Origin of the sequence: Bacillus sp. BF2-3 (assembly GCF_008368795.1) — a bacterium.
Classification (GTDB): Bacteria; Bacillota; Bacilli; order Bacillales; family Bacillaceae_G; genus Bacillus_A; species Bacillus_A cereus.
Genome location: NZ_QOSA01000053.1, coordinates 1 through 99,088 on the forward strand (window position 1 = coordinate 1; position 99,088 = coordinate 99,088).

Sequence of the window (99,088 nt, forward strand, 5' to 3'; positions counted from 1 at the left end):
GATCATCTTGACATTTACAATAAGATCAGATTATACAAAGTTTTGCACGTCAGCGATACCGGAAATAAACTTCGCCTTTAGTAGCAAGAATCCCCAATAAAGATAGTCAACTTGCCTATTTAGGAATAAGAGTGTCAATTTAAATAATGCATTCTGAAACACTACTCTTCTTCTAAAATAGCGTAATAATATTCATCCCACCATTCATTCCCATGTGGTATACACTTCCTGAAATAGCCTTCTCTTCTCATTCCAATCTTCTCCATTACTCGATATGATGGGGTATTTTGTGGCTGACATGTAGCTATAATCCTATGTAATTTCATTTCCTTAAAGCCATATTCCAATGTAGCTTGTGCTGCTTCAGAAGCATATCCTTTATTGAAATATTTAGGATTGAACACCCAACCAATCTCATATGTATGCTCACCAAAATATTTATGAAAAACTATATGACCAATCAGAATATCTTTATGAATTAATACTACAGGAAAGTTCTTAGCGTTTTCACCAATGTTTTCATTCACAAAGTTTCTTGTATTTTCTTCAGTAAAAACCCCTTCAGGTATGTATTTCATAACATTGATATCTGATGTATACTCATGAACAGCTTGCCAATCTTTGAACTCAAATTTCCGTATTAATAATCTTTCTGTTTTTATAAACATTTACTTTTCCCCCTCAAAAAATTGCAACTATATTTTAAATCCACATTTAACCCTTAAAACAAAAAGAACTTCTACAAAATCTACATTTAACCCTTAAAACAAAAAGAACTTGTAGGACTCTCTACAAGTTCTTTTTGTTTTAAGGTGAATATACGAGCCAAACAAACTATCTTACAGATTGACTGTAGAAACTTTAGGGGTAATGCTTTGACAAATATATTATATAACAAATATTAACATCCACAGGATTTATTTTTGAAAATTATGTGAATTAAGAAAGGAAGTAGTTTTTTCTTAGCTATTATTATTATTAACTGACGGTATCATTATATTTTATTCTGCAACTTATTTAGAAGAGCTATGTACATTTCGAAGAAGTTCTTCAATAAGTTTTGTTTTTTCATTTACCTTTGTGGCATATGTGAAATCACCATAACAATATGGATACCTAAAATTATTTTTATTTCCACCACAAGTATACATCGCTGGATTTTGATCAACTTTCATCTTAGAAAACTTTTTGGCTGAATCCTCCGAGTGTTGTTTAACTTCTTGACTAGCAACAAAATCAATATAACCTGGCCCCATATTATAGCTTTGAATAATTGTATCCATGCTAACATCCTTGTCCGTTCCATATTTGTACATTTTAGCAAAGTGTTTTACCCCTTGTTCAATGCTCAAGCTTGTCTCTTGAATTTCATTTGGCTTTAATCCAAGTGATTCAGATGACTGCATAGGATCGTTTCCCTCACCTCTACTCTCTTGATACATAATTCCTAATAAAATTGGTGTTTTCTCTCCTAAATTATATTTTTCTAATTCTTTTTTTAAGGTAGACTCATATTGCAATACACGTTTTTCGGTGGCTTGCGCTTTATTTTGTTGAATATTGGTTTTATGATTAAAATATAGCATTCCAAGTATTATTACTAAGCCTAAAATACTAATAAGGAACACTTTTATAATTTGTTTTTTACTTGTATCCTTCATATATTCCTCCTCGTATAAAAAATTTAATTTTTCAAAGGTAATTGGTTATTTACAAACTATGTAATGAACATCTATCTCCCGCCCTTTTTAGACTCAAACATCAATACTTTAAGGTTTTAAGTTTAATATAAAAATTTAAAGATAAGGTAAAGATAAGATAAAGATAAAATAAAGGGTATTTTTTAGCGTACTTTAAAAGATATTGCTACAAAGGGATATATGGGACAACTTGTTGATATGAATGGATTTAGTGATAATTGAAAGGTTATTGTACAAGTTATTAATTATGGAGACATCATTCCAGAAGATTTAATCCATCTTTTCAATATGCTTTATATAAAAACCACAACATAACATATAATAAAAAACGGCGAACCCTCCACCTAGGAGAATCCACCATCACAAATAATTGATTATTTCACACCTAGTTTTTTTGCTTTCTTAGGGATCCCGTCTTCCAGCACTTCCTCTCAAGCTGTTACACCTGGAATATGATGTGATTGCATTTGAAACAGGGCTTTGGGAAGCAGCAGCTGTTCAGCAAAATTTTGATAACTCAACCGCTACAGAAGCGATGAAACAATCCTTATACTCTGTATGGAAAACTGAGGAACTTGAACAATTATTTACCTATATGAAAGAACAAAAAGAAAAAGGAAAGCCACTCACATTAGCTGGTTTTGATATGAATTTGTTTTATAAATCTTCATTCCGCTCTTATGCAAAAGAATGGTTGCAAAAAGTAAATCCTGAAATAAAGAGTGAATTTGATACAGCAGTGTCAGAGTTGATTGAACTGGATAGGTATTACAATAAAAATAAAACATATCCCTATGATCGGTTTAAAATGGAGATACAGCCCGTAATTAACAAGTTTGAAAAGGTTAGAATGTTTATTCAGAATCATAAATCTGAATTGATTCAAGTTACACCACATCCTACGTATGATGTGAAAGTCAGAGGTGGCATCTCCTCACCTAACCTGACAGACTATTCTTTTTATATCCGAGATCAAAAAATGGCACAAAACTTCGCATGGCTAACTGAAATGCAGTATGGAAACAAACTGGCCCCCTTTAACAAGTAATAATTTGTTCTGCACCCATGTTGATAATTCTTCTGGTAATCGGAATGTAACGGAACCATGTTGCTCTTTTATAATGACATAGGGATTGCGGAATTCTTCTTGAATGCCGATTCCAATCACTTGATACAATTTCCTGCACTGACTCGGAAACAATATATTTGGAATGTCTAATGATTCAATTTCATGAAAAGAATGACGGAATCTCACATCCATTGCAAATACCATCACACCAACTCCCAGCTATACGTAAAACACAATTAGTATACCGATGAGATCTATGTTACGTGCAGAAATCCCCGTTTTCTCCCCAGACTTATCTACAAGAATAAAAAAGGAATGACAAGATATGTTCCCTTTTCACTATTTGTTTTCTACACTTTTAATTCCAATATTTCTAGATGCTGAATAGATCCGCCCCCTGGCAGGTAGACACCTTCCTCCTTCAGCAGGTATACGGAACTTTCCGTTTCTACTAGTGATGGAAGATTGCGCACGCCAAATAATAATACTTTTCCCCTATTGTCCAAATGACGTGGGGTATGCATGGAAATCGTAAGGTTGTTTATGCATGTAATTGTTCCTGTTCTTAAACATTTTCGGGTATCTATTTTTATTATGTTTTGCTTTTGTAGTATTTCTTATTTTTATTGTTTGATTGTTATGACTGGCATTTGCTCGTTTTCGGAAATTTCACTGTAACCAAAATAAAGTAGAAAAAACAATAAAATAATTGTCCAAATAAATATAAACACTTTATAACTATACTTCATATGAAAAACCTCATTTTCCCTATATAAGTGAATGTACATACACCCTATAAATCTAATTACATAAATTATCGGATGTTTTAGTAGTAGAGAATCATTAAGTATTAGGAATTGTTATTCATAAACATATCCAAGAATTCTTCAAAAAAATATCATCTAGGCATTTTAACATTTCATCAAAATGCACAGATGATATTTTGTACGTTTAGCTTGGTAATGCTTTTTATGTAATGAATTCTTATCTCTATTTCACCTTAATGTTTATATGTACAAGAGTCTGTGTAGCAATTAGACTGTACTTTAAATATGTACTCAATTGTGTGTGGGAAAGGAAGCACATTTTATTTAAAGTGGTTACTTTAAAGCCCTTAATTAGTTGGTAGTCTTCTTCATTCAGACAAAAAGGAAATTTAAAGTGTGCACGTACTTTCAACTCAGACTTTTTACTACACACACTCCTATACACATAACAATATTTATAGTTTTTGTAACATTACGGAAATAACAAGAAATAATACCGAAACATTTATGATATATTGTAACAACTTAGTAACATTACTGTAACATAACGTGTATAATCGCACAATACTTTTTAACTGAAAATCAATAAATTTATGTAAGCACCCATAACGTATTACATATTGTTTGTGAAACCTTTTAATGAACAAGTATAAGTGGATGGCGGGAATTGAACCCACATCAGAGGTTCTGGAGGCCCCTGTTTTACCCTTAAATTATACCCCCTCGTGGTCGGAATGACAGGACTTGAACCCGCACATTCAACGGCTACTAGATCCACAATCTAGCAAGTCTAGCATTTCGCCACAAACTCCATAAAAATAGAAAAAGACCACCGAATGTACTCGATTGTCTTTTTGCCATGCATATCTGCACAAGAAGTGTATACTTCAAACCCTTTAATATTTTTAGCTATGAGCATACTTATAAAACTCTAAAAACTATTTGATAATCTTTTAGAATCTAACTTTCTTTTAATACTATTTGCTATTTCTTCAATATTTTCATTTAGAAAGAAATGATTACCTTCAAAAGAATGAAAAGTACACGTTTTACTTGTGTATCGTTCCCATTTTATTACTTGATCATATGTAGTAAATTCATCATTTTCCCCATTAAATATAAGAAAATCAATATCACATGGTTGTGTATTTTTGTCATGAATATACGTCTCAACGATTTTAAAATCTGCTCTTAGAATAGGGAGAAAGATCTCCATTAATTCTTCTGATTGCAGTACCCCAGATGGTGTACCTCCCATTGCAATAACTTCTCTTTTAAATTGCTCATTAGAAAGATTATGTCGGATATTTTTTATTTTACTATTTGGATGATTTCTACCGGACAAAACAAGAAATTCAGGCGATACGTTTTTAGAATCTTTTATTTTTCTGGCTACTTCATAGGCGATCAAACTTCCCATGCTATGCCCGAATAGAATGTAGGGCGAATCATCTATCTGCATAACTATTTTATTGTAGACATCATTTACTGCCTCTTCCATACTTTGGTACAAGTTTTCTTCAATTCTATATCCTCTACCAGCTAACTCTACCGGGACTACCTCAATATATGGATTAAAGTGATTTTTCCATTTTGCGTAACTAAAAGCAGATCCCCCAGCATGTGGAAAGCAAAAAAGTTTAGTCTTCTGCATTGATTTTCTCCTTACTTTCAAATTTGTATATATTTTGGAAAATTGCATAAATGTCTTTAATTATTATCTCTTGCGGAAATTCATCCCTTGTTGCACAAGCAGATAACTTATAATTTGGATCAATGTTATATTGTTTAAAGTAAAAGTTTTTAGGTATATTCTTGTATGAAATTAAAGTTCGTGATTCTTTTTTTATAGAGAATGAATTTAATGGGGTATAAAGCCCTTTTCCAATCGTTTTTATATAGCTTTCTTTTAATGTCCATAAATCAAAAAAACAATTAATTTGTTCATCAGAATTCATATTAGATATATCATAAAATTCATCCGCTGAAAAAAATTCTTTTGCTAATTTAAGAGCCTCTATCTCTGAAATCTTTTCTATATCAATACCCACATTAAAATTAGCAGTAGTACAAACCACCCATTCTCCTGAATGTGACAGATTAAAATGAAAGTCAGAAAAATTTTCAACAAAAGGTTTTCCATACTCATTATATTTAAATCTAATTTCTTCATTATTAATTTTATACTTTTGGCAGATTAGAGATCGGATTAGTAAATCCCCTATCAGGGTCCTATTAACGTCGCATGAGTTTAATAAACGCTTTATTCGTTCTTTCTTCTCATTTGAAACCAAGTTACTAAGTTGCTTAAACAAATGACTTTCAATATTCTTTGGTATTTTCACAGCTTGAATGTGTATGATAAATCACTTCCTTTTTTAAAAGATGGCTTCATATATGTGCGTTACATAAATTCAAATTAACTTTATTAAATTGCAAATACAATAGAAAAGGTGCACATTTACATATCAATGAAAATATGCACCTTTCCTCAGTAATATCATCAGGCATTCGCTTCTATTACAAAGATTTCTATGTCTCTACCAATTACTTTTTACATTATCCTCTTAAAAAGTAATACTCTTGATATATTCATTATTGCCTACACTTTATTTGCAGTTATTGGGCTGCCCTTTTCGTTCATAGCGTTGCATCTTTTGCACTCTCTACTTTTCAGTTAATGAAAGGGATGTTTCTTTTATCTCTTCAAATTCATTTAATAGGTACTTAGCTATCTTTTCAACTGCGGGGAAGTCTACTATTTCCTCATGTGATCCAGGGACAGAATACTTATTTACTCTTCCTTTTAATAAAGGTCCCCAATCTGTAAACAACTCTTTTCCTTCCTCAGCACTAAAATAGAGAACTTCTCCAGAGTATGGTATTAAATCATGATCTGCCATTATGTTCAGGCATTTCCTATGAGCATTGATAACTTGCTTCAAATTCATAAGATCTGCATCAGGCGGGAGTACTCCTTCCATAAGTAATCGCTCTACAAGCATATCTTGTTTATGGATGAGGCCTTCCCCCCGCTCAGTAAAATCTCTAGAAATGAAATGCTCATATATATATGAGAGCATATCCTCCGTTGTTTTATAGTCCTGCTCTGAAGGTACTTTAGTATCCATTAGTATCAACAACTCAACTTCCTCACCTTGATTCTTTAGTACAGTTGCGATTTCATAAGCAATCGCACCGCCTAAAGACCATCCTCCAAGACGATATGGACCTTCTGGCTGAACACGTTTGATTTCTTCAATGTAAAGTTGAATTACTTCCGGCAAGGTCAATTCATCAATTTCTCCCTTTTCTATAAGAGGATTCTGTAAACCATAAAATGAACAATGGTTCTTAAGTAATCTTGCTAGTTGAATGTAACAGAATACATTCCCCATAAACGGATGAACACAGAAGAAAGGTCTTTTCTCTGATTCTTGTAGTGGAACTAGCGCTACTACTGATTTCGTCATATCATGCTTATCACGAATAAGGCATGCGATTCCTTCCACTGTTGGATTCTTAATCAATGTAGACACCTTAATCTCTTTTCCAAACTTCTCCTTAATTTTTGAAATCAATTTAATTACAAGGAGAGAATGTCCCCCTCTATTAAAGAAATCATCATTTACATAGACATCTTCTATCTGTAACACATCCTGCCAGATTTTAATCAACTGATATTCAATTTCATCCCTTGGAATGATTGGTGTAGACAAATTATTTTCTCTTTGAATTGTTAAACTGTTCAATGCCTTTCGATCAACTTTTCCATTCGGTGTAAGAGGAATCTTGTCTACCTTTATAAAGTGTGCGGGAACCATATAATTCGGTACTTGTGTCTTGAGATATTCACGCCAGTCATGCATACTTCCATCTCCAACTACATAAGCAACCAATCTCTGCTCTCCTAATTTATCCTCTGTTACCAAAACTACTGCTTCTTTTACCAATGGATGCCTCTCTATACTCGCTTCAATCTCTTCAAGTTCAATACGAAAGCCCCTAATTTTCACTTGATTATCAATTCTTCTCAAGTAATCTAAATTACCATCAGGTAAATAACGAACCAAATCTCCCGTACGATATAAACGCTCTTCTTCATTAAATGGATGACGGATGAATCGCTCTGTTGTTAATTCTGGACGATTCAAGTATCCTCGCGCTATACCTGCACCACCAATATATAGCTCACCTGTTAAACCAACTGGAACAGGTAACAAATTTTTATCTAATACATAAGTTTGAACGTTCGGCAACGGACGTCCAATTGTAACTCTCTTACTATCTGTTTCGATATGATAACAAGTTGCATCAACCGTACATTCTGTAGGACCGTATACGTTATAAAAATCAATTTTTTCAGTCTCTACTAGCTGTTTCCATAATGACGGCATGATTGCTTCACCACCGACTAATATCTTACTTGGTACATGAACATCAGCACTTGTTTCTAGTAATCCTCCATCTATAAGTAATTGAAGTAATGAAGGTGTCATATCAAACATTTCCAATTTATTCTCCCTAATATAAGACACAAATCGTTCCGGATTAGTGCGAACTTCACTTGGGATAATATATAAACTTGAACCATACAGCAGCATTTGTAATTGCTGAATAGATACATCAAAGGCAATTGACGCATTCAAACCGACGCGCATATTACTAGGTATCTCATGTGAGAAAACTTCTTTTTGTAAACCATAGGATAGGTTTATTACAGAATGGTGCTGTACTAAAGCCCCCTTTGGATTCCCTGTCGAACCAGAAGTATAGATAACATACGCTAAGTTTTCCCCTGTTACCTCACATATTGGTGAAAGTTTGCTTTCTTGAGAAAGCATTGCTTGGTCCCTATCTAGGCAAACTGTCTTGATGTCTTTAGGTATCCATCCTAGTAATACCTCATTTGTAACTAACACTCTAATTCCCGTGTCTTCTAAAATATATTGCAGGCGGCTTTCCGGATTCGATGGATCTAATGGAACATAGGCTGCTCCAGCCTTCCAAATTCCCATGAGACCAACAACCATCTCAACTGAACGCTCAAAGCAAAGGCCAACTAATGACTCTGTCCCAATTCCACATTTCTGTAAATGATGAGCTAATTGATTAGCTCTTTCATTCAGCTCTCGATATGTTAGTTGCTGTTTTTCATCTACCACTGCCAACGCGTCAGGCGTACGATGTACTTGCTCTTCGAATAGTTGATGGATTGCATTCTCACGTGGATAGGATATAGTATTATTATTCCATTCTTCCAATAGCTTTCTTTGTTCAGCTTCCGTAATATATACTAGCTCCGATAGATTTTGATCAATGTTTTTGAGCATTTGCATTAACACTTGGTGTAAATGACCCAGCATTCGTTCAATGGTTACTCTATTAAACTTACTACGGTCATACATTAACTTTAACGATAACTGGATTCCTGGAACTACAGCTAACCCTAATGGGTAGTGGGTTTGTTCTACCCCTTCCAATTCATCAATTTCCAGATTTTCTGAAGACTCCTCTTTCACTGGATAATTTTCAAACACATATAAACTATTGAACAGCGGTATTCCTCTAGGAACTTCACTCCACCCCTGAATCTCTGTCAAAGAAGCATACTCATATTGTCTTCTTTCTATCTCTTCCTCTTGTATCTTCTGCAACCAATCTATTAATTTTATATCATCCATCAATTGAATTCGCGTCGGTGACGTTGTAATGAAAGGACCTACGATGTTTTCAACATCAATAATCTCCGTAGAACGCCCTGAGCTTGTTACACCAAAAACAATGTCATTTTCTCCACTATATCGGCTCATGAGATATGCCCATGCACCTTGAATTACTGTACTCAAAGTAAGTTTATTGCGTTTCGCCCATCCTTGTAACGCTTGAGTCTGCTCTTCTGATAAATACGTAACCTTCTCTGTGTAACCTTTTTCTTCCTCTTTACTTTCTAAGTCCAGCAAAGTTGGCGCAGTAAAACCTTTTAGCTTCTCTCTCCAAAATTGTTCCGCCTGCTCCTTATCTTGCTCTCTTAGCCATTGGATATATTTCTTATATGGTGAGGACTTAGGTAATTTCACAGCTTCTCCATTCATTCTCTTCTGATAGACTGTAAGTAATTCATTAAATACTAATGGTAAACTCCATCCATCCAGTAAAATATGGTGATGGGTCCAAACAATCCGATATTCTTCCTCACCTTCTTGAATGACTGTTACCCGCATCAATGGTGCTTCATCAAATTGGAAGGCTTGTTTTCGATCTAATGCCAAAAAGACTTTTCTTTTTTCCTCTATCTCTTCACTTGTCATTGTACGCCAGTCTTCTTTGTTCACTTTAAATGGGATATTTTCATACACCACTTGTACAGGTTCTTCAATTTCGTCCCATACAAATGCTGTACGAAAAATTTCATGCCGCTGAATTACAGATTTCCACGCCTGCTCAAATGTAGAAATATTCATTTTTCCTCGAATCATAAAACTCAATTGCACTATATACGGTGCAACATGTTCATCCCCTTGGTCATGCAATGTGTGGAAAATCATACCTTCTTGCAAAGGTGATAGTGGATATAAATCAGTAATCTGATTGTTCTTTCCGCGATGCATTTTGTTTAGTACATTTGTCAAACCTTCTTGGCTAAGATTAGCCATTGCAAAATCCGAAATGGTCAGTGCAGATTCTCTATCTGAAAATTGAATCAATGTACTCAGTTGATATAGCATATTCTGTGCAATACTTTGAATCGTTGATTTGGCAAATTGTCCAACATTGTATACCCAAGTGAACTGAAGTTTTCCATCCGTTACAACCCCAATTACATCAATTACATGCGATCGCTTGGAACCGGCAGCATGATCTAAACGCTTAAATTCGTTCTCCGGAATAAACATTGCATCGCTAGAAAACATTTGGTCAAATTGTCCAAGATAGTTAAAACTAATAGACGGTGTATATTGGGAGCTTAATGGCTCACACATTGTTGTGTTCATGTAACGCAACACCCCATAATCAACACCCTTATTAGGAATTTTGCGAACTTGTTCTTTAACTGCTTTTAATGCTGCAATTGGGGTATTAGCACTAGTAATATTTAAATGAACTGGGTAAATACTTGTAAACCATCCCACAGTTCTCGATAAATCAACATCTTCAATAATCTCTTCTCGACCATGTCCCTCTAAATCTACGCTCAATATCGGCTGCCCCGTACATGCTGCCGTAGCTTGTACTAATGCTGCTAATAATACTTCATTGATTTGGACACGGTGAATGCTTAAAGTCTCTTGCAATAACATACGGGTCTCATTCTCATTTAACACCACAGTAATTTCCTCAGTTACTGCGCTTACTGGATTACTTATAGTACCATCTACCGGCAATTTAACTACGTCTTGTTCAGCCTGCTCCTCCCAGTAATGTAGCACTTCTTTTGATATTCCAGTTTGAGCGTAATGTTGTAATTTCTCCGACCATTCTTTAAAAGATGTACTCTTCATAGGTAATTGAATTTTTTGCCCTTGGACCGCTTGCGTATATGCTGTTTGCAAATCTTCCAATAAAATCCGCCAAGAAACACCATCCACGGCTAAGTGATGAATTGTCCAAAATAATCGACCATTCTCCTCACCTTCATCAAAATACACCATTCTCATTAAAGGACCATCATGTAAATTCAATCTTTCTTGTGCAACATTAATCTCTTTTTGAATAACTTCATGCCAATCCGCTTCCGGCACTTCGTCTAATGAAATGACAGTCAGCATCAATTGTTCTTCTATTCCTTCATTCCACTGTTTCCAAACTCCATTAGGTAAACGTTCATATCTTAAACGCAGAGCATCATGATGAAGTAGAAGGTTACCTGCCGCCTTTTCCAGTGATCCTATGTCCAATTTCTCTTTCGTTCTAAAGAACATGGATTGATTCCAATGATGTGGGTTAGGATGATTTTGTGCAAAAAACCTTTGCTGAATAGGTGTAAGTATCGTCTCTCCAGTTATAATTCCCTGTTCAGCTTGTACACCTTGTTCTTCTTTGACTACTTGCGCCAACTCAGCAATCGTTTGGTGTTCAAATATTTGTTTTGGTGTCAATTGTAAACCAACTTGCTTCGCGCGCGAGACAATCTGAATGCTAAGAATTGAATCTCCACCAATTTCAAAGAAGTTATCATTCATACCAATACGTTTTGAACCTAGCACACGTTCCCAAATGATAGAAAGCTTATGTTCACGTTCATTTCTTGGGGCCACGTATCCTTCTTTTGTTCCTTGATAATCTGGTATAGGTAACGATTTCCGATCAACCTTTCCATTTATGGTTAGCGGTAATTCTTTCATTTCGACAAAGTAGGAAGGTATCATATGGATTGGCAGTTTTGTTTTAAGATACTCTCGCCATTCTTCTAAACTGCCTTCGCCCACTACATAAGCTACCAGCCTCTTATCTCCCGACTGATTTTCCCTAACCATTACAACTGCCTCTTTTACCAAGTCATGCTCTTGTAAAGTCGACTCAATCTCTCCAAGTTCAATTCGAAATCCTCTAATCTTCACTTGATTATCCATTCTTCCTAAGTAGTCTATATTACCATCAGGAAGATATCTCACAAGATCACCTGTTCTATATAACCTCTCGCCTTCTTTGAATGGATGAGAAATAAATCGTTCGGATGTTAACTCTGGACGATTCAAGTACCCCCTTGCTAGACCTGCTCCTCCGATATAAAGTTCCCCCATCACACCAACTGGAACTGGCAACCTATTTCTATCTAATACAGAAGTTTGGATGTTAGGCAATGGACGCCCAATTGTTACTCTCCTACTATCTTTTTTGATATGATAGCATGTTGCATCAACCGTACATTCTGTAGGACCATATACATTATAAAACTGGATTTTATCAGTCTCTACTAGCTGTTCCCATAATGACGGCATAATTGCTTCACCACCAACCAGTACCTTACTTGGAACATGAACGCCATCGCACGTTTCTAACAATCCGACATCTATAAGTAATTGAAGCAATGAAGGTGTTATATCAAAGATTTCTAACTTGTTCTCCCTAATATAAGCTACAAACTGCTCCGGATCATTTCGTACTTCGCTTGGAATAATATACAAACTTGAACCATAAAGCAGCATTTGTAATTGCTGAATAGATGCATCAAAGGCAATTGACGCATTTAAACCGACATGCATGTTAGATGGTATCTCATGTTCGAAAACCTCTTTTTGTAAACCATACGACAAGTTTATTACAGAATGATGCTGTATCAAGACACCCTTTGGGTTCCCCGTCGATCCCGAAGTATAGATAACATACGCTAGGTTTTCTCCTGTTACTTCACATTTTGGTGAAAGAATGCTTTCTTTTGAAATCATTGCCTGATCCCTATCTAGACAAACTGCCTTGACTTCTTTGGGTATCCAACCTTCTAATGACTCATTCGTAACTAATACTTGAATTTCAGTGTCCTCCAAAATATATCGTATGCGACTTTCTGGATATGATGGGTCTAATGGAACATATGCTGCTCCAGCCTTCCAGATCCCCATAATACTAACAATCATCTCAACTGAACGCTCAAAGCAAATTCCAACTAATGATTCAGTCCCAATCCCACATTGCTGAAGATAGTGGGCCAATTGATTAGCTTTTTCATTAAGCTCTCGATATGTTAACTGCTGTTTTTCATCTACCACTGCTACCGCATCAGGTGTACGATTTACTTGCTCTTCAAACAGCTGATGAATCGTACTTTCCCGTAGATATGCTACAGCATTATTATTCCAATCTTTCAACTGTTTTTGCTGTAATCCTGATAATATAGGCAACTTAGCCAATGATTTATCAGGATTCTCCACGATTACATTCAACCAGTTTCCAAAATGTTCAGCCATGGATTCAATAGTTAAGCTGTCAAATAAATCAGTTCTATAAACAAAAGTAAGTAATAAACCCTCTTCCACTTCTGCAGCTGTTAAACTTAAATCAAACTTAGCGATTGGAGCATTACTTTCCATTACTTCTATATTTCTTCCATGTAGTTCTGGTAGCTTCTGTCCCGCATTTTGCAAAGTAAACATGGTTTGGAAAATCGGAGAATGGCTTGTATTTCGTTCAGGTTGGATAACCTCTACAATTTTCTCAAACGGAACATCTTGATACTCATACGCCTTCAATGCTTTTATCCTCACTTGAGACAACAACTCTTGAAATGCCGGTGCATTACTTAAATCAGCTCGATAAACCAATGTATTGACAAAGAAACCAATCAGCCCTTCAATTTCTCGATAATTTCGATTTGCAATTGGGCTGCCAACAATAATATCCATTTGTCCCGTATAACGAGCAAGGAAACTTTGATACGATGCCAATAAGGTCATGAAAAGCGTTGCCCCTTCTTGACGACTTAGTTCGTTTAATTTATCCAGTAATGAGCGTGACAACAGCACATTATGAGTTAATCCATGGTGGGTTTGCACTGGCGGACGCGGACGATCCATTGGCAACATTAAGACTGGTAACTCACCAGATAATTCTTCCTTCCAATATGCAAGCTGTTGATTTAGTACTTCATCTTTAAACCATTCTCTTTGCCACTGAGCAAAATCTGCATATTGAACTGGTAGTGGTTCCAGCTCTGCTTGTTTTTCACCAATCGCATTCTCATAAAATGCCATCCATTCTTGAAGTAAGATTTCCATCGACCATCCATCTGAGATAATATGATGCATATTACACAGAAGAACCCATTCTTCTTCTGAAATTCTTATGAGTTTCCCACGGAACAATGGCCCTTGTTCTAAATCAAATGGAGATTCGACTTCAGTTTGAATCCATTGCTCCAACTTTCTTTCTCTCTCCTCTAATGAAAGCTTAGTTAGGTCCATTTGCGGAAGAGGACGGAAAATATAAGGTTGAATCTGCTGCACAGGATGACCTTCTTCTTCATGAAATACCGTCCGCAAAGATTCATGACGCTCTATTAACTGATTCCATCCCAACTCCAATCCCTCAGGTAACCAATTCCCTGTAAGGCGGCATGCCATTGGCATATTATAAAGTGCACTATTAGGTGCAAATTGATCAATAAACCATAAGCGCTGTTGGGCATAAGATAGTGGAATATTATTTCCGCGTTCCATCGGCACCAATGGTGGAATTTCTCGTTTTTCGCTCCCCTTACGTAACTGATCTATTCGTTTTGATAATGCCTCGACCGTTGAATATTCGAACAGTTCACGTACTGGCAATTTGATTTGAAAGACTTCCTGTAAACGTGAGACCACTTGTGTAGCAAGTAGAGAGTGACCACCAAGCTCAAAGAAAGAATCCTGAACACCAATTTCTTTTATTCCTAGCACTTGCCTCCACACTGAAGCGATAAGTTCTTCCAGCGGAGTTCGTGGGTATACAGTATTTTCGGCGGATTGTTCACTAAGTATAGGCAATGCCTTCAAATCAAGTTTTCCATTCGGTGTAAGTGGTAAAACTTCCATCTCAATAAAGTTTGTTGGAACCATGTAATTTGGTAAATGTGTTTGTAGATGTTCTCGCCATTCATGTACACTTCCTTCACCAACTACATAAGCTACTAATCTCTTGTCACCTTGATTATCCTCTCGTACCAATACAACTGCTTCTTTCACAGAAGAATGTGCCTGCAAAACAGCTTCTATTTCTCCCAATTCAATCCGGAAACCACGAATTTTCACTTGGTCATCTATACGGCCATGGAACTGGAGATTACCATCAGAAAGATAACTTGCTTTGTCTCCTGTATAATAGAGACGTTCTCCTGACTTGAAAGGATGTGGAATAAATTTTTCCTTTGTAAGATCCGGACGATTAGCATATCCACGTGCAAGATTCTTCCCTCCAATATAGAGATCTCCAATTACACCAATTGGTACTAGCTGAAGATGAGAATCTAACACATAAACTTCTGTATTCGCAATCGGTCGACCAATCGATGGCGTACCTGTTGTCACTCCTACAGGTACATAACAATCTGTGGTAACAACGGTATTTTCCGATGGCCCATACTGATTAATTACCGCAAAAGGAATATCGTTAGATGGATACTGCGTTAATTGATCCCCACCAGTAATGATAAAACGAAGATCCGTTTTATCTGGCCAAGATAATTTCAAGAGCCTTTCCAGAATAGGCGTAGGTGCAAAGCTAGCTGTTATTCGTGAATCAATGAGCCAGTCCCTTAGTGCTTCTGGATTAATTCTCAGTTCCTCTGTTGACAAGTAGAGTGCTGCGCCAGCAGTTAGATACGGCCAAATCTCCTGGACAGCCGAATCAAAAGCAACCCCTGCAATCTGAGTCGCACGATCCTCTGCTGAAATATGATAAACTTCCTGATGCCAAGAAACCATATTCATTAATGAGCGATATTCAACCATGACACCCTTCGGTTTTCCTGTAGAACCAGAGGTATAGACAATATAGGCTAAGTTCTCTGGATTTATTTGACGTGTAGGTGCGATTACGCTTTCCACCGTTAATTCTTCTAACCTCACCATTTCGACGTGTGCGAAATGTCCTTCTTGTCCTTCCGCCGTCACTACAAATTGAATTCCTGCATCTTCAATCATGTATTCTAACCTTGATTTTGGATACAACGGATCTAAAACGACATAAGCTCCACCAGCTTTTAAAATGCCCAGTAAACTTGCCATCAGCTCAGCTGACCTCGGAAGATAAACTCCTACCACTGACTCTGGGGCTACTCCCTTTCGTTGTAAAACATTTGCCAACTGATTTGCTTGTGTATCCAGTTCACCATAAGTCCACTGTTTTGTTTGGTCAACTACCGCAATCGCATCAGGACGCCTTGCTACTTGCTCCTCAAATCTGTCGCAAACAAGACCCTGATGAGACATTTCCATTACAGTGTCATTCCATGTTTCTAATAACAAAGTACGCTCCGGTTCTGATAGCATACTCAGGTCATGCAACGGATTTTGTGGACGATGAGAAACTTCATGTAGCCATTTCTCAAAGTGTCCTGCCATCCGTTCAATAGTAGTAGCATTGAATAAATCCTTATTATACTCAAAAGTAAAAAGTAACCCCTCTTCCGTCTCAGCTGCCATTACACTTAAATCAAACTTTGCAATTGGACTATGGCTTTCTATCATTTCAATACTTCTACTAGATAACACCGGAAACTCTTGTTTCATATTTTGCAAAATGAACATAGTCTGGAAGATTGGCGAATGACTTGTACTTCGCTCCGGTTGCACAACTTCTACAATTTTTTCAAATGGAATATCTTGATATTCATACGCCTTCAATGCCTTTTGACGAACCTGATACAGTACATCTTGAAATGTCGGTCTACCACTCAAATTAGCTCGATAAACCAGCGTGTTAACGAAGAAACCAATTAGTCCTTCAATTTCTCTATAATTCCGATTCGCAATTGGGCTTCCGACCAGAATATCTTCTTGTCCCGTATAACGAGATAGAAAACTTTGATATGCAGCTAAAAGCGTCATGAAGAGTGTAGCCCCTTCTTTTCGACTAAGTTCATTCAATTTATCATGTAGCGTGCTTGGCAGAACCAGAGTGTATATCGACCCGTGATGAGTTTGTATCGCGGGACGCGGGCGATCCATAGGAAGTTGGAGTACAGGAAGCTCCCCAGACAATTCTTCCCTCCAATATTGGAGTTGTTGATCAAGCACATCCTCCTTTAGCCATCCTTTTTGCCACTGAGCAAAGTCGGCATATTGAACCGGCAATGGTTCAAGTTCCGCTACCTTTCCATCCGTTGCTTTCTCATAAAATGCCATCCATTCTTCAAGTAGGATTCCCATTGACCATCCATCTGAAATGATATGATGTAGAGTACAAAGGAGTATCCATTCTTCCTCTCCCACGTGCAAAATACTTGCCCTGATTAATGGACCCTCTGTTAAATCAAATGGCACTTCTGTTTCTTGTTGAATTAAACGTTTAACTTCTTCTTCTTGATCTTCAGAAGAAAGCATAGTTAAATCCGTTTTCGGAATTGATTGAAAAGCATACGGTTCAATTTGCTGTACGGGTTGACCGTTCACTTCATGAAAGACCGTCCGCAGTGATTCATGACGTTCTATTAGTTGATTCCATCCCGTTTCCAATGCTTCAAGTAGCCAATTCCCTGTAAGGCGGCATACCATTGGTATATTGTAAAGGGCACTATTAGGTGTAAATTGATCAATGAACCATAAGCGTTGTTGGGCATAAGATAGTGGGATAGCTTCTCCTCGTTTCATTGGTATCAGCGGCGGAATCTCTCGTTTTTTATCTCCTTTACGTAACTGATCTAATCGCTTTGCCAGTGACTCCACCGTTGTATATTCAAATAGTTCACGTACTGGTAATTCAATTTGAAAAATTCCCTGTAAACGTGAAACTACTTGAGTAGCTAGTAGTGAATGACCACCGATTTCAAAAAAGGAATCCTGAACATTAATATTTTTTATTCCTAACACTTGGCTCCAAACGGAAACGATAAGCTCCTCCACTGGTGTTCGTGATGAAGTAATATCTTCACTTATGAACTGTTCTTCTAATTCCAGTAAGGCTTTCCGATTCACCTTACCATTTGGAGTGAGTGGCATACCTTCAATTTTGAAAAAGTATGCCGGAACCATATAATGTGGCAGTTGCTTCTTGAGATATTCACGCCACTCCCCAGTATCGCCTTCACCCACTACATAAGCTATTAACTGCTTATCTCCTGGTCGATCTTCCTTCACCAACACGACTGCCTCTTTTACAGATGAATGATCATGTAAAGCTGCTTCAATTTCTCCCAATTCAATTCGGAATCCTCTAATTTTAACTTGGTTATCTATTCTTCCAATATATTCTAAGTTACGATCATTCATATATCTCACCAAGTCACCCGTTCGATATAATCGTTCCCCATCCTTAAAGGGATGCGGAATAAAACGTTCAGTAGTTAAATCCGGTCGATTGAAGTAGCCACGTGCTAATCCTACTCCTCCAAGGTAAAGTTCCCCTGCCACACCAATCGGGACGACTTGTTGATATTGATCTAACACATACAACTCTGTATTATCAATCGGACGACCAATCGGAATAAGCATTGGTTCTTTTTCTAAATCACAATCGTAATAAGTCACATCCACAGTTGCTTCAGTAGGACCATACAAGTTAATTAACTTTGTTTGCTGAACATTGTAAAAGATCCCCTTAAACCGGCGAACCTGCTCAGTGTTTAACGCTTCTCCACTAGTAAAAACTTGAATTAAAGACGATACATCCCTTTTCGAATTATATAGTTCCATATAATCTAAGAAAGTAGATAACATCGACGGAACAAAGTGCATGGTGGACACGCGATATCGTTCAATATACTCTTCAATCACCGCAGGATCTTTCTCTCCTCCTGGTGGAAGTAAACAAACACGTGCTCCTACAAATGACCACCAAAATAATTCCCATACAGAAACATCAAATGAAAACGGTGTCTTTTGTAGGATTGTATCCTCCCCGGACAATGGGTATTTTTTCTGCATCCACTGTAGGCGGTTGATAACGGAATGATGTTCAATCATTACCCCCTTTGGATTTCCCGTCGAACCCGAAGTGTATATAATATAGGCTAAGTTATTTGCTGTTACTCCACTTACCGGAGCTAAATTACTCTCTTTAGAAATCATCACTTGATCCCGATCTAAACAAATTGCTTGAATATCTTTAGGTAACCAGTCCTGTAGTGCCTCTTTTGTTAACAGCACTTGAATTTGTGAATTCTCCAAAATATATCTCAGGCGGTTTTCAGGATAACTTGGGTCCAGTGGGACATAAGCCCCACCTGCCTTCAAAATCCCAAAGAGACCGATAATCATATCAGGAGAACGTTCAATACATATACCAACCAATGATTCAGGTCCGATACCTCGTTTTTGTAGAAAATGTGCCAATTGATTCGATTTTTCATTTAGTTCTTGATACGTTAGCTTTCCACCCTCATAAACTACCGCCACTGCATCAGGTGTCCGTGCAACTTGTTGCTCAAATAGCTCATGAATCATACAATCATGACCATAAACTACGTCCGTATCATTCCATTCTTCTAAGAGTTGTTTTTGCTCAGTATCCGATAACATTGACAGCTTTGTATATGATTCATCTGGATGATACGTGATTTCATTTAGCCAGTTCTCAAAATGTCCTGCCATACGTGCAATGGTACTACTATCAAATAAATCCGTGTTGTATTCAAATGAGACGAATAGACCTTCTTCCACTTCATAGGCAGTTAAGCTCAAATCAAATTTAGCAATAGACATATTACTTTCTACCATTTCAATACTTCTATCAGGCAAATCTAGTCGTTCTTGTTTTATATTCTGTAGCGTAAACATGGTCTGAAATATAGGGGAATGACTCATGCTTCGTTCAGGTTGCACAGCTTCTACCATTTTTTCAAATGGTATATCTTGATATTCGTAAGCTTTTAACGCCTTTTTCTTTGTTTGGTTCAAAATCTCCCGAAAAGTAGGGGTGCCACTCAAATCTGATCGATAAACCAATGTATTAACAAAGAAACCAATTAATCCTTCTACTCCCTTATGGTTCCGATTTGCAATCGGGCTACCAACTAGAATATCTTTTTGTCCCGTATAACGAGCGAGAAAGCTCTGGTATGCGGCCATTAAAGTCATAAATAAAGTGGATCCTTCTTGTCGACTTATATCCTTCAATTGACTGAGCAATTTATAAGGAAAAATCACGTGATGCGCAGCCCCAGAGTAAGTCTGCTTAACCGGTCGAGGTCGATCCACTGGCAGTTGTAAGATAGGAAGCTCACCAGACAATTCTTCCTGCCAATACGTAAGCTGACGATTTAGCACATCACCTTGCAACCACTCCTTTTGCCACTTCGCAAAGTCTGCATATTGAATAGATAATGAACTTAATTTAGCAGGATTTCCGCCTGTTTCTTCTTCATAGAAAGCAAGGCATTCATTCATGAATATACCAATGGACCAAGCATCAGAAATAATATGATGCATCGTACACAGTAATAACCATTCATCCTTCTCTAATTGAACAAGCTGATTACGAATTAAAGGACCATTCATTAAATCAAATGGTTCTTGCGCTTCTCTCGCAATTAAACTATCTACCTCTTTTTCTTTTACTTCTAGAGGAAGTTGAGAGTAATCCCTTACAGGTAATGCGCTAGGAAGGAATTCGACAATTTGTTGCACAGGCTGTTCTCCTATTTCTTTAAAAACAGTTCGTAATGATTCATGACGTTCAATGAGTCGATTGAATCCCTTCTCTAATGCTTCAGGTATCCAATTTCCTTTTAGATGCCATACTGTTGGAATATTATATAAAGAACTGTTTGGGTTAAATCTGTCCATAAACCACAAACGTTGTTGTGCATAAGACAACGGGAGTGCTTCTTTATTCTCCTTTTTTTGCATTTGCTTCTGAAGCCATGCTCTCTTCTCAGGAGAAAGTGAACTCAGCTTTGCAAGTAAATCACTTCTCATTTTTTTACCCCTTCCTCAATCAAATTACTCTCGAATATCCCTTGTGCTTCTTCCTCTGATAGCTCCTCTAATTGCTTAAGTAGTTCCAATAATTCTTCATCATTACTCACTTCTGCTTCTTTTTGAACATAGTCTTGAAGACTTACATTCTCCTTACTATCATTCTGCATTTCTTGATTTTTGTTATCGAGCAATTGATCAATCTGTTCTGCCAATTGCTGCACCGTATGAAACATAAATAAATCATGCAATGGTATCTCGATTCCAAAAGCCTCTTTAAGATTGGAAACAGCTTGCGTAGCAAGTAATGAATGTCCACCAATTTCAAAAAACGAATCCTGAATTCCGATGTTTTCCATACCTAAAACTTCATGCCATATCGAAACAATTGTTTTTTCCGTAGACGTACGAGGAGCAATATAACAACTCGCTATCTCCTGCTTCTCTGGTGCTGGTAAAGCCTTCCTATCAATTTTCCCATTAGGAGTGAGTGGAAATGCATTTAATCCAACAAAATAGGATGGAATCATATAATTTGGTAGTTGATCCTTGAGATAATCACGCCACTTTTGAGCATCCCCGTCTCCTACAACATAGGCGATCAAACGTGGATCGCCAGGATAATCTTCCCGCACCATTACAATAGCTTCGTTAACTAATATATGCCTTTGTAATGCCGCTTCAATTTCTCCTAGTTCAATCCGGAACCCACGAATTTTTACTTGATGATCAATTCGTCCAACATACTCCAAATTTCCATCTGGTAAATACCTTACTAGATCTCCAGTCCGGTATACTCGCTCTCCTTCTTTAAACGGATGCGATATAAAAAGATTTTGCGTTAAGTCAGGGCGGTTTAAATATCCACGTGCTAACCCTGATCCACCAATGTATAGCTCACCAACTACACCAATTGGAACCATTTTTTGTTCGGCACTTAGTACATATACTTCTGTATTGAATATTGGTTTACCAATTGGTGGTACCCTATACATGACACCCTTTTCTAATTCCATATACGTGGAATACGTAGTATCTTCGGACGGTCCATATAGGTTGTACACCTTTTCGATTGTACTTCTCTCGTATAAATCTTGAACAAGCGAATATGGCAATGGTTCTCCAGCCAAATTCATCACCTTTACCGAAGAAGGGATTGTTTTTACTCGAACCAGTTCCTTCGCTACCGATGGCACAGTATTAACCAAAGTTACACCTTTGGTAGACAACTTCTCTAGATGTAGAGCATTTTCAGTGACAATCACCTTACCACCCATCGTTAAGGGAACAAATAATTCAAAAACGGATAAATCAAAAGATAGCGAAGTTGAAGCTAACACTCCCGCTAATTCCTTTCGGGAATACGTACGATGCGCCCAATGAATCATTGTTACTGTATTCCTGTGCTCAATCATTACTCCCTTTGGATTTCCAGTGGAACCTGAAGTATAGATAATATAGGCTAAGTTATCGCCCGTCACTTCACTCATACATACCGTAGTTACTTCTTGTTCTATTTCCGCTCGATTACGATCAATACAAATCACGTCAACGAATTTAGGTATAACCATTTTTTGTTGTAACTTTTCCTGTGTCACCAGTACCTTTATTTGAGTATCCTCTAAAATGTATTGCAGTCGACTTTCCGGATACGCTGGATCAATTGGGACATATGCTCCTCCTGCCTTCATAATTCCTAAGAGGCCTACAATCATCTCAGATGAACGTGTAACACAAATCCCAACCAATGATTCGCAACCTACACCATTTTTCTGTAAATAATGTGCCAACTGATTCGAGCGTTCGTCCAACTCTCGATATGTTAGTTCTTCATCTTCGCACACTACTGCAATTGCTTCTGGTGTTTTTTTCACCTGTTCTTCAAACATTGTATGAATCGTACTTTCTTCCATATCTATAACACGCGATTTATTCCATTCCTCTAGTAGTTGCTTATATTCTACTTTCGATAACATATTCAGTTCTGATAGTACACATTTTGGATGAGAGACAATTTGATTTAACCAATGTTTAAAATGACTTGCCATACGCTCAATGGTTGTATCATTAAACAAATCAGTATTATATTCAAAGGTTAGTGATAATCCTTCTTCCGTCTCAGAAGCAAATAAACTCAAATCAAATTTGGCAACAGAAGCATGGCTTTCCATGAGTTCCATTTGTCTTTCAGATAGCTGAAGAAACTCTTGTTTCGTATTCTGTAAAGTAAACATAGTTTGGAATATTGGTGAATGACTTGTATTCCGTTCAGGTTTTACGGATTCTACCACTTTCTCAAATGGGATGTCCTGATACTCGTATGCTTTTAGCGCTTTTTTTCTTACCTGCGACAAAAGTTCTTGGAACGTCGGATTTTCACTGAAATCAGCTCGATAAACCAACGTATTTGCAAAGAATCCAATTAATCCCTCAATCTCTTTCACATTTCGATTAGCGATTGGGCTTCCAACTATAATGTCGTCCTGTCCTGTATAACGAGAAAGGAAGCTTTGATACGCTGCCATCAATGTCATAAATAAAGTGCATCCTTCTTGCAGACTTAAATCTTTGAGCTTTTCCTGTAGGGAATTCGCCACTATTAAGGACTGACTTGCACCACGATGGGTTTGAACTGCAGGTCGAGGACGATCCATCGGTAATTGTAAAACCGGTAGTTCCCCAGATAATTCTTCCTTCCAATATTGAAGATGCTGATTCAAATTCTCCTCTTTTTGCCATTCCTTCTGCCACATGACAAAATCTGCATATTGAATAGATAACTCCTTCAATTCCACTGGTTTTCCGGTTAGTGCTCCTTCATAAAAAGCCATCCATTCTTCAAGTAAGATTCCCATTGACCATCCATCTGAAATAATATGATGCATCGTACAAATGAGAACCCATTCTTCCCTGTCCACTTTCAATATTCGTGTTCGAATCAGAGGATCTTGTCCAAAATGAAATGGTTCCTCCGCCTCGTTTTGAATAAGGCGTTGCATTTCTTTTTCCCTATCTTCCAAAGAAAGATCTGTTAGATTCGTTTGAGGAATATGTCTGAACACATGAGATTGAACCTGTTGAAAAGGTTCACCCTCTTGTTCTAGAATTGTCGTCCTTAATGATTCATGACGCTCCAACAATTGATTCCATCCGACCTCCAATGCTTCAATTGACCATTTACCTGTTAAGCGACACGCTGCATGAATATTGTACATAGCACTATTTGGCATTAATTGATCAATAAACCATAGACGTTTCTGCGCATAGGAAAGTGGGATAATTTCTTCTCGTTTCATAGGTACAAGAGGAGCAACCTCTCGTTTTTTATCTTCTTTTCGTAACTGATCCACTCGTTTCGCCAATGCTTCCACTGTATCGTGCTTGAAAAGTTCACGTAATGGAATTTTAATTTGGAACAGTTCTTGCAATCTAGAGACGATTTGAGTAGCAAGTAGTGAGTGCCCACCACGTTCAAAGAAGGAATCCTGAATACTAATATTTTCTATCCCTAACACTTGACCCCAAACCGAGGCAATAAGCTCTTCCGATGGCGTCCGGGGTAGCACATTTAAATCTTCAATAACTTGCTCATCAGGTGCTGGCAAGGCCTTTCGGTCAATTTTCCCATTTGGAGTAAGCGGGAAGTGTTCTAACTCTATAAAGTGCGCTGGAATCATATGAGTCGGTAATTGTTTTTGTAAATACTCTCTCCACTCTTGGGTATTTCCATCGCTTATTACATATGCAACCAATCGTTGATCACCTGGACGATCTTCTCTAACTAATACGACAGCCTCTTTAATAAACGAACATTTTTCTAAAGTCGCTTCAATTTCTCCTAATTCAATCCTAAAACCACGCATTTTGACTTGGTGGTCCATTCTACCTATAAATTCTAAATTTCCATCAGTTAGATATCTTACTGAATCTCCTGTTCGATATAGTCGTTCCCCAAATCGATATGGATGCGAAACGAATTTTTCAGCAGTAAGATTCGGACGATTTAAGTATCCACGTGCCAAACCAGCACCACCAATATATAACTCACCCTCAATTCCTATTGATTGCAAGCGTTGATTTTGGTCTAATACATATAATTGCGTGTTCTGTATTGGTTGCCCAATAGAAACAAATTCTTGATTAGGCTGAATATCAAATGCATTCACATAAATAGTGGCTTCAGTTGGCCCATAAAAGTTGGTTAATTTCACTTGTCCACTATAATCCCATTTCTGTTGAAAACGTCTAACTAACCCTGAACTTAGTTCTTCTCCACCAGAAAATACATGGCGTACGGACGAACAATTCATGTTCAATTCAATATGATTGAAGTAATCTAAGAAAACAGATAACATCGAAGGTACAAATTGAACTATAGTAACCTGATGTTGTTTAATCACTTCAGCTATAATAGAAGGATCTTTTTCTCCACCTGAAGGTAGGAAAGATACACTTGCACCAACGTGAATGCCCCAAAACAATTCCCAAACAGAGACATCAAATGAGAATGGCGTTTTCTGCAAGACCACATCCTTTTCAGAAAGCGGATATTTATGTTGCATCCATTCTAGATAATTAATTACTGAATGATGCTCAATCATTACTCCCTTTGGATTCCCTGTAGATCCTGAAGTATACATAACATACGCTAAATTTTCTCCTGTTACACCACTTATACATGGGGTTGTTTCTTCTTTTTCAATTGCAGTGTAATCTTTATTCATACAAATCGTTTCTATATTTTCAGATACAAACAAATTTTTAGAATTCTCTTCCGTCACTAGTACTTCGATTCCAGCATCCTCTAATATATATCGAAGTCGACTCTCTGGATAAGTAGGGTCAAGTGGAACATACGCTGCTCCTGATTTTAGAATACCTAATAACGCTATCATCATTTGTAATGAACGTTCCATATATACCCCAACTAGAGACTCTGGGCCTACACCATGCTTTTGTAAATAATGAGCTAGCTGATTTGCACGCTTCTCCAACCCTTTATAGGTAATTTGTTCATTTTCGTAACTAGCCGCGATTGCTTCCGGTGTTTTTTTAACTTGCTCCTCAAACATCGTATGAATCATGCCTTCAGCCGAATAATTAACTTGAGTATGATTCCATTCCTCTAGTAACTGTATCTGTTCTTCTTCTGTTAAATGGGTAATTTCAAATAGTTTTGAGTCTAGGCTCTTCGTCATCTGAATTAATATTTGCAATAAGTGATTCTGAATCAGATTTATTGTTTCTTCATTAAAATAGCTTCGATCATACATCAACTTTAAAGTAATTTTCTTACCGGGCATTACAATGAGTGTTAAAGGATAATTTGTTTGTTCCGTGCTTTTAACATCTAGTAATCTTAAATCATCATTTCTCTCACCTTGAATTGGATAATTTTCAAACACATACAAGGTATGAAATAAGGAGCAATTTCGCGGAACCTCACTCCAGCCTTGAATATCTATCAACGAATTATACTCATACTGTCTTCGTTCCATTTCTTTCATTTGTATTTTACGAAGCCAATCTACTACTGATGCATTATCCGTTAATCGAATTCTGGTAGGTAATGTGTTAATAAATAGCCCCACCATATTCTCTGCTCCTATTAAATCAGTAGGACGTCCAGCACTAGTTACGCCAAATACGACGTCACTGTCACCGCTATACCTACTCAGCAAATAAGCCCATGCACCTTGTACTAACGTATTCAACGTTAATCGACTATTTCGTACCCACTTTTGTAAACTCTCAGTAAGTTCCTCAGATACTTGATAAGCAAACTCTCCATAACCCTTCTCTTGTCCTTGATCCTTTCTTTCCATTGCTAATGGAGTAGGTGCATAGAACCCTTTTAATTCTTCTTTCCAAAATTCCTCTGCTTGACTTTGATCTTGTTTATTTATCCATTGAATATATTTTTTATAAGGAAGAGATTTAGGAAGATTCAACAATTCTCCCTTTATCATCTTGAGATAAACTTCCATCACTTCACTAAAGACCAATGACACACTCCATCCATCTAGCAAAATATGATGATGTGTCCAGATAATTCTCGTTTCCTCTTTTGCTTCTTTAATCGCAGTGACTCTCATCAATGGTGCTTCATCCAATAAAAATCCTTTCCTACGATCTGCAGTCAAAAACTGTTGTAATTTCTTCTCCTTCTCCTCATGCGAATAGGTACTCCAATCCTCTTGATGAATAGTAAAAGGAAGACGTTCGTAAACTGCTTGTAGAGGTTTTTCTACTTCTTCCCAAACAAATACTGAGCGCAGAACCTCATGTCGTTGAATAACATATTCCCAAGCTTTTTCAAAAGTGGCAACATCCAATTGCCCCCCGAGCAAGAAACCTACTTGTACAATATAGGAAAAAGAATGTTCATCATCTTGATCGTATAAAGTATGAAACAGTATTCCTTTTTGCAAAGGTGATAAACCATATATGTCAATAACGTCTCCCATTTTTACACCCTCTTCTTTGTTAATTTAAGTAATACTTTGCTTAAGCTTTCTTCCGTAAGATCCTCTGCATCAGCAAAATCTGATACCGTAAAAGCAGACTCTGTTGTTGGTTTATTTATAAGTTGACGGAGATGCCTTAACATACCATCTGCTATCACTTGAATTTTCAATTTAGAAAACTGTTCCCTACTATACATCCAAATAAAATGTAACTTTTCATCTTTCACCATTCCGATAACATCAATTAGATGAGACGGTTTGGAATCTGGAGCATGATCTAAAAATGTAAATCCTGTCTCTTGCATAAACAAAGAGTCCCTTGAAAACACCTGATCAAATTGGCCCAAATAGTTAAAGCTTATTGAAGGCTTTTGCTGATAAAACGGAAGTAATCCTTTATTCAAGTAACGTAAAATACCATAGTCAACTCCGCGATTTGGAATTCGACGTAATTGTTCTTTGACAGCCTTTAACCCTTCAATAGGTGTCTGAGTTCCTTGAAAATTGAGATGAACGGGATAAATACTCGTGAACCAGCCCACTGTCCTTGATAAATCAATACCTTCAATCATCTCTTCTCTTCCGTGTCCTTCTAGATGAATAGAAACGGTTTGCTGATTTATACAATCAACGATAGCTTGTCCTAATGCCGTTAATAGTACCTCATCAATCCTTGTCTTATGAGTGACTAGAACTTCGTATAACAATGTTTGTGTTTCTTCTATTCCTAGAGTCCTCGTCACTTGATCAATCGATTCTTCTGTTGTTTCTTGTATTGGATAGTCCATTGGAATTTTCATCGTTTCTTTTTCTACTTGTTCATTCCAATAATTTTGTACTTCTTTTGAAATACCCGAATCACTGTATGTCTGGAGTCGTTCAGACCACTCTTTAAAAGATGTACTTTTCGCAGGTAAGCGAACTTCTTGACCTTGTTTCATCTGGTTATATACCACCTGTAAATCTTCCAATAGAATCCTCCATGACACTCCATCTACTACTAAATGATGAATCACCCAGAATATTCGATCATTTCCAGTCAAGTTATCTTCAAAGTACACTACTCTCATTAACGGACCAGTAACTAAATTGAAACTAGCTTGATTAATGTTCATCTCTTCTTGTATTATTTTATTCCACTCTTTTTCATTAACTTGATTACGTTTTACAACATGGAGTACTGACAGCTCATCAGTCCCTTCATTTCTCTGCCTCCACGTTCCGTTTGGTAACTGTTCGTACCGGAAACGTAAAGCATCATGATGTTTCAGTAAATTTAATATCGCTCCCTCTAGTAATTTCACATTCAATCTTTCTTTTACTCTTAAAAGCATTGATTGATTCCAATGCTCTGTATGTGGATGTTCTTGCTCGAAGAACCAGCACTGAATTGGAGTAAGAGGCACATCACCTATCACAATTCCCTGCTCCGCTTGTACTCCCTGCGTTTCTATAGCCACTTGTGCCAGCTCAGCGATAGTTGGGCATTCAAACATTTGCTTTGGAGTAAGTTTTAACCCCACTTGACTTGCTTGAGATATGATTTGAATACTGAGAATCGAGTCGCCACCAATTTCAAAGAAATTATCATAGATTCCCACCTTTTTAACACCTAATACTCGCTTCCAAATGGCAGTCAGTATCTGTTCGTTACTATTCCGAGGGCCAACCCATTCACTATTAATCTGCTTTTCCTCTGGCATAGGTAAGGCCTCACGATCAACTTTACCGTTAGCTGTAAGTGGAATAGCTTCCATCGCCACAAATCCCGAAGGAACCATATAACTTGGTAGTTTCGCTTTAAGATACTCTCTCCACGCATCTACATTTCCATCTCCTACAACATATGCTACTAATCTTTTATCGCCCGGCTGATCTTCTCTTACAATTACAACTGCCTCTGTTACAGATGCATATGTATTTAAAGTAGACTCAATTTCCCCAATCTCAATTCTGAAACCACGTATTTTAACCTGATGATCAATTCTTCCACGATAATCTAGATTCCCATCTGGCAAATACCTAGCTAAGTCTCCTGTCCGGTATAATCTTTCTTTCGGATTACTACTAAATGGATGAGATATAAAACGCTCTGCTGTTAATTCAGGTCTATTTAAATATCCACGTGCCAATCCTGCTCCACCAATATAAAGTTCACCATCAACACCTATAGGAACAGGTTGTTGATAAGCGTCTAGTATATACACTTCTAAATCGGGAATCCGCTTTCCAATATTACTTCTTGAAGCATGCTGCACATCATCTTGAGTAATTGGATAATATGTAACATGAACTGTAGTTTCTGTAATTCCATACATATTAATTAACTGTGGTTTTTTCTCCCCATACCTTTGAAACCACGGTAACAAGCCAATAGGTTCTAACGCTTCTCCGCCAAATATCACGTAACGCAGCTGCAAATTTTTATTCTTATCTTCTTGTTCACACACTCGTATTAATTGGCGGAATGCGGAAGGTGTCTGATTTAGAACTGTGACTTCTTCCTCCACCAATACTTGATAAAAATCCTTAGGTGATCGACTAATCCAGTACGGAACAACAACTAATTTCCCACCATATAATAACGCTCCCCAAATTTCCCATACTGAGAAATCAAATGCATACGAATGAAAAAGCGTCCAAGTATCTTTTTCATTAAACTGATACAAACAATCCGTCGATTTAAATAACCGTATAACATTGTGATGCTCTATCATAACGCCTTTTGGATTTCCCGTTGATCCCGAAGTATAGATTACATATGCCAGATTTTTGGGACCGACACTAGAAACCGGCAAAGTCTTACTTTCTTTCCCAATCTCATCTTGATCACGATCCAGGCAAATCGACTCAACATTTTCTGGTAACCAGTTCAATTCTTTTAAACTTTCTTGCGTTACGAATAACTGAATGCTAGCATCTTCTAAAATATATTGAAGTCGCTGCTCTGGATATGTTGGATCAAGTGGAACATAAGCCCCACCAGCCTTCAAAATTCCTAAAATACCTATAATCATTTCGAGGGAACGTTCAACGCACAGTCCAACTAAAGTATCAGGTCCTACTCCCTTTTTCTGCAGATAATGAGCTAACTGGTTTGCACGTTCATTAAGCTCCTTATAAGTAATTTTTTCTTTTTCATACGTAACTGCAATAGCATTTGGATAAATCATCGCTTGCCGTTCGAACATTTCATGAATAGTTACTTGAGGTGGGACATCCAGTTTAGGATTGTTGAACTCAACTAAACTTTTTCTTTTATCTTCCTCAGAAATGATTTCTATTTCAGCCACCTTCTGCTTTGGGTTTTCAAAAATATTTTCCAGTATCACTAGCATAACGTTAAAGAATCGTTCTATCTCTTCCTTAGAAAATAGCTCCTCACGATAATCAATATGTACATGTAAAGAGTCTATATCAATTAGATTTTCAATATGAACTGCAAAATCTTGTACTTCTTCACGGTTTGGAATCCATAGTGAGTCACCACTTTCATCACGATCCCTATAATCAATCGTAGTTCCGAAAAGTCTCACATTACTGTTATTCTCTTTATTAATCTGCTTTAATAACAAATCAAATGGATATTTCTGGTGTCTTAATGATTTACTTTGTTTTCTGGACACTCTACTAATAAATGAAAGTACTTCTTCTTCTGGATCAATATCCATTCTTAAAGGAACTGTACTCACCATCATTCCAATCAATTTTCGTTCCATTTTAGTCATACGGTTGCCGTAAGCCATTCCTAAACCAATATCAAGCGATGAGGTCAACCGATACATGGACAACGAAAAAGCAGCAACAAAAAGAGTATATAAACTATTTTTGTAATCTTCAGAAAATTTTTCTATCTTTCTCTTCAAATGTTCCGTTAATATAAACGTCTCACGTGATGCTTTTGTACTAACTTGGTACGTATTATAAGGCTTCAATCCAGTCACAGATGGCAGTGTTTTAAATTCCTCTAACCAAAATTTTTGATCTTTTTGAAAGCGACTACTATTCAAGTATGTTTGTTCGTTGGTCAGAAATTGAACATATGAATTTTTAATTTCGCCTTCCTCATTCTCGTTATGCATGTCATAATAATATTTTGCAATCTGCTCAGTAAATATTTGAATTGATAAACCATCCATAATAATATGATGAACATTTCCAAAGACTGCACATTCATTATCGTTTAATTTTATTAAAGCGAAATAGTATAAATTTGAATTAAATAATGTAAACGTTTCTTTTGTTTTCTGCTCAATCCATTCCTCAAGCAAATTTGTATTCTCCACATTACTGAAATCAAAAAACTCAAATTCTTGTTCTTCATGTTTAGTAAAATATTGTTTCGGTTCCTGATGCCCATTTTCTTTTAACCTAATGCACAGACCGTCATTTTCACTGATAACGCGATTCACAACTTGGTTTAATTTTGAATAATTCATTTTTCGATGAAGTTTAAATAAAAATCTTAAATTACATATTCCTTTATCAGAATGAACGACTTCTGTATACCATATTCTTCGCTGCGGATGGCTTAATGGATAGCATTCCTCATTGGTCATAAAAATCTTCCCTTCAAAAATTATTTGCTCTTATAGGTTCGTGTTTATGTTTAGCCCATAAATATTTCTGCAGTGAAACTCCAATTACTCCAATAATAACAAGCCCAATCCCTCCATAAACATAGAGTTGAGTTACTCCAAACAAATGCACTAATGGACCACTCATAGCAGGAGAAATAATTAGAACTGCGTTTGTTAAACTGCTTTGTATACCAAATACTCTTCCTACTTGATCTTGATCGGATTCTATTTGTAAAATGACTTGATTAGATACAAGCATCAGCCCACTTCCGATACCAGCGATAAAACTAATTAAATAAGCTAAAACGAAGACCGTACCGGGCGTTATCAAACCAATCCCCCCAAAACCAATTCCCATTAAAACCATACCTCCACATACTACCCAGCCATATTGAAATTGTTTTAATTTCTGAGTTAGTAATGCACCAAGTATTCCGCCAAGACCAATAATAGAAATGATATATCCCATTTTACTTTTATCATGTGGGAATAAGCTCTTAAATAAAGTTGGGAATTGTGAGTCTACTAATTGTAATACTGCCATGGCTATTGTAACGAAAATCATGGTTGATAATATTATCCGATTAGATAACACATAACCCCACCCTTGTACCCAAGCGGTCCAAGTACTTTGTTTTTGCTTTTCAACAAATTCTTTCGATATAGTTTCTTTAAATTTTATTGTGGGTATGAGAACTAAGGTAGCTAATAAACAACTTATAGCTCTTATAATGAGGCAGAACTCTGGTTGAAACCAGCTCAGCAACATGCCCCCTATAAGTGGGCCTACTATCTTTGTACCCTGCTCTACTATTCCGTTGATACTTACTGCTTTAGTAAGCAAGTCCGGGGATACAATCTGTCTTGTTAGTGTTTGCTGTGCAGGATAATAGAAAACAATAAAAATAGAACGAATCATTAATGCCACTAAGAGCCAGTGGATATCTTGTACAAATAAAAGAGCAATTGTTATTAGACCAACCATTAGATTACAGAACATCATAATTGGAATTTTTCTAAAACGATCCGCAATAACACCTGCCCATGAGCCAAAAATAATTCCAGGAAGTGCATATGCAACAGGAATCAATCCAATCATAGTAGGATCTACTTCCCATTCAAACCCAACTATAGTCATAATCGCTAACATATCAATAAAAACACCAAGCATAAGCAATGAATAGGCAGAGAAAACTTGTAAATAAACCCTATTTCCTAATAGGCCTTTTGAATCAGTAGTTTTCATAAAAGCAAGCTCCTTAGGTTACTAATATAAACGCTTTTGCGTATAAGGTACCTCTTTATTAAACCTAATTAATCAGTATTGACACCTCACCTAGAATTTAACTTCGTCAAAACTCAAATCAGTCTTATTTTTCGTATATTTAAAATAGTCAGACAAACGAAAGCGTACCTATTCCTTCATTTTTATATCAACTGTTACAAAATATATCTTTACCTTACACTAATAACAGCTAAACGTTGCCTTAATATAACCCTTTACAGTCGTTTACACATTCAATTCACATCCTTTTTAAAGTTGGCTTTTTTCTATCTCAAATACTATCACACAAATATTTCACCTACTATATTCATAAAGTTGAAATATTTGAATCAGAAAATTCGGATAAAAAACCAAATCCACAAATCATAACAAACTATTATTTAGTTATATTTTCATTTTATAGATAGCTTTAACCATAAGGGTATTAAGAATTAAGTTTTTTAATTTTATTAACATAATAGTTTAAAGAGACCGTAAATCCAACTAAACAAAAAAAATATACAATAAAGTATATTTTTTCTAATCCTACATATTTTCTATGCAAATTAATTCCAATAACTAAAGTTGATAATAAAAATATAATATTACCAATCACTAATGTACTCATAACAAGAATTGAATAATATAGTATTAATACTTCTGCAGCTACTACCTATTTTATTTATTGGATATTTATACTTCAAAAAAAATTACACATCATTCACAATTAAGATACATACCCAAAATATGATTTGAACGTTTTATTATATTTTAAGATAATATAAAATCAGTTTTTCTATAAGAGAACTTAATTTTTATGTAGTACGAAACTGTTAGTAATACAGTATATACTAATTTAGTTATAAAAACATTTAAAGACCACCTATTTCCATAAGTGATCTTTCTTTGTGATTCTGTATTTGTGCACTACTGTAGAAATATATCGTAGAAACGCTTTGTTTGCTAAATGTTTAGTTCTTTCTATTTACTAAAAAACATAGCTTCATACAATTAATATCATATTCGTTACATTGCAAACTATTATTTTGTCTTCTGTACAGGCAAACTACTAAAAATTAATTCAGCAACTTTTACATATCCTTTTGAGTTTGGATGAATTAAATCCTTAGACCAAAGCGTATTGTCATTAACTAAATGATGATTCCAAAAATCAACATGATGAAGCTTATACTCTCTGCTCAGTGAATGTATAACTTCATTTGCCTCTAATAATTGTTCTTTTATTACTTGTTTTTTTTCAGAAGCAAAAGGAAGCCTAACTGTAAAATCTGGAAGGTTTGCTATAATAATATCAGCCCCTGCTTTACTTAATGTATCTATCATAAATTCCATATCGTTCTTATATGCATCATGATTCCAACGTCCTTTTAAAACATCGTTTGCCCCTGCAATGAGACTAACCAAATCTGGATTAAAAGTTAGCGCCTTTTCCAATTGCTGCGATTGAATTTCTTTAGTTACTAACCCACGCTTTGCAAAATTGGCATATTCTATATCATTTTCACACAGTTGAACAAAATGATCTACCCAGCTTTTTAATGCAATCCCCTCAACTTCATCCCCTATCCCCTCTGTAAAACTATCGCCAATTGCTACAAATCGCTTCCACATATGTATTCCCCCTTTATTGTTAACCATATCTATACTATACAATAGCTCACACCGTAATTGTTATTTCTAAGTGGTTTTCGATTTCAATTATATTCCACTTTACTATATTTACATTTAGAATCTAAAATTGACCGATTCCTAAGTATACTTAGGAATCGGTCATATTCATATATTTACTAAAGAAATAAAATCTATCTAGGAATTATACTTTTTTCAAAAAATTTATTGTTCTTTGTTTTGCCCAGTTGATACATTTCTTTTCGATTAAATGATATGAAACTATAGAAAAAAGTAGTGTCATTACAATGCACAAAGTAAGAAGGAAAAATTACACCCTGACATTCCAAGCTATCCACATAAGAATCTATAGTACTTTGAAATCTTTTGTTTCAAACTAATATTTAGTTGTATCCTATAAAATTAGCTTTTTACTATATCAATCGAACGATCCCACATGCCACTAAAAAAAGATCCTGTTTTACGTATAAAACGTGTAAACCACTTTGCTTGTTCCACATCAGATTTTGTTACAAGGTCTATTTGTAATGATTTACCTGATAAGAACCCAGGATCTGTATTATCTTTAGGCGAGATAATCATTTTACTAATTGTTACACCTTTTTTAATAGGCGCTTCTTGTTCTTTATTCAATACTTTAAATTCTTTTTTATAAATGTCTTTATTGCCCTTCGACATTGGAAGTGAAACAGCTTGCTTCGTTTGAACTACTACATCTTTGTCTTTTGCATTTGCCACTCGAACTGTTTCATATCCTTTTATTACTGAATCTTTTCCATAGAAATTCTTCACTTCAAAATTCGCAAATCCATAATCGTATAATTTCTTTGTTTCATCAAAACGTGCCGTATGAGATTTTGCTTTTATCACTACAGAAATTAGGCGCATACCATTTCTTTCTACTGTACCAGTGAAACAATCTCCCGCTTCTGGAGTCGTTCCTGTTTTCAAACCATCTACACCTTCATATTGCTTAATTAAACCTTTTAACATCCAGTTAAAGTTCGCCATATCAATTGGATATTTACCACCCTCTTGGAATGTTTTTTTAGGAATTTTTGCTGTATTTAATATTTTGGGGAAATCTTGAATAAGACGTTGCGCTAAAATTGCACAATCCCTTGCAGACATTTTATTTTTCTCGTCTAGAGTTGTCCCTTCTGGGTGATATCCTTTTAAATCTTGATTTGTTAAGCCTGTAGAGTTTACAAATTTATAATCTTTCATTCCAAACTCTTTCGACTTATCGTTCATCATTTTTACAAAATTGACTTCTTTACCAGCAATCTGTTCAACTAAAGCAATTGTTGCACCATTTGCAGAGTAAATTGCCATTGCCTCATATAACTCTTTTACCGTATAAGAGCCACCATTTTCTAATGGAACGTTTGATAATGAACGATCTTGCGAAATCTTATGTGCATATTCAGAGATTTTAACTTTTTGATCCCATTTAAGTTTTCCTTTATCCACCGCTTCATGAACTAAGTATTCGCTCATCATTTTTGTCATACTAGCAATTGCCAATGATTCATCTGCATTTTTTTCATATAAAATTTTTCCGGAATTTGCTTCTATTAAAATTGCTGATCCCGCTTCAACGTCTATAGCAGAAACTGTTTCCGCTGCTGCTCTTCCAAATGTAACGAACATGCTAAAAAATAGTGTAAGCACTGTTACTATTGCAATAAATTTCTTGCAAAACATACCTTTCACTTCTGTTACCTCCAATACCTTTGTACTCAAAAAAAGCGTTATTCTAACATAATCTCAAAAAAATAGACAGTGTTCTCAAATTATATATACATATTAGACGTTAGGATCGCTTTCATATAGACCATCTCATCCGACACTTTTAGGTGCCCTGATACTTTGTACTCCCACACATATCCCTATTTTTAATCCCCTTATATTTTTCAAAATGATTCGCACTTTCATATTTTTTAGGATTACAATTAATAGACAATCTAGATGCTACATTTGTTCCATATTTACAAAAAATAAAGTGAAACTTTAATCAGTGGGAGTCTTACTGCCCGTTAATGCTTTATTAGCTATCAATGATTTTAATTATTCAATTCAGCTATTTGCTAGACCTATATTAGAGATGAATTTTATTTAGTCTAAACTATTAGTTTTTTGTAATCAAAAAACTACACCCTATACTGGATGTAGTTTTTCTAACTGATTTATTTATTTTTCACTTCATTTTTATAAAAAGCAAATAATGGTTCGATGGATGGACTAGATAACAGCGGAATTGCCTTCTCAATCAATTTCCTATCCCAATCAAACCAACGCATTTCCATTAACATGTTTATTTCTGTATCAGTGAATCGTTTCTTTATTTCCTTAGCAGGATTTCCACCAACTATTGTATACGGCGGAACATCTTTACTTACGACAGATCCTGCAGCAACAATTGCCCCTTCACCAATAGTAACGCCAGGCATTATTATAGCATTCATTCCAATCCAAGCATCACTTTTTATGACTGTATCACCCTTAGGTTCATATGATTGTTCAATTTGCTCAGCGAATGGATATACTGTAATCCATTCTGAGTGATGATTATGGTTACCACCCATTAAAATGACTACTCCACTTGCAATGCAAACATAATTCCCAATAATGAGTTTATCAAGATGCCATCCCATCTGTTCAATTGGATTGAAAAGTGCTTGAGACTTAGCATCCCCCCACAAATACCTTACACAGCCATCTTCAAAATTTTGATGACTATAATAGCCTGAATAATAGGAGTACTCTCCCACTTCAATGAGTGGATTTGTTACTATATCTTTTATATACTTTGTTTCTGACCAATGATTAAATAATGGATACTTCATAACTTTATTCCTCGCTTCTAAGTATTATATATTTTGCTATTTACTTAGAAGCTTACTACGACAGCTACATTTTTTAGCTTTCTCAAACGACGAATCATTATCTTCAAGCCTTTCTTTTATACTAAAAAAAGCATAACGCAATACATTACACTAGTCAAATTGTGTAATTTTGAACACATCTTAAACAGCGTAATACTGCAATAAGAACATGAAAACACTCTAACTTTGATCCAAATAATATATTGATTACATTTAGTTTATATTTTGTAAAAAAATTTTAATTGCCATGACAAAGCAAACAATAACCACTATTGGTCGTATTAATGACGTCCCTTTTGTAAGCACCATCTTCGCTCCAATATACGATCCTATAATTTGACCAAGCATCATAATCAACCCAATTGTCCAATCGATTTGGCCAAAAATAATAAAATATAACAAAGCAGCGAAATTACTTGTAAAATTCAAGATTTTAGCATTTGCAGTTGCTCTCGTAGCACTATATCCACATAAAAGAATGAACGCTAAAGCAATTAAACTACCTGTTCCTGGGCCGAAGAAACCATCATAAAATCCAAGGAATGGAGCCACTGTTAACGCAAACAACAACATACTTATTTTTCTCGGTCGATCTTCGTTTGCTATATTTGGAGATAATAGAAAATAAAGACCAATAATAATAAGTAAAAAAGGTAATATCATGATTAAATATTCTGCTCGTATCTGTAAAACAAGCCATCCACCGAAAACGGATCCCAAAAAGGTCATTAAGATGGACAAACGCATTTCTTTAAGATTAATTTCTTTCTTCTTAATAAAAAACACTGTTGCCATGAGAGTTCCGCTACTCCCTTGTAGTTTATTAGTTGCTATCGCTACAGAAGGAGACATACCTACTAATAACATTATCGGGATAGTTATCATACCACCGCCCCCAGCAATCGTATCTATCCATCCTGCTAATACAGCTACTAAAAATAGTAGTATAAGTAATTCAATAGTAAAATCCATACAAAGAATATGGGAAGGCTTGAGCTATTATAACCCAAACCTCCCCATCGTCCCTCCTCTCTTTAAACTAGTTAATTAAATCTGTAAAGTAACTTTCTTTTTGATCACGTAATCGACTGGAAACGTATTGTCTGCAAACAATTCTTCTTCCATATTTATTGTTTCCAATCGGGATTTTATATTCTTCCTCAGATAACCTTTCCCTACCATGAGTTACATTTGTTTGTTTACCATAGTATGAATTTGGTATAAGTAATAAATCTTCAGATGTAAGTGGAACCTTATAAGTAGGCGTTGTTCGTAAGAGTTCTAAAAACATGTCAAATTTCAATTTTTCTTCTTCACTTTCTCCCACATAAATTAATCTATTTTCCGCTCCATTCAAACAAGTTGCAATAATATCACCATTATCATCTAAAAATATAATTTGGTTTATTTCTCCTACAAATCCCGATATTTCACCATCAGCCATTCCTGCGATATGAGCAATAGGCATTTTACTTACCGCCAATATGTCATCTTTACTGAAGTGATTTTCTTCAAGATGCTTTTGCAGTAATTTTGGCGTTCCAATATGAGTTTGAGTTTTTAAATTTAACACTCCTTTTAATAAAAGAGCATCAACTCTAGTAAATTTTCCACAAGTAATTTCAGACACTATTCGTTCCACGGATTTATTAAGTCTATTTGATACAATTTCTAAATTCGTATTGAATGTTTTCAATCTTGCTTCAATATCTGATTGGTCTTTCATATCTGTATACACTGTGGCATCGTTATGTTGATAAAAGTTCCCGCCACCGGTGCTTGCACCGACATTTCGCAAAACTTCATCGTTGTTTAAAGGTGAAATAAGATGAAATCTATTTTTCCCTGCATGTTCGGATGGGTGAATTAAAGCATCATAATTAAAAAGTGTGGCAAAAAGCCATGTGACCCATTCTGCATAAAAATATTTTTTCATTCTATCGTGTTCGTCTTCGCCATAATTAAAACCTCTGCGATTTTCCCCAGGTAATAGTGTTTCCATAGGATCACATGGAGTATTTTTAATAAGAGTAGGTGGTACGTTTCCGCCACAATTCGCTATTTTTATTATATGTAGTAGGTTTTTCATATCTGAATTCGGATTTTTCTTTGAATAGTCAATCAAACAATTAAGCCACTCTTTTGAAAAATATGCTGCTATTTCTTGATCACAAGTATAAGGATTATGAGTTTTCAATTCATTTTCTATCAGATTCTTCATTTTATCCTTCAATACATTAGGAATGCTAATTTCTTCAATTTCTGTAATCTGCAGTATTCCTTTATTCATTATAAAACCTCCGTTGTTTTATTTTTTATACCCTATCTTCTATTAAACAAACTATCCATTTCTTTTTTGCTCCTTCGCTTTTCGTCAGAGCTATTAGAACTACCGATTTACAAATAAAAAACGTGGATTATAAGAGATTTCTTCTTAGGTACATTTCCCCGACGAACCTCTATTGAATTGGTAAATTTAATTTAAAAATCTCTTTCATTTTCTAAAGTTTTCCTAATTTCGAAATCAGAATTTTCAATACAACTATGTTAACATGAAAAATATAACACGAAACCAAAAAATGTAAATGAATAGTTTTTTTATAAAAAATAGTCAGACTATTTATGAAGTAATTCGTATTCCATTGAACGAACTACGGCCCCTCAATTTTATTGATAACAATAAAAAAACCCCTAAATTGATAGAGGAATTTTTTTCAAGTATATTCTATTTTAAAGTTCTTACTTACCTTTTACCCCGCTATTTGCCGGGCAGTAAGACCCCTACCTTAAAATACAGCGGAAGCAAAGAAGTTAGGTGGGGGTTCGGGCTGCCCATAAAAGCAAGATTGGTGAGGGCTGATAATCAGTGGGGATGAACAAAACTCCCCCTGATTAAAGTTTCACTTTATTTTAAAAGATATTGCTGTAACTTCTTTATTAACAGTTCCATCCCGTTTGGACTTACAATAATCTTCCCATTCGCTAACGAAATATTGCTGTCTGAAATATCCCCTGTAAGTGCACAAGCTCTTGGAGATTGATATTTTCGTAAAATAATCTGGTCCTCTTCTATAAACATTTCAAGAGAATCTTTTTCTACAATTCCTAAACTCCGTCTTATTTCCATTGGAATAACAATACGCCCCATGCTATCTGCTTTACGAGTAATTCCTCTTGATTTCATAAAATGCCACCCTTTATATTTATCTAATATTACGGTATTTATTTTAGCAATAAACAACAATTAGGAATAGTTCGTATTACAGTACTTTTTTTAGAAAAAAATAACAATTAGGAATAGTTTATGTTAGAATTCTTTCTTGTTTATTCTTGATTTTTAATATATTTTTCCTTGATCATTTTTATATATTGTTTTCTTTCAGTTAGTTCAAATATAAATAATGCTTTTTTTATGTCTGTTAAACCAACTTCATTAGAGTGCTGAACTTTCAATAAAATTGCACCTTTTTCAAAAAATAATTCACCTAATAAGTATAAAGTATTCATATTTATCGCTAATTTTATACCTATTTCACTATACTTTATTGCTTCTTCATATTGATTTGCAAGGTGTAAACATTTTGTTAACGTATGAATGAGTCTTAATTTGATTTCTTTTTCTCTAGGAAATTCTATCTTATTAAAATTAATTAAACTTTGTTTTAATATATTTATACTTTTCTCATACTCTTCATTTTCTGCATGTATTATAGCAATTGAATTCATTATGCTTATTTCTTTTTCTGATAAAAAGTTACTACTACTTAAGGTTTGTTTTAGTGCTCTATTTAAAATGTCAAAGGCATTACTTGTTGCTCCATTTACATAATATATAGCAATCGCTTCATGCCATAATAGAAATTGTTTATCTTCTTTTGATTGAAAATTATTCTCATCTTTCTCTTTTTTTACTATTTCGTAAAGCTCATTATATTGTTTTTGTTTCACACAATCTCTCATTACACATTTTACATTTTCAATATATTTTATTTTTTTATTTTTGGTTAGTGCGAATATATAATTTGGATCAATACCAAGTCTTTCAGATAATTGATACAACAATATGCTAGATGGATAAATAATACCTTTTTCTATCTTACTAATTTGACTTTGTGAACATATTCCATGACATAATTCAGATTGTGACATGTTTTTTTTCTTTCTAAGTTCTTTAATAATAATACCAAGATTGTAGAATTCCATCTTTCCTCCCTCAAATGTAACACTTTATGAGTATAAGAATATTTCCCAACTTTTAATGTAATGTAAAATTAATATAGTTACAATTACTAATTATATGGATTTATAGTTTCTTTTACAAACTTGTATTACAATACGAGAAATTATTAAAAAATGGTTCACTAATAATTAATGGGAGTTTTATCCCCCCACTGATTATTAGTCCACTCCAGGCAGGCTTTTACAGGGAGTTAGACTTCTTTGCCACATCTAAATTTTGAGGTGGGAATCTTACTATCCGCAAATAGCCTGATTAAAATAAATATGATTTTTCACCTTTATTTCTTTTAATAGTTTCTTTTGATTTTTATATAAATAATTTCGAAGGAGCGTATTTTATGAAAAGAATGTTGACCGAAAGAGAGTTAGAAGTAGCTATTTATGTAGCAAAAGGATATACAGATGCAGAAATTTCCAAAAAAATATATGTTACCCCTCGAAGAATTTCAACGATAATTAATCATATTAAAGAAAAATGGCATATTAATTCTAGAGTGGAATTAGGTATTTTAGTCTATCATTATGGTTTTATAGATGCACCCTTATTTTCAAATAAAAAAATTCAGCTATGTAAAAAGGTTGTACAATAGATAGCGGAATATAACGAGTTTAAATTGCAAATAAAAATAGAAGAGCAGACAAATTTTTATTATTTGGTTTACTCCATCAGTTTTTAAATTTCATACATTAATATAAAAAGGTTAGAGAATTAACTTCTCTAACCTTTTTATATACACTATTAGGTTTCAAACAGTAAAGATGCCCTAATGCTACCATTGATCCTGTTCCCTATTCAACCCTGTATAAACACAAAAAAGAATCAGACATTACCACTATTCAAAACCAGTTACAATTCTCTCTTTCATTTTCTGTAATACTTCACTGCTCAATACTTTTTGACCAGTAGGAAGTTTTAATATGGCAGCGGCACCTTTACTAAGGTATATTTCTTGATCATTATTTTGATTTACTACCAATATTCCTTGCCCTTCAAATTCGAAATAACTAATATCTTTTGTTTCATTTGTATTATTCTTTATTGCTGTATATAATCCATATAAATCTTTACTTCTATTTTCTCCGCCCGTTCGAATCGGTTCAATATCATTCGCAACAATTAGTCCTTCTGGCTGCTCACCCTTCATAATAAACCACAGCTTTTCATTTGTTGGTAATAGTAAATTCTTAAATTCAGAGCTATTTAAAATTTGCTGTGCTGGAATTGTTGTATAGATTGGTAACGAAAATGGAGATGTTGTTATTTTTTCAAAACTTAAATTTTCAGAAGAACTTCCCTTACTATATTGATAATCTTTTAATGCGATCGATTGTACTGATTCACTTTTATTTTTTGATGCATAACTAATTTTACTAGCGAAAATAATAACGGTCATTAAGCACATGCACGGTATCACAAGCTTAAGTAGTTTTCCCATTTATGAACCCCCGCTTTTAATATTATTAGTTTGCATGGATATTATAAACAGTTTCACTCCACCAAAAATTATTATTGTTATGGAACGTACTGAAATTATGATTATAATGATCACCATACCAAGGGTCCATGTACGTTATATAATCTGTTCCATTTGTCCCTTTATAAAATCCATCAAGTACTAGAAAGTGTCCGATGTTAGCTCCATTTTGCCACATAATGAGTGCAATCATCGGCTGATTACTATTAATTTGACTTTTGAACCAATCATATGATTTTGCTCCAGAACTTATAGCTGAGCTAACACCATATCCTGATAATCCATATTGTATTTCACGTGAAGTTGCAGGATTATTATATGATCCACCCTTAACATACCTAACGTACTGATCTTGTGAAGGAGTTTTCCCAAAATAATTTAAAACTGAAACCGAAGTGCCTGCCCAACACCAATTTGATCTTTCTTGTAATATGTTAGGTACAGATAATTTACGATCTATTGATGTATTTGGAGGATTTCCATTAATATACGCTGACGTTACATATACTTTTTTTCCATCTTTAAAATAATAAAACCAACGATTATCTAAATTTCCTGTCCAGTAATCTTTAACCGCTTCACCATACTCCCATCCTTTAAAAGATACTGTTGTATTTCCGGGAATCACATCTACAATATTTGCATTCAAACTTTTTGCCTCTCTAACATTAACATTCAATGGAGCTGTTGTTCCTGTAAATTCAACTTCCTCTGCTATTATTTTCTGAACACCAATAAAACTAAATGTGAAGAACAATAAAAACATACAAACAATAAAATGCTTTCTTCCCTTCATTTCTCCACCCCTTCATCAGTACTAAAAAACATCAACAATTCATCCTTATTAATTGTTCAAGCTTAATATTACATACTAACGAAAAATGACTTCTCATAAAGTGAAACTTTGATCAGTAGTGGTTTTATTCATCCCCCACTGATTGTTAGTTAAACCAATCGGGCTGCTCGGCAAATAGCGGGATAAATTCCAATACAAAAAAGGAGCCTATAAATTTTTATAGGCTCCTTTTTATTTCGTCGTTATTACTTAGCTAATTCTTTTGTACCCTTCATTACATCAATGAAGAATCCCCAGTTATTCACTACAGAAGAGATACTGATATGTTCATCTGGGGTGTGGACGTTAAAAATGTCTGGTCCGAATGAAATTGCATCTAATTCAGGCATTTTTTGAACGAATGCGCTACACTCAATCCCCGCATGCACAGCGAAGATTTCAATTTCTTTATTGTATTTTTCTTGATGCACTTTTTCAAATAAATTACGAATTTGTGAGTTTGGATTGTATGGCCATTCTGGATACTCTGACTCTATTTCAAATGTAGCACCAACTAATTCAGCAATATATTTGATTTCTTCTGCAACATGTTGTTTTAAACTACTTACAGAACTTCGCACTTCGTTACGTAATTTAATTTCATCTTGCAACGTTTCAATAACGCCTAAATTTGTTGAGCTTTCTACAAGACCTTTAATATCCATGCTCATACTTTGAATGCCATTTGGAATTAAGAATAATGATGAAATAAGCTGCTTTTGTGTCTCTTGAGCAAATACTTTTTCAACTGTTTCATCCAATTTTGTCAGTGTAACATGAACATCTGGATCAACAGCACGCATTTCTTCTTGTAATACACGTGTCCATGATTCTAGTTTTTCTTCTACTTGTCCTACATCTTCTGTACGAATTAAAAGTGTAGCTACACTTTCACGCGGAATTGCATTCGTTTTTAATCCGCCGTGAACTTCACTTATGTTAAACTCCGTATGTGCCGATAAATCACGTAATACTCGTCCTAATACTTTGTTCGCATTACCGCGTTGTTTATCAATTTCCATACCAGAATGTCCGCCTTTTAGGCCACCAACATATAGACGGTATGCATCCATATTCGCTGGCGTTTCATCCCAAATTACGGGAATTGTTTCAACAGCTTTCGCACCACCTGCACTACTTACAAGTAATTTATGATCTTCTTCAGAATCAATATTTATAAATATCTTTCCTTCAAAATGATTTGGATCAATAGCAAAAGCCCCGCCCATTGTCGTTTCTTCTTCAGTAGTGATAACGACTTCAAGTGCTGGATGCGGAATTTCTTTCGAATCTAATAAAGCTAATGCATACGCAACTGCAATACCATTATCAGCACCTAAAGTTGTTTGATTTGCATATAACATGTCCCCAATGATTCGTAATTCAATTGGATCTTTTTCAAAATCATGTACTGTTGCTTGATTTTTTTCGCAAACCATATCCATATGACCTTGAATAATAATAGCTGGTACATTTTCATAACCAGTTGTTGCTTCTTTTTTAATAATGACATTTAATGCTTCATCTTGAATGACTTCTAAGTTACGCTCTTTTGCAAAGCCCACTAAATAATCACTAATTTCCTTTTCATTACCTGATCCTCTAGGAATCTTTGAAATTTCTGCAAAATGATAAAATACAGGGTGCTTTGTTAATTGTTCTAAGGTAGAATACATTTTTCAAGCTCCTCTCCAAATGACAAAATAATATGTAAGTCTCATATCATTATACCATGATTCATTATTTTACCTTTGTTTTAACTTTTATTGTTCATTTTATGTACAACAATCTTACAATATTGTAAGGGCGTTGTAATCTATATCGATTTTTCTCATTTAATAATAATCGTATACTTTTTAAAGAAACACATTAAAGGAGATAAAGAAAATGAAAAAGTTTTTAGCAATTATTACACTATGTTTATTATTTTTTAGTTTTACTATTGGCTGTGAGAGAGCGTCACTAAATAGAATTGGTAAAGATGTATATTACATGCAGATAAAAGGCGAAGGAACTATCGAAAAAGTAGATGGTAGAAACTTACGAAACTATACGCTGCCCGCATATGATGAAGATGGTGTCAAAAAACAAATTACATTTAGAAGTACAAAAAAAGAAAACGACCATAAATTAAATAAATACGCGTTTTTACGCCTTTATGTAGATCAAGATGATAATAGCAAAAATGAAATATCATCAATTGAAGTAAAGTCCTATGAAGAGATTCAGAAAGCAGATTTACCTGAAAAAGTAAAAGATAAGTTTACTATTAAATAAAAAAACAAAAGAAAATGCTCTATGCATTTTCTTTTGTTCTTTTCACCTGTATATATTTTGAACTACTATTATTCATTAGTTTCTCTAACCGATTTATATTCTCCGTTAATGCACCTTTCACAAGAGAGAAATCTGTATTGGATTCTTCTTTTTTTTCTTTAAAAAACGAAGACTTTTGCACATTGACTTCAGCCATCTCTTCTCCCCCTTTTCAAAAAGATACAACCTTTTATTTATATTATATAGCAAATGTAGAAAGAGTGTACACTTATGATTTTCTTTTTAATTCTTCTTCTAATTCTTCTACTTGCTGCAACGTATCCCCTTTTATTAAAGAGAAATCTGTTGTATCTTCGTTACCTTCTTTAAAAAAATCATTGTCATAATCTTTTACCACTACAATCACCTCTACATGCTAGTGTAGGAATGATTGTCCAATTTTATTCAACTTTGTCGGATTTTGTTTTTAATTTATGTATAGAAGAAAAGGACAGAAAAAGATTCTGTCCTTATTTACTAAAATAACTATGATGTATTGTTAAATTATATACATTTTCAAAATCCCGATCTTGCAGGTTATTTTTCTTTCCATCAATAACAATGAAAACGTCACTTACTATTTTTGCTGGTATAATCCCGACATTTTCTACTTGCACCGCTTTCTGCTCATTCAATTGCTCGATATGTTCTAACGGAACGATAATACTAAATTGCGAGCGAATACCACGAAAGTTTGTATTTAACTCTTTCGCGGCTTCAAAAACAACAATTTTCGCGCCAATCTTTTCCCCATATGAATCTAAAAATGCATTTAAGCTCTTTGTATATTCCTCTTCCGTATGCCATTCCATCGTACCGAATACTGCTGGATTAACATTTTGAATAATTGTCGTGTATATTTCCCCTCTCGCTTTAGATGCAATTAATGATCGTTTTATTGATTGAACTGTCTTGCCAATATCGCTAAATTTCGCACCCCATATTTCTGAAATATTAGGCGTTAAAATGAACGCAATATCAACAAAAATAACCATTGCAGTAAACATTAAAAGATTTTTCCAGAGGGTTAAATCAATTCCTTTTATCATGAAATACACGGTGACAGATATGATAAACAAACCATACCAAGTCTTTCTAATACGTTGCTTTTTCTCCTCGTACAACTCCTCATTTTTCCAATAAAAGAAAACAAGGACTACAAAGACAATCGCTAAAACAAATAAGCCAATTCGAATGTTAGAGATCATTAATCACATCACCCTCCATTCAAAAACTACTCACGATATCATTACATGCGCAAGCTGCTCTCTTTATGACAAAAGACGTGGACAAGCTTCTAAAATTAGCTACATCGCATATATATTAGAAAGTACCACGTCTTTTATCCTGTTATTTGTGGGAAATAAGACCCCTACTGATTAAAATTTCACTTTACCATGAGTCTATATTGTATATGTAGACAAGCATTCATTTCAAATTTTCGTATTAAAAAGAAATATGTTTCGGAATTTCCCCTTCAGGTACTTCTCCATCCATACTTAAATAATAATGACGAATCGGACGTAAGTTTTCGTCTAATTCATAAACAAGCGGAATGCTAGTGGGAATATTTAATGAAACTACACCATCACTTGAAAGGTTGTCTAAATATTTTACTAGCGAGCGAATTGTGTTACCGTGTGATGAAATAATTACTTTATTACCACTTTTTAATGTCGGCGCAATTTCTGAATGCCAATAAGCAAGTACTCTCTTCTCCGTATCCTCTAAACATTCAGTTAATGGAAATTCACCTTTTTTGAGTGTTTTATATCTTGGATCGGTCGCTTCATATCGAGGATCGTCTTCAGTAAGAGCCGGTGGTCTTACATCAACACTTCTTCTCCAAATATGAACTTGCTCCTCACCATATTTTTGTGCAGTTTCATCTTTATTCAGCCCTTGCAATGCACCATAATGTCTTTCATTTAGCTTCCAAGATTTATGTATTGGAACCCAAGTAAGATCCATCTCATGAAGTACAATCCATAACGTCCGAATTGCGCGTTTTAATACTGATGTATAAGCCACATCAAAAGTATATCCGTTTTTCTTTAATATTGCTCCTGCTTCTCTCGCTTCACTTAATCCATTCTCTGATAGATCAACATCTGTCCATCCCGTAAAGCGATTTTCAAGATTCCATAAGCTTTGTCCGTGACGAATAAGTACAAGTTTTATCATTATAATTCCCCTTTCGGAAATGTGAATTTTATTGTTCCATTGCGTACACGTATAAAGTATCTAGTAATGTATCTTTTTATCCATTCACTCTATGACCAAATCATAGTTGCCAAATGTATGGATAAAATTTGTTCTTTTTCAAACGATAAAAACAGAAGTTTTTTCATTATTTTTGATCGACTGGTATTTCACGTTTGGATATCCAAGCATCAAAACCTGATCGGCTATTTGCCATTTCATTCATAACTTGGTGCCAATTGTCCTCACATGATTCACCAAATTTTGAAAAAATAGCACCCATTTGTTGTCTTTGTACATCACTCAGTTTTTTCTCTAAATCTGTACCTTTTTCTGTTAAAGACAACTGTTTCACACGTCGATCATGCATAGCTTCATTACTCTCAATTAAGCCCTTTTCCACAAGTTGACGTAGCGGTCCGTGGAGAGCTTGTTTACTTATTTCTAATAGTGATAATAACTCATTTACACTTATCCCTGGAAAACGTGCGATAAAAAATAAAATTCGATGATGTACTCGTTGAATGCCATATTCTTTTATAATTTCATCTGGCTTTTCAGTAAATGTTTTATATGCAAAATAAAATAATGCTAATGCCTCATTCATCTGTTCTTCTTTATGTTGTGTCATCTACTTTCCCCCTGTATGTAAATTATACCACAATCTAGTAATGAATATTTTAATCAACGCATTAGAACTTATTTAGTCTATTGAAACATTCATTGCACAATTAGGAGATGATTCATTTGAAAAAACAATATACTGTAAGTACATATTTATTGGATAGACTACATGAATTAGGAATTGAACATATATTTGGGGTTCCTGGTGATTATAATCTTGCCTTTTTAGATGATGTGGTAGCACATGAAAATTTAAAGTGGATTGGCAATTGTAACGAATTAAATGCTGCATATGCAGCAGATGGGTACGCTCGCATAAAAGGAATCGCTGCTCTTATTACTACTTTCGGTGTTGGAGAATTAAGCGCTATTAACGGTATTGCTGGCTCATATGCGGAAAACGTGCCAGTTATAAAAATCACGGGTACGCCACCAACAAAAGTAATGGAAAATGGAGCAATCGTCCATCATACGTTAGGAGATGGAAAGTTCGATCACTTTTCCAATATGTATCGAGAAATCACTGTGGCACAAACAAATGTAACACCTGAGCATGCTGCTGAGGAAATTGACCGTGTTTTACGCGCATGTTGGAATGAAAAACGCCCGGTTCATATTAATTTGCCGATTGATGTGTATAATAAACCAATTAATAAACCTACAGAACCAATTTTATATAAACCGATTTTAAGTAATAAAGAAGCGTTGGATAAAATGCTTCTACATGCCACTTCAATAATAAATAACGCCAAAAAACCTGTAATTTTAGCTGATTTTGAAGTAGATCGATTTCACGCTAAAGAAAATTTACATCAATTCGTAGAAAAAACTGGGTTTCCCATCGCGACGTTAAGTATGGGAAAAGGAATATTCCCAGAAAAACACCCTCAATTTATAGGGATTTATACTGGTGATGTAAGTTCTCCGTACTTGAGAAAAAGAATTGATGAATCTGATTGTATTATTAGTATTGGTGTGAAGTTAACTGATACTATTACAGGCGGCTTCACACAAGGTTTTAAAAAAGAACAAGTTATAGAAATCCATCCCTACACTGTGAAAATTATAGATAAAAAATACGGTCCAGTTGTAATGCAGGATGTTTTACAACATTTAAGTGATTCAATTGAGCATCGTAATAAAGATACCCTTGACGTTAAGCCATTTATTTTAGAATCATCACCTTTTACTGAAGAGTTCATTCCAAAAGCACAAATGGTCACACAAAAACGTTTTTGGCAGCAAATGTACCATTTCTTACAAGAAAACGACGTCTTAATTGTAGAGCAAGGAACACCTTTCTTTGGTAGTTCTGCTATCCCTCTACCTAATAACACTGCATATGTAGGACAACCGTTATGGGGATCTATCGGATATACACTGCCCGCTCTACTTGGTACACAGCTCGCCAATTTATCACGGCGCAACATTTTAATTATTGGTGATGGTTCTTTCCAAGTAACTGCCCAAGAGTTATCAACTATATTACGTCAAAATTTAAAACCAATTATATTTTTAATCAATAACAACGGATACACTGTTGAACGTGCCATTCACGGCCAAAACCAACTTTATAATGATATACAAATGTGGGATTATAATAAACTATCAATGGTATTTGGGGCAGAAGAAAAAAGTCTAACATTTAAAGTAGAAAATGAAGCAGAATTAGCAGCAGTCTTAACAAATATAACTTTTAATAAGAATCAACTTATCTTTATTGAAGTTATAATGAGCCAAAGCGATCAACCTGAATTGTTAGCTAAACTTGGAAAAAGATTTGGTCAGCAAAATTCTTAATATAAAAGCATAACCTAATTATACAATTGGTAGTGTAAAACTTGTTTTGAGAATAGTTTCGACACTCAAAATACATAAGGAAAAGGATGGAAAGCACCATCCTTTTCTATTTTAAGAGCGTTCTTCGACTAACGCCCCGTGCGACAAGCAAAAATTCTTAATCCATCTTTAACTTTATAGCTTTTGTCGCAATAAATGTTTTAATATGCTTATCTAATATCCTTGTTCCACCAAAATCATCCTCATAAAAACCTGTTATAGCAAAACCAGCTTCAATTTGGCCTTGGATTTGGTCTTCTAAAGTATGCGCATATTCTATTGTTTGATTTGAATCGATGTAATCTTGAACTTCATCCTCTGGTAAATAATCCAATGTTGATGAAGGAATTGAATGTTTAACATCAAGAATACCTTTTTGCTCTTGGTTATCATCAAAAATCCATAGTAACGGATTTGTAAATCCAGCAATAAGAATACCTTTATTCTTTAAAACCCTAGAAACTTCATTCCATACAAGATGAACATCTTTTACAAACAAAAATAAGCTACGCTTTTTCTTTTTTATTCAGCAAGAGTTAACTGCCAAGATACACCATACTTATCATTTAACCAGCCAAACTTTTTACTAAACGGATAAGAACCTAAAGGCATAAGAATTGCTCCATCCTGCGCTAGTTTATGAAAGACCGTATCAATTTCTTCTTCTGTCTCACAAGTTACATAAAGAGACATAGCTGGAGTGAATGTAAAATTATGATTTACATAACTATCAATACACATAAACTCTTGGCCATTTAGCGTAAAAGTTGCATGAATTACAGTTCCCTCTTTACCAGGTCCATTTTCATCATAGCGAGAAATACTTACAATTTCTGATTGATCAAATAGCGACGTATAAAAATTCATTGCTTCCTCAGCTTTGCCCTCAAACATTAAAAACGTAGTAATTTTTTGATTTGCGTTACTCATATGGAGACAGCCCCTTGTTATGTATTTATGTAAAACATACGTCACTCAAAAACCGAACGTATATTCCTATGAATATATTGTCTATAAAAACGATGAGTTTGTCAATTATCTACTTTATTATTTCTTCTTAAATAATGCTGTCCAAAGAAATGATTCTCCAAACATTTCATTCGGTTGTTTCATTTGTTTCATCCTTCTAATCTCAATTACCTCTAATTCTTTAAATATCTCTCTTAACTTTTCTTCCGAGTATGCAAGACCACCTTGTAGACTCCATTCTCTATATACGTCCCAATCTGTTATTTCTGATCCATTTCGCTCATCTAAATCGCCTGCTGCAAAACATGTTAATCCGAAATAACCACCCGATTTTAATGAGTTTTTAATTAAATCCACATAATTTATTCTTCTATGCGGTGGAATGTGATGCAAACAGCCCGAATCATATACAAAATCAAATTCGTTTTGAACCTCTAAATTAAAAATTGAATCACAAATAAAATGAATTTCTACCCCTTTTGCCAATGCCCTTTCTTTTGCCCAGTTAATGCCTTCTACAGATAAATCCACTGCTGTTACATCAAATCCTTCATTCGCTAGATAAATTGCATTTCTACCCGGACCACATCCAAGTTCTAATACTTTCCCTTTTAAAACTCTCTCTTTTTGTATATAAGAAACTAGATTCTCATCTGGAACATTTTCAAAAAACGGAACATCCTTTTCTCTATTCTCATAAAACTCATTCCAAAATGGTTCAGCAGGTCTTAATAATGAATCAAGCATTTTTAAAATATCTTTTTGTGTGTGTAACATTTCAGTTTTCATTAATACCCCTCCATAAATTAATAGTCAGAAAATTATTATATATCTTTTCGAACTTTCAAACAAAGAAAAAACTCCTATATTCAATAGGAGTTTTTGTCTTTAAAATCCGAGTACAGCTAACCATTTTAACAATTTCTCTTCTCGCGCTTTTAAATCATCATTCCTAAACTTGCCTAGTTGTATTTCACTAACAACTTCTCCGTCCTCCATAAAAAGAACTCTTTCTGTTTTCTCTGCTACCTATACAACATGAGTCACTTAAGAAGGTTACTTTGCTGAAAAATAAAGCCGATTTCGTTAAGGGATATTTTTGCTAACGCCTCTTCTTTCATACATGTTATTTCATACAATCATACTTTTCTAATAAAATAACGCTTTTGTTCACTTTTTTGATACATTTACGAAACATTCATGTGTTACCTTCATTAAGTTCTTTTCTTTTTATAATGTCGTGTGAGATATACCAACAGAGGAAGCCCTAGATCCCCTAATCCTAGGGCTTTTTTATAAGAATTTTATACATTTTATTATTTCCACTAACTCTTTAAATTGTATATACATAATATAAAATTTTCATGTTGTTATATTTTTTGATGGCCTCTTATCTTTCCTTAAAAGGCTTTTTTTCAAATAACGCTTTTATTTAATTTATATTTAAAAAGTTCCTTTTCATAAAGACTTCCCTTATATGCTATACTCATTCTTAAATAATTGTATAAGGAATGTTAAAAATGGATGATAGATCGTCAAGACAATGGAAATTGCGACAAAAGTTAAGAGCACTGAAAACCAAAAACAACAATGACACAAACCCTTTGTTTAGTGAATGCCTTGAATCCCTAGGAAACGAAACTCTCATTTTCTCCCAAGAAAAAAGCCAGCAGATTGCTATTATTTTAATGAATTCATTTCCTATAACTGTCTCGGGAAGAATAGATTGGGAACAGATAGATAACCAATTCATAGCTTCGAACAAAGAACAACTAATTTCCCTTATTAGAGCAAACCAACTAGATTTTGACGAACAGATTTTTATAATATGGGATAACTATGAAATCCCTGTAGTAAGTACAAATCTTGATAAAGTATTCCAATCACTAGTTGACGTTGATGCAGTCAGTTTTTATTACTGGATATTAGACAAAGAATATAGATTCGTAATTGAAATAAATGATAAAGAATTGATTAGGATTGGGTTTCGCTAATACTCTAAGCATATTTCCTCATTCTACTGATCTGCAAAATTTAAATTGTATTATTTATCAAAGACTTAAAATATACGAATGTCACGTAAACCGATTGGTGTTAATCATGTTTATGTTTATAATTACGTTGATTTGGATAACTTGCATTTATAAAATGTAAATGTTTTACAAATTCAAGTTAAACAAACATTGTTATATCAAGGTTTGTTTGACCTAACATGTTATATTCTTGATACTAAGACGGTTTTTATGAGCATTTCGTATAAGTGTGATTTAACTGATTAAGACTATTTTTAAAAACGACATATCAGCGATAATTTATGTCTATTCTGTATAAGTGTTAGCAAGATCGTTTGCAAACTTGTTAGCACTTTTTTAAAACTTAAACCAGAGGAGATTCATACAATTTAGTAACAATGTAAAATTGTATTTATCAAGGATAAACCATTTAACAAATAGTTTGCAGCACTGAATGATTTACAAAAGAATACCCATCGATACACTACGAATAAAAATAATCAGCTAATCGAGGGAATATAATTATTTTTATTTAATTCGCACTTGTACTTCTTGTTCTTGTATTACTTGAATGATTAACTCCAATACAATATTTTGTATTAACTGATGCTCATTATCATGAAGTTTACTTTGTTCTGATATGTATTCAATACATTGATATATATACCCTTCTACCAATAAGCTCCCTTTTTCAACTGTAAGTGTATTTTGCTCATTCTTTTTTACCTTTGGTATTAAAAATTCGGTTTTTGTCAAAATAATCTCCTGTTCAACCTCTTTTATTCCAATCACTTTTTCTTTAAATACAACCTTTTCTCGCAAACTAATTTCACCTTTATATCTTCCTATTTCTATTGGTAGTTTCGCTGTAATAAAATTATTTACGTCTTCCCCATTTTCACTCTCTAATATTATACTGTGAATAGGAATCCATGAAGATGCCTCTACCTTATTCTCTTCTTTATTCCCTTTATTTTTTTGGTTATATAATTCAAAATGAATTCTCTTCTCATGAAGATTTAAAGAAACTAATTTACAATAACTATCCGAATAATATTGTTGCACTGTAGTTAATAACTTACAATCTAATTCACGCCCTTCTACACCTTTTTCATTCCTAAATACAAATGCTTCTTGATTTTTAACATTTATTTTTGGAAATATTTTAAAACTAGTTACTTCTGAAAAAATAGAAAATGGAGTTTTGACCACCAGTGAGCGTATTAAAGGCCCTATTTGTGATCCAGACGCTTTACCTTCTTTCTCTAATTTTGATGCTACATATTCTCCCTTTAATTCAGGTGGTATTTCTTCTTTTCCCCCTCTTTTTTCGTGTAAATTATCTTGTATATTCAGTTTTTTATACTTGTAAATTTCATCCCATATCCCCTTACCAATCCATGGATTTTTCATCACCATCCCCCCGTCTGATGAAATTCAAAAAATTTGTTTTTTGTATGTGACCATTTCATCATTATATATGTTGTATAAAAATAAAAAAGAAATTGTCTTTTTAACAAAGACAATTTCTTTTTATTTTTATAGTGCTACTTGTACTTGTTGTACTTGTAAAACTTTTAAAGTAAGATCTAGTACAATTTTTTCACGAAGCGTATCAAATGGTTCGTTTAGGTTTGTAGGACAAGGTGAAAAGTCTAATTCAAAAAATTGAGCGCTTACTAATTCACAATATGGTTGTTCGTTATAAAAAACTGCATTTTCAAAGAAATATTTGTCTAGACGTGGTAAATCACCGTTTTTAGGATTTATAAAATGAGAAGTAGTGTCCGAAGAAGAAGCTACTAAAGCTAATGATAGAAAATCACCTTCTGTCAGATCTGCAAAACCAGAAAATGGAACATTTGCAATACGATCATATAGAACTCCATTACACTCGTCATTTGCATATTCAATATTTTTACGAATATAGCCTTGTACAAATAATTTCGCTCTTGTAACTCGTCGGTAAGGTGTACCTGGTACTGGTACGAATGCTACAGGCACTAACTTACATTGTGTTAAAAATACGTTTTTTAAGATGCGTTTAATTTCGACTGCTGGAGGCTCTAATGAAATATCAGACTCTACAACAATTTGAAGCGTTCTTTCAGCTAATACAACTGGAATCTTTACAATAGGTGCTCCTGGAGTAACAATTGGTGTTGCAGTCTCATCACTTAATGGTGTTTGGGTTTGTCCCGCTACCTGACATGGTACATTAATTGGACATTGTTCGCTCATGTTTTATGCTCCTCTTTTTATAAGATTTTAGAGTTTATGAAATTTTCAAACTCATAATACTTGTATATGTCTTTCTTCTACTAATGTTTGGGTTCTATAGTAGCCTTTTTAATCATTATCATTAAGTTAGTATAATCTAATCATTTTTATCGAAAATTCTGAAAATTAATATTTTTAGAGGAATACAAATTCTGTTTTCAACGTATCTCGCAGATTCGGTAAAATTATGAAGTCTTTATTACATGAGTTATCTTGAATTTAATTTTGGATATCACGATATGAACATGGTTACCAAATGATGATTTTTATTTTTATCAAGCTATATATTCGTAAAAAATCGCTTTACATATACTGAAGTTTTATTTGTTGTTACATAAAATCTTTTACCTATTCAATTTTGAAATATACATTCAAGACAGTATACTCCAAAATAAGAAATTATTTTAAATTAGAATATTTTCTTTGATAAATGTGTGTTGATTAATTTCATAATCAGTAGTTCTATCCACTCTCCCTTAAAAATTAGCATAGTTTTTATGAATTCTATATCTAGTAGAAAGCTCTCTATCATATAAAAGTATAATAATAGGTTAATAAACAAGCAGTTTTTTTACTAAAACATAGAATAATACTGACCCTAATTGAAGGGAGGCATAAAAGATTTCCTGGAATAATGATTGCTGAAAATTTAAAGACAAGCACCATTGTGATGACGATAAATTTAGATATATTATTTAAATAATTTGTGTTATAGTTTCAAATGTTAATTAATTACAATATTTTTCAAAAAGAGTATACATAGTCATATAAATCATGTTATTTTGGATAGTTTGTTCTTTAAATTAGGAATTAAATAAAGAATTATAAAAACGCGCTAGGTACAACTAAGAAAGAAACAGGATAAAGAATAAGTCATATTACCTGTAGTAATAACACTAAGTGAATTGCACCTCTTATAAGTGACTTGTGTATCTCTTACTGCGTTTGAAGTTAATTGCCAATATTTCGTGTCGTTCTTCTACAAGACATTGCGTAAAACCGTTTGGTTACCAATTCCACCAACGTAATCTTCAACATCTTTCATTCACTTCATTAAATTGTCCTGTTGCTTGATTTTGTGCTTCTTGAACTTTTTTATTCAACTCTGTTTTTGTGGTTTCAATATCTTTGTTGACTTGCTCTAAGGTATCTTCCTTTACTTTGTCCATATCAGGAACAACCGACTCCCAATTGCCATTCTTCCATAATTTGAGGATGCCAGGCTTGCCGTTTGAAATATCTAACCATAAGGTTTTTCCATTTTCTAAACCGATTGTCGGTGGTTTTGCGCTTTCAATAATTTTTGTTTGATAATTTTTAAGGTTTTCTTGTACTTTTTCTGCTAACTTTTTTGCTGCTTCTGATTCCTTTTTCACAACATCAACTTGTTCATTTGTCTCTTTCACAAGTTCTTCCAACTTATCTAACAAGCCTTTATTTGCTTTTCCAGCTAGACTGCCCATAACTTGGGCATACATGTGATCTAACAGACTTCTCGTATCTTCTACTTCTTTAAAATCAACAAAATAATATTTATCATTTGCCGCATTTGTATCACATTCATCCGCTGCGATAAGACGTGCTTCTAAAAACAAAGGTGGCGTAAATTTTGTATCTTTGAAATGGACAATATCGCCCTTATTTACTTTTTCATGAGATAAACCAAATATCTTTTCTAATGCAATTGGAGTTACTTCATACTGTACAGTGCTATTAATACGTTTCTTTAGTTCCGCTTCCGTTAGTTGTTTTAATCTTTCGGCTGACATATTTTGATCTTCTGTTTGTGGACTATAGATGTCATATTTGTGTGAACCATCTTCTGTCCAACGTTGTAAGGCATCTGCATCAGCGACGTATAACTTCCCACCGTTAATCTTTTCAAAAGTTAGATACTCACCTGTTTCTTCGTTTACTTCAACAGTAAAATCCTGTAGCGGTTCTTTTAAACTTTTCCTAGCCACTCCGCCATGCCATGTACTACCTGCACCAAAGTTATCTATAACAAAGCGCTCACTATCTGACTTTAGAGTTCCTGTGTTTTCACCTTCGTTAGTGTTTGGACCATTTTGATTCCAACCAACCATTGTTTTCATTTCATCGTGCATAACAAGCTGTTCTTTCTCGACTGTTCGTTCTTCCACAGAAACAGGGTATCCCATACGAAAATGTTGAATTTCTTCTTCCTTTTTTCGTGAAATATCAATAAAAGTAGAGGGAGTTTCTACCTTAACTATGAACGTAGGATCAGAATATTTACTCTCATTATTCGATATATTTGTAATTAATCTACTTCCTTGTAATTTGAAATCTATTTTTCTCCTTGGGCCTAGTTTATAAGGCATTGGACAAATGAATTTTAAGGTGCCTTTTCCTAAACTCATAAAATTATCAACATTAAAATCTTCATCAATAACAGCTATATATGTTCTATCTAGTTTTGTATCAAAAGTTAGCTCGGTTGCTTGTTCAGTAATTAACCATGTCGCTATTTCTTCTTTTAACGTTTCTAAATCTGTTCCATCTGGAACGATAATTCCCACAGGGACAGAAAGTCGACGAGGATCTGTTTCCATTCCTAATAATCTTGCGCCTGGATATCCAGGCGTGTTTAAGAATTTACGTTTTAGAGGTTCCCATGTTGGCGGGCTCCATCCTCTTTCTAGTTGGATATATTCTTTTCGTTGATTGTTGAATGTAAAAGAGCTCATTTTGACACTCCGTTTTTTTATAAAATAAAAGAAACCCAAACCTAAAAGGCTGAGTTTCTCTTTTCTTCTCTTTCTTGATACTCGGTTGTATAGCCGATAAGTACCGCGTGCCACGTCTCTTCCTTCTAAATTTACGGGTACTTCAATAAATCTCCACCAAGCATTGGAATAACTCCACCGCCAGATGATCCGAAAGAATTATTAATGACTTGATTTGATACACTATTTGTCATGGCTTGTCTACTGTTTGACATACTTCCATATACACCACTCATGACGGTCTTTAATCCTCCTAATTGGCTTGCGGAAGTAGCCATCATACGGCTTATATTATCCATTAATTGATTTTATAGATTATAAAGGTATATTATGAGTTGTGTTTTCCGCCACTTCTCACAATACAAATATATCACGTTAACTCCAAAACGACCGGCACATTTCCTGCCAAAAAACGGCCATAACCCTTTCACTTTTTATTATCTGATTTACATATAATTACAATGAAAAATGCAATTATGCTCACAAAAGAAGGGATTATTTTTAATCCCTATCTTTTGTGATTGTAGTATTTATGAAATTAGAGCTATCAAAGAGATGTATATCAATAAAGGCTGATGTTAGTTTTCATCTTTATCATTTTCTGATTTCGTAGCAGTATCTTTAAAAAAATCACCTGCTAAATTAAGTAGTTTCTTTCCACCTTCACTATTCAAAAGATTCATTAAAAATACCGGATCTTGAACCTTTTGAATAAGAGCTTGCATAAATACGGATTTAGCAACACCTAATATCTCTGTCGAAGTTATTTTTATATTAAAATATGGAATATTAATTTGGAATGGCGAATAATCAGATGAATTATTTTTCTGTTTTTTTAATGTTTCATCAGTCGTTCCATTGATTGCTTCATTGGTTGTTTCATTATTCGTTTTGGAAAGTGTAACAGCTTCGGCCGCTATTATTCGACTTTTCTTCTGAGTTACTTCGGTTATTGGAATAGATGAAGTTTGATACGAAACATTTTTATTAAAATATGGGCTAGATCCCATTTTTTTCTCCTTTCATAACGAACACATTATATATTCTAAACATATATTAAACTATATTAATGAAGGATTACTTCACACTACGTGAAGCAACCCTTTATTTATTCTTGGTGATATAAGAAGGTTGTTACTTAAAAACCACCATATCCGCACCAGCTTGCACCAACGATAATAAGCAAGATAAACAATACGATTAGTAATGCAAATCCTCCGCCATAACTACCACAACCACTTCCATATCCTTTTTCTGCAGCCAAGATACACTCCTCCTCTCTAGAAAAAAATGAAGTTCATAAACTAGCAAAAACAAGCAGCGCCAACGATAATAAGCAAGATAAACAATACGACTAGTAATGCAAATCCTCCGCCATAACCACAACCACTTCTATATCCTTTTTCTGCAGCCAAGATATTCCCCCCCGATCCTATAACAAAGATGCGTTTCATAATAACTAACAGAAGTTCTATTAATTTAACTCGTAATGAAAACAAGCTAACAGAAAAATAATTTTTCATTGCAGTCATGTTGTACTTGCTTATCACTACACTGACACTATATGTATTGGGCTGTAAACGGTTATGTGCTTTTATATCAACTTTTCCATTTTTGAGGAAAATGTCATTGACCATTTTTAAAATCGTTATATTTATATTAATAATTTTATAACCCACATTTAAATTTAATCATTCGTATCTTTTTCTCTACTTTGACGATTTGAAATCATTATCTTCTTAATCCATACTATTTTCACTAAGTAATTAATATATTATTTCAAGTTCTCTATGACTTACCCATATCTTATATTGTGTGTAACTGAACCCTTTGCTGAATCCCTTGGTATCATTGAATTTATAACACTTTCTTTTTTGAGTTACATAGTACAAAATTTATGAGTAACTGTAAGGAATACCACCACATTGCTACCAAGCTAAGAATATGAATTTTATCAATCCATGTTTTTCGTTTGCATATTGGCTAGTATAGAACAAAAGGTTATCAAATGCCGAGGGAACTCTCAGCAGATGATAACCCTTTGAACTAGCGTATCAATAATTTAATTAGATAACCTCACAAATATATTATTGAACCACCCCAAATACATTAATTTCAGCGGCACTTGTCCATGGATTGTTGTTTACCTCGCTTAATGCACGTAGTTTAATATAACGACCTGTCTTGTTTACAAAGCTGACCTCTTTCAAGTTAATATTGTTTGCAAAAGCACCTATGGATACCGCTGTTCCCCAGTTTACTCCATCACTACTGACGTAAAACTCATAGTCCTTAATCGTTCCATTTATTTGGCCGTCTTGCCTTGGCAAGTAGCTGAATTTGGAGAGGTTATAAGTTGCACCTAAATCAATTCGAATCTCGTGCGGCATTGGAGCTACGGGGCTCCAGTTTGTATGCCAAAATGTGTCTTTGTTTCCATCAAAGGCATACGTACCTAAATTGTACCAATTATAACTATCTATATATTTTAGTGTCCAGTTTGTTTGCGGAATTAAACTAGCTTCTTTTGTTGTGACTGCTACATTCATAGCAGAATTACTTGTACTTGTCGTTGTAATCGTTACTCCTGATTTTTCTCCCGTGTAGGTATTACTATTCGGATTAGTGTCTGGACCAAAGGTAGCAGCATGATTTTGATTCGTGTAATAGAACGGGTCTTGGTATTCACTGATTGATTGTTCTATATCAATGAAAGGATGAGGATCACTGGAATTATTATTCATGGATTCATCAATATGCCAAACTGCAATACCACCAGAATTTGTTGGTAAGCTCGCATCATACCCAACCTTTGCGCGATTCTCAACTAAAAAATACGTATTATCCTTTAAAGGAATCTTTAACACATTATAATTATTTGGGATAGCATTTAGAGTAAAGTTATTAGTGGTATTTACTACATTTGGTGTTACAAATCCTAATTTTACTTTTGACCAAGCATCCATATGACCCGGTGTAGCTCCATAATCTTCTCCTTGTAGACTATTCCAAGATCCATTACCCATTATACTTAGGCTACCCACACGATTATTATCACCATATAGATCTGGCAGGCCAAAGGAATGACCTAACTCATGAGCAGGGATACCAATTGTTGCCATATGACCATATTGTTTTTCACCCTGCGCCGTATACATGCCTGATACCGTAACACCATCGTGATTTGTATTTGGAGCATACGACTGATGTGCCCAAATATAAGGAAGTGGAGCACCAGGAGCAGCCTGTTCATTACCAGCAAGAAAACTTACAATGTAGAAGCCATCTTTAGAGTCAATGACTTGATCATTATTAGTATCAAGACTAGCAAAATTCACTTGAGAATCAGCTTTAGCCAGTGCATCTGTTATAACCGTACCCATACTTTTTCCCGATGTACTCGGATGAGCGTAATCTAATTTCACTTTAACCACTCCATCATTTTGAGTACCATATGTTTCAGGAGCTGGAGTTATCTGTACTTTTCCGTTACTTACTTCATTATAGTAATTCTTAACTGACTTTTGATTTGTAGAAAAGAATTTGTTACTCCAGTCGTTATCGTTATATGCAATATCAACATCTGTAAACCCAATTAACAAAACAAGTAATTTTTTGGTTCCTACAACTGGAGTGACAGTTCCATCAATATTTTTTGGTGATTCTTTTTGTAATTTATTCATGTGCACCTGTTTTTTCTTTGCTTGAGGGTTGTATTTTTTTATCCATTTATTCAAATTTTCCTCATTTAACGCCATTGAAGGCTTCTTATCGATTTTATATTTTGTACCCGTTGATATCAGTTCATCTGATGTAAGCTCAGCGTAATTCCAATATCCCTTCTGATCTTGTAAAAGTATGTCGCCATCCTTTGTACTTACCCAGTGGAACCATTCATCTCCATGTAACGTGCCTTCAAAAGTTTCGCCTGACGGCTGCTTCATTTTGACAACTCCCTCGTATGCTGGTGCGGCAAAAGCGTTCGTTTGAACATACAAAACACAAATCAAAGAAAAAACGAACATGAACAGGAACTTTAAAATTCTTTGCATAAACATTCCCCCTTTTTCAATTGTGTGTGAAATATTCTGTTGATAGCCAGACTAGATTCATACATGGAATAGATTGAAAGATACATTTGTATAACACTAACAGAATACCTTTAATTATAATTACAGGAAATTGAAAAAATGTTAATTTTTTATCCAGATAAATATTTTCTCAAGATTATCCAATAAAACAGGATTGATAATGGTAGTTCTTCAGAGAACTACTGATTTTCCGCCTAAAATGTGTCTTAACATAACATGCGAATTTTTTTGATGTGGCAATCCCATCGCAATCAGGCTAAGGTTTTAAACTATCCCAAAAGAAAAAGCAATGATTAAATTTTAAACCTAGTCATTGCCTTATCCATTGCATCTTGATTTACACCTATATAACGTAACGTGAACTTCTCTGACGAGTGATTAAATATCTCCATGAGCAATGGGCTATGTTTTTCGTTTGCATGTACATGTGAGACCCGTATGTTTTTCTCAATGTATGTGTTCCTATTTCATCTAATCCAAACTCTGCCACTGCTCCGCTTAATATCTTATATGCCATACTACGACCAATTGGACGATTCCTACCTTGTCTACTTTGCAATAAATACTCATTATCTTCCCTTTCTTCGATAAACCATTTAAGCTCTCTTTTCAGTGCTGCAGTAATTTGTATTCGTTTCTGTTTCCCAGTTTTCATTTCTCTCATAGATATATGACTACCTTTAACATCTCCTACCTTCAATTTCAAAATGTCCGAGATTCTCAGGCCTGTATTGATTTTCATAATGAAGAGGATGTAATTGCGTAAGCTCTTTTCCTTAAAATACTCTTTAAGCTACTGTATTTGTTCTGGATCACGTATTGGCTGAACAAAATTCATTATTCATTACCTCCAGTTTCTTCAGTCTCATAAACTTCTAATCTAAGAGCAAAAGCAAGTTTATAAAATACTCTAGCCTTAACACGTCGATAAGTACGCTCACTCATGCCGATTTCGTTATATACCATATAATCACATACATCTTCATCTTCTAGATAACGCTTAATGATGATGTCTCTTTGCTCCCTTCCTGCACGCCCATTACCCAAACGACTAAGAAACTGGTCAATACGAAATGATGTTTGCTTAATCCATTCTTCTCTTTTACTTTGTTGAATATTAGCCATCGCTACATCTTCTAATGGCTTTCCTACATCATTTGTAGATCCGTGATATCTAATTTCATAAGAAGGAGTAACTTTCATTTCTTCACGCATCATTCCAAACTGTCTATATAAATGTACATTTTCGAGAGCACCTTCTAATTTTTTCTGCGTTGCTACTCTATCGATTTTTGGTAAGAAAAATAATTGTTTAGTCATGTAAGACCACTCCTGTTTATTTTTAAATTATTTTTGTCTTAATGCTCCGTGTCTTCGTTCATAACAAGGTCTATGTATTCCCATTAAATCACCAATTTCACGAGTACTTAATTTCTCTTTTTGTTTTTTCTTATTTTTCTTCTTTCCTTGCTTGGATTGCTTTTTCCACTCGCGTAATTGTTCTTTTAGTGCCCTCATATTTCCCCATCCCTCTTTTCAAAATAAAAAGAACACCTATTCCTAAAACAGCTTTAATTGCTGCTTTAATGAATTGGTGCCCTCTAGTTTTCTAGCCGGACTATATTCTGTTTGTTTTACTTTAAAAGGATTATTTTGTTAAAAAATTCATTCTAACTTATAAACACTATCTTTTTCTTATATTTCCCATTAAAATTTAATAGAAATATTCCGATAACAAAGGAGCAACCTATGAAACATAATATAAATCTATGGTCCTTTATTTTTTCATTCGTTTGTATTGCTTGTTTTCTTTTATATCTTGAAGTATGTACACCTGAAATAAATGCATCTTTTATAAACGCCGTTTATTTTCACCCTTTATTTTTCGTACTTATTTTTTCAATAGGAACTTTTTTTGCTGGTATTAAAGGATTCTCTAAAGTAGATAATTGGATATCAATGCTTAGAAGCATAGTAACAGTTCTACTAACAATGTTATTATCAGTGTTTTTAACACTAACTTTGATTGTGGGCTATGCATTAAGTTAATCGTAGTTCTTCACGAATAAAAACCAATATTCCGTCAATACTGTAGACACATGGTTATCTTTCTCCGATTTCCTTATATAAGCAGTTAGCTTTTGCTAGCTGCTCTTTATTTGTACAAGGTACTCAATTGACTGGCGCACATATAATATCCTGAGTTCCTTTCTTTATAAAATAGTCGTTATAAAATGAGACTCGTCACGAGAGCACTTTACTAAGTGCTCTTTTTATATTCCAACTTAATACAAAATGAAAGTTTGATTAAGCTTATTTTTACTACCGCATAACATGTTTAATTCTGCTTATAATATAGTTGTAACTTAAAGTTACATATCATTTACTTGTAGGGCCTAATCTTCTTTTGTACAACAAGCAGTTAGCTAATTAAGCTGGCTGCTTTGTTGTGCAAAATGAAGTTTTTATACGATTTTAAACACATTTAAAAATAAATTCATATGATATTATTCCTCTCTTTTACAAAATGGATTTTGGTCAGAAGAGCACTTTTACAAAGTGCTCTTTTCCCATGGAATTAAAGCTCTACAAAATAGAGTTTTTGTTCAAATTAACGATCATACAATTGGACGGATTTACTAGTATTTTTACCAAAAAATTCATGATATGGTTAATTAGTCGAGTACGTCATTACTTGGCACTTCCCCTTAGAAGCCCCGCGGACAATCGGGGTTTCTTTTATCAATATATATTTGTCAAAATAGTTAGTTTAGTGTTAAAATATCATAGATTCTCCTTAGGGAGTTTTCATGTAATTAAACAAGAGTTTACAAGTTCTCGAATCTTCGCCCCTTGGAGCGCCCTTCAAGGGGCTGAACTAATTAAAATAACGATTTTGTTCACTTTTTTGATACATTTATGAAACATTCACATGTTATCTTCAATATGTTCTATTCTTTTTGAAAAACCATGTGAGAATACCAAAACAAGAAGCCCTAAATCTAGGGCTTCTTGTTTTCAAATAAGGATTTTGTTAAAAACTACACATTTATTAAGAACATGCATAAAATATAATGTGGTATTCTTTTTCAATATTATTTTTTATCCGAGAGCGCCTTGAATGGCGCTCTTTAATTTCTAAATAACATTTTCAGATAATTACGAGAGCGGATTTTATTATGTCTTACAAGCACTACTTCACTTTATTAAATAGACTATATAGATATCTAAAAGAAGGGAGCTTTAAATTCATATGGCTGATTACTTTTATAAAGATGGTAAAAAATATTATAAAAATCAATCGCATTCCAACAATCAAAAAAACAACTGTTTTATTGAAACTCATACGATAGCTGGTTCTGCAGAAAATGCAAATGGGAATATACCTGTATCTGTTTTCCTTGAAACCACCGCTCCACAAACTGTATTTGAGGATTTTACAAACAATCATAATAAAACATTAATTCAGTTATTCGTTGTCGGTATGAGTGCACCCGTTCAAGTAACTATTCTAACAAGAAGATCTAACGTACCAATTACTACTACATTACAACCTGTTCAAACAAAAATATTTCAAGTTGAAGATTTTCAAAGTCTTACTCTTACAAAGCAAGAAGGTTCTACTAGTGTAGTTAGTTTATTTGTTCAAAAAACATTCTGTATATGCTGTAACGATAATAACGATTCATGTGATAAATATTACCACGAATGTAATTGATAGATTAAATCACCAGAAGAACCCTTTATATAAAGGGTTCTTCTCCTTTAACTCCCCCACATTTTCCGGTTTTTATTAAACTAACTATTTTGTTAAAAATCTTTCTTCATTCTTTTTAGATCAAGTAACATATCTTACTAGATAAGGATATATTCCACAAAATTTTGAAAGGAGGACTTTTTATTAACACTACTTTAATTTCTCATTTTTATAACGAAGAGTATCTGCTTCCGTGGTGGTTAATGCACCACACAAAATTATTTGATCATGGCATTCTTATTAATCGTGGGTCTACTGATCGTTCGGTTGAATTATGCAAATTATTTGCACCTCATTGGGAAATCCGTGAATCAAAGGTACTAGAGTTTGATGCCATTTTAGTTGATCAAGAAGTAATGAACATAGAAAAAGAAATTACGGGATGGAAAATGGTACTAAATACCACTGAATTTCTTTGCTGTGTTGATAAGGAAGCCTTTTTCTCATCTCTTGCCAATTTAGGGCAAAAGATGTATGCTATTAGAACTATTCTGATGGTGGATGACCCTGCTCACGGTTATACCAATCCCAGATACGGAATCCCCCTTGTCAAACAGCGTTATCATGGGAGAATAATCCCTCCTAATCCACCTGCTCCATACTATGGTGGTAGATTAATCCACCATTATTCGCATGGTAACTATTGGGCAGGGCGACATTGGTCACCTCATCCATTTATCGTTTACATGTATCCTGCTTTCATTTTAAAATTCTTTTACAGTCCCTGGAATACTGCTATGAAAAACCGAAAATTACAAATTGGGCCTACTCTTTCTAAACATAGCATCCAGCGTGACTTAGGTACTCATCATCTGGCAACACTAGATAAATTAGAAAAAAATTATATACACTTTACAACCTCAACTACTGATCTTCGGTTAAACCCGGAATATCAAGTTTTATTTCCAGATTTATGTTTTCCTAACTTACAGTAATGTCCTTAAAAAAACATTCATATATATTTATCAGATGCACTTTGAAATCCCAGAGTATCGAATACTTTTATGAGTCGACTGACCAACAATATTCGATTTATCTTTAAAAATTTATTAAAAATAACTTAGATACAAAAAAGCTACGTTTTATATAGGATAAAATTTTTTTTACGCAAAGGAGCTTGATTATTTGTGAATTTCCAAAATGATAACAACTCTAACATTCACAAACCTTGCACTTGTCCATCCCCCACGGCTAATAGCTTAAATGTTGTTCAAACTACCCCATCAATAGTTTCTGTAAATTCCGCGATTCCACTAGATACCGTGGCAAATTCTAATGGTACAGCAATCTCGTTCACACCACCAACAACTGTTTTACTTGAAGGTGGAAGAACCTATTTGGCAATCTATGAAGTACAAGTTATCATTCAACCAGGAGGTAATTTGGCAGGTATCACTATGTATCTTAATAATAATCCAATCATTGGATCTGGTACTTCTCTGGGATATACTGCAGGATTCACTTCTGTATCAGCACCCGCAATTTTCACTACACCTTCAGGTATAACAAGTACTCTTACTATTAATGTAGGACCATATTCTAATACATTAAATACATTGGGCTTGACTCTTGCTGTTGTAGCATTAACATAGTTAAATCTAATACTTTCTAAAATAAATTTCTTTGTCCTTTAACTGCGGTTTGGAGTTAACCTCTTAGAACTCACTATAACTACATATAGAAAAAGATTATTATCTAAAATCAATAGTATTGGGTGACTCGGCTGACACAATTGCTGAGTCACCCATTTTTTATAATAAATTAACGCTTTTGTTTAGTTCTAATTTTTATAGTTAGATTAGATAAATTTATTTCTTATTATCTCAAAATACAATCACACCCAATTCATATCATGCATCTACTGGATATAATCTGCTATTCTTAGAGAGGATGATATACATATGTCTAGAAAAGACAGATTCAATTCACCTAAAATAAAATCTGAAATTTCAATTTCTCCCGACCTAGTCGGGCCTACTTTCCCACCAATCCCATCATTTACTCTGCCTACTGGAATTACCGGACCTACTGGCAACACTGGGGCTACCGGCGACACTGGACCTACCGGACCCACATTTAACATTAATTTTCGTGCAGAAAAAAATGGTGCACAGTCTTTTACTCCTCCTGCAGATATTCAAGTATCGTATGGTAATATAATATTTAATAATGGTGGAGGGTATTCTTCAGTAACGAATACATTTACAGCCCCTATAAATGGTATCTATTTATTCAGTGCCAATATAGGATTTAATCCAACTTTAGGTACGACTTCTACTCTAAGAATAACTATAAGAAAAAATTTAGTATCCGTTGCTAGCCAAACAATAGATATACAATTTTCTGCAGCAGAAAGCGGAACTTTAACTGTAGGCAGTAGTAATTTTTTTTAGTAGCGCATTATTACCATAATGAACATCTTAAAATATAATAGCTACAACAAATCTCATACATATAGGAGGACCTTAATGATTCTAGCTCAAGAAAAGAACATAAAATTAATTATGCATTTTCTTACCTTATTATCTTTTTTTATTCTTATTTTCTTTAGCATCACAATTTTTTATATACCGTTGATTTTTTATTTTGTATACAAATCACAAAACATTCAAAAAAATATCCTTGAAGCTGTGTTTTATCAACTATTCATTTGGATAATTACAGTAATTTGGAATCTCTTCGCAATAAGAATCTTAATGCTATCCTTGTCTAATTTAGACTTGACTTCAAATAATACTTTGATTATTTTCGGCATAGCTCCTTTATATCTAATACTGTTCCTTTTGTTAATTTTCGGGTCTATAAAAGGGATTTTATATGCGCTACAAGAAAAAGAGTTTCATTATCCTATTATTTCTAAATGGATTAACAAATAAAATCACGTGTAGAAGAATTCAGAGTTTTACTGAATTCTTTTTTTATGGACCTTTCAAAGTCTTTTACATATTCCTCCGTTCCTTCTTTTAAATAAAATCCAAATTCTATACCAATTAATTGACTTATATTTAATTTTTTGGGATTTCATAATAATATTTACCTATAAAATCATTACCCTTATATAAGGAGCCATGAGCCTTTCCACTCATGGCTCTTTTTTATTACGATTTTCATTTCACATCTACACGATTTTGACTAGCTTCTCGACTAAATCCGTCTGGATATCTTGTTGCTAATTTAGATATATTCATTTGAGCAATATCTCCTAGGGTATATTCCCTTTCGTGAGACATGATTGAAATGTAGTACAAGATGTCCCCTATCTCTAAAGCGATTTTATGTGTATTTCCTTCTTCTTCTCCTGGACAATAAGCTGGATCAAATCCATGACCATGAAAAATTGCTTTTTTACAACATCAGCAACCTCACCAACTTCTCCCGTAAGCCCTAATGCTGCATTTAAAACAACTCTATCAAAATCGTTATTTGTATTCCATGTACATAATGTCGCTTCTTGATATTGATCTAATTCACAAATTTGATTGATATTCATTACAGCTTGTCATTCCATTGATTCACTAACTAATCTGGTTGTTTCATATACACCGTTTTCCATAGCGTTCATTTTATTTTCCCCTTCCTATTTAGCAAATTCCTAATCCTTTTTGAGGTAAGTTCGATGACTGGTATAAATCTTCAAATTCATTTATCTAATTTACATCTGTTAACTGAAATTCAATAAGATATTCTCTTTCTCCCAAATTTCGTTTTAATCTTTCTAAGTCTTCATTGCTTATTACAAATCGCTTTGAACTAACGATTGATGGATTCATTTGAACATCACGAATACATGCTGATATCGTAAATTCTTGTTCTATATTATTTTTTATAATCCATATTTCATCTCCAATATGCAGATTGTATTTTTGCATAAAATAAATCGGTACACCTATTTCCCCTTTACTAATCTGTATCACTTTATTATTTAAATCTAATAAAAAATTAAAATTAGCGTTTTGTTTCACGGAACTAATATCTATTACGCTATTATGTTCGCCTTATTTTTATTTTGTATAAAAATGTTATACCCGTTTACTTGTACTTGGATCATCTCTGCCGTTTGCTACTTTTTTACAAAAGGAGTTTTTTCTACAAATGAATCCATTGACTTTTGATTTATTTCTCCGGTATGAATCTGTACGACGTGCGGTGCGCTTGATACTTTAAACAATCGATCATAGATTTATAACGTTACTTGAAGCACTAGCCATTAAAAACTTGATAACTTGATAAACATAAATAAAATGATAATTATCATTTTATTTTTAGAGAAATCTCTCTTTAACATTCTCCTAATCATATGAAGCTAGTTCCCTTCATTTCTTAATATTTTCTTCGTCACTATAGCTATTAATATCATTATGAAACTAATAGCAAATATAGGTAAATAAATTTTCGTACTGAATCCTTCAAACATAAAACCATATACGACTTGCCCAATTGGTGCCATACATTGAGATACCGCTGTTATAATTGCCATCACTTTTCCTAGATTTTCATTTGGTGTTTTCTTTTGGACTACAGTAATCACATAGATGGATACAATTGTCATAATCATTGCGATTAGAAGAGAAGAAAGTATAAAGAGGATAAATGGTGGATAGTATCCTAAATTAAGAATAAACGGTGTAACTGATAGTGCCACTGGCATTACTAATAAAGCTATGATAAGCATCCAATTATATAATGTTCTCATCTGTAACTTTTTAGCAAAGAAACCGATTGACAATGCCCCTAATATGGTTGCAAAATCAATTAATCCCATTCCAATTCCATACATCGTATCGCTACTCTGCATAGTTACTCGTAACATAATAGGTCCTCCAACAACAAATAACGGTGTCAAAATTAAGTTTAGTAAAGCTGCAAGTAACATAGCTTTCAAAATAAAAGGTTGCTTTAAAACATAAAGAAAACCTTCTTTCATATCTTTTACAATTGTCGGTACGATATGGCCTTCCTGTATTCTTTTTATAAATGGTATTGTAATAAACATTTCTAAAATCGCAGATAAAAAGAAAGCAAGACAACTTGTTATTACGAGCATTTTCAAACCAATTATGCCGTATAATATTCCTCCTAGTACAGGTGCAACTATATTAGATAATGCTTGCACACCATTTACGATACCGTTTGCTTGTTCTAACTTTTTCTCTGGAACTAATTGCGGAATACTCGCCATTACAACTGGTGCGTACATTGCACTAATGACTGCTAGTAAAAACATAATTGTTCCAATCAATAAAATAGATACCGATTCAGTTAATAACAAAACTATAAAACTTAATACAATAGCAGCGTTTATAAAATCAAAAATGACCATTACATTACGGCGGTTGAAACGATCTGCTATTGCTCCGCCAAGAGGTGCTAGCAGAAACGGAATACTCGTTACCGCATATAACCCTGCGAATATATCTGCACGCCCTGTTATATCTAGCACATATAGTGAGAGAGCAAAACGTAATAGTGTTGAACCTAAAATAGTAATAATTTGACCACTTACCATTAAGTGAAAATCTTTCAAGGAAGATTGAATACTTGCTGGCATCCTCATCACATCCTTCATTTAGTCTAGACCGACTGCCGGTCTATAACAACCAAACAGAAAAAAGCTATTTCTGTTTCATTAAAACCTCGATCATATAATCAAAGGACCCTTCTTTTGCTCCAACAGATACTTCCATCATTTTAATATAAGCCTTAGCTCTTCTCATCATTTCTTCCGGTTTCCACTGAAATAAACCATCATCAAATATGACTTGTGCTGAAGAGAGTAATAATTCAATTGTTTCTTGTGGGTATGGAGTATAAAATATGCCTTCTTCTATTCCTTGCTCTAAAACTTCCGTTAATACAGGAGATAAATGTATAATGGATTGCACTAAACTTTTCTGATGCATTTCTGCATTATTTGGTTGATGGAATTGTTCAATCATTTTTTCTTTGACATCTCCTGATTTTGGTGATTGTTCCATTAAAATTTTAAATAACTTATCTAAAACGGGGATATCGGGATTGGAGACAATCCTTTTCGCCTTAGTGACATCCTCTTTAATAATCCTCATAATGATTTCATCCATTACTTCCTCCTTCGACTTAAAATAATGATAAAACGTCCCCTTTGCTATACCTATTTCTTTTAAAATGTCATTTACGGTTGTTTTCGTATAACCTTTCGTAAGAAACAAACGCTCAGCTGTTTCTAAAATTTCCTTTCTACGCTCCTCATACTCCTTTACAATTCGCATTCAAGTTCTCCTTCCCACCTGACCGACTGTCGGTCTATTAAAATTATATGTTTAGTTTGCAAAAAGTTTCCTATTATCGTACATATACAACACCATACTTTCTATTTCCTTTATAAATTTTTATTTTTTAACGTCCGCTCAATTTGTTTAAAACGTATCTCATGTTTCTTATCGTCACCTTTCATTTTAGGAAAAGAACGATGCCCTCCGCTTGATCCTATTTTTCTCAATTCTTCATCCAGACGCACAACACTTTGTAGTTTTTCAGCTCCTTCACCACAAGTAAGCGCATCTCCTTTACATCGATGACTTCAAAAAATGACAATTGATTCATACGACACGGTTCCCCTCCGTTCGATCTATGTTCTTATCAATGGAGTATTTTGTTGAGTTCCGATATGTAATATTGCATATTTTGTACTTTTAATTTTTGCACATGCGATAATTTATTTATAAAAATATAATTATTGATAAGGGTAATTTATATGAGCAAGTTCCGAAAGAAAATGATTAAATATTTGCAAACATTTTGGGGATGCTTAGCATTTGGTGTATTAATGTTTGCTATCTTCTTAATTACGGATTTAACAGATGCATCTTTAAATACATTAGGCTGGAGAGACTGGCTAGGTTCTGTAGCAGGCGCAACCATTTTATCTGTTGGAATATTTACTTTAAATAAATTGAATTTAAAATAAATATTCGGTCAATACTGTATGTAGGCTGTATGCCAACATTCATTTAAAGTAGTCTTCTCTGTATCTCCTTGTATTGAGCAGTTAGCTTTTGCTAGCCGCTCTTTTATTTTGTTCCGGTTCTTGCCTCTTAAAGAACTCTTTATCTACTTTCCCCCTAATAAGTACACATATCTTATCTATTCCCCATTACTACAAAATGAAATCTTTATTTTGTTTTACGCGTCGCTTCTTCAATCAGCCAGGATACAATATTAAAATCATTAGCATCACCCTTTAAAGATGTTCCGTTCCAAAAGCATTCTTTCATCACTTCAAGTAATTCTTCAACAACTTCAATTCATCTCATATTCATTTTCCCTTTCTTCCAAATAACTATTTTGTTTTACTAATTAGCTGATTAATTTCACAAACACCTTTATCAAACATTCCACGTTTCTTCACCCCGTGAATATTTTTCAAATAAAAATACATACTATTTTCAAGCCGCCGTGTCCACGGCTAATACCTCTTTCTTTTGTTACAGCAAAAGCAGGTAGGTTCTTCACTTATCTGCTTTCTCTGTATATTTTTTAAGAAATCGAAAATAATACCAACAAGCTGTTTGAACTAGCAGCTTCACTCTTCTCGCAATGGGGATGCAAATTATCACAATTAGCTAACTCATTGAACTCACTGGCAGACAACCAAAATCGTTGTCTGCTTTTTGTATGAGATTTTTCGTTTTACATATACTACTTTTGAACCTGCAGACCAATACGAGCCATTTTTGTGCTTGGGATTTCCCTTCCGGGGATAAGTATTTTTTACTTATCCCTTTTTTGTATAGACACGTATATTTAGGGTAAAACTAATTACAAGCAGATTTTCTGTTTATGCGTAGTTCTAAACAAGATTACTTTTTCTCCTATTAAAGGACGGCAGGTACGACTGCTAGTCCTTTTTTCTTATTTCGCATATTATCACTACATTACCTTCATCGTCGTAAGCAATTTCCTCATAAGGATGGCAGTGTTGCTTCTCGAGTTCCTCATCGATCAAAACTAACAAATTAGTTTTCCAGTTTCCAACGATCGTACACCAATACGAGTTTAATCCTTCATAAACTTCTCTTGTTCTATTTCGATAATTGCGGAATGTGTAATGAAAATACTCGCTCGCTTCAATACCTTTTTTTAACCAAAGTGTTCTGCTGAATGATAGTAATACCCTCGCTCTAATGGTTTTGGACTATAAAATTTCCTTTATAAATTCCAAATACGGTGAATGAAATTTTTGTTTTTTTCTTGCCATCATCCTTGTTGTATACAAACAAAAAAAGAGCCACAATATTTTGCGACTCTTTTACAATTATAACTATTTAACGGCCACGTCTTTGCTGACCTTGCTTTGTACTACCTTTTTTATTACTTGGCTTATTAAATGATCGGTTATTTTCATTTCTAGAACTATTTCTTGAATCACTTCTCGAGCTATTTCTCGAATCACGTCTTGATTCACTTCTTGAACCCTCGCGGCTATCTCTTTGACGATTTTGACCTGATTTCTTCGGAGCCGGCTTTGGTACCGGTTTTCCATTTTCATCTACACGTTTTATCTTCGGTTGTTCGATTATTTCTCTTTGTATTGGTGCACCAAGCGTTTTTTCAATTTCTTCTAAATGTTTTTCATCTTTCGCTGCAACGAACGTAATTGCAAGACCTGATCCACCTGCACGTCCTGTTCGGCCAATGCGGTGAATATAACTTTCTACATCTTCAGGGATATCAAAGTTAAATACGTGCGTTACACCATCTACATCAAGTCCACGAGCTGCTACATCCGTTGCGATTAAGTACTGAATTTTAGCTTCGCGGAAACTCTTCATAACTCTTTCACGTTTCGCTTGAGGTATATCACCATGAAGTTCAGCACAATTATAACCTAATCCTTTTAAATTATCATAAAGCTTACTCGCTCTAACCTTTGTACGACAGAAAATAACAGCTAAAAATGGCTGATCACGATCCATAACAAAACGAAGTGCATCTGGCTTTGCACGGTCTGTCGTCTCAATGACACGCTGCTCAATTGTATCAACCGTTACTTCTTCACTTTGTACTTGAATCATTTGCGGTTCATCCATATAACGCTTCGCCAATTTTTTAATATCTTTTGGCATCGTTGCTGAGAATAACATCGTTTGTTTACTACCTGGTGTCTCATCTAAAATATCTTCAATATCATATAAGAAACCAAAATAAAGCATTTGATCCGCTTCATCTAATACAATTGTTGAAAGATTACTTAAATCAATTGTTTCACGGCGTATATGATCTAATAATCGTCCCGGTGTTGCTACAACAATATGTGTATTACCTTTTAATTTTCTCAACTGTTGCGCAACATCTTGTCCACCATATATCGCTAGTACATTAATATCTTCTCTTTGAACAAGCATTTTTTTAATTTCAGTTGTAATTTGCAGGGCTAATTCCCTTGTTGGCGCAACGATTAAAGCCTGGACATCACTACACTCTGGATCAATTTTTTCTAAAATCGGTAACACGAATGCTAACGTTTTACCCGTTCCTGTTTTCGCCTGCCCAATAATATCTTTACCTGACAGAATAACTGGAATTGCCTTCTCTTGAATTGGTGTTGCTTCTGTAATTCCATTTTCACGTAATGTATGATTAAAAGTTTCACTAATTCCTAATTCTAAAAAGTTTTTCAAATAGACCACTTCTTTTCCTTATTTTTCACATTAGCTTTCATTGTACCATTTGTTTCGCCAAATATGAAAAATAAAAAAATTCTTATCTTCTTTTTTTATATTCATCCTGTACTAGATGAACAAATTCTTTTTGCTTTTTCTCAGATTTTATTAATGTTTCCATGTTAGTAGAAGACAAAATGAACTTCTTAATTTTTCTATTACTCCAAATTAAACTTGTATACTTCGGATCTTCATGTAGATTTCGAAACCACTCTAATTCACTTAATTTTGCGATATGGTGTTTCAATTTCATGTCATTTCGAGGATAAAATAAAATGATATCTGCTATTACATCAAATAACGAACCCATTTTCTCCCCCCTATACCCTTGCTCAAATTATATATATTCTTCTTTACATATACATTTCAATTTTACCGAAATATAATGTTACTGATTTGGTTGAAATCGCAAAATATATGAACTAAAAAACCGATCTTTTCGATTTAGGAAAGACCGGTTTTCATTAATTTATACAGTAAGCTTTCCTCCATGATAGCAATAATACTGTGCTGCTTTAAAACTTTTAATCCTATTTAAAGACTGTTTCGCTTTTTCTATATCCAAACAAAAATTCGGATTAGCTATTACTAACTCACGATTCTCTTGAACAGCCGCATCTCCCGTAATTACACAGTCTAAATTCGGAAAATATAATGAAATATGCCCCGAGGTATGTCCTGGCGTTGCCACTACTTGACATTCATTATTCAAAATCATTTGACCATCATGTACTTTTTCATCGACGGAAATATGTTTTATATTTTTTAACTGTTGTATAAACCATTTGCCAAATTCTTTTTCTTCATTTGGCATACGTTCTAACATTTCTTCAGCTTGAACTAACCTCTCTGATTTTATATCACCATTAATATAGTTAGATTCAATTTCACTAGCAATAACATTAATATTTGGATATTTCACTTTAAAATCATATACAGCCCCTATATGATCGTCATCATAATGGGTAATAATTATATTCTTTAAGTTTTTCATCTCATATCCATGTTTTAATATTGCATTTTCAATTAAAGGTAAAAAACTTGGATATCCTGTATCAACTAACGTTAATTCATTATGTAATATAATTAAACTTGGATAAATACATTGTTTTTGCCCGTTAAATTCGAATTCAATTGGTAGTTCTATTATTTTCATTTTTCTTCCCCCATACCGCTTATAAAATGCATAATAATAACTAAATCATACACATACATTTTACTGTACACATCACAAATAATTTGAATCCAAATATCCATTTTGTTAGAATTCACGTTTAATGTGTAATTTCTATATAACAAAGAAAAAAGCACCCGTTATGGATACTTCCTTATCTTACCTGCTCAACTACATAAATCAAATTGAGTCTATCCGAAACCTGATATGTATAGTCTTCATTTTTATGCATATATGTTTCTATCCTATTTATCACTTTAAACATTCTGTCTGAATTCGCACTGAAACGAGATACTGAATCACATAAAACTATTGACCCTTTCTTATAAAAATTTATAATTTCATAAATATCTCGTTCTAAACAAACTTCTCCTACTTGCAAATCCTCTTTCGCTTCATAATTATAAATTCCCATTCTCATTTTCCCCTCAAATTGTATTTTTTCTTACAACATCCCCTTGTTACATAAATAATACCACGATAAAATTCTCAAACTCAAACTCATCGGCTTCATTTGAGAAAATAAAAAAGCCATCACCGAAGCGACAACTTTTAAAAAAATGGGAGAAAAGAGAGGAAAAATGGTTCGAACCAAAGTAACACCTGAAATGCTAGATGAATTGGCTAATCTTGCAATTAATACCAGAATTACATTAGAAGCCTATGAATCACCACCGAGTAAAGAGGCTATTTAAGAATTACAAAAGTTCTCATCAATAAATGCACCCTTAGATTATTTAGAAGTAATTCAATATTGTACGAATGCAGAGATTAATGTAGAAAATGAACTTTAATACGTATTACCACCAAACGTTACCTGCGTAGTACCTTTACTTGGAACGAACACATACTATGTAACGGAACACTGTTCAAAATAATCCACATTATAATATTTTGAACAGGTATTCCCCTATTTTTATGGAAATATATAATTAAGAAAAACAATAAAATTGATTAATCTCTCACTTCTTTGTCCATCCTTTTAAAAAATCTATGTTTTTGTAAAAGGAGTGTTTATATGGAGAAACAGACACTTTGGAAAAAGTTCAGAAAAAGCTCTGTAAACCTCGGTAAATCCAGCGTATATGAAAGTATTATTTTATTCTACACAATGAAAAAGCAAGAATTACCTACTAAAGCAAAATTCATAATATTAGCCGCTTTATCTTATTACGTATTAACAATCGATTTCATTCCAGATATAGCTGCTATTATTGGGATTGGCTTATTAGATGATGTTTTAGCAATCGCTGTAGCGCATAAATACGTTATGAGACACGCAGATGCTGAAATTCGAGAGAAGAGCAAAGTAAAGATGGAGTCATTATTTACTTCAGCACAAGCATAATTAAACTATCTAGTCATTTACCATGAGAGCATTGCAGAATAAATTCCTAAACAGTAAAAGAATTTCTCTTAGTCCTCAAACCGTAAACAAATAGGGTGTCAGCACTTGTTCCTAAGTTCTGGCACCCTTTTATTTGTTCTTATTTCTATCTGTTATACAGTTTCATGCGTTCCCTTATATAAAACTGCTATTGCCGCTACTATAAGAATCATACCCATAAAAGCAGGTGCGGCATGACCAAGTGATACATAGATTTGTCCTCCAAGAATAGGACCAATCATTCTTGCTAAAGCTTGAATAGATTGGCTTCCACCTTGAATCCTTCCTTGTTCACTAGAACTGACAGACTTTGAAAGCATCCCGTTGAATGAAGGTCCGAAAATTGAATCCCCAAAACCATACATCAGCATCCCAATGATAAGTAGTGGATAGAGTGAAAACAAAGCTGATGCCGCAATAAAACTGTATCCTATAATCTCCGAAACCATCCCAAGAATTGCTATTTGTTTATCACTAAGCTTGATCAAAAGCTTTGGCATGATAAAACTTTGTGAAACAATGTCTTGAAAGCCCAAAATTGAAAACATAAGTCCGATTAATGCAGGTTTCCAACTGAAAGTATCCATTGTAAATTGCGTGAAAATTGATTGTAAAGATCCGTTAGGTATCCAAAGTAAAAACGCTGAGACAAGTAACCACTTTAAATTTTTCATGGAAAGTATGTTTGCTAGCTGCGCAAAAGGATTTAACCTTACAAACGTAATCTCTTTCAACCTATTATTTTTGTCAAGGCTCTCAGGCATATATTTGATCCCATATACAACATTTATTAACGTTATGATTGCACCAAAATACAAAGGTACAGTATCACCAAACTTGGCAAGTACCCCCCCAATGGTTGGGCCAATGATAGTTCCCGCACCTACAACTGCACTCACCCATCCAAAATATTTCGTTCTCTGTTCTTTTGGAATGATGTCTGCAAAATATGCGAAGATAGTACTTATGCTCCCGCCTGTTATTCCTTCTATTATGCGTCCAGCAAATAGTACCCATAAAGCTCCTCCTATTCCCAAAACTAAGTACCCAATTGCAGAACCAAATAAGCATATTAAAAGTAATGGACGACGGCCATGCTTATCGCTTAAAGCCCCGAGTACTGGGGCAGCTAAAAACACGCAAGCCGCATATACGGAAGTTAGTAGTGTAACAACTAATGCTTGTTCTTCCGGATTACTTATATATGGCTGTACTAAGAATGGCACTACAGGCATGATGATACTGAAACCTATACCACAAAGAAATACAGAAATAAGTCCGAATAGTAAAGCATGTTTATCTATGTTTTTTTCAGTTTTCCTTTCATTTTGTGATCTAAATATAGACATTTAACTTCTCTCCTAAAAAAATGTTACTTTGTCAACAAAATAATAACTCTATTTTGTTGATTAGTCAACAAAAATAAAAATAATAAAAAAGCAGCCTATTCTCATTAGAGTAAGGCTGCCCGTAAAAGCCCGATTGGTGAGGGCTGATAATCAGTGGAGATGAAGACCCCCCACTGATTAAAGTTTCACTTTATTATTAAAATATATTACGATTTAATATGTATACCTTGTTTCTTTATTTCTGCATCCAAATGTCTACTATACTTTTCCACAAAGCTAATTATACTGTTGAATTCTTCTTCAGTTACTTGTTCAAATACAGCTTTATCTCGCTCTTGAAACTCTTTGTGCAGATTTTCATGGATTTTATAAATTTCTTTCCCTTGTTCGGTAAGCCTAAAATAAATTTCTTTCTTATTTTCTGACTTTTGGTAGCTTTCAACAAGGCCTTTTTGTATGAGCTTCTTAGTCATTCTACTTATAGCACCGCGAGTCACATAAAAAGCCTCTGCGAGTTGTGTCACGTTAGAATCTGCATTGTTTTCAATATATTCAATGCAGTGGACTTCAGAAGACTTAAAACCTTTAAGACCCTCTTCCATCTTATCTTTATTAAGCCAAACCAGCTTATTATATAATTCCCTGAAACCGTTCATGACCTGTTCTTCTTTATTCATGCCCTGCCCTCCTCACCGCTCATTAGCACATTAAAACTATTATATTAAATTTCTGCTTACGTTTCGACAATATTGAAATAATTATTATAACATTAAAGATATGTGTAAAAATAGGCGCTTAAATAAAATAATTTTTAAACAGCAAATTTTGCAAGTCTATTTCTACTTACAGTAAACGGTAGACAAAAAGTAAGAGCTAAGATCATTTCTCTTAGCTCTTCTTTCATAAAACTATTTCACTTCATTAGCGACAAAAAAGTGCTCACATACACTTGATATGCGCTGTAAGTCCACGTTCCCACCAGATATAACAGCCACTACTTTTTTCCCTTTTATATAACTATCAACTTTTCCTGCAAGAAGTGCAGCAGTTGCTAATGCACCTGCACCTTCTACAACAGCTTTCCCACGTTGTAATAAATCTTTCATCGCTACTTCCAGCTCTTTTTCTGATACAGTTACAATATCATCTACTAATTCTTTTACAATTTCAAATGTTAATTCACCTGGTATTTTAACTGCGCAACCATCTGCAATAGTAGGCGCCTCATAGTGTTCTACGATTGCTCCTTTATCGTAAGATGCCTTCATTCCATGAACATTATCTGCTTGGACACCAATTATATTAATGGATGGATTAAAAGATTTCAATGCTACAGAAATACCGGAAATAATTCCGCCTCCACCTATTGGTACAATGACAGTATCTACATCCCACATATCATCAAGAATGTCTAATCCAATTGTACCTTGACCAGCCATTACCTCTACATCATCATATGGATGTAAGTATGTTTCACCTGTTTCCCTTATAATTTCTTCACATTTTACCTTTGCATCATCAAAGGTTTCACCATGTAAAATCACTTCAGATCCATATCCTTTTGTTGCTTCAACTTTTGCCTGAGGTGCAGAAATTGGCATAACAATTTTACTCTTAATACCGAGTAAATGAGCAGATAATGCAACTCCTTGTGCATGATTACCTGCTGAACATGCAATTACACCTCTTTCTTTTTCTTGATCCGTGAGCCGCGACATTTTATTAAATGCGCCACGAAATTTAAAAGAACCCGTTAATTGCATATTTTCTAATTTCAAATGAATTTCTCCACCCGTTTTACTAGTCAAGTAAAAAGATTTTACTAATGGCGTTTTACGAGCATTTCTATCTAGAATTTTGTGAGCTTTTTTAATATCGTCTATATGTAATGGTAGTTTTCTAGTTATCATACCGACACCTCTTCCAATGTTCTATTCCTAAGTTTTCGTAAGTCGTAGCTCCTTTATACAAAAAGAAAAAGTCTTTATATATGTACCCCACTCTGAAATAAACACATTTGCAAACAATTTAACATCCTCTTCATATCGCGTTCTTTATAATGATTTAAACATGCAATTTGGATCCAATTATTCTTTTGTAAATAAGATGACTCATAATGAACGATGTATCCTTGTAATGCTAATGTATCGCCTACTACTTTAGAAGAATAATCTTCGCTCAATACAATAGTAAGTATAATTGGCGCGGCATGTTCTTTAGGTGAAACAAGCTTTAAACCCATATCAGTAATAACTTCTTCAACATAATCATATGTCTCTTTAATTTTTACAAATGCCTTTTCATCTTTAAATCTCTTCAACGCTTCTTGCAATGCATAAATTAAATTCCATGATTGTGAGTATGGAATACTTTCATTTTCTTCATACATGCCAATGTCCATATAGGCCGGCACAGCCTCGTTTATTTTTACAATGTGGTTATGAAAAACGAAAGAAATTCCTGTATATGATTTAATCGCTTTACCGCTAACACCACTTGCAAAATACACATCCTTCAAGTCTAATGGTATTGCTCCAATTGAGCTTATGCAATCTACACACAGTTTCATTTGATTCTCGTTACAAAGAGTATTTAGCTCGTTTAAATCGTTTAACATTCCAGTAGATGTTTCATGATGAACAAACCAAATCCATTCATAATTTCCAGTTGTCATAATTTCTTCTAATTCGGTATAAATAAATGGATCTCCCATTTCCTTTTTATACGTATCAAAATGTAACCGTGCTCGTTTTGCATGTCCAACTAATCTATTACCAAATTCCCCATTTGTTAATACTAGTCCTTTCCCTTTTAAAGAACGTAACTGTAAAGCAATCGCATCATTTGCTAACGTCCCTGTTCCTAACATAAGCTGTACATGTTTTGCTTTTGTCATGTGAAGTAACCGTTTTTTCACATTGTCCATCATCACTTGAAATGACTTAGAGCGATGGGAAATAGGTCGCGTAGAAAATGCCTTTCGAACGTTCTCTTCAATATCTACTGGACCAGGTAAAAACGTATATTCTTTCGTCATAATCCCCCCAACACTCGACTCTTCAAACATAGCAGGGGTAACATACATTGGCTGGAAGGCTGCTTCTTCTGTACCAACTAACGTATGGAAAGATTTGAATCCCATTTGCTCATATAAAGCTAGTTCACGTGTTGTTGCAGAAATGAGTGCTAATTCATATCCATTTAGAAGCAAATAACGATGTAGAAAACGAATTAATCCTAACAACGCTCTTCCATTTCTATATTCACGTTCTACTGAAAGTAAACGAATTTCATACACTTTTTCTCCATGCTCTTGCAAATAAATATCTAAATTTGAAATTTTATAATCTAACGAGAATGGTCGTTTTCCCCGCACTGCGACCATACCTACTAATCTATCCTCATCTAAACAAATTAAATATGTATTTTCTATATGAAACCGATCTATACGAAACCGTTCTTTCGTTTCTTCATGTTGTGGTATCTCTTCTACAAAAGTTTTATAATTCAATTTATGTATACTTTCAAATTCCCAATCTTGATCAGCAACTTTATAAATTAACCCCATGCCTTATCTCCTTTATCTATTTAATAAAAAATGATAAGTGGAGATTATCCCCACTTATTAAACATTCATTTTATTCTCGATTTACATATAGAATGAGTACAATAATTATTCCACTTAATATAGTGGTAACAATAGAATAAGAATAAAGAATCATACAAATTGGTAAACAAGCAATCGTAATTAGTCCTGGCTTCGTAAACCCTTTAAATATTAAATAAAATACAATAAAAATGCCTAAGAGGGTAAGCGCTATCAAATAATCAAATGCGATTAGTCCTCCTATAAATGTTGAAATACCTTTACCGCCCTTGCCTTTAAATAAAACTGGATAAATATGTCCAATAATAACGGCCAATAATGTTAACATTACGAATGTAGGATCTTCAAAAAGGTATTTTGCTACAGCAACAACGATTGCCCCTTTAATTGCATCACCTAAAAATGTAGCGATGAAATACCCTTTTCCATATACGCGCCCCATATTTCTTGCGCCAGGATTTCCGCTTCCTTCATCCCTAATATCAACGTTATGTCTCAATTTTGTTACTATATAAGCGGTCAATATGTTTCCAATTAAATAAGAAGCCACCAAATATAAAAACTGCATACTATTAATCATGTAATCATTCACTTTCTACATGGGAATACATATACAATATTCAATTACTACGTATATTGTACGTTTTTAACATACATCCCTTTATACATTTTAACATCATATTTTTACAAATCATACAAAAATTCTCATACCTATTTTTAAAAATATATATCCCTCATTAAATAATATGTTCCTTTCACTGCCATTTCTGCTTGTGATACGAATGTAATTTCTTTCATACTTTCTTCACACCATTTCTTAAATACAGCAAATATTTCAGGAACTAAACGCAATATACTGCCACTTACTGCAATTGGCGTTGAGTGCTTAAAGTTCAACTTGTTATAAACATTTACTGTAATCCTTGCTAATTCCTTTCCAGCTTGCATCATAATTTCATGCGCATCATCATTGCCATCTCTCGCTTCCTGAATAACTAATGGGGCGATTGCTGCAATTTTATCTTTAGAAGAAGTATATACTAAGCTTTTTATATGAGACGGTGTCAAAAGTTGAAACTGGCTTTGAATATTCAAACTCAATGGACAAAGACTGATTCCTTGATCGAACTGAATTGCCATTTTCTTTAAAGCTTGTAATGCAATCCAATATCCGCTCCCCTCATCTCCTAAAATATGTCCCCATCCACCGCTATACTGATATACTTCTCCTTTTTTTCCTATACAAATTGCACCTGTACCACCTATAGTTAATATTCCATCCTTACCTTTTAAAGCAGCTGCATGTGCGATCATTGCATCATTAAAAATTTCAATTTTTGTTCCGTATTTCTTTTTTAAACGTAATGTTAATTCATTTGTATTCGCTCCGCTTATACCAGCTAATCCTAAACAAACACAAACACAATGCCCATTTATTAAACTCTTCTGGCATTGATTAATTGCTTCCATAATATGCACAAGAGCTTCTTCAAAATCTATTAATATGTTTCCAAAACCACTGGTAGCTCTTACAAGTTCATTTCCGTCTTTATCAAATGCAATTGCCTCGGTCTTCGTTCCCCCGCCATCTACTCCAATCATATACTTCATATGTTCGCCTCATTTTCATTTGCGTATGGAGGGAATGTTATATTCCCTAAAATTATGGAATTCTTAGCACCTGTTGCGCTCGGCACATTACTCGGATTACGATGATACGTTTCGTTTGCTAAAATAGCAAATGCAATTGCTTCTTTCGCTGCTGAAGAATGACCAATATCTTCTTGTATACATATGCTACATTTCTCTTCTCTTAATCCATTCCGTAACATTTCAACAAGTGTATTATTATAACTTCCACCACCACCTAAAATCACCTCATCAATTTCATAATACGGCAAAATAAACGCCTTATAATGATGAACAATTGAACATGCTGTAAACATCGTGACAGTTGCCAATATATTTTCTTTACTATGCTTTTTAAATCGATTCAATAATTCAGTCACAAACGCTTCTCCAAACTGTTCTCTACCTGTTGATTTTGGTGGTTTCATGTTCAAAAATGGATGGTTCATACAGTATGTTAAAATTTCATCTACAACTACCCCCTGCTTTGCAATCCAACCATTTTGATCATATGGTACATGAAATAATCTTTGACATACTTCATCGATTACCATGTTGCCTGGTCCAGTATCGAAAGCAATAACACTCTCTTTACTTCGTTTACTTGGAACCACTGTAACATTACCAATCCCACCAATATTTTGTAGTAGTCTATTTTTAGTTTGATGCCGATATAAAATAATCTCTGAATATGGTACAAGTGGTGCACCTTGTCCCCCTGCCGCCATGTCCATCGTTCGGAAATTCGAGATAACCGTCGTGTTCGTTTCATATGCTATTACTGCTGGTTCCCCAATTTGCAATGTTGAAGAAATAATATTCCCTTCTTGCTTTGGCTGATGATAAATCGTTTGTCCGTGAGAGCCTATTAAATCTAATTGTCTCAAAGGAAAATTGGCTTCTTTACAAACTTCCTTTACAGCATTGGCGAAGCATAAACCAAGTTTAAAATTTAAACTACATATAAGTTGGACATTCGAAGTTTCAATTGATAACGCTTGTTGGATCTCATTTTTCATATCATTACAAAATGGAACAGTAGTAAAATGGATGAGTTGGATTTTAGAATCTACACCACTTCCTTCTATATGAACGAGCGCTACATCTATTCCATCTAATGAAGTACCAGACATTACCCCTGCAATATACATAACGTGCATGACCTCCTATTTACTAAAAAACAATCATGTAAGTAACGAACGTACAACAAATCGAAAACAATATAAATCTAAAAAACAACTGAGCTTTCGATGCAAACGATCCATCAATGAAAGAAACAACTACCGTAAGCAAAATGCTTGCCGCAATACTTGTAACAAGCCAGATACTATGCATTTGTGATAGATTTAGCATGCCTAATAAAGGGACAAAAAGTAAATTTGCACAAATCACTCCAAATAATAATAAAAATACGCCTTTATAACTAAATTTTATATTCATTCTATTTCCCCCTTTCTAGTTTTAATGTGAAAGAAGTGATAGACAAAAAGTCTATCACTCAAAATAACAGCGTGCAGATTAAGGATTAACAGATTCCCCGTCACCATTTTTTTCAATTTCAAGCATATTTTTGTCGTACATTTTAAAGAATGGTAAATAAATAAGGAACGATATTGCTATATTTATAAAAACTAATACAATCGCACGCCAATCTCCTCCTGTTGCTAAATATGCACCAATTGGAGCAGGTAGTGTCCATGGCGGCATAATATGCGTTGGTGTTACAAATCCCATCGCAGTTGCTGAATATGCAACAGTTGCTGTTACAAGTGGTGTAATGATAAATGGGATAATTAAAATTGGATTTAGTACAATCGGTAATCCGAATATGACTGGTTCATTAATATTAAAAATACCCGGAACAATACAAGTTCTTGACAATGCTTTCGAATATTTCGATCGACCAAATACAATCATAGCTAATACAAGCCCTAACGTCGCACCAGAACCGCCAATCCATATAAACCATTGATATAACGGCTCTGGTGAAATAAATGGCAACTGATCTGCTCCACTAGCAACTGCTTCACCATTTTTCCCTAAGTATACTTCCCATAATGGCCGAGCAACAGTTCCAACAACCGACACACCATGGATTCCGAATGACCAAAAAAACGTAATTAAAAACACTGGAATCATTACACCGAAGTAACTATCCCCAGCTTTTACTAATGGTGCTGCTAATTTATCAACAACATGGTGTAAATCAATGCTAAAAACGACAGTTACTAGACTCATTATAATAATAACGAATGCTGCAGGTATAAGTGCTTCAAATGAACGCGATACAGATGGCGGTACTTGTTCTGGCATTTTAATCATTACATTTTTCTTCTTACAAAACCTTAAAATCTCTACGGATAAAATAGAAACAATCATCGTCACAAATAATCCATGACCTCCGAGATTTGTCATCGGAAGCATGAATCCTTTTTTATCAATTAACTCAGGCGTTAATGTTAAAAGTAGTGAACATACCGCGAGCTGTGCTCCTGATAAAGCATCTAATTTATAACTTTTCGCTAAATTATATCCTATTCCAAATGCGATATATAAGGACATAATAAACATGGTTAAACGATATGGTATCAATATACTTGTTTGATTCTTTAATGCCCAAACTGATATAAAACTATCTTTCGGCAGTGGTGGAAATGCTACTATTAAAAAGAAGCTTCCTACTATAATAAATGGTAACGCCGAAATAACTCCATCACGGATTGCTTGTAAATGTCTCTGCTCAGAAAGCCTTGCCATCGGTCCAGATAAGTTTTTATCAAGAAACGTGACAAACTTATTCATAACGTTTCCCCCTAACTGATTAATTCATTTACAGTTTTTAATAAAGTCGGGCCGCCAAGCGGTGTGTATGCTTGCGGCGGTATGATGCCACACGGAATAGATTCCTCCTCTGCAAATTTTTTTACAGAGTCAAATCGGTGTCTTATTTGAGGTGCTACCATTACGACATCCCAGCCATTCTTTACTTCTTCCTCTACCTCATTCGTTCCAATTGCATGCACTTCCATGTTCACACCATTTTTCTCCGCTTCTTTTTTTAAAGCGTTTACAACAATTGCACTGGACATTCCTCCAGAACAGACGAACAAAACTTTCATTTATTAATCCTCCTATACTTATAATTTATTACCCTTCAAATGAAAGGAAGTTTCACTTTACTAACAAGCATATGAAGTAGTAAATGAATTTAGTTATAATGAAAGTAAATTTCATTAAAAATATTTTTCCTATTAAATTAATGTTTCAATATGCAATTTTCTCTATTGCAAGGTCAACCTCGCCTCAGATATTATTTTAAATAATCATATGATAGGGAGGCGTATAAATGATCGTTAAACGTTTATTAATGATATGTTGTATCGTTATCTTGTTCATCCCTTTCTCTTTCATTCCCCCTCACTCTACTTATGCTGAAGTAAATACTACGTACAAAAAACATGAATTACGTGCTGTATGGATCGCATCAGTTCTGAATATTGATTGGCCCTCAAAAACTGGCTTACCTATTGAAAAACAGAAGCAAGAATTTATAAGATTATTAGACGATGTAAAAAGCACTGGTATGAATGCAGTTGTTGTACAAATTAAACCAACCGCTGATGCTTTCTATCCTTCAAATTACGGTCCTTGGTCTGAATACATTACAGGAACACAAGGAAAAGATCCTGGTTATGACCCGCTCGCATTTATGATTGAAGAAACTCATAAAAGAAATATAGAATTCCACGCTTGGATTAACCCATACCGAATAACGATGAATCACACCGATATAAATCGATTATCAAATAATCACCCTGCAAGGCAACATCCCGATTGGGTTGTCCCTTATGGCGGAAAGTTATATTACAATCCCGGTATTCCGGAAGTGAAAAAATTTATAACAGAAGGCGCTTTAGAAATCGTACAAAATTACGATATTGATGCACTGCATATGGATGATTATTTTTACCCATATAAAGTAGCCGGTGAAGAATTTCCAGATCAGAAAACGTACGAAACATATAATAATGGTAGATTTACAAATATAGAAGATTGGCGACGTAACAATGTAAATGAACTTGTAAAAGATTTAAATACTGCTATAAAACAAGAAAAATCATATGTAAAGTTTGGCATTAGTCCGTTCGGCGTATGGCGAAATATAGCTGACGATCCTACTGGCTCTAACACAACCGCAGGCCAAAGAAACTATGATGACCTTTATGCTGACACACGTGAGTGGATACAAAAAGGATATATTGACTACATTACACCGCAAATATATTGGAATATAGGTTTCACCCCAGCTGCATATGACATATTAGTAGATTGGTGGGTTAAAGAAACAAATAACAAACCGCTTCACCTATACATCGGTCAAGCGGCCTATAAAATTAATAATAACTCCGTCCCTGCTTGGTCTGATTCAGAAGAATATCCAAAACAAATTGCATTAAACCGGCTATATCCTGATATAAAAGGTAGTATGCATTTTAGCTTAAAAGATATTAATAACAATCCACTCGGAGTTAAAGATAGACTTTCAAAAAACATATATAAACATCCTGCATTAATCCCGCCTATGCCTTGGCTTGATCATGATCCACCAAAACAACCGACTTTAAAAGGCGCCATTCCAAGAGATGAAGGTATTGCAATCGGTATCATTGACAATAGAGATAATGATTCTGCTTATTACGCTATTTACCGCGTGAATGGGAAAAATGAAGTGGATATACAAAATCCCAAAAATTTACTTACTACTGTAAGAAAAACAAAACTTGGAGAAATTTATGTAGATAAAACCGCTATTTCCGGAGAAACGTATACGTATGTCGTAACTGCAGTTGATCGATTGCATAATGAAAGTGTGGCTTCTAGTCATACTACCGTTAGAGCAAAATAAAACCTCATAAAAAAAGCGCCTTAAAGCCGTGATACTTAGCTTTTAAGGCGCTTTTTGTTATTTATTCTTAAACTTCTCAGTCGCTGCCCTCATCTTCACATTTAAATCGTGATCAATCGAGTCGCGAATATCTCGCTCTACTACTTCCATTTCTTTTTTGAAATTTTCCAAGTAGATCTTCAGTTCTTCTTCCTTCTCTGGTCTTTGTGAAGGTGGTAATTGTACTACCAACGATAACATGGCCGTTAAATCTTTCATTAAGAATGTTTCAAGTTTATGTTGTTGTTCAAACATGCGTTGCTCTTGATAGTACGGAAGTGCATTTAATACTGAAATTGTAATATCATCAACCGTTCTTTGTAATGAAGGATTTATTGAGCGTTTATACGCTTGAATTGTATTTAATGCGTCTGGATAACGGTCATAAAAATACAATTTGTAAAATGATAAGTCTGTCGGTTTTACCGTTTGCTGCGCTTCTTGTCTTAAGAAATCTTTCACTTTCATCGCAGCCACATCAATATCTTCATTTGTAAGCTTTTTCGTAGTTTTTGCCATTACATGCACTTTTTTCTGCTTTTCTTTCGGTAACATCGAGAAGACTTGCTCTCTCGTACGTTGACCTGATGCACAAAATAGAGTATTTAATGTATTTTGTTCTTTCTTTCCTTCGGTGCGAATCCAGCGATAAAACAGTGGATGTTGTGTAAATTCTTGTAGAAACGGTATTGATTTGTTTGATATCTTATCTAAAGAATCTTGCGCTCTTTTATATGGCTTCGTCCATGAAAAATACAGTTTCCGCCCGAAGTATACGACTAAAACAACGACAGTAAATGCTATTAAAAGCAATGTACCGAGTAGTAATAGTACTGTTTGAATGAAACTCATTTGTTCACCTCCTCTAATAATCCGTTATTTCCTTGGACGCTGAATGAGTTTCTGCTTCATCTCATCATTAAATGTGTCTAGTTCAATAACGAACTTCTTGCTTGACTCAATAATACGTTCTGACGATTTTTCAGATGCTTCAATTGCAGCGAACACATTTTGGAATGATTCACGTAATTTATCCATGCTAATAGCAGGGTTTTCAAGCAATTTCGTCGTTTCTTCTGTATTTTGTTTTAACGCTTGAGAATTACTTAATACCATCGATTCAATTGCTTCATTCGTTGCATTTACCGCATCAATTGTTTTACGTTGATTCGTTAATGCAAGCTGAATAGCAGCTGAAACTGTTACAACGTTTTGCGTCATCGTAATTGCATTACGTATTGCCTCTGTTAATTTTTCATTATTTTTCTTAATGATGTCTACAGAAGCTATAGATTGTAATAATACACTTTTCGCTTGCTGCATATTACGTGTACGTACAAGTATCTTTTCTAATGCATCGTTAATTAACGGAATATCCCTTTGACGCTCTGGGTTTTGTTTCTCAGCTTCAAGCATGCCAGCAAGCTTTTTCCCTAAGTATACTTGTTTATCAAGAGCATGAATTTTATCGTGCGATTGTTCTTTTAACATTTCAAGACCAACTGTATCCTCTTGTAAGTTATCACGACCAATTAGAAGGGATCTAATAATTTCCTCAATTTGCTTATCTATAGATTGATATTTATGCACGTATGTTTCAAGTGGATTTTTCTTAAATACTTTAAACATAATTTTCTTCATACCACTTGCTTTTAATGAATTCGGATCAAGCTCTGATACTACTTTGCGTAATTCTAACAATGTATTTGGAATTTCTTCATTCTTTCCATTCATCATCGCTGTGACAGGACGTTTTAATGCTGATAACGTTTGTCCTGCTGCTTGTTGTTCTTTATCCCCCAAATCTCCTAGCTGCGACAATACTTTCGATAAATCTGTATTTTGCTCGCTATTTAACTTTTGTACATAAAGATCGGCTTCTTTATTTAATTCATCAAGTTCTTCATCTTTTATAACTGTATCAACCACTACTTCTACATTATTATCTTTCACAATGGATACAGGTTCTTTTTTCTCGAGTTCAGTCAACAAAATCGCTCCTTTATTTATATGTGCGAATTTATATGCACTATATTTCATCAATTATATCGTATTTCATACACATTCTGATTGCTTGAAATCGATTTTTTTAGAAATGTCTGTTTATGCAGTCATTCCCTGTTTCTTACTATAAGTATACCTGTAATCAACATAATTTTCCTCAGACTTAAGACCTAGAGAACTACATGCTGAAGGCGGATTCTTCATATATTTCCTAAATAATTTACGTTCTTTTAATCGTGCTACACTCAATCTTTTGACATTCACCCGTTTTCAATGTGATAATTCTATTACACTCACTTCTATTTATTTTTGCGAGCTACAAATGCTCCCTTTTGAAACGCTAATAACACTGTTTCAAACGTATCATCTTCTTCAATCATTTTTATAAACCCATCTAATTCACTTGCATGAGAAGTTGCATTATCAACAACAAGAAAACCTTTTGGCTGTAACATACGTTTTATATGCTCAAACCACCACATGTATTGCGTGCGCTCTGAATCTAGGAAAATAAAATCAAATGAATGATCTAATTGGGAATCTAAAAATGCCCCTGCTTCTTGATTGTGAACATCAATCCTTTGTAAAAGGTTTGCCTTTTCAAAATTGACAAGTGCCTCTCCAACTCGTTCTGAAGAAAGCTCTACAGTTGTTACATTTCCATTTGTTTCTTCTACCGCATTAGCCAACCACAATGTAGAATAACCATTAGAAGTTCCAATTTCTAAGATATTTTTTGCATTACACCCTTTTACTAAAATTGATAAAAATTGCCCCATCTCACGAGAAACATTCCGTAATTTTTCTTCCCTTGTTTTTTTATTTCGATCATGCTCTTCTCCATATTGTTCAAGTTGAAGTAATAATGAATCTAACGTATCCATTCTTTTCATCGCCTTTCCAAGCAATATGATGAAAAAGCTCTTGCTGCCCGTCTACTTTTATTATATGCGAAACGAAATCCTTTTTCCCGTTATATGACAAAGATTTATAATTTTTTATAGCATATTGTTTCGTTTTTTGGTAAAGTTAATTTCTACGTGCAATTATTCCATTCATATTATTTCATATAAAAATTGCAGTTATTAAATTATATAAACCCCATTTAAATGAATCGGTATTTCAAATTCAATTAAGCGCCCTTTTCGGACGCATTTTCTTTGTTTATATATTTCCAGAAGAAAGGATGCTTACAAATGAACGTGATTAGCTTAGATGCTGCTCGAAAACGAAAGCAGCATAAAAAATTAATGATTACTATACCGATTATTACACGTATTTATGAAGAAGACGGGGAAATTAAATTTGAGGTAGCTGGCGAAAAAGATGTACCTCTTGAAATGTTAGAAAAATAATAAAAAACGCATTTCTGAAGAAATGCGCTTTTTTATATTTTTACATTCAAATGCATAAGTTTTTCAGGATTAACCATCATATAGATATTTGAAATCTTCTCATCCTCAAATGCAAACGAAAGAACATATGTTACTTTATTATTTATTGTAACTATAACTCCTGGTATACCATTTACCATTTTGAAATCAACAGTGTACTCTTCTGTCAATCGTTGTGCAATCCCAAAGAACAAACGTATAATTCGATCTGCAGAATAAATTGGATTGATCGCAGTCGTAACTTTACCGCCACCATCAGCTTTGAGTATAGCATCTGCTTTTAATACTTCCAACATACCTTCCGTATCCCCACACTGTAATGATGCTACAAACTTTTCAACATAAGAAGCCATTTTCTCCGTGCTTAATTTTGATTGCTTCGGTTTCTCCAACATGCTTTTTCGTGCACGTTGAAAGATCTTCCTGCAGTTCACACTACTCTTATCAACAATTGAAGCTATTTCTTCGTATTCATAACTGAAAACCTCTCTTAATATGAAAACAATCCTTTCTACCTCAGATAGTTGTTGTAAAAGTAATAAATATGCGGTGGAAAGGGATTCTTTCATTATAAATGACTTTGATGGCTCATCACTATCTTCTACAAGTGGCTCTGGTAACCACATCCCTACATACACGTTACGTTTATGCGCTGCCGATCGTAATTTATCAATTGAACGATTTGTCGCCATCTTACATAAATATGCTTTCATATTTTCTATAGATTGTGGATCTTCTATATTATTTAGCGAGATAAATACATCCTGAACGATATCCTCAGCATCCATAACACTCCCAAGGATTCTGTATGATAACGAAAATAATAATGGTTGATACGCTTCATATAACTGCTCCGTTTCCATGATGAACTGCCTCACTTTCATATTGCTTTAAAATGTGTAACGCTGCACGTTTCCCGCTTGCTACCGCAGCATCAGCTAATATTTCATCATGCCCTGCCCAATCCCCTGCAACATAAACACCTGGCATTTCAGGTATATTAGGACCCGGCTTTTCAACACGGTCAATATGAGGAAAATCATGTACTACTGTTATTTTCGGTAAATATTGCTGTGCAACAACTTCCCTTTTCCAATTTGGGTGTAACAACTCCATCGTACTTTCCAACTGTTCTTTATCTTCATGAATATGATTCATCTCTAGCACAGGATTATGGTACTTAATTAGACTCACTGCAATTGATCCGTCTTCACTTAATTTAGCTGCTCTCGATTGATTTGTGAAAAATATAGGTTGATCTAATCCTAATACAAATTGATGTGTAGGATTGGGTAATTGTCTCAAGCCAATATCTAATGCACCAACAGTAACCGGTACCGATTGTTCACTCCATTTATGCAAACTTGTTCCTTCTGCACCTTTTATTATTTTACAAGCCTCTTTCGGCGGAGTCGTCACGATGACTGTACCTACTTCAAAAACCTCATCATCAACACAATGTATTCTTTGTTTATCTTCATAATGCTCTATTTCCAAAACATGCTTTTTAGCCAAAAATTTTACCCCGACATCATTCGCTAAATCTCTTAATTTTGTTATTATCGTCTCCCAACCACCATCTACATAAAGCACTCCTTCTTTTATAGAAAGCTGTATTTGCTTTAGTACAGATGATGCTAATTGTATTGTAGGAGCAAACGTATATGTTGTTGTCCGGCATAGCGCATAAAATATATTGCGAACCATTGGATCTTTTATTTCATTTTCTGCCCATGTAGTTAGACTCATTTTCGGAACTTCTCCTACATCTAAATTTCCTAAACGAATCATAAGACGTGAGAATTGTACTTTTGCAGACCAAGAAAGTAGTGGTGTTGATAAAATTGAGCGAAAATCTGTTGGGATGGTGAATATATCCCCTTTCCATATTCCATGTGCTTTTGTAGATGGTATTCCACCTGGAAGATTCAAACCGAGCTCATTAAAAGTTATAAACGCTGCCCCGCCTCTATATAAAGCATGTGCACCAAGATTCATGCAGATTCCATTTTTATTTATAGTTATCCCTCGGCCACCGAATTGACTGGATTTTTCTAATACAATCACTTTCTTTCCAGCTTTCGCTAAATATATAGATGCTGTTAATCCAGCAAGCCCACCGCCAACAATTGCTACATCAAATGTATTCATAATAAAATCCCTCCTTATCGTTCTACATACAAGACGAACGATTAAGGAGGGATGTGACATGAAAATAAATTTTTATTACCCTACTTTATTTCATTACTTTTTAATTCGGTCATATTGCATACGAAATAACTCAATTGCAAATGGAATATCCTCTTCACTCTTTATATAATAACTGATCCATCCTGATTCAGGTAATACGTGATGTGGTTTTACCAACCCTTGCTTCACTAATTCATCTCGCTTTAACTTCGGAAATGGTAAATCAGCTAATTTATCACCATGAAGATGGCCAAGTTCTTTCTTACCATAATTTATTTCAATACCACCAAATCGATGCGGTTTTTCAGAAACACCCGCCCAGCTGAGTACTTCATTTCTAATCATTTCACTAAATGACATGAACATTCACTCCTTATAAATGATTGATGTACTTTTAAATTAACATTTTCATTACTTTTTTCCATCAATCCAAAGTATGAATGGGAATACGAATATAGTTTAATCTTTATACTTTATTCTTTATGGAATAAGTGAATTTATTAAGCTACCGACAACAGCACAAAACAAAGACTAGACACATATCCTAATTTTGTAACCTAACTTACCTATAGAAAGGCGGGTAATACAATTGACTGCCAACATCGACTATACCTCCCCTTCAACCAATTTTACTTATGATGTAAATAAAAGTAATTTTTTTCGGAAAGATGCCCAAAATTATATAAATGTACTTGGTATTAAACAATTAAATACTTTAGAAAATACTTCTTTATTAGATATTTATTTAAGTACAGGAAATGTTGTAGAACCACATATTCATCAAAATGCAGCTGAACTTGTTTATTGTATTTCAGGGTCTGCTGTTGTTTCTTTACTTAATCCATTTACGAATCAAATATTAAACTTACCGATAAAACCCGGGCAAGTTGCCAACATTCCACAAGCGTGGTGGCATTATGAAATTGCTACAGCAGATAATACTCATTTATTAGCTATTTTCAATGCTCCAACTCCAGAAGTTATTTTCGGTTCTGACATTTTAAGGTTAACTCCAGCTCATATGATGGCCCATACTTATTGTCTCAATGAACAACAATGGAAACAAGCGGTTTCCCCTATCCAATCAACTACCGTAATTGGTCCTCCGGCAAACTGCAATCAAAACCGTGAAATGAAAAATTATCCAACCCAGCCCCTCGCTCAACAACAGAATCCGTATCACCAAGATTCTTATTACTTTCCTCTTTACTGGGGCTATTAATTTGTAAATTTTCAAAAGAATCATCATTTATCTCCTAGGAAAATACCAAGGAGATTTTTTTATTGTATGTTCTCTTCCTATTAATAATAGTAACAATTGATAGTGTACATACATATAATATTTATATATTAAATTGGAGGTGATAGTACTATGAGTAATTATAACTATCGAAAAAACTACTCTTATAATAAAAATAGTAGCTCTTCAGCATCCTCTCAATCTTCCAATTCTCAATCTTCCAATTCCCAATCGCAAAGAGACTTAGCCGAGCAAGGCTATGTAAAGAAAAAAGGATGTAACTGTAATAAAAATAAATAGTTTATTTTATGGATGAGTTCTTTTAAAAGAATTCATCTTTTTTTGCTGATCGGAAATTTTTAAAGTTACATAACTTATTCCTTAAATGAGAAAGGGTAAATTATACTTTTTTATACGAACTTAACAAAGAGTAATTGTTCAATGGATTTATTACTTATTTCTCAAAAAAATATAGTCCTTCCTAAATTTATTAGGAAGGACTATATACAAACCCCTGTTTAATTTCCTACTAAATGTAACAAATTAAACGATATTAATACCTGCACTTACAAATCCAGCAACTGCAGCTATTGGACTTGCTGCTGTTAATGAAACATATAACAGTATTTTATCCCCAGCCGCTACTGGAATAGCTTCAGGTATGATTCCTGATGCTGTAGAACCAATCGCTATTGCGGCAAATGCTGGTGTTAATAAAAGAGGTGCGCCTTGTACTGTAAACGTATTGCTTGCTGCAGGTGCAGTTAATATTTGTATTTGCACTTGAACAGGTGATAATGGAGCTAATGCAGCTGTTGCACTAAAGAAACCTGCTAATGACGTAATAACCCCTGCTCTTGGTGCTACAAATGCATAATCACCTACACCTAATGCTAATGTGATACTTGTTCCACCCGTTAATGCTATACCAGGCTGACTAAATCCAAATCCAAGAAGAGTTCCTGTATTAGCTACTAACGCATTAACTAACGCTGCTGGTGTTGTACCTGAAGCAAACGGAATAATAGCTCCGCCACCAGTTGCACCCGTTGCTCCTGTTAAACCTGTTAAACCTGTTGCTCCCGTTGGGCCTGTTGCTCCTGTTGGACCTGTCGCTCCTGTTAAGCCTGTTGCTCCTGTTAAAC

At 34.3% G+C, this 99,088-nt stretch carries 74 protein-coding genes and 7 pseudogenes; 16 read left to right on the forward strand and 65 right to left on the reverse strand.

Annotation, left to right across the window (positions count from 1 at the left end; translation table 11 throughout):
* Positions 1–161: 161 nt before the first annotated feature.
* Both DN401_RS27675 and DN401_RS27680 read right to left on the reverse strand, forming a co-directional pair.
* Entirely contained in the window at positions 162–668 is a 507-nt protein-coding gene (locus tag DN401_RS27675) for a GNAT family N-acetyltransferase (protein ID WP_000470150.1), read from the reverse strand.
* 345 nt (positions 669–1,013) lie between these two features.
* On the reverse strand, positions 1,014–1,661 hold the full coding sequence (locus tag DN401_RS27680) for a lysozyme family protein (RefSeq protein ID WP_000655735.1): 648 nt from the start codon (positions 1,659–1,661) through the stop codon (positions 1,014–1,016).
* 496 nt (positions 1,662–2,157) lie between these two features.
* On the opposite strand from DN401_RS27680, the gene DN401_RS27685 reads away from it, so the two are divergent.
* Positions 2,158–2,748: an erythromycin esterase family protein gene (locus DN401_RS27685; RefSeq protein ID WP_149288068.1), complete on the forward strand. Its 591-nt coding sequence runs from the start codon at positions 2,158–2,160 to the stop codon at positions 2,746–2,748.
* Here DN401_RS27685 and DN401_RS27690 read toward each other — a convergent pair.
* From DN401_RS27690 to DN401_RS27765, 15 genes and pseudogenes are all read right to left on the reverse strand, one after another.
* Complete coding sequence (locus DN401_RS27690; RefSeq protein WP_002164541.1) at positions 2,701–2,973, reverse strand: hypothetical protein; 273 nt, start codon at positions 2,971–2,973, stop codon at positions 2,701–2,703. The two genes, DN401_RS27685 and DN401_RS27690, sit on opposite strands and share 48 nt — an antisense overlap.
* A gap of 1,494 nt (positions 2,974–4,467) precedes the next feature.
* Positions 4,468–5,190: a thioesterase II family protein gene (locus tag DN401_RS27695; protein ID WP_001172944.1), complete on the reverse strand. Its 723-nt coding sequence runs from the start codon at positions 5,188–5,190 to the stop codon at positions 4,468–4,470.
* On the reverse strand, positions 5,177–5,881 hold the full coding sequence (locus tag DN401_RS27700) for a 4'-phosphopantetheinyl transferase family protein (RefSeq protein WP_000701202.1): 705 nt from the start codon (positions 5,879–5,881) through the stop codon (positions 5,177–5,179). The genes DN401_RS27695 and DN401_RS27700 overlap by 14 nt, the downstream gene beginning before the upstream one ends.
* 321 nt (positions 5,882–6,202) lie before the next feature.
* Positions 6,203–21,085, reverse strand: coding sequence for a non-ribosomal peptide synthetase (locus DN401_RS27705; RefSeq protein WP_149288069.1), 14,883 nt, complete (start codon positions 21,083–21,085; stop codon positions 6,203–6,205).
* Complete coding sequence (locus tag DN401_RS27710; protein WP_000503028.1) at positions 21,082–27,552, reverse strand: non-ribosomal peptide synthetase; 6,471 nt, start codon at positions 27,550–27,552, stop codon at positions 21,082–21,084. Before DN401_RS27710 ends, DN401_RS27705 begins: the two co-directional genes overlap by 4 nt.
* A 2-nt stretch (positions 27,553–27,554) precedes the next feature.
* Positions 27,555–32,111, reverse strand: a complete 4,557-nt coding sequence (locus DN401_RS27715) for a non-ribosomal peptide synthetase (protein ID WP_000180442.1) — start codon at positions 32,109–32,111, stop codon at positions 27,555–27,557.
* Between the two features lie 13 nt (positions 32,112–32,124).
* The gene (locus tag DN401_RS27720) at positions 32,125–33,378 is read right to left on the reverse strand and encodes an MFS transporter (protein ID WP_000858613.1); all 1,254 of its coding nucleotides are present in this window, start codon (positions 33,376–33,378) and stop codon (positions 32,125–32,127) included.
* A 1,059-nt stretch (positions 33,379–34,437) separates the two neighbouring features.
* Positions 34,438–35,028 (reverse strand): SGNH/GDSL hydrolase family protein, encoded by a 591-nt coding sequence (locus DN401_RS27725; protein ID WP_000265880.1) that lies wholly within the window; start codon positions 35,026–35,028, stop codon positions 34,438–34,440.
* A gap of 202 nt (positions 35,029–35,230) precedes the next feature.
* Positions 35,231–35,356: pseudogene (locus DN401_RS27730) on the reverse strand (acyltransferase family protein); the annotation flags it as partial.
* Between the two features lie 92 nt (positions 35,357–35,448).
* Complete coding sequence (locus DN401_RS27735; RefSeq protein WP_304521045.1) at positions 35,449–36,762, reverse strand: D-alanyl-D-alanine carboxypeptidase family protein; 1,314 nt, start codon at positions 36,760–36,762, stop codon at positions 35,449–35,451.
* 473 nt (positions 36,763–37,235) lie between these two features.
* Positions 37,236–37,895, reverse strand: a complete 660-nt coding sequence (locus DN401_RS27740) for a CatB-related O-acetyltransferase (protein WP_000876934.1) — start codon at positions 37,893–37,895, stop codon at positions 37,236–37,238.
* A gap of 252 nt (positions 37,896–38,147) precedes the next feature.
* Positions 38,148–38,906 carry a TSUP family transporter gene (locus DN401_RS27745; RefSeq protein ID WP_000347993.1) on the reverse strand — a complete coding sequence of 253 codons (759 nt, stop codon included), beginning with the start codon at positions 38,904–38,906 and terminating at the stop codon, positions 38,148–38,150.
* A gap of 67 nt (positions 38,907–38,973) precedes the next feature.
* Entirely contained in the window at positions 38,974–40,224 is a 1,251-nt protein-coding gene (locus DN401_RS27750) for a hypothetical protein (protein WP_001032358.1), read from the reverse strand.
* Positions 40,225–40,839: 615 nt separating this feature from the next.
* On the reverse strand, positions 40,840–41,118 hold the full coding sequence (locus tag DN401_RS27760) for an AbrB/MazE/SpoVT family DNA-binding domain-containing protein (protein ID WP_000842216.1): 279 nt from the start codon (positions 41,116–41,118) through the stop codon (positions 40,840–40,842).
* A 140-nt stretch (positions 41,119–41,258) separates the two neighbouring features.
* On the reverse strand, positions 41,259–42,137 hold the full coding sequence (locus DN401_RS27765) for a helix-turn-helix domain-containing protein (protein ID WP_000397979.1): 879 nt from the start codon (positions 42,135–42,137) through the stop codon (positions 41,259–41,261).
* A gap of 374 nt (positions 42,138–42,511) precedes the next feature.
* Here DN401_RS27765 and DN401_RS27770 point away from each other — a divergent pair, with 374 nt between their 5' ends.
* A complete protein-coding gene (locus tag DN401_RS27770; RefSeq protein WP_000827560.1) occupies positions 42,512–42,763 on the forward strand; it encodes a response regulator transcription factor in 252 nt (83 codons plus the stop codon).
* Between the two features lie 243 nt (positions 42,764–43,006).
* On the opposite strand, the gene DN401_RS27775 is transcribed toward DN401_RS27770, so the two are convergent.
* The 3 genes from DN401_RS27775 to pepD all read right to left on the reverse strand — a co-directional run bounded on the left by DN401_RS27775 (position 43,007) and on the right by pepD (position 46,159).
* The gene (locus DN401_RS27775) at positions 43,007–43,609 is read right to left on the reverse strand and encodes a hypothetical protein (RefSeq protein WP_000517279.1); all 603 of its coding nucleotides are present in this window, start codon (positions 43,607–43,609) and stop codon (positions 43,007–43,009) included.
* Positions 43,610–43,634: 25 nt separating this feature from the next.
* Positions 43,635–44,444 (reverse strand): papain-like cysteine protease family protein, encoded by an 810-nt coding sequence (locus DN401_RS27780; RefSeq protein WP_000678370.1) that lies wholly within the window; start codon positions 44,442–44,444, stop codon positions 43,635–43,637.
* Between the two features lie 245 nt (positions 44,445–44,689).
* Positions 44,690–46,159: a beta-Ala-His dipeptidase gene (gene pepD / locus DN401_RS27785; protein WP_000287556.1), complete on the reverse strand. Its 1,470-nt coding sequence runs from the start codon at positions 46,157–46,159 to the stop codon at positions 44,690–44,692.
* A 211-nt stretch (positions 46,160–46,370) separates the two neighbouring features.
* On the opposite strand from pepD, the gene DN401_RS27790 reads away from it, so the two are divergent.
* Positions 46,371–46,760 carry a YxeA family protein gene (locus DN401_RS27790; protein ID WP_000713863.1) on the forward strand — a complete coding sequence of 130 codons (390 nt, stop codon included), beginning with the start codon at positions 46,371–46,373 and terminating at the stop codon, positions 46,758–46,760.
* 19 nt (positions 46,761–46,779) lie between these two features.
* Here the strand turns inward: DN401_RS27790 and spoIISB are convergent, their stop codons facing one another.
* The 5 genes from spoIISB to DN401_RS27815 all read right to left on the reverse strand — a co-directional run bounded on the left by spoIISB (position 46,780) and on the right by DN401_RS27815 (position 49,632).
* Positions 46,780–46,956, reverse strand: a complete 177-nt coding sequence (gene spoIISB, locus DN401_RS27795; protein WP_000852629.1) for a stage II sporulation protein SB — start codon at positions 46,954–46,956, stop codon at positions 46,780–46,782.
* A 72-nt stretch (positions 46,957–47,028) separates the two neighbouring features.
* A complete protein-coding gene (locus DN401_RS27800) occupies positions 47,029–47,157 on the reverse strand; it encodes a hypothetical protein (RefSeq protein WP_000237819.1) in 129 nt (42 codons plus the stop codon).
* 112 nt (positions 47,158–47,269) lie between these two features.
* Complete coding sequence (locus DN401_RS27805) at positions 47,270–48,007, reverse strand: type II toxin-antitoxin system SpoIISA family toxin (protein ID WP_000624977.1); 738 nt, start codon at positions 48,005–48,007, stop codon at positions 47,270–47,272.
* A 238-nt stretch (positions 48,008–48,245) separates the two neighbouring features.
* Positions 48,246–48,983: a 2,3-diphosphoglycerate-dependent phosphoglycerate mutase gene (gpmA, locus tag DN401_RS27810; RefSeq protein WP_000594152.1), complete on the reverse strand. Its 738-nt coding sequence runs from the start codon at positions 48,981–48,983 to the stop codon at positions 48,246–48,248.
* 166 nt (positions 48,984–49,149) lie between these two features.
* The gene (locus tag DN401_RS27815) at positions 49,150–49,632 is read right to left on the reverse strand and encodes a MarR family winged helix-turn-helix transcriptional regulator (RefSeq protein WP_000191888.1); all 483 of its coding nucleotides are present in this window, start codon (positions 49,630–49,632) and stop codon (positions 49,150–49,152) included.
* A 107-nt stretch (positions 49,633–49,739) separates the two neighbouring features.
* Between DN401_RS27815 and DN401_RS27820 the strand changes: the two genes are divergently transcribed.
* Positions 49,740–51,425: an alpha-keto acid decarboxylase family protein gene (locus DN401_RS27820; RefSeq protein WP_033689139.1), complete on the forward strand. Its 1,686-nt coding sequence runs from the start codon at positions 49,740–49,742 to the stop codon at positions 51,423–51,425.
* Between the two features lie 157 nt (positions 51,426–51,582).
* Here DN401_RS27820 and DN401_RS27825 read toward each other — a convergent pair.
* The 4 genes and pseudogenes from DN401_RS27825 to DN401_RS30540 form a co-directional block, all read right to left on the reverse strand.
* A pseudogene (locus tag DN401_RS27825) lies at positions 51,583–51,963 on the reverse strand (SAM-dependent methyltransferase); the annotation flags it as partial.
* Positions 51,964–51,986: 23 nt separating this feature from the next.
* Entirely contained in the window at positions 51,987–52,394 is a 408-nt protein-coding gene (locus DN401_RS27830) for a VOC family protein (RefSeq protein ID WP_000063587.1), read from the reverse strand.
* Positions 52,395–52,511: 117 nt separating this feature from the next.
* Positions 52,512–53,222: a class I SAM-dependent methyltransferase gene (locus DN401_RS27835; protein WP_000846113.1), complete on the reverse strand. Its 711-nt coding sequence runs from the start codon at positions 53,220–53,222 to the stop codon at positions 52,512–52,514.
* A gap of 99 nt (positions 53,223–53,321) precedes the next feature.
* Positions 53,322–53,462, reverse strand: a pseudogene (locus DN401_RS30540) (ABC transporter ATP-binding protein); the annotation flags it as partial.
* 491 nt (positions 53,463–53,953) lie between these two features.
* Between DN401_RS30540 and DN401_RS27845 the strand changes: the two are divergent.
* Entirely contained in the window at positions 53,954–54,427 is a 474-nt protein-coding gene (locus DN401_RS27845; RefSeq protein ID WP_000342724.1) for a CDI toxin immunity protein, read from the forward strand.
* A gap of 546 nt (positions 54,428–54,973) precedes the next feature.
* Here DN401_RS27845 and DN401_RS27850 read toward each other — a convergent pair.
* The 11 genes and pseudogenes from DN401_RS27850 to DN401_RS30005 form a co-directional block, all read right to left on the reverse strand.
* Positions 54,974–55,858, reverse strand: a complete 885-nt coding sequence (locus DN401_RS27850; protein WP_000795504.1) for a BC_2427 family protein — start codon at positions 55,856–55,858, stop codon at positions 54,974–54,976.
* Between the two features lie 126 nt (positions 55,859–55,984).
* The gene (locus DN401_RS27860; protein WP_001294982.1) at positions 55,985–56,686 is read right to left on the reverse strand and encodes a CsxC family protein; all 702 of its coding nucleotides are present in this window, start codon (positions 56,684–56,686) and stop codon (positions 55,985–55,987) included.
* Between the two features lie 1,070 nt (positions 56,687–57,756).
* The gene (locus tag DN401_RS27865; protein WP_002025803.1) at positions 57,757–59,436 is read right to left on the reverse strand and encodes a distal tail protein Dit; all 1,680 of its coding nucleotides are present in this window, start codon (positions 59,434–59,436) and stop codon (positions 57,757–57,759) included.
* A 41-nt stretch (positions 59,437–59,477) separates the two neighbouring features.
* Positions 59,478–59,783 (reverse strand): annotated as a pseudogene (locus DN401_RS27870) (phage tail tape measure protein); the annotation flags it as partial.
* A gap of 270 nt (positions 59,784–60,053) precedes the next feature.
* Positions 60,054–60,485: a hypothetical protein gene (locus DN401_RS27875; RefSeq protein ID WP_000535863.1), complete on the reverse strand. Its 432-nt coding sequence runs from the start codon at positions 60,483–60,485 to the stop codon at positions 60,054–60,056.
* A gap of 128 nt (positions 60,486–60,613) precedes the next feature.
* Entirely contained in the window at positions 60,614–60,739 is a 126-nt protein-coding gene (locus DN401_RS27880; protein ID WP_000718601.1) for a YjcZ family sporulation protein, read from the reverse strand.
* A 40-nt stretch (positions 60,740–60,779) separates the two neighbouring features.
* The gene (locus DN401_RS27885) at positions 60,780–60,890 is read right to left on the reverse strand and encodes a YjcZ family sporulation protein (protein ID WP_000718602.1); all 111 of its coding nucleotides are present in this window, start codon (positions 60,888–60,890) and stop codon (positions 60,780–60,782) included.
* A gap of 672 nt (positions 60,891–61,562) precedes the next feature.
* Entirely contained in the window at positions 61,563–63,527 is a 1,965-nt protein-coding gene (locus DN401_RS27890) for a M6 family metalloprotease domain-containing protein (protein ID WP_149288070.1), read from the reverse strand.
* Between the two features lie 332 nt (positions 63,528–63,859).
* A pseudogene (locus tag DN401_RS27895) lies at positions 63,860–64,404 on the reverse strand (site-specific integrase).
* Complete coding sequence (locus DN401_RS27900) at positions 64,404–64,886, reverse strand: ArpU family phage packaging/lysis transcriptional regulator (protein ID WP_000166127.1); 483 nt, start codon at positions 64,884–64,886, stop codon at positions 64,404–64,406. The pseudogene DN401_RS27895 and the gene DN401_RS27900 overlap by 1 nt, the downstream one beginning before the upstream one ends.
* A 27-nt stretch (positions 64,887–64,913) precedes the next feature.
* Positions 64,914–65,084, reverse strand: coding sequence for a hypothetical protein (locus DN401_RS30005; RefSeq protein WP_001202055.1), 171 nt, complete (start codon positions 65,082–65,084; stop codon positions 64,914–64,916).
* Between the two features lie 231 nt (positions 65,085–65,315).
* Here DN401_RS30005 and DN401_RS27905 point away from each other — a divergent pair, with 231 nt between their 5' ends.
* From DN401_RS27905 to DN401_RS27935, 6 genes are all read left to right on the forward strand, one after another.
* A complete protein-coding gene (locus DN401_RS27905; RefSeq protein ID WP_000682208.1) occupies positions 65,316–65,615 on the forward strand; it encodes a hypothetical protein in 300 nt (99 codons plus the stop codon).
* 1,204 nt (positions 65,616–66,819) lie between these two features.
* A complete protein-coding gene (locus tag DN401_RS27915; RefSeq protein WP_000796389.1) occupies positions 66,820–67,284 on the forward strand; it encodes a hypothetical protein in 465 nt (154 codons plus the stop codon).
* Between the two features lie 242 nt (positions 67,285–67,526).
* Positions 67,527–68,258, forward strand: a complete 732-nt coding sequence (locus tag DN401_RS27920) for a hypothetical protein (RefSeq protein WP_000546544.1) — start codon at positions 67,527–67,529, stop codon at positions 68,256–68,258.
* 192 nt (positions 68,259–68,450) lie between these two features.
* Positions 68,451–68,915 carry a hypothetical protein gene (locus tag DN401_RS27925; protein WP_001010965.1) on the forward strand — a complete coding sequence of 155 codons (465 nt, stop codon included), beginning with the start codon at positions 68,451–68,453 and terminating at the stop codon, positions 68,913–68,915.
* A 309-nt stretch (positions 68,916–69,224) separates the two neighbouring features.
* Positions 69,225–69,716, forward strand: coding sequence for an exosporium leader peptide-containing protein (locus DN401_RS27930; RefSeq protein ID WP_000087352.1), 492 nt, complete (start codon positions 69,225–69,227; stop codon positions 69,714–69,716).
* Between the two features lie 75 nt (positions 69,717–69,791).
* A complete protein-coding gene (locus DN401_RS27935) occupies positions 69,792–70,199 on the forward strand; it encodes a magnetosome magnetite crystal formation protein family (protein ID WP_000599417.1) in 408 nt (135 codons plus the stop codon).
* Positions 70,200–70,430: 231 nt separating this feature from the next.
* On the opposite strand, the pseudogene DN401_RS27940 reads toward DN401_RS27935, so the two are convergent.
* The 4 genes and pseudogenes from DN401_RS27940 to DN401_RS27960 all read right to left on the reverse strand — a co-directional run bounded on the left by DN401_RS27940 (position 70,431) and on the right by DN401_RS27960 (position 73,571).
* Positions 70,431–70,885, reverse strand: a pseudogene (locus tag DN401_RS27940) (nucleoside triphosphate pyrophosphohydrolase family protein).
* 25 nt (positions 70,886–70,910) lie between these two features.
* Positions 70,911–71,620: pseudogene (locus DN401_RS30395) on the reverse strand (ABC transporter permease); the annotation flags it as partial.
* 6 nt (positions 71,621–71,626) lie between these two features.
* Positions 71,627–72,871, reverse strand: a complete 1,245-nt coding sequence (locus DN401_RS27955; RefSeq protein WP_001111721.1) for an MFS transporter — start codon at positions 72,869–72,871, stop codon at positions 71,627–71,629.
* 64 nt (positions 72,872–72,935) lie between these two features.
* Positions 72,936–73,571 carry a TetR/AcrR family transcriptional regulator gene (locus DN401_RS27960; RefSeq protein ID WP_001223581.1) on the reverse strand — a complete coding sequence of 212 codons (636 nt, stop codon included), beginning with the start codon at positions 73,569–73,571 and terminating at the stop codon, positions 72,936–72,938.
* Between the two features lie 485 nt (positions 73,572–74,056).
* Here DN401_RS27960 and DN401_RS27965 point away from each other — a divergent pair, with 485 nt between their 5' ends.
* Positions 74,057–74,269 carry a hypothetical protein gene (locus DN401_RS27965; RefSeq protein WP_000033157.1) on the forward strand — a complete coding sequence of 71 codons (213 nt, stop codon included), beginning with the start codon at positions 74,057–74,059 and terminating at the stop codon, positions 74,267–74,269.
* Positions 74,270–75,626: 1,357 nt separating this feature from the next.
* Here DN401_RS27965 and DN401_RS27970 read toward each other — a convergent pair.
* The 4 genes from DN401_RS27970 to DN401_RS27985 form a co-directional block, all read right to left on the reverse strand.
* The gene (locus DN401_RS27970) at positions 75,627–76,991 is read right to left on the reverse strand and encodes a DEAD/DEAH box helicase (RefSeq protein WP_002182751.1); all 1,365 of its coding nucleotides are present in this window, start codon (positions 76,989–76,991) and stop codon (positions 75,627–75,629) included.
* A 73-nt stretch (positions 76,992–77,064) separates the two neighbouring features.
* Positions 77,065–77,334 (reverse strand): hypothetical protein, encoded by a 270-nt coding sequence (locus DN401_RS27975; protein ID WP_000535037.1) that lies wholly within the window; start codon positions 77,332–77,334, stop codon positions 77,065–77,067.
* A 159-nt stretch (positions 77,335–77,493) separates the two neighbouring features.
* Positions 77,494–78,180, reverse strand: a complete 687-nt coding sequence (locus DN401_RS27980) for an MBL fold metallo-hydrolase (protein ID WP_000691158.1) — start codon at positions 78,178–78,180, stop codon at positions 77,494–77,496.
* A gap of 172 nt (positions 78,181–78,352) precedes the next feature.
* A complete protein-coding gene (locus DN401_RS27985) occupies positions 78,353–78,613 on the reverse strand; it encodes a hypothetical protein (RefSeq protein WP_000513516.1) in 261 nt (86 codons plus the stop codon).
* Positions 78,614–79,216: 603 nt separating this feature from the next.
* Here DN401_RS27985 and DN401_RS27990 point away from each other — a divergent pair.
* Positions 79,217–79,546, forward strand: a complete 330-nt coding sequence (locus DN401_RS27990; protein WP_000415095.1) for a YkvA family protein — start codon at positions 79,217–79,219, stop codon at positions 79,544–79,546.
* A gap of 152 nt (positions 79,547–79,698) precedes the next feature.
* Here DN401_RS27990 and DN401_RS27995 read toward each other — a convergent pair whose 3' ends face one another.
* From DN401_RS27995 to DN401_RS28040, 10 genes are all read right to left on the reverse strand, one after another.
* The gene (locus DN401_RS27995) at positions 79,699–80,934 is read right to left on the reverse strand and encodes an MFS transporter (protein ID WP_000021830.1); all 1,236 of its coding nucleotides are present in this window, start codon (positions 80,932–80,934) and stop codon (positions 79,699–79,701) included.
* Between the two features lie 206 nt (positions 80,935–81,140).
* Positions 81,141–81,611: a MarR family transcriptional regulator gene (locus tag DN401_RS28000; RefSeq protein WP_001030904.1), complete on the reverse strand. Its 471-nt coding sequence runs from the start codon at positions 81,609–81,611 to the stop codon at positions 81,141–81,143.
* Positions 81,612–81,842: 231 nt separating this feature from the next.
* On the reverse strand, positions 81,843–82,844 hold the full coding sequence (gene tdcB / locus DN401_RS28005) for a bifunctional threonine ammonia-lyase/L-serine ammonia-lyase TdcB (protein ID WP_000632959.1): 1,002 nt from the start codon (positions 82,842–82,844) through the stop codon (positions 81,843–81,845).
* 74 nt (positions 82,845–82,918) lie between these two features.
* On the reverse strand, positions 82,919–84,502 hold the full coding sequence (locus DN401_RS28010; RefSeq protein WP_000523057.1) for an aminotransferase class V-fold PLP-dependent enzyme: 1,584 nt from the start codon (positions 84,500–84,502) through the stop codon (positions 82,919–82,921).
* A 70-nt stretch (positions 84,503–84,572) separates the two neighbouring features.
* Entirely contained in the window at positions 84,573–85,121 is a 549-nt protein-coding gene (gene plsY, locus DN401_RS28015) for a glycerol-3-phosphate 1-O-acyltransferase PlsY (RefSeq protein ID WP_000610870.1), read from the reverse strand.
* A gap of 137 nt (positions 85,122–85,258) precedes the next feature.
* Entirely contained in the window at positions 85,259–86,152 is an 894-nt protein-coding gene (locus tag DN401_RS28020; protein ID WP_000876590.1) for a BadF/BadG/BcrA/BcrD ATPase family protein, read from the reverse strand.
* Entirely contained in the window at positions 86,149–87,321 is a 1,173-nt protein-coding gene (gene anmK, locus DN401_RS28025; RefSeq protein WP_000274979.1) for an anhydro-N-acetylmuramic acid kinase AnmK, read from the reverse strand. Before anmK ends, DN401_RS28020 begins: the two co-directional genes overlap by 4 nt.
* Before the next feature lie 22 nt (positions 87,322–87,343).
* Positions 87,344–87,610 (reverse strand): hypothetical protein, encoded by a 267-nt coding sequence (locus DN401_RS28030; protein ID WP_001021960.1) that lies wholly within the window; start codon positions 87,608–87,610, stop codon positions 87,344–87,346.
* A 78-nt stretch (positions 87,611–87,688) separates the two neighbouring features.
* Positions 87,689–88,972: a PTS sugar transporter subunit IIC gene (locus tag DN401_RS28035; protein ID WP_001032280.1), complete on the reverse strand. Its 1,284-nt coding sequence runs from the start codon at positions 88,970–88,972 to the stop codon at positions 87,689–87,691.
* 11 nt (positions 88,973–88,983) lie between these two features.
* Positions 88,984–89,289: a PTS sugar transporter subunit IIB gene (locus DN401_RS28040; RefSeq protein WP_000865907.1), complete on the reverse strand. Its 306-nt coding sequence runs from the start codon at positions 89,287–89,289 to the stop codon at positions 88,984–88,986.
* Positions 89,290–89,516: 227 nt separating this feature from the next.
* Here DN401_RS28040 and DN401_RS28045 point away from each other — a divergent pair, with 227 nt between their 5' ends.
* On the forward strand, positions 89,517–91,076 hold the full coding sequence (locus tag DN401_RS28045) for a glycoside hydrolase family 10-like protein (RefSeq protein WP_127063947.1): 1,560 nt from the start codon (positions 89,517–89,519) through the stop codon (positions 91,074–91,076).
* Positions 91,077–91,133: 57 nt separating this feature from the next.
* Here DN401_RS28045 and DN401_RS28050 read toward each other — a convergent pair whose 3' ends face one another.
* The 3 genes from DN401_RS28050 to DN401_RS28060 all read right to left on the reverse strand — a co-directional run bounded on the left by DN401_RS28050 (position 91,134) and on the right by DN401_RS28060 (position 94,012).
* Positions 91,134–91,967: a DUF3974 domain-containing protein gene (locus DN401_RS28050; protein ID WP_000008369.1), complete on the reverse strand. Its 834-nt coding sequence runs from the start codon at positions 91,965–91,967 to the stop codon at positions 91,134–91,136.
* Positions 91,968–91,991: 24 nt separating this feature from the next.
* Positions 91,992–93,104 carry a toxic anion resistance protein gene (locus DN401_RS28055; protein ID WP_000137402.1) on the reverse strand — a complete coding sequence of 371 codons (1,113 nt, stop codon included), beginning with the start codon at positions 93,102–93,104 and terminating at the stop codon, positions 91,992–91,994.
* Between the two features lie 314 nt (positions 93,105–93,418).
* Positions 93,419–94,012 carry an O-methyltransferase gene (locus DN401_RS28060; protein WP_002204789.1) on the reverse strand — a complete coding sequence of 198 codons (594 nt, stop codon included), beginning with the start codon at positions 94,010–94,012 and terminating at the stop codon, positions 93,419–93,421.
* A gap of 303 nt (positions 94,013–94,315) precedes the next feature.
* On the opposite strand from DN401_RS28060, the gene DN401_RS30010 reads away from it, so the two are divergent.
* Positions 94,316–94,474: a hypothetical protein gene (locus DN401_RS30010; protein ID WP_001100984.1), complete on the forward strand. Its 159-nt coding sequence runs from the start codon at positions 94,316–94,318 to the stop codon at positions 94,472–94,474.
* 32 nt (positions 94,475–94,506) lie between these two features.
* Here the strand turns inward: DN401_RS30010 and DN401_RS28065 are convergent, their stop codons facing one another.
* From DN401_RS28065 to DN401_RS28075, 3 genes are all read right to left on the reverse strand, one after another.
* On the reverse strand, positions 94,507–95,376 hold the full coding sequence (locus tag DN401_RS28065) for a sigma-70 family RNA polymerase sigma factor (RefSeq protein ID WP_000447159.1): 870 nt from the start codon (positions 95,374–95,376) through the stop codon (positions 94,507–94,509).
* Positions 95,354–96,664 (reverse strand): phytoene desaturase family protein, encoded by a 1,311-nt coding sequence (locus DN401_RS28070; protein ID WP_001091203.1) that lies wholly within the window; start codon positions 96,662–96,664, stop codon positions 95,354–95,356. The genes DN401_RS28065 and DN401_RS28070 overlap by 23 nt, the downstream gene beginning before the upstream one ends.
* Before the next feature lie 93 nt (positions 96,665–96,757).
* The gene (locus tag DN401_RS28075) at positions 96,758–97,063 is read right to left on the reverse strand and encodes a luciferase domain-containing protein (RefSeq protein WP_000010317.1); all 306 of its coding nucleotides are present in this window, start codon (positions 97,061–97,063) and stop codon (positions 96,758–96,760) included.
* A 229-nt stretch (positions 97,064–97,292) separates the two neighbouring features.
* Between DN401_RS28075 and DN401_RS28080 the strand changes: the two genes are divergently transcribed.
* A complete protein-coding gene (locus DN401_RS28080; protein WP_000126325.1) occupies positions 97,293–97,925 on the forward strand; it encodes a cupin domain-containing protein in 633 nt (210 codons plus the stop codon).
* 561 nt (positions 97,926–98,486) lie between these two features.
* Here the strand turns inward: DN401_RS28080 and DN401_RS28085 are convergent.
* Positions 98,487–99,088: exosporium glycoprotein BclB-related protein (locus DN401_RS28085; protein WP_304521046.1), on the reverse strand; the 602-nt coding region annotated here is incomplete at its 5' end.

Bases quoted from the DNA above. Each gene is read 5' to 3' on its own strand.
- DN401_RS27675 (WP_000470150.1), bottom strand. From the start codon at position 668: ATGTTTATAAAAACAGAAAGATTATTAATACGGAAATTTGAGTTCAAA.
- DN401_RS27680 (WP_000655735.1), bottom strand. From the start codon at position 1,661: ATGAAGGATACAAGTAAAAAACAAATTATAAAAGTGTTCCTTATTAGT.
- DN401_RS27690 (WP_002164541.1), bottom strand. From the start codon at position 2,973: ATGGTATTTGCAATGGATGTGAGATTCCGTCATTCTTTTCATGAAATT.
- DN401_RS27695 (WP_001172944.1), bottom strand. From the start codon at position 5,190: ATGCAGAAGACTAAACTTTTTTGCTTTCCACATGCTGGGGGATCTGCT.
- DN401_RS27705 (WP_149288069.1), bottom strand. From the start codon at position 21,085: ATGAGAAGTGATTTACTTGCAAAGCTGAGTTCACTTTCTCCTGAGAAG.
- DN401_RS27710 (WP_000503028.1), bottom strand. From the start codon at position 27,552: ATGGGAGACGTTATTGACATATATGGTTTATCACCTTTGCAAAAAGGA.
- DN401_RS27715 (WP_000180442.1), bottom strand. From the start codon at position 32,111: ATGACCAATGAGGAATGCTATCCATTAAGCCATCCGCAGCGAAGAATA.
- DN401_RS27720 (WP_000858613.1), bottom strand. From the start codon at position 33,378: ATGAAAACTACTGATTCAAAAGGCCTATTAGGAAATAGGGTTTATTTA.
- DN401_RS27725 (WP_000265880.1), bottom strand. From the start codon at position 35,028: ATGTGGAAGCGATTTGTAGCAATTGGCGATAGTTTTACAGAGGGGATA.
- DN401_RS27740 (WP_000876934.1), bottom strand. From the start codon at position 37,895: ATGAAGTATCCATTATTTAATCATTGGTCAGAAACAAAGTATATAAAA.
- DN401_RS27745 (WP_000347993.1), bottom strand. From the start codon at position 38,906: ATGGATTTTACTATTGAATTACTTATACTACTATTTTTAGTAGCTGTA.
- DN401_RS27750 (WP_001032358.1), bottom strand. From the start codon at position 40,224: ATGAATAAAGGAATACTGCAGATTACAGAAATTGAAGAAATTAGCATT.
- DN401_RS27760 (WP_000842216.1), bottom strand. From the start codon at position 41,118: ATGAAATCAAGAGGAATTACTCGTAAAGCAGATAGCATGGGGCGTATT.
- DN401_RS27765 (WP_000397979.1), bottom strand. From the start codon at position 42,137: ATGGAATTCTACAATCTTGGTATTATTATTAAAGAACTTAGAAAGAAA.
- DN401_RS27770 (WP_000827560.1), top strand. From the start codon at position 42,512: ATGAAAAGAATGTTGACCGAAAGAGAGTTAGAAGTAGCTATTTATGTA.
- DN401_RS27775 (WP_000517279.1), bottom strand. From the start codon at position 43,609: ATGGGAAAACTACTTAAGCTTGTGATACCGTGCATGTGCTTAATGACC.
- DN401_RS27780 (WP_000678370.1), bottom strand. From the start codon at position 44,444: ATGAAGGGAAGAAAGCATTTTATTGTTTGTATGTTTTTATTGTTCTTC.
- pepD (WP_000287556.1), bottom strand. From the start codon at position 46,159: ATGTATTCTACCTTAGAACAATTAACAAAGCACCCTGTATTTTATCAT.
- DN401_RS27790 (WP_000713863.1), top strand. From the start codon at position 46,371: ATGAAAAAGTTTTTAGCAATTATTACACTATGTTTATTATTTTTTAGT.
- spoIISB (WP_000852629.1), bottom strand. From the start codon at position 46,956: ATGGCTGAAGTCAATGTGCAAAAGTCTTCGTTTTTTAAAGAAAAAAAA.
- DN401_RS27805 (WP_000624977.1), bottom strand. From the start codon at position 48,007: ATGATCTCTAACATTCGAATTGGCTTATTTGTTTTAGCGATTGTCTTT.
- gpmA (WP_000594152.1), bottom strand. From the start codon at position 48,983: ATGATAAAACTTGTACTTATTCGTCACGGACAAAGCTTATGGAATCTT.
- DN401_RS27815 (WP_000191888.1), bottom strand. From the start codon at position 49,632: ATGACACAACATAAAGAAGAACAGATGAATGAGGCATTAGCATTATTT.
- DN401_RS27820 (WP_033689139.1), top strand. From the start codon at position 49,740: ATGATTCATTTGAAAAAACAATATACTGTAAGTACATATTTATTGGAT.
- DN401_RS27830 (WP_000063587.1), bottom strand. From the start codon at position 52,394: ATGAGTAACGCAAATCAAAAAATTACTACGTTTTTAATGTTTGAGGGC.
- DN401_RS27835 (WP_000846113.1), bottom strand. From the start codon at position 53,222: ATGAAAACTGAAATGTTACACACACAAAAAGATATTTTAAAAATGCTT.
- DN401_RS27845 (WP_000342724.1), top strand. From the start codon at position 53,954: ATGGATGATAGATCGTCAAGACAATGGAAATTGCGACAAAAGTTAAGA.
- DN401_RS27850 (WP_000795504.1), bottom strand. From the start codon at position 55,858: ATGAAAAATCCATGGATTGGTAAGGGGATATGGGATGAAATTTACAAG.
- DN401_RS27860 (WP_001294982.1), bottom strand. From the start codon at position 56,686: ATGAGCGAACAATGTCCAATTAATGTACCATGTCAGGTAGCGGGACAA.
- DN401_RS27865 (WP_002025803.1), bottom strand. From the start codon at position 59,436: ATGAGCTCTTTTACATTCAACAATCAACGAAAAGAATATATCCAACTA.
- DN401_RS27875 (WP_000535863.1), bottom strand. From the start codon at position 60,485: ATGGGATCTAGCCCATATTTTAATAAAAATGTTTCGTATCAAACTTCA.
- DN401_RS27890 (WP_149288070.1), bottom strand. From the start codon at position 63,527: ATGCAAAGAATTTTAAAGTTCCTGTTCATGTTCGTTTTTTCTTTGATT.
- DN401_RS27900 (WP_000166127.1), bottom strand. From the start codon at position 64,886: ATGACTAAACAATTATTTTTCTTACCAAAAATCGATAGAGTAGCAACG.
- DN401_RS30005 (WP_001202055.1), bottom strand. From the start codon at position 65,084: ATGAGGGCACTAAAAGAACAATTACGCGAGTGGAAAAAGCAATCCAAG.
- DN401_RS27905 (WP_000682208.1), top strand. From the start codon at position 65,316: ATGAAACATAATATAAATCTATGGTCCTTTATTTTTTCATTCGTTTGT.
- DN401_RS27915 (WP_000796389.1), top strand. From the start codon at position 66,820: ATGGCTGATTACTTTTATAAAGATGGTAAAAAATATTATAAAAATCAA.
- DN401_RS27920 (WP_000546544.1), top strand. From the start codon at position 67,527: ATGCACCACACAAAATTATTTGATCATGGCATTCTTATTAATCGTGGG.
- DN401_RS27930 (WP_000087352.1), top strand. From the start codon at position 69,225: ATGTCTAGAAAAGACAGATTCAATTCACCTAAAATAAAATCTGAAATT.
- DN401_RS27935 (WP_000599417.1), top strand. From the start codon at position 69,792: ATGATTCTAGCTCAAGAAAAGAACATAAAATTAATTATGCATTTTCTT.
- DN401_RS27955 (WP_001111721.1), bottom strand. From the start codon at position 72,871: ATGCCAGCAAGTATTCAATCTTCCTTGAAAGATTTTCACTTAATGGTA.
- DN401_RS27960 (WP_001223581.1), bottom strand. From the start codon at position 73,571: ATGCGAATTGTAAAGGAGTATGAGGAGCGTAGAAAGGAAATTTTAGAA.
- DN401_RS27965 (WP_000033157.1), top strand. From the start codon at position 74,057: ATGAGCAAGTTCCGAAAGAAAATGATTAAATATTTGCAAACATTTTGG.
- DN401_RS27975 (WP_000535037.1), bottom strand. From the start codon at position 77,334: ATGGGTTCGTTATTTGATGTAATAGCAGATATCATTTTATTTTATCCT.
- DN401_RS27980 (WP_000691158.1), bottom strand. From the start codon at position 78,180: ATGAAAATAATAGAACTACCAATTGAATTCGAATTTAACGGGCAAAAA.
- DN401_RS27985 (WP_000513516.1), bottom strand. From the start codon at position 78,613: ATGGGAATTTATAATTATGAAGCGAAAGAGGATTTGCAAGTAGGAGAA.
- DN401_RS27990 (WP_000415095.1), top strand. From the start codon at position 79,217: ATGGAGAAACAGACACTTTGGAAAAAGTTCAGAAAAAGCTCTGTAAAC.
- DN401_RS27995 (WP_000021830.1), bottom strand. From the start codon at position 80,934: ATGTCTATATTTAGATCACAAAATGAAAGGAAAACTGAAAAAAACATA.
- DN401_RS28000 (WP_001030904.1), bottom strand. From the start codon at position 81,611: ATGAATAAAGAAGAACAGGTCATGAACGGTTTCAGGGAATTATATAAT.
- tdcB (WP_000632959.1), bottom strand. From the start codon at position 82,844: ATGATAACTAGAAAACTACCATTACATATAGACGATATTAAAAAAGCT.
- DN401_RS28010 (WP_000523057.1), bottom strand. From the start codon at position 84,502: ATGGGGTTAATTTATAAAGTTGCTGATCAAGATTGGGAATTTGAAAGT.
- plsY (WP_000610870.1), bottom strand. From the start codon at position 85,121: ATGATTAATAGTATGCAGTTTTTATATTTGGTGGCTTCTTATTTAATT.
- DN401_RS28020 (WP_000876590.1), bottom strand. From the start codon at position 86,152: ATGAAGTATATGATTGGAGTAGATGGCGGGGGAACGAAGACCGAGGCA.
- anmK (WP_000274979.1), bottom strand. From the start codon at position 87,321: ATGTATATTGCAGGGGTAATGTCTGGTACTTCATTAGATGGAATAGAT.
- DN401_RS28030 (WP_001021960.1), bottom strand. From the start codon at position 87,610: ATGAATATAAAATTTAGTTATAAAGGCGTATTTTTATTATTATTTGGA.
- DN401_RS28035 (WP_001032280.1), bottom strand. From the start codon at position 88,972: ATGAATAAGTTTGTCACGTTTCTTGATAAAAACTTATCTGGACCGATG.
- DN401_RS28040 (WP_000865907.1), bottom strand. From the start codon at position 89,289: ATGAAAGTTTTGTTCGTCTGTTCTGGAGGAATGTCCAGTGCAATTGTT.
- DN401_RS28045 (WP_127063947.1), top strand. From the start codon at position 89,517: ATGATCGTTAAACGTTTATTAATGATATGTTGTATCGTTATCTTGTTC.
- DN401_RS28050 (WP_000008369.1), bottom strand. From the start codon at position 91,967: ATGAGTTTCATTCAAACAGTACTATTACTACTCGGTACATTGCTTTTA.
- DN401_RS28060 (WP_002204789.1), bottom strand. From the start codon at position 94,012: ATGAAAAGAATGGATACGTTAGATTCATTATTACTTCAACTTGAACAA.
- DN401_RS30010 (WP_001100984.1), top strand. From the start codon at position 94,316: ATGAACGTGATTAGCTTAGATGCTGCTCGAAAACGAAAGCAGCATAAA.
- DN401_RS28065 (WP_000447159.1), bottom strand. From the start codon at position 95,376: ATGGAAACGGAGCAGTTATATGAAGCGTATCAACCATTATTATTTTCG.
- DN401_RS28070 (WP_001091203.1), bottom strand. From the start codon at position 96,664: ATGAATACATTTGATGTAGCAATTGTTGGCGGTGGGCTTGCTGGATTA.
- DN401_RS28075 (WP_000010317.1), bottom strand. From the start codon at position 97,063: ATGTCATTTAGTGAAATGATTAGAAATGAAGTACTCAGCTGGGCGGGT.